This is a genomic window from Nostoc cycadae WK-1, assembly GCF_002897135.1.
GTDB lineage: Bacteria > Cyanobacteriota > Cyanobacteriia > Cyanobacteriales > Nostocaceae > Nostoc_B.
In genome coordinates, this window is sequence record NZ_DF978423.1 from 1 (window position 1) to 107,131 (window position 107,131).

Annotated in this window: 92 protein-coding genes and 1 pseudogene; 47 read left to right on the forward strand and 46 right to left on the reverse strand. The window is 40.7% G+C overall.

Going from position 1 to position 107,131, the window contains the following annotated elements:
• Positions 1-489: 489 nt before the first annotated feature.
• The 4 genes from NCWK1_RS04360 to NCWK1_RS04375 all read right to left on the reverse strand — a co-directional run bounded on the left by NCWK1_RS04360 (position 490) and on the right by NCWK1_RS04375 (position 5,975).
• Complete coding sequence (locus NCWK1_RS04360) at positions 490-1,521, reverse strand: hypothetical protein (RefSeq protein ID WP_096580598.1); 1,032 nt, start codon at positions 1,519-1,521, stop codon at positions 490-492.
• A 374-nt stretch (positions 1,522-1,895) separates the two neighbouring features.
• Positions 1,896-2,987: a redox-regulated ATPase YchF gene (gene ychF / locus NCWK1_RS04365; RefSeq protein ID WP_103123865.1), complete on the reverse strand. Its 1,092-nt coding sequence runs from the start codon at positions 2,985-2,987 to the stop codon at positions 1,896-1,898.
• A 45-nt stretch (positions 2,988-3,032) separates the two neighbouring features.
• Entirely contained in the window at positions 3,033-3,242 is a 210-nt protein-coding gene (locus tag NCWK1_RS04370) for a hypothetical protein (protein ID WP_096580602.1), read from the reverse strand.
• A gap of 204 nt (positions 3,243-3,446) precedes the next feature.
• A complete protein-coding gene (locus NCWK1_RS04375; protein ID WP_103123866.1) occupies positions 3,447-5,975 on the reverse strand; it encodes a mannose-1-phosphate guanyltransferase in 2,529 nt (842 codons plus the stop codon).
• Positions 5,976-6,489: 514 nt separating this feature from the next.
• On the opposite strand from NCWK1_RS04375, the gene NCWK1_RS04380 reads away from it, so the two are divergent.
• Positions 6,490-6,681: a hypothetical protein gene (locus NCWK1_RS04380; protein WP_096585314.1), complete on the forward strand. Its 192-nt coding sequence runs from the start codon at positions 6,490-6,492 to the stop codon at positions 6,679-6,681.
• Between the two features lie 160 nt (positions 6,682-6,841).
• Here NCWK1_RS04380 and NCWK1_RS04385 read toward each other — a convergent pair whose 3' ends face one another.
• A complete protein-coding gene (locus NCWK1_RS04385; protein WP_096580604.1) occupies positions 6,842-7,450 on the reverse strand; it encodes a hypothetical protein in 609 nt (202 codons plus the stop codon).
• 174 nt (positions 7,451-7,624) lie between these two features.
• Positions 7,625-8,212, reverse strand: coding sequence for a thylakoid membrane photosystem I accumulation factor (locus tag NCWK1_RS04390; protein ID WP_103123867.1), 588 nt, complete (start codon positions 8,210-8,212; stop codon positions 7,625-7,627).
• A 244-nt stretch (positions 8,213-8,456) separates the two neighbouring features.
• Between NCWK1_RS04390 and NCWK1_RS04395 the strand changes: the two genes are divergently transcribed.
• The gene (locus tag NCWK1_RS04395) at positions 8,457-9,794 is read left to right on the forward strand and encodes a Mur ligase family protein (protein WP_103123868.1); all 1,338 of its coding nucleotides are present in this window, start codon (positions 8,457-8,459) and stop codon (positions 9,792-9,794) included.
• A 201-nt stretch (positions 9,795-9,995) separates the two neighbouring features.
• On the opposite strand, the gene NCWK1_RS04400 is transcribed toward NCWK1_RS04395, so the two are convergent.
• On the reverse strand, positions 9,996-10,775 hold the full coding sequence (locus NCWK1_RS04400; protein ID WP_103123869.1) for a hypothetical protein: 780 nt from the start codon (positions 10,773-10,775) through the stop codon (positions 9,996-9,998).
• Positions 10,776-11,117: 342 nt separating this feature from the next.
• Between NCWK1_RS04400 and NCWK1_RS04405 the strand changes: the two genes are divergently transcribed.
• Genes NCWK1_RS04405 through NCWK1_RS04410 form a run of 3 tightly spaced genes read left to right on the forward strand, consistent with a single transcriptional unit; the run spans position 11,118 to position 12,471 of the window.
• On the forward strand, positions 11,118-11,921 hold the full coding sequence (locus tag NCWK1_RS04405) for a type 1 glutamine amidotransferase (RefSeq protein ID WP_103123870.1): 804 nt from the start codon (positions 11,118-11,120) through the stop codon (positions 11,919-11,921).
• Between the two features lie 45 nt (positions 11,922-11,966).
• On the forward strand, positions 11,967-12,092 hold the full coding sequence (locus tag NCWK1_RS30365) for a hypothetical protein (RefSeq protein WP_281259082.1): 126 nt from the start codon (positions 11,967-11,969) through the stop codon (positions 12,090-12,092).
• A gap of 7 nt (positions 12,093-12,099) precedes the next feature.
• Positions 12,100-12,471, forward strand: a complete 372-nt coding sequence (locus NCWK1_RS04410) for a cupin domain-containing protein (RefSeq protein WP_187308053.1) — start codon at positions 12,100-12,102, stop codon at positions 12,469-12,471.
• A 430-nt stretch (positions 12,472-12,901) separates the two neighbouring features.
• On the opposite strand, the gene NCWK1_RS04420 is transcribed toward NCWK1_RS04410, so the two are convergent.
• Positions 12,902-13,414 carry a hypothetical protein gene (locus tag NCWK1_RS04420; protein WP_096580614.1) on the reverse strand — a complete coding sequence of 171 codons (513 nt, stop codon included), beginning with the start codon at positions 13,412-13,414 and terminating at the stop codon, positions 12,902-12,904.
• A gap of 805 nt (positions 13,415-14,219) precedes the next feature.
• Between NCWK1_RS04420 and NCWK1_RS04425 the strand changes: the two genes are divergently transcribed.
• Positions 14,220-16,202 carry an amylo-alpha-1,6-glucosidase gene (locus tag NCWK1_RS04425; protein WP_103123871.1) on the forward strand — a complete coding sequence of 661 codons (1,983 nt, stop codon included), beginning with the start codon at positions 14,220-14,222 and terminating at the stop codon, positions 16,200-16,202.
• A 157-nt stretch (positions 16,203-16,359) separates the two neighbouring features.
• Here the strand turns inward: NCWK1_RS04425 and NCWK1_RS04430 are convergent, their stop codons facing one another.
• Positions 16,360-16,863, reverse strand: a complete 504-nt coding sequence (locus tag NCWK1_RS04430; protein WP_103123872.1) for a DUF2808 domain-containing protein — start codon at positions 16,861-16,863, stop codon at positions 16,360-16,362.
• A gap of 581 nt (positions 16,864-17,444) precedes the next feature.
• Here NCWK1_RS04430 and NCWK1_RS04435 point away from each other — a divergent pair.
• Both NCWK1_RS04435 and msrA read left to right on the forward strand, forming a co-directional pair.
• On the forward strand, positions 17,445-18,584 hold the full coding sequence (locus NCWK1_RS04435) for a sensor histidine kinase (RefSeq protein ID WP_096580620.1): 1,140 nt from the start codon (positions 17,445-17,447) through the stop codon (positions 18,582-18,584).
• Between the two features lie 228 nt (positions 18,585-18,812).
• Entirely contained in the window at positions 18,813-19,394 is a 582-nt protein-coding gene (msrA, locus tag NCWK1_RS04440) for a peptide-methionine (S)-S-oxide reductase MsrA (RefSeq protein ID WP_245894819.1), read from the forward strand.
• Between the two features lie 84 nt (positions 19,395-19,478).
• On the opposite strand, the gene NCWK1_RS04445 is transcribed toward msrA, so the two are convergent.
• The 4 genes from NCWK1_RS04445 to NCWK1_RS04455 all read right to left on the reverse strand — a co-directional run bounded on the left by NCWK1_RS04445 (position 19,479) and on the right by NCWK1_RS04455 (position 22,796).
• A complete protein-coding gene (locus NCWK1_RS04445; RefSeq protein ID WP_096580624.1) occupies positions 19,479-20,648 on the reverse strand; it encodes a serine/threonine protein kinase in 1,170 nt (389 codons plus the stop codon).
• Between the two features lie 171 nt (positions 20,649-20,819).
• Complete coding sequence (locus tag NCWK1_RS29395; RefSeq protein ID WP_187308054.1) at positions 20,820-20,972, reverse strand: hypothetical protein; 153 nt, start codon at positions 20,970-20,972, stop codon at positions 20,820-20,822.
• A gap of 99 nt (positions 20,973-21,071) precedes the next feature.
• Complete coding sequence (locus NCWK1_RS04450) at positions 21,072-22,022, reverse strand: class I SAM-dependent methyltransferase (protein ID WP_096580626.1); 951 nt, start codon at positions 22,020-22,022, stop codon at positions 21,072-21,074.
• Positions 22,023-22,445: 423 nt separating this feature from the next.
• Positions 22,446-22,796 carry a hypothetical protein gene (locus NCWK1_RS04455; RefSeq protein ID WP_103123874.1) on the reverse strand — a complete coding sequence of 117 codons (351 nt, stop codon included), beginning with the start codon at positions 22,794-22,796 and terminating at the stop codon, positions 22,446-22,448.
• A gap of 520 nt (positions 22,797-23,316) precedes the next feature.
• On the opposite strand from NCWK1_RS04455, the gene NCWK1_RS04460 reads away from it, so the two are divergent.
• The 5 genes and pseudogenes from NCWK1_RS04460 to NCWK1_RS04480 all read left to right on the forward strand — a co-directional run bounded on the left by NCWK1_RS04460 (position 23,317) and on the right by NCWK1_RS04480 (position 28,267).
• Positions 23,317-23,742 (forward strand): lysozyme inhibitor LprI family protein, encoded by a 426-nt coding sequence (locus NCWK1_RS04460; RefSeq protein WP_096580630.1) that lies wholly within the window; start codon positions 23,317-23,319, stop codon positions 23,740-23,742.
• Between the two features lie 211 nt (positions 23,743-23,953).
• Complete coding sequence (gene hemC, locus NCWK1_RS04465) at positions 23,954-24,925, forward strand: hydroxymethylbilane synthase (protein WP_103123875.1); 972 nt, start codon at positions 23,954-23,956, stop codon at positions 24,923-24,925.
• A gap of 229 nt (positions 24,926-25,154) precedes the next feature.
• Positions 25,155-26,576: a glycogen synthase GlgA gene (gene glgA / locus NCWK1_RS04470; protein ID WP_103123876.1), complete on the forward strand. Its 1,422-nt coding sequence runs from the start codon at positions 25,155-25,157 to the stop codon at positions 26,574-26,576.
• Between the two features lie 207 nt (positions 26,577-26,783).
• The gene (locus tag NCWK1_RS04475; protein WP_103123877.1) at positions 26,784-27,311 is read left to right on the forward strand and encodes an imm11 family protein; all 528 of its coding nucleotides are present in this window, start codon (positions 26,784-26,786) and stop codon (positions 27,309-27,311) included.
• A 2-nt stretch (positions 27,312-27,313) separates the two neighbouring features.
• Positions 27,314-28,267: pseudogene (locus tag NCWK1_RS04480) on the forward strand (DUF4351 domain-containing protein).
• Positions 28,268-28,281: 14 nt separating this feature from the next.
• Here the strand turns inward: NCWK1_RS04480 and NCWK1_RS04485 are convergent.
• The 5 genes from NCWK1_RS04485 to NCWK1_RS04505 all read right to left on the reverse strand — a co-directional run bounded on the left by NCWK1_RS04485 (position 28,282) and on the right by NCWK1_RS04505 (position 32,258).
• Positions 28,282-28,629, reverse strand: coding sequence for a hypothetical protein (locus NCWK1_RS04485; protein ID WP_146033944.1), 348 nt, complete (start codon positions 28,627-28,629; stop codon positions 28,282-28,284).
• A gap of 70 nt (positions 28,630-28,699) precedes the next feature.
• Positions 28,700-30,325: an IS1634 family transposase gene (locus NCWK1_RS04490; RefSeq protein ID WP_103123620.1), complete on the reverse strand. Its 1,626-nt coding sequence runs from the start codon at positions 30,323-30,325 to the stop codon at positions 28,700-28,702.
• 24 nt (positions 30,326-30,349) lie between these two features.
• Entirely contained in the window at positions 30,350-30,580 is a 231-nt protein-coding gene (locus NCWK1_RS04495; protein WP_103123879.1) for a hypothetical protein, read from the reverse strand.
• A gap of 55 nt (positions 30,581-30,635) precedes the next feature.
• A complete protein-coding gene (wecB, locus tag NCWK1_RS04500) occupies positions 30,636-31,751 on the reverse strand; it encodes a non-hydrolyzing UDP-N-acetylglucosamine 2-epimerase (protein ID WP_103123880.1) in 1,116 nt (371 codons plus the stop codon).
• Positions 31,752-31,883: 132 nt separating this feature from the next.
• Positions 31,884-32,258: a hypothetical protein gene (locus NCWK1_RS04505; protein WP_096580640.1), complete on the reverse strand. Its 375-nt coding sequence runs from the start codon at positions 32,256-32,258 to the stop codon at positions 31,884-31,886.
• 719 nt (positions 32,259-32,977) lie between these two features.
• Between NCWK1_RS04505 and NCWK1_RS04510 the strand changes: the two genes are divergently transcribed.
• The 7 genes from NCWK1_RS04510 (at position 32,978) to pstB (ending at position 40,414) form a co-directional block, all read left to right on the forward strand.
• Positions 32,978-34,252: a type IV pilus twitching motility protein PilT gene (locus NCWK1_RS04510; RefSeq protein WP_103123881.1), complete on the forward strand. Its 1,275-nt coding sequence runs from the start codon at positions 32,978-32,980 to the stop codon at positions 34,250-34,252.
• Between the two features lie 69 nt (positions 34,253-34,321).
• Positions 34,322-35,083, forward strand: a complete 762-nt coding sequence (locus tag NCWK1_RS04515; protein ID WP_103123882.1) for a circadian clock KaiB family protein — start codon at positions 34,322-34,324, stop codon at positions 35,081-35,083.
• A 326-nt stretch (positions 35,084-35,409) separates the two neighbouring features.
• Complete coding sequence (locus NCWK1_RS04520; RefSeq protein WP_103123883.1) at positions 35,410-36,567, forward strand: sulfate ABC transporter substrate-binding protein; 1,158 nt, start codon at positions 35,410-35,412, stop codon at positions 36,565-36,567.
• A gap of 87 nt (positions 36,568-36,654) precedes the next feature.
• A complete protein-coding gene (locus NCWK1_RS04525) occupies positions 36,655-37,656 on the forward strand; it encodes a PstS family phosphate ABC transporter substrate-binding protein (protein WP_103123884.1) in 1,002 nt (333 codons plus the stop codon).
• A gap of 11 nt (positions 37,657-37,667) precedes the next feature.
• Entirely contained in the window at positions 37,668-38,609 is a 942-nt protein-coding gene (pstC, locus tag NCWK1_RS04530) for a phosphate ABC transporter permease subunit PstC (RefSeq protein ID WP_103123885.1), read from the forward strand.
• A 5-nt stretch (positions 38,610-38,614) separates the two neighbouring features.
• A complete protein-coding gene (pstA, locus tag NCWK1_RS04535; protein ID WP_103123886.1) occupies positions 38,615-39,517 on the forward strand; it encodes a phosphate ABC transporter permease PstA in 903 nt (300 codons plus the stop codon).
• Positions 39,518-39,586: 69 nt separating this feature from the next.
• Positions 39,587-40,414 carry a phosphate ABC transporter ATP-binding protein PstB gene (gene pstB / locus NCWK1_RS04540; protein WP_103123887.1) on the forward strand — a complete coding sequence of 276 codons (828 nt, stop codon included), beginning with the start codon at positions 39,587-39,589 and terminating at the stop codon, positions 40,412-40,414.
• Between the two features lie 168 nt (positions 40,415-40,582).
• Here the strand turns inward: pstB and NCWK1_RS04545 are convergent, their stop codons facing one another.
• The gene (locus NCWK1_RS04545) at positions 40,583-41,500 is read right to left on the reverse strand and encodes a histone deacetylase family protein (RefSeq protein ID WP_103123888.1); all 918 of its coding nucleotides are present in this window, start codon (positions 41,498-41,500) and stop codon (positions 40,583-40,585) included.
• 134 nt (positions 41,501-41,634) lie between these two features.
• On the reverse strand, positions 41,635-42,456 hold the full coding sequence (locus tag NCWK1_RS04550; RefSeq protein ID WP_187308055.1) for a SirB1 family protein: 822 nt from the start codon (positions 42,454-42,456) through the stop codon (positions 41,635-41,637).
• Between the two features lie 801 nt (positions 42,457-43,257).
• Here NCWK1_RS04550 and NCWK1_RS04555 point away from each other — a divergent pair.
• The 5 genes from NCWK1_RS04555 (at position 43,258) to NCWK1_RS04575 (ending at position 49,750) form a co-directional block, all read left to right on the forward strand.
• Positions 43,258-44,256 (forward strand): choice-of-anchor L family PEP-CTERM protein, encoded by a 999-nt coding sequence (locus tag NCWK1_RS04555; protein ID WP_096580661.1) that lies wholly within the window; start codon positions 43,258-43,260, stop codon positions 44,254-44,256.
• Positions 44,257-44,665: 409 nt separating this feature from the next.
• Positions 44,666-46,114, forward strand: a complete 1,449-nt coding sequence (gene atpD / locus NCWK1_RS04560; protein WP_096580663.1) for a F0F1 ATP synthase subunit beta — start codon at positions 44,666-44,668, stop codon at positions 46,112-46,114.
• Between the two features lie 90 nt (positions 46,115-46,204).
• Positions 46,205-46,618 carry an ATP synthase F1 subunit epsilon gene (atpC, locus tag NCWK1_RS04565; RefSeq protein ID WP_103123889.1) on the forward strand — a complete coding sequence of 138 codons (414 nt, stop codon included), beginning with the start codon at positions 46,205-46,207 and terminating at the stop codon, positions 46,616-46,618.
• Positions 46,619-46,779: 161 nt separating this feature from the next.
• The gene (locus NCWK1_RS04570; protein ID WP_103123890.1) at positions 46,780-48,882 is read left to right on the forward strand and encodes an SPFH domain-containing protein; all 2,103 of its coding nucleotides are present in this window, start codon (positions 46,780-46,782) and stop codon (positions 48,880-48,882) included.
• A gap of 193 nt (positions 48,883-49,075) precedes the next feature.
• Complete coding sequence (locus NCWK1_RS04575; RefSeq protein ID WP_096580669.1) at positions 49,076-49,750, forward strand: Coq4 family protein; 675 nt, start codon at positions 49,076-49,078, stop codon at positions 49,748-49,750.
• A gap of 270 nt (positions 49,751-50,020) precedes the next feature.
• Here NCWK1_RS04575 and NCWK1_RS04580 read toward each other — a convergent pair whose 3' ends face one another.
• Complete coding sequence (locus NCWK1_RS04580) at positions 50,021-51,673, reverse strand: hypothetical protein (protein ID WP_103123891.1); 1,653 nt, start codon at positions 51,671-51,673, stop codon at positions 50,021-50,023.
• Positions 51,674-51,745: 72 nt separating this feature from the next.
• Positions 51,746-52,969 carry an acetate kinase gene (locus NCWK1_RS04585; protein WP_103124127.1) on the reverse strand — a complete coding sequence of 408 codons (1,224 nt, stop codon included), beginning with the start codon at positions 52,967-52,969 and terminating at the stop codon, positions 51,746-51,748.
• A gap of 307 nt (positions 52,970-53,276) precedes the next feature.
• Here NCWK1_RS04585 and NCWK1_RS04590 point away from each other — a divergent pair, with 307 nt between their 5' ends.
• Positions 53,277-54,854 carry an adenosine deaminase gene (locus NCWK1_RS04590; protein ID WP_103123892.1) on the forward strand — a complete coding sequence of 526 codons (1,578 nt, stop codon included), beginning with the start codon at positions 53,277-53,279 and terminating at the stop codon, positions 54,852-54,854.
• Positions 54,855-55,036: 182 nt separating this feature from the next.
• On the opposite strand, the gene NCWK1_RS04595 is transcribed toward NCWK1_RS04590, so the two are convergent.
• The 8 genes from NCWK1_RS04595 to NCWK1_RS29400 all read right to left on the reverse strand — a co-directional run bounded on the left by NCWK1_RS04595 (position 55,037) and on the right by NCWK1_RS29400 (position 67,428).
• On the reverse strand, positions 55,037-55,678 hold the full coding sequence (locus NCWK1_RS04595; protein ID WP_103123893.1) for a DUF4276 family protein: 642 nt from the start codon (positions 55,676-55,678) through the stop codon (positions 55,037-55,039).
• Complete coding sequence (locus tag NCWK1_RS04600; protein ID WP_103123894.1) at positions 55,675-56,769, reverse strand: AAA family ATPase; 1,095 nt, start codon at positions 56,767-56,769, stop codon at positions 55,675-55,677. The genes NCWK1_RS04595 and NCWK1_RS04600 overlap by 4 nt, the downstream gene beginning before the upstream one ends.
• Positions 56,770-57,017: 248 nt before the next feature.
• The gene (locus NCWK1_RS04605; protein WP_103123895.1) at positions 57,018-58,016 is read right to left on the reverse strand and encodes a transaldolase; all 999 of its coding nucleotides are present in this window, start codon (positions 58,014-58,016) and stop codon (positions 57,018-57,020) included.
• Positions 58,017-58,163: 147 nt separating this feature from the next.
• Positions 58,164-59,594 (reverse strand): pyruvate kinase, encoded by a 1,431-nt coding sequence (pyk, locus tag NCWK1_RS04610; RefSeq protein ID WP_096580677.1) that lies wholly within the window; start codon positions 59,592-59,594, stop codon positions 58,164-58,166.
• Between the two features lie 163 nt (positions 59,595-59,757).
• Positions 59,758-60,795 (reverse strand): type I glyceraldehyde-3-phosphate dehydrogenase, encoded by a 1,038-nt coding sequence (gene gap, locus NCWK1_RS04615; protein ID WP_103123896.1) that lies wholly within the window; start codon positions 60,793-60,795, stop codon positions 59,758-59,760.
• Between the two features lie 195 nt (positions 60,796-60,990).
• On the reverse strand, positions 60,991-63,372 hold the full coding sequence (locus NCWK1_RS04620) for a phosphoketolase family protein (protein ID WP_103123897.1): 2,382 nt from the start codon (positions 63,370-63,372) through the stop codon (positions 60,991-60,993).
• 637 nt (positions 63,373-64,009) lie between these two features.
• Positions 64,010-67,036, reverse strand: a complete 3,027-nt coding sequence (sbcC, locus tag NCWK1_RS04625) for an exonuclease subunit SbcC (protein ID WP_103123898.1) — start codon at positions 67,034-67,036, stop codon at positions 64,010-64,012.
• Between the two features lie 224 nt (positions 67,037-67,260).
• Positions 67,261-67,428, reverse strand: a complete 168-nt coding sequence (locus NCWK1_RS29400; protein ID WP_187308056.1) for a hypothetical protein — start codon at positions 67,426-67,428, stop codon at positions 67,261-67,263.
• Between the two features lie 163 nt (positions 67,429-67,591).
• Between NCWK1_RS29400 and NCWK1_RS04630 the strand changes: the two genes are divergently transcribed.
• A complete protein-coding gene (locus NCWK1_RS04630; protein ID WP_103123899.1) occupies positions 67,592-69,928 on the forward strand; it encodes an NACHT domain-containing protein in 2,337 nt (778 codons plus the stop codon).
• A 214-nt stretch (positions 69,929-70,142) separates the two neighbouring features.
• Here NCWK1_RS04630 and NCWK1_RS04635 read toward each other — a convergent pair whose 3' ends face one another.
• Positions 70,143-70,790 carry a class I SAM-dependent methyltransferase gene (locus tag NCWK1_RS04635; RefSeq protein ID WP_103124128.1) on the reverse strand — a complete coding sequence of 216 codons (648 nt, stop codon included), beginning with the start codon at positions 70,788-70,790 and terminating at the stop codon, positions 70,143-70,145.
• A gap of 425 nt (positions 70,791-71,215) precedes the next feature.
• Between NCWK1_RS04635 and NCWK1_RS04640 the strand changes: the two genes are divergently transcribed.
• The 3 genes from NCWK1_RS04640 (at position 71,216) to NCWK1_RS04650 (ending at position 74,739) form a co-directional block, all read left to right on the forward strand.
• Entirely contained in the window at positions 71,216-71,923 is a 708-nt protein-coding gene (locus NCWK1_RS04640) for a conjugal transfer protein TrbI (RefSeq protein ID WP_103123900.1), read from the forward strand.
• Positions 71,924-72,368: 445 nt separating this feature from the next.
• On the forward strand, positions 72,369-73,055 hold the full coding sequence (locus tag NCWK1_RS04645; protein WP_103123901.1) for an Npun_F0296 family exosortase-dependent surface protein: 687 nt from the start codon (positions 72,369-72,371) through the stop codon (positions 73,053-73,055).
• A gap of 442 nt (positions 73,056-73,497) precedes the next feature.
• Positions 73,498-74,739, forward strand: coding sequence for an S-layer homology domain-containing protein (locus NCWK1_RS04650; RefSeq protein ID WP_096585326.1), 1,242 nt, complete (start codon positions 73,498-73,500; stop codon positions 74,737-74,739).
• A gap of 53 nt (positions 74,740-74,792) precedes the next feature.
• On the opposite strand, the gene NCWK1_RS04655 is transcribed toward NCWK1_RS04650, so the two are convergent.
• The gene (locus tag NCWK1_RS04655; RefSeq protein ID WP_096580691.1) at positions 74,793-76,145 is read right to left on the reverse strand and encodes a sensor histidine kinase; all 1,353 of its coding nucleotides are present in this window, start codon (positions 76,143-76,145) and stop codon (positions 74,793-74,795) included.
• Positions 76,146-76,428: 283 nt separating this feature from the next.
• Between NCWK1_RS04655 and NCWK1_RS04660 the strand changes: the two genes are divergently transcribed.
• The gene (locus NCWK1_RS04660; protein WP_096580693.1) at positions 76,429-76,746 is read left to right on the forward strand and encodes a DUF3155 domain-containing protein; all 318 of its coding nucleotides are present in this window, start codon (positions 76,429-76,431) and stop codon (positions 76,744-76,746) included.
• A gap of 414 nt (positions 76,747-77,160) precedes the next feature.
• Here the strand turns inward: NCWK1_RS04660 and NCWK1_RS04665 are convergent, their stop codons facing one another.
• Together NCWK1_RS04665 and NCWK1_RS04670 are read right to left on the reverse strand one after the other, a co-directional pair.
• Entirely contained in the window at positions 77,161-77,694 is a 534-nt protein-coding gene (locus NCWK1_RS04665; protein ID WP_103123902.1) for a cofactor assembly of complex C subunit B, read from the reverse strand.
• Between the two features lie 52 nt (positions 77,695-77,746).
• Positions 77,747-78,094, reverse strand: coding sequence for a PadR family transcriptional regulator (locus NCWK1_RS04670; protein ID WP_015115158.1), 348 nt, complete (start codon positions 78,092-78,094; stop codon positions 77,747-77,749).
• Between the two features lie 460 nt (positions 78,095-78,554).
• Here NCWK1_RS04670 and NCWK1_RS04680 point away from each other — a divergent pair, with 460 nt between their 5' ends.
• Positions 78,555-79,133 carry a DUF3611 family protein gene (locus NCWK1_RS04680; RefSeq protein ID WP_096580699.1) on the forward strand — a complete coding sequence of 193 codons (579 nt, stop codon included), beginning with the start codon at positions 78,555-78,557 and terminating at the stop codon, positions 79,131-79,133.
• 176 nt (positions 79,134-79,309) lie between these two features.
• Entirely contained in the window at positions 79,310-79,657 is a 348-nt protein-coding gene (locus NCWK1_RS04685; RefSeq protein ID WP_103123904.1) for a hypothetical protein, read from the forward strand.
• Positions 79,658-79,821: 164 nt separating this feature from the next.
• Here the strand turns inward: NCWK1_RS04685 and NCWK1_RS04690 are convergent, their stop codons facing one another.
• The 3 genes from NCWK1_RS04690 to NCWK1_RS04700 form a co-directional block, all read right to left on the reverse strand.
• A complete protein-coding gene (locus NCWK1_RS04690) occupies positions 79,822-80,358 on the reverse strand; it encodes a hypothetical protein (RefSeq protein WP_096580703.1) in 537 nt (178 codons plus the stop codon).
• Positions 80,359-80,369: 11 nt separating this feature from the next.
• Positions 80,370-80,720 carry a YtxH domain-containing protein gene (locus tag NCWK1_RS04695; RefSeq protein WP_096585329.1) on the reverse strand — a complete coding sequence of 117 codons (351 nt, stop codon included), beginning with the start codon at positions 80,718-80,720 and terminating at the stop codon, positions 80,370-80,372.
• A 95-nt stretch (positions 80,721-80,815) separates the two neighbouring features.
• Positions 80,816-81,181, reverse strand: a complete 366-nt coding sequence (locus NCWK1_RS04700; protein WP_096580705.1) for a hypothetical protein — start codon at positions 81,179-81,181, stop codon at positions 80,816-80,818.
• A 101-nt stretch (positions 81,182-81,282) separates the two neighbouring features.
• On the opposite strand from NCWK1_RS04700, the gene NCWK1_RS04705 reads away from it, so the two are divergent.
• A complete protein-coding gene (locus NCWK1_RS04705; RefSeq protein WP_103124129.1) occupies positions 81,283-81,876 on the forward strand; it encodes a Uma2 family endonuclease in 594 nt (197 codons plus the stop codon).
• Positions 81,877-82,004: 128 nt separating this feature from the next.
• On the opposite strand, the gene NCWK1_RS04710 is transcribed toward NCWK1_RS04705, so the two are convergent.
• Positions 82,005-83,768 carry an iron uptake porin gene (locus tag NCWK1_RS04710; RefSeq protein WP_103123905.1) on the reverse strand — a complete coding sequence of 588 codons (1,764 nt, stop codon included), beginning with the start codon at positions 83,766-83,768 and terminating at the stop codon, positions 82,005-82,007.
• Positions 83,769-84,120: 352 nt separating this feature from the next.
• On the opposite strand from NCWK1_RS04710, the gene NCWK1_RS04715 reads away from it, so the two are divergent.
• Entirely contained in the window at positions 84,121-85,413 is a 1,293-nt protein-coding gene (locus tag NCWK1_RS04715; protein ID WP_103123906.1) for an APC family permease, read from the forward strand.
• Between the two features lie 88 nt (positions 85,414-85,501).
• On the opposite strand, the gene NCWK1_RS04720 is transcribed toward NCWK1_RS04715, so the two are convergent.
• Both NCWK1_RS04720 and NCWK1_RS04725 read right to left on the reverse strand, forming a co-directional pair.
• The gene (locus tag NCWK1_RS04720) at positions 85,502-86,155 is read right to left on the reverse strand and encodes a DNA methyltransferase (RefSeq protein ID WP_245894821.1); all 654 of its coding nucleotides are present in this window, start codon (positions 86,153-86,155) and stop codon (positions 85,502-85,504) included.
• 139 nt (positions 86,156-86,294) lie between these two features.
• Positions 86,295-87,044: an SDR family oxidoreductase gene (locus NCWK1_RS04725; RefSeq protein ID WP_103123907.1), complete on the reverse strand. Its 750-nt coding sequence runs from the start codon at positions 87,042-87,044 to the stop codon at positions 86,295-86,297.
• 248 nt (positions 87,045-87,292) lie between these two features.
• On the opposite strand from NCWK1_RS04725, the gene NCWK1_RS04730 reads away from it, so the two are divergent.
• Positions 87,293-88,264 carry a CobW family GTP-binding protein gene (locus NCWK1_RS04730; RefSeq protein ID WP_096580721.1) on the forward strand — a complete coding sequence of 324 codons (972 nt, stop codon included), beginning with the start codon at positions 87,293-87,295 and terminating at the stop codon, positions 88,262-88,264.
• 120 nt (positions 88,265-88,384) lie between these two features.
• Here the strand turns inward: NCWK1_RS04730 and NCWK1_RS04735 are convergent, their stop codons facing one another.
• The 3 genes from NCWK1_RS04735 to NCWK1_RS04745 form a co-directional block, all read right to left on the reverse strand.
• Positions 88,385-89,158 (reverse strand): DUF928 domain-containing protein, encoded by a 774-nt coding sequence (locus NCWK1_RS04735; RefSeq protein WP_103123908.1) that lies wholly within the window; start codon positions 89,156-89,158, stop codon positions 88,385-88,387.
• Between the two features lie 74 nt (positions 89,159-89,232).
• Positions 89,233-91,569: a CHASE2 domain-containing protein gene (locus NCWK1_RS04740; protein WP_103123909.1), complete on the reverse strand. Its 2,337-nt coding sequence runs from the start codon at positions 91,567-91,569 to the stop codon at positions 89,233-89,235.
• 118 nt (positions 91,570-91,687) lie between these two features.
• Positions 91,688-92,656 (reverse strand): DUF1822 family protein, encoded by a 969-nt coding sequence (locus tag NCWK1_RS04745; protein WP_103123910.1) that lies wholly within the window; start codon positions 92,654-92,656, stop codon positions 91,688-91,690.
• A 172-nt stretch (positions 92,657-92,828) separates the two neighbouring features.
• Here NCWK1_RS04745 and NCWK1_RS04750 point away from each other — a divergent pair, with 172 nt between their 5' ends.
• A complete protein-coding gene (locus NCWK1_RS04750; protein WP_103123911.1) occupies positions 92,829-93,992 on the forward strand; it encodes a glycosyltransferase family 4 protein in 1,164 nt (387 codons plus the stop codon).
• Here NCWK1_RS04750 and NCWK1_RS04755 read toward each other — a convergent pair.
• A complete protein-coding gene (locus tag NCWK1_RS04755) occupies positions 93,953-95,149 on the reverse strand; it encodes a glycosyltransferase family 4 protein (protein ID WP_103123912.1) in 1,197 nt (398 codons plus the stop codon). The genes NCWK1_RS04750 and NCWK1_RS04755 overlap by 40 nt on opposite strands.
• Positions 95,150-95,382: 233 nt before the next feature.
• On the opposite strand from NCWK1_RS04755, the gene NCWK1_RS04760 reads away from it, so the two are divergent.
• The 7 genes from NCWK1_RS04760 (at position 95,383) to NCWK1_RS04790 (ending at position 102,034) form a co-directional block, all read left to right on the forward strand.
• A complete protein-coding gene (locus NCWK1_RS04760) occupies positions 95,383-96,285 on the forward strand; it encodes a hypothetical protein (protein WP_103123913.1) in 903 nt (300 codons plus the stop codon).
• A gap of 59 nt (positions 96,286-96,344) precedes the next feature.
• On the forward strand, positions 96,345-97,019 hold the full coding sequence (locus NCWK1_RS04765) for a hypothetical protein (protein WP_103123914.1): 675 nt from the start codon (positions 96,345-96,347) through the stop codon (positions 97,017-97,019).
• Between the two features lie 3 nt (positions 97,020-97,022).
• A complete protein-coding gene (locus NCWK1_RS04770; RefSeq protein WP_103123915.1) occupies positions 97,023-97,628 on the forward strand; it encodes an FHA domain-containing protein in 606 nt (201 codons plus the stop codon).
• A gap of 110 nt (positions 97,629-97,738) precedes the next feature.
• Positions 97,739-98,710 carry a glycosyltransferase gene (locus tag NCWK1_RS04775; RefSeq protein ID WP_103123916.1) on the forward strand — a complete coding sequence of 324 codons (972 nt, stop codon included), beginning with the start codon at positions 97,739-97,741 and terminating at the stop codon, positions 98,708-98,710.
• A gap of 18 nt (positions 98,711-98,728) precedes the next feature.
• Positions 98,729-99,958, forward strand: coding sequence for a glutathionylspermidine synthase family protein (locus NCWK1_RS04780; protein ID WP_103123917.1), 1,230 nt, complete (start codon positions 98,729-98,731; stop codon positions 99,956-99,958).
• 42 nt (positions 99,959-100,000) lie between these two features.
• On the forward strand, positions 100,001-100,759 hold the full coding sequence (locus NCWK1_RS04785; RefSeq protein WP_146033945.1) for a hypothetical protein: 759 nt from the start codon (positions 100,001-100,003) through the stop codon (positions 100,757-100,759).
• A gap of 93 nt (positions 100,760-100,852) precedes the next feature.
• A complete protein-coding gene (locus NCWK1_RS04790) occupies positions 100,853-102,034 on the forward strand; it encodes an FtsW/RodA/SpoVE family cell cycle protein (RefSeq protein WP_096580745.1) in 1,182 nt (393 codons plus the stop codon).
• Between the two features lie 95 nt (positions 102,035-102,129).
• On the opposite strand, the gene NCWK1_RS04795 is transcribed toward NCWK1_RS04790, so the two are convergent.
• Complete coding sequence (locus tag NCWK1_RS04795) at positions 102,130-103,755, reverse strand: tetratricopeptide repeat protein (RefSeq protein WP_103123919.1); 1,626 nt, start codon at positions 103,753-103,755, stop codon at positions 102,130-102,132.
• A gap of 310 nt (positions 103,756-104,065) precedes the next feature.
• Between NCWK1_RS04795 and NCWK1_RS04800 the strand changes: the two genes are divergently transcribed.
• The 3 genes from NCWK1_RS04800 (at position 104,066) to NCWK1_RS04810 (ending at position 106,722) form a co-directional block, all read left to right on the forward strand.
• A complete protein-coding gene (locus NCWK1_RS04800; RefSeq protein WP_103123920.1) occupies positions 104,066-105,091 on the forward strand; it encodes a response regulator in 1,026 nt (341 codons plus the stop codon).
• Between the two features lie 178 nt (positions 105,092-105,269).
• Positions 105,270-105,659, forward strand: a complete 390-nt coding sequence (locus NCWK1_RS04805; RefSeq protein WP_103123921.1) for a hypothetical protein — start codon at positions 105,270-105,272, stop codon at positions 105,657-105,659.
• A gap of 49 nt (positions 105,660-105,708) precedes the next feature.
• Positions 105,709-106,722: a chemotaxis protein CheB gene (locus NCWK1_RS04810; protein ID WP_103123922.1), complete on the forward strand. Its 1,014-nt coding sequence runs from the start codon at positions 105,709-105,711 to the stop codon at positions 106,720-106,722.
• On the opposite strand, the gene NCWK1_RS04815 is transcribed toward NCWK1_RS04810, so the two are convergent.
• Positions 106,620-107,131: response regulator (locus tag NCWK1_RS04815; RefSeq protein ID WP_422730836.1), on the reverse strand; the 512-nt coding region annotated here is incomplete at its 5' end. The two genes, NCWK1_RS04810 and NCWK1_RS04815, sit on opposite strands and share 103 nt — an antisense overlap.

Here is a 107,131-nt window from a genome sequence, read left to right on the forward strand (position 1 = left end):
GCCAGGTTCTATATTCAAACAAATAGCCCTTTTCTTGTAAGAAAGGGGCTATTTGTTTTATATTGCTGAATTTAGATTTTCATATCAGATACATAGTTTTGTTTCTTTGTAAAGGCATCCCATCCTAACTATCGTTCTTATTTTGCCCAGAGCATTGAAACACAATATTCAACTATTCAATTAGGTACTTGCAGATTTAGCTCAACACTGTGATATTGGCGAGAAAAACAGGTAATTCTGGTTGTTGACTAGGCTGGCACAAGGTTGCTAAATTCAATATTTCACAAGGTGTACACTTAGAGTTTCTGCCTTCTCACTATCCAGAATTACAACCAGCCGAGCGTTTGTGAATTATTGCGAAGGAACCGATTGTTAATCGCTGTTTTGATAGTCTAGATGAGGTTGAGGAAATTTTAATTCAACGTTGTCGTAAAATTATTGACCAGCCTGGTTTTGTACATAGTTTAACCAATTGTAACGTAAGTCCTGCTAATTCGTTTCTTGAATTTGTAAGCGGACAGTGTGTTCTGTTGTCCCGCTGAGTTGTAGTTCCATAACTTCCGTACCAAGAGGTTCAATGCAACTGAGGAGCGATCGCAGGTTTGGTGTACTGGCACCAGTATCTACATATAATCTATCTGCTAAACTACTAATGCGTTTCCAAGTCATGTACAACTTGCCAATCAGTTGTTCCATTTGGGAAGCTTGATTGACTAAATCAGCCGCTACACTTAAACAGCCAACTCTGTGGGCTTCTTCTAAGGCGGTTTCTATGTCTACTTCTTCTTTAGCCAGTGCTTGGACTTGTGCCGCAGATTTGAGATATTTGGCTAACTGACGCGCTTCTGTAGTTACCTGTTTAATAGTATCTATATCAGGGTTGGCAATGATTTCTTTTTGAATAAATTTTTGGTGTTGTTCTGGCAATTTTTCCATTTCTTTTACCAGTGGGGCAATATATCGCGGTGGTAAGGAATTATCCGCGGCTTTGACCTTTACTGGTTCAGGGATTAAATCTGAAGACATCGCCATCCATTCATCAGTGAGTTGACGGACTTCTCGGCGTGTAATGCGATCGCCTTTTTGGGCGGCTTCACTCACCATTTGTTGTACTTCTGGGGCAGATTTAGCTGTTTCGACAAAGGCGCGTTTGCTAAAGTTATTGACTGCGGCAGGTTCCAGTCTACCTTCTTCTAAAAGAGTATCAGCACTATTCGCTAGTTGAATCCAAGAATAAGCTTGACTCTTGCTGATTTCTCGTTCCTTCAGCCATTTCAGAAAGCCTGTACCCCTACCATCACCACCTTTTTTTTCTCTATCGCGTACTGCTCGTAAAATTCTCCCCCGCCAAATTTCTGTTTGCAGGTCAAAGCGATCGCATACTTGCCAAGCTATCTCCAACTGTTGTAAAAAATCAGACTCAGGAATCTGCTCATCTTCTGGGTCTGGCAGTTCAAAACTAATATCAGTTGGCTGTTGTAGGGCAGCAGCAAGGTCATTAATAGTGTCGGTATCTTGCACGGTAATGGCTGACTAGGGTATGCGTCGGCTTATTATGACATAATCTGCGTGTGATAAAGCAAGATTCCGTTAGGGAGTGTAATTATCAGTTGTTGGTGAAAACCTGCTTTTATGATCCAGCCTACCCATACTGGTAGGGACTGATCAAAAATAGTTAAGTTTATTTATGTATGTGTAAGGGTGAAGGTGTTTTACACCCTTACACCCATAGGACTTACGCAACGCCGATATTGTCATTGCGACCAGAATAGACTATGGAGAAGCAATCCCAGCGTCAGGGGAGATTACTTTACGATCGCTCGTAATGACGGAGTTACGTTATTTTTGCATAAGTCCTGACCCATTCGTCCCTACACCTCGTACCCCTAATTAATCTACACGTTAAATAGGAATAACATGACATCCCCTTCTTGGACGATGTATTCTTTGCCTTCACTTCTGACTAAGCCTTTTTCTTTTGCACCTTTCATCGAGCCATTTGCTACTAAATCATGATAAGCAACGGTTTCAGCGCGAATAAATCCCCGTTCAAAATCAGAGTGAATCACACCTGCGGCTTGGGGTGCAGACATACCTGCGTGAATTGTCCAAGCGCGGGTTTCTTTAGGGCCACTGGTGAAATATGTCCGTAAACCCAATAGTGTGTAAGTGGCACGAATTAAAGATTTCAAGCCGCCTTCTTTGACACCTAAAGATTCTAAGAAATCTGCTTTGTCTTCTTCAGCTAATTCTACTAATTCTGCTTCTACTTGAGCAGATACAATCACGACTTGAGCATTTTTTTGCGCGGCAATTGGCCGGACTCTTTCAACAAATTCATTACCAGTTGCTAAGTCATCTTCTGAAACATTAGCCGCGTAGATAATGGGTTTACTAGTGAGCAGTCCTAGTCCTTGAATAATTACGGATTCTTCTTCATTTAAACTGACTTGACGTACAGATTTACCTTCATTTAAAGCGGCAATTAATTTTTCGAGAACTGTGATTTCAAACTGAGCGTCTTTACTGGTGCGGGCTTGTTTGCGGGTGCGTTCAATACGTCGCTCAATTTGGGCTAAATCTGCTAAACCAAGTTCCAAATTAATAATTTCAATATCCCGTGCCGGATCGACAGAACCGGCAACGTGGATAATATCATCATTCTCGAAACAACGTACCACATGAACGATCGCATCAACTTCTCGAATATGAGATAAAAACTGATTCCCCAGTCCCTCACCCTGACTTGCACCTTTCACCAAGCCGGCAATATCCACAAACTCCACACGGGCTGGGATAATTTGTGCAGAACCAGCAATTTGCGAAAGCACATTTAACCGTTCATCCGGTACTGCGACAACGCCGACATTCGGTTCAATCGTGCAGAAGGGAAAGTTAGCAGCCTCTGCTTTGGCATTGGCTACTACGGCATTAAATAAAGTAGATTTTCCGACGTTGGGAAGTCCGACAATTCCGGCTCTTAGCATTTTGGATTTTAGATTTTTGATTTTGGCTCAAACTACTAAGATAATTCAAACAGGTTCAGGTATGGTTTGGGGAATTGTGCCGGGAACTGTTTGGGGAATTGGGGCGGGGACTGTCTGAGGAATTGGTGCTGGTACAGGTTCCGGTAGAGGTTCGGGAATTCCTGGATTTGGTGTCGGTTCCGGGCTGGGTAGGGGATTTGGTTGCGGAGTCGGAATTTGCGGTTCAGGAATCGCAATAGCTTGAAGATCAATCATGGGTAGTCTAGTTAAATTAGCTGACTTTCCCAAGCTAGATGATTACCTTAGATGCTGACATCTGCCTAGATAATGGAAAAAGGCTGAAGTGTGAAGTCTCAAGTATGAAATGTAGTAGGTTACAAAGTTAAAGGTTTTGAGTTATTAGAGGCGGAAGTGTAAGGATATAGATTTTCAACTCCCTTACACCCCTGTCCAGCAAAATCAAACTTCTGCTGGGTGATATTCTTGCTGTCTTTCTACAAAAGTTTGGACACGGTGGCGGTAGTTGCGGATGGTGTCGTCTACCCAATCGCGATCGCCACTGTTTGCATATAAATGTACTAATGGCTCACTAGCATCAGGTAAAACTAATAGCCAATTGTCATCAAAAGGTTGACCAATTTTCACGCCATCGATGAGTTCGAGGTTTTGGGCTGGGTGAGTTTCTACCAAGTAACGCATTAATGCACCCTTAGCAGTCCAAGGACAGCGAATTGTCTGGGTTCTGTGAATTACGCGGGGTAATTCGGAACGCGCAGTAGCGAGCGATCGCTCCTGAATTGTCAGCATTTCAATAATTTTGGCAATGCAAAACATGGAATCAAACCCTGGATGTAGCTGCGGGAAAATGAAACCAGTATCGCCACTACCTCCCAACACGACATTAGAATTTCTTTGACAAGCTTCCATTAAAGCTGTTGGGTTAGCCTTAGTCCGAATTACTCTACCATCGTGGCGACGGGCGACTTGTTCCACTGCACTGGAGGCGTGAACTGGGACAACTACTGTACCTCTGGGGTTCGAGGTTAATATCATGTCTACCATCAGGGCGGTTAACATTTCGCCGCGAATTGGAAAGCCAGACTCATCTACTAAAATTAGCTGTTCGCCATTAGCTGAGACTTGCACACCAAAATTAGCTTTGAGTGCTTCCACTACATGACCTAGCTGAGTCAACAGTCCTTCCCGATCAGCAGTGGTGACAGCGTGTTTATTCAAGCTGGCATTTAGCACCACTGCATCCGCACCAAATTTATCTAGCATTTGGGGTAAAACAGCCCCCGACACAGCATAAACATAATCTATGACGATTTTGGCGCGACTGTTGGTGAGGGTAGAAACATGCAGTAATTTCTCAAAAGCGGTGCAGTAACGGTCAATGACTTGGCTGGGATAAGCAACATCGCCAACTTCATGAATCAACGCCCGCCGCATATCTTCTTTAAAATAAGCCCCTTCAATTTTCTTTTCTTGGGCTTTAGAAATGTTAATGCCTTTGGCATCCATGAATTCAATTAAGGTGTAGTCGGGGCGGTCGGGATGTACCCTGACATGGATACCACCAGCCACGGACATAGTAGGAATAACTGTCCGGGCGATGGGGATAGCAGTAGCATCGAGGTTTTGAATATCAACCCCTACAGACATTAAACCGGCAATGAGCGATCGCGTCACCATCCGAGAAATGTTCCGTTGGTCTCTCGACACTGTGACTTTAGAACCAGGTTTTAAAGTCGAACCGTAAGCTGAACCCAAACGCACAGCAAACTCTGGCGTAATGTCGATATTCGCCAATCCTTGCACACCACGTTGCCCAAATAAATTTCGTTGGGCAGTATTACCCCAAATTAAGTTGATGTTTAAAATTGCACCGGATTCAATTTTTTTACTCGGCCAAACACGCACACCAGTACTAATTTGTGCTTCTTCTCCCACCGTAGATAACGAACCTACTACAGCCGCTTCTAATACATGAGCGCGACGGTCTACGCGGCTACCACGGGAAATCACACAGGCACTTAAATGTGCTTCTTCGCCAACAAATGCCCCATTCCACACAATCGGACGCTTGAGATTGGCATCAGCCCCAACTGTAACGTTATCACCAATTACAGTCCCAGCTTCAATTTGCACTCTTGCCCCAATTCGGCAATTGTCCCCAATAATTGTGGGAGTTTCAATATGAGCCGTCGTGTCAACAAAAGTATTTTGTCCTATCCAGATCCCAGGGGAAATTTCTTCATAAGCAAAATCGAGTTTTACCTTCCGATCTAAAGCATCATATTGAGCTTCTCGATAAGCATCTAGATGACCAACATCGCACCAGTAACCTTGGGCAATGTAACCATACATTGGTTCATTTTTTGCCAAAAGTAAGGGAAATAAATCTTTAGAAAAGTCAGATTCAGTGTTATCTGGTAAATAATCTAAAGCTTCTGGTTCCAGAATATAAATACCAGTGTTGACTGTATCTGAAAAAATTTCGCTGGTAGAAGGTTTTTCTAAAAATCGCTTAATTTTTCCTTCTTCATCGGTAATTACCACCCCAAACTCAATGGGATTGGGAACCCTAGTTAAAATCAAAGTGGCTTTTGATTGTTTTTGTTTATGAAATTCGATTGCTGCTGTTAAATCAAAATCTGTGATGCTATCACCGCTAATTACTAAAAAAGTTTCATCAAGAAGTTCGGCAATATTTTTGACACAGCCGGCTGTCCCCAGCGGCTGGTCTTCTTCCACAGCGTAGGTCATTTGTACGCCAAAATCGCTACCGTCTTGAAAATAATCTCGCAAGACATCAGGTAAGTAATGTAATGTTGCAATCACTTCAGTGATTTGATGTCTTTTGAGAAGATTAATAATGTGTTCGGCAATGGGACGATTGAGAATCGGCACCATCGGTTTGGGTAAATCGCAAGTTAACGGACGAAGCCTTGTCCCTGAACCGCCTGCCATCAGTACTGCACGCATAAGTCCTCCTAAACTATTTGCAACCTTAGCTGCTTACAAACCCATGAAAATATGTTGGTTTTATCTTTCATTAGTGTCCTATAGATGTTCTGATTTCAGGAACTTCCACAAGAGGCATCTAATAAATGTTAAGCATATTTACTCAACACAGTCGCTGATTTGTCTAGAAAAAAATTAAGAAATGTTTCTGGTAATCGAGTTCATTTATTATGCCAGTTTCAAAGGCTTTTGAGGTAGTAAGGAAGTAGAAAAAAGAACATAGAAATCTAGAATAATATATTTCTTTTTAACTTGATAATTGAGCTTAATTTCGGTTTTGGTAATAGGATACTAGGTGAACTAGCTACAATGCCAGATGCTACTTTACACTGGAGTTAGAGAATGTACTAATCCATCCTTCAGTGGTTATAACATTAGGGCTAAAATCTACTTTGTTAGTATAAATTAAGAATTGCTGATATATTTTGACAATTCTTAACTTCAATTTAGTCAGTAGCGAATGGAGTTAATTCAAGTGAGCAACTTAATTGTATTTGTTTTGATAGTAGGTTATGTCGGTTTAGGTTGGAAGTTTTGGACTGGATTTACAAGGACTAACTTTACACCATCCTTACTCAATCGCATTGCTTTATCTGTTTTATGGCCTGCTTTATTTATCGCCAATCAATCCTATCGGCGCAACTTTAGAAAGGCGCTGAAGGGGTAGGGGTTAATTTTAAGTTTGCAAGTATCGAATGCTGGCGATCGCCTACATCTTAAAATAGTTTAGTTAGTTGTTTTGTTAAATTCGAGAGGCTCAGATACCCGACTTGTTGAAGAAGTCGGGTATCTTGCTGTTCATAAATAATTTAGGGCTGCTATATCACTTAACCAATAGGTAAATTACCTGGATTAACTGCATGAATATATTCACTACCAGAATGTGGTCTACCGCGTTTATATCTGGCTTCTTCGGGATTACCCCATCCTAGCTGTAAAATCATTTCTAAAAAGTTAGGATTTTGCCACTTCCATAAACTTGCCCATTCAGTTCTTTGAGCAATTCTTTCGACATCAGGTGTAGTAATTTGTTGATATTGCTTACTATTATTAAAACTTAAATGTAAATCCATATCTATAGTGACTTCATACCAAAAATTCAAGATCGAATTTTTGGCAGATTGTAATATTGCTATGTCACTAGTCAACCCTACTAATTCGGTATCTACTTCTGGATAGCGCAAGGTTTTGCCTTTGACTGTCATTTCGCGCCAGACAATGCCAGAAATATGATGTTCTCTTTGATAATTGTGAATAGCCGCCTTGAAATCTTGATAAGCAGTGAACTTTTGGAACCCCTCGGTTCTGATAAACTGGTCTATTACAGGATTGCCAGAGACTGTTACTTCTAACTTCAGACGCTCTCCCTTTAGACAAGCTTGGCGTTCGGCTGCCAAAATTTGGATTAGCTCTTCGGTAGTGTAAACTTTTGACATCAGTTATTAGTCAAGGGTCAAGGGTCAATAGTCAATAGTTTTGAACTTGAGACTATTAATTGATTCCCGCAGTTGTGACAACAGGTTATTTAAACATTATCCTTTGGATGAATGGGAATGCAGTAGCCAACAGTACTAAAAATTAGGGTAGACCATCTCAGTCTACCCTGGCAGTTATTTAGCTAACTCACTACTAAATTCGTTGAAAGAACGCCGTTTTAATTCCACTGATTCAGAGCGTGGTAATAAATCAAACACTTCGCGGAATTTATCGTCTATTTCCTCAAAAGGTACTTGACCTTTTTTATTTAACAATACTTTCCCTGATTGATTAAACACGACAACTTGAGGCACACCCCCAGAATAGTAATATCCAGGTTCCGTGGGATCATATTTTGCTTTGACTGGGATTGTATCAACATCAATGGGGATAATCTCTGCTACTCGTCCGTAAAACTCCTGGACGCGAGAAATTACAATGGCATATTTTTTGCAATCGCTACTATCATCAACATAAAATGCTAAAAATGCAGGTTTATGTTCTACTAAAGTCTGTGCTAGTGTCTGTCTTGGTGGAACTAAGGAACCATTGCCAGCATAAACGACAAACATATTGCCATCGTAAAGATCATCATTAATACCAGCGAAAGCAGGTTTGATACTGAACATCAGTAAACACACAAGCAACAACAGGCATTTTGATACCAACCGTCGCCAGTCAGGCATACATTCTTGTAAAAAAATCAACTTTGTAATATTCATCAAAAGGAACCTTGCAAGCTACGATTTGTCGTAAGTTTGTGCTGAATTCGGCAACCTGGGCTGGATAAGTAATTACACCCGCGCACTATTTTTTAAGATAACGTCTTACGGATGAAGTATGAAATTTCTTTTTCACACTTCATACTTTCCTAGTGCTGGCTTTTTGAGTCAAGATTCGCTAAACTCACAAGATTAAATTTACAACTACATTAATTACCAACCATCTGAAGATTAAGGTAAAAAAGTGGGCAATAAAATCAAACTAATAGATAGAGTGCGACTAGGTTTTGCGGTATCTGCGGCGAAAACTGTAACATTTGCGGTGCGATCGCTGCGTCTAGGTGCTGCTAGTGTATTACCAGGGTCAATTGCGCGGCGAATTGAACCTCGACTGTTGCAATTATTGAGTCAGCAGGTAAAAAATGGTGTAATTCTCATCGCTGGGACTAATGGCAAAACTACCACGTCGCTGCTGTTAAAAACAATTCTGGAACGCAAAGGCTATCGCGTCGCCCATAATTCCACAGGTGCAAACCTGGAAAATGGTTTGATGACAGCTTTACTAGAAAACACTAACTTGGTAGGTTCACTGGCTGCTGACTACGCCATTTTGGAAGTAGACGAGAATATTGTACCGAAAGTCTTAACGCCACTCCAGCCGCGAATTATCCTTTGTTTAAACTTGTTCCGCGACCAACTTGACAGGTACGGGGAAGTAGATACCATTAGTAAACGCTGGACAAAGGTAATTTCGACTCTGCCAAAAGAAACGGTGGTAATTCCTAATGCTGATGACCCGACTTTATCGCACCTCGGTCAGCAGTTACCGCAACGAGTGTTATTCTTTGGTTTGAATGAACCAGAACAGTATCTGGAATCAATTCAGCACGCGGTAGATTCTATTTATTGCCCTAATTGTGGTCATTCTTTAGATTACAAAGGCGTTTATTTATCTCATTTGGGAGATTTTACTTGTCCGAGTTGCGGTTTTAGTAAGAGTAAACCAACCCTAGAAAGTAGCGAGTGGGGACAAATTTTGGTTGGTTTGTATAACAAATATAATACTTTAGCTGCTGCGACTGCTGCCATTGAATTGGGCGTTGATGAAGCAACAATTAGAGATACTATTAATAATTTCCAAGCTGCATTCGGTCGTGCAGAAGATTTAGTAATTGATGGTAAAAAGGTCAGAATTTTATTATCAAAAAATCCTGTAGGAACAAATGAAACTATTCGGGTAGTGAATCAAAGTACTGATAAAACTACACTAATGGTTTTAAATGATCGCACTCCCGATGGTACTGATGTATCCTGGATTTGGGATGTGGATACAGAAAAATTAGTCGAACGCGGCGGAACTATTGTAGTGAGTGGCGATCGCGTTTATGATATGGCTTTACGTCTACGCTACAGCGACAAGTCTCTGGAGAGTAACTTAAACTTAATTGTAGAAGAAGATTTACGCCAAGCGATCGCAACTGCCTTAAAAAATACACCAGACAACGAAACCTTACATATTCTACCTACTTATTCCGCCATGCTAGAAGTACGTGAAGTGTTAACCGGCAGAAAAATTCTTTAGGGAATGGGAAATAGGGAATTGAGAAGCTTTTTTATAATCTTTCTCACTTCCTAAACTAAATAAACGTGAATTCGACAGACCTCTCCCTCCCAGCCTCCCTCTCCTAAAAGGCGAGGGAGGAGCAATGAAAAATAAGAGTTTTACTCCCCTCTCCTCGTAGGAGAGGGGCTGGGGGTGAGGTCAAAACAGCCCTCATCGAACTCAAGTTAAATAACTGGTATTCGGGACAATAGGAAAGAAAGCGTATTCATACCAAGCAGTCCAGATAAAACTTCTCAACCACCGTTGACGCTTTTCGGGGTTGAATTCATACTCAAATACCCCACGAGATGTATCAATAGAAGATAGGTGAGAATTGCAACCACAACCATGTTGATAAGTAAAGCCATATTTAGAGGCTATACTTTGCACCTTCATTTGCATCGCAAAAACCTTACCTGCGTGTAATATCGCATCCCAAGAACGCTTATGTTCGATATCACGCTTATCAAATCTTAAAGCGCGTTCTTCAAATACATGATCGCGGTAAATTGGTGCTAAATGCACATGATAAAAACTAGCTGGTAGTTCATAGCCAAACTCTTGGAAAAGTTCTATTCCTATCCGAGCTACTTTTACTTCATTTGCAAACTCTTCTCCCTTTGATTCTACATATTGAAGCAGTGTAGAAAAATCTGGATAGCTAGTTTTTATAAAGTCATAACCGTAAAATTCTAGGGTTTCCCAAGCTAACTTTCCAAATAGCTGGGAGAATGACGATTTGAGATATTCTAGTTCTGGACGTTCGTTAAATAAGTCAACATCACCCTGTTCTAACTTATATTGAAATAACTGTGCCATCTCAACATAACTTTGTGGATCAGGCATTCCCACATTTGCCAATCCTTGAGCAATATCTTGCCACACAGAAGGTAGTTGAGACACAGGAACTGCATTTTCATACGCAATTACCGTCAAATTGGGAGCTTCAATTGCTTGCATATAATCTCCGTTTTAGATATTCAGAATTTGTCGCTTAGTTAAATAAAGTTAACTTTTTCGGAATTTGAAAACACAGTGTAACTATTTACCCAATATTTAGTAAATTTACAGTCACCTGTGGAGATTATGACTGTCTGACAATTACAAAACTGTGGCCTAAAATACTGAAGTCTGGCAATAATTACTATATGTCTATCCATCCAAAAATTTTAACTACCAAACCCATTACCGAGGACAGATTTACGATATGCTGACCCCAGCATCTTTGGTTGTAGATATGCACCTAATGCTGCAACCATAGAAAGAAAAAAGTTATAAATTATCAGTTATGAGTAAAGAGTTATGAGTTCTGAACAATTAGAATTAACTATTGGTTGGTTGTATCCAACTTTGATGAGTACCTATGGCGATCGCGGTAATGTAATTACAATAGAACGCCGCGCCCAGTGGCGCGGATACAGCGTCAAAGTTTTACCATTAGACCAAAACTCCACCGCCGAAGATATTAAATCTGTAGATGTAATTGTAGGTGGTGGCGCACAAGACCGTCAGCAAGAAATTGTCATGCGTGACTTGCAAGGCGCGAAGGCTGATGCAATGCGCGAAAAAATCGAAAATGGCACACCAGGAGTCTTTACCTGCGGTTCACCCCAACTGCTAGGACATTATTATGAACCAGGACTAGGACAGCGGATTGAAGGTTTAGGAATACTCGATTTAGTTTCTATCCATCCTGGGGAAAATACCAAACGTTGCATCGGTAACTTAGTAATTGAAGTCACAGCCTCCCGCCTAGCAAATGATTTAGCAGAAATGACAGGTGGTAAACCCTATCTCGTCGGGTTTGAAAATCACGGTGGACGCACCAAGTTAGGCAAAGTGGAAGCCTTGGGGCGTGTGGTGTATGGCTTAGGCAATAATGGCGAAGATGGTACCGAAGGCGCATTTTATCAGAATGCGATCGCAACTTATTCTCACGGCCCCTTATTACCCAAAAATCCTTTTGTGGCTGACTGGTTAATTCAAACAGCGTTGCGGCTGAAATATCAACAACCCATCACCCTCAAACCGTTAGATGATGACCTCGCAATACAAGCGCGAGAATCCATGCTAAAGCGCTTGAAAGTTGCCGTACCATCTTCTTGATTGAAAATGTCACGACATTCATAGAGAACATCCAGACGTTTTTCTTTGATTCTGGCTACTATTATTCTCGCTTGGTTTTCGAGAGTTGCGATCGCTAAGTTTTTAGGCGAACAAAATTCCCAATGGTTTCTCTGGATTTGTCTAGTTGTCGGGATAATATTTATAGATTAATCAGAAAATGAATATAGAGAGAATTTTCAAAAGTACTGATTTTTTTCAACCTACAGATGGTGAACCAATTCGTTCAGTTGTGACGGAATCACCAGATGCAGTTGTAGTTGCTTGGTATGTCAAACCCGGACAAGAAATTGGAGCGCACATTCATCCTTATGGTCAGGATACTTGGACAATATTATCCGGTAGTGGTGAATATTATTTAGATATAGAAGGTACTCGCAAAATAATTACCACCGGAGATGTAGTTGTAGCACCAGTCAAATGTGTTCACGGTGTGTTCAATCATGGCGATGAACCTTTGATATTTATCTCTGTCGTAACACCTTATGAGGCTGGATATGAACCTGTAACCATCAAATCGTCAACAGCCTGAGTAAATCTAGCAGTTTTCAAAACGCTTTAAGTCCTTATGCCATAGGTTGCTGTACTAAAACTCAACAGAACTGCGTTGACTAGGAGCGATCGCATCTTTGCGAATATTGCACCATAATAAACGAAAGGCGATCGCATAAGCTAAGGATTCAAATAAGATATGCGGATGAATCTGTAATGAACCTAACCAAAAATCTACGGGGAAAGTTTAGAAATTGCGCTGCTTGTATTATTTGCCATTGGTCATTTGTAATAGGAATCATATTGGATTTGAGAAAAAACTGACTATCTGTCAGATGGGACTTAATTCCTATATTCCAGATTGATTCACCCTACAGGCTGAACTGCATATTAAATTTTGCTAAAAAACATAAATATTATGCCTTCCCCAATTTTTATTTGGGAAAGGCATGATTAAAAAGTTGGAATTCTCAGTGTTTAATTTCTAAATTGAGGATGTAACATCCCAGTTGGACTTTTTCTGCCCACAATTCATATTCTAGCCGCAAGTGTTCGGGAAATTGTTTGCCAGCGAGTGTTAATGTTTTCGTAAAATTGCGTAAGCGAATCGGATTATGTGGTTGTAATGATTCCGTTGGCAACCAATAACGGCTAACACCGTATACGCCTTGTTCCCAAAAGTGGCGGTAACTTACTTGACCATTACCTTGCATAGTCATAATTACCCGATATGGAGAAATTTCCAGCCACAAAATTCTGGGGCTGCTGGGAACGTAAGCAGTGTTTGTTCTGTGGGGCAAAGTTGCCTCTGTACTGGGAGAAGTTTCGACTTCACAGGTAATCAGAGGCGGTGCAGTTAACAGTAAATGAAATCGTTCAGTATCTTTTTGATACAGTGTTCCAGCAGTTTCTACCACTGACCAGAACGGCAGGTCGGTGGAAATTAGTGATAAGCACACAGGCTTGCGATGATAGGTCAGCATGGGAGCGATATGGGCTAACAGCTATTGAATAACAAAATGAAATTAATCTAGGGAGTCTAGCAGTCCAGAACCAGCAACTAAATAGTAAAACATGCTTAATCTTAACTGAATATGCTGATTTGGTAAGCTAAATATCTAAACATAAAAATAAGTTAAATCTAAATTTAAATATTGAAAACAACATTTTTTTTTAGAAAGGTAACTTTAAATACCGTGAATAAATACTTATAGTTTTGTGAAATTTATATTTTGTAGCAAACAGTTAAAATAACAGAGTCATTTTTACAACAGCAAATTTACTGTCTTGTCCAGATTATAGTTACGTGGAAACTCCCTAGCCTGGGTAAGAACGGATTCGCCGAATCGAGAACAGATAAATATCAATTGCCGAAATCATGTCAATAGATGGATGATAGTAGTTAGACAAAGACAGCAATTGCCAATCTAAAAGTTTGCATACTGTTACTTTGAGTCCAAAAAAATACCAGACATAGTTTGTATATCTCCTAAAAAGCCAACTTGCCATAAATAAATATTGAAATTTATTATGCAAGTGTCTAAGTAAATTTAATATGACAAAATAACGATAGGATACTAGTATAGGTCGGCGGAAATAAACAGACCAAACTTCGACTACTTTGGCTGCGCTCAGTGACCATCTGGAATTGCTAAAAGGCTTGTGATATGACTATTCTTTCTTTTTCCTTTTGACTTTTGCCTTGTTGTACTAGTACAGCACAGCGTATATAGCGCTTTGTAGTGAGTAGATTTTAGTGATAACCTAAAAAATCACTTGATTTGCCTTATGTATATAGAATTTGGGCGGGAAATCTGTGGCAATCTCGACACCGCAGAGAAACGAGAATGGTTAGTCACCAATGGTATAGGTGGTTATGCTTCTGGGACTGTGGCTGGTTTGCTAACCCGTCGCTATCACGGCTTACTTGTAGCAGCATTACATCCACCATTAGGTCGTACTTTACTGCTGGCAAAACTAGATGAAACTGTTTTGTATGGCGATCGCTATTATCCCCTACATACAAATCGTTGGGCAGATCAAATCGTTAGCCCCCACGGTTATCGACACATTGAATCTTTTGCTTTAGAAGGTACAATTCCCATCTGGCGTTTTGCTGTGGCGGATGCTTTGTTAGAAAAGCGCATCTGGATGCAGCAAGGCGCAAACACAACATATATCCAATATGTTTTGCGGCGTGCTACCCAACCTTTACACCTGACACTCAAAGCAATGGTCAACTACCGCGATTATCACAGTGACACCCACAGCAACGGCTGGCAAATGTCTATTGAGCAGGTAGAACAAGGGATTTGCATAACGGCTGATTCAAGTGCTACACCATTTTATTTGTTGAGCGATCAGGGCAACGCTTCACCAGTTCACAATTGGTACTATAACTTTGACTTGGCAGTTGAGCGTTATCGGGGCTTGAATGACAGAGAAGATCATCTCCATGCTGGCACTTTTGCCGTAAAACTCAATCCTGGAGAAGCAGTTACCTTTGTCGCCAGTACAGAAAAACTAGCAGACTTGCATGGTGAAACAGCACTCAAATTACGCCACACTCAAGAGCAGAAACTAACAGAACTTTGGCAAAGTAATCGTTCCCTGGATGCTCAGGAGTCTCCCGCCTGGATTAACCATCTGGTACTAGCTGCTGACCAGTTTATTGTTGACCGCCCAGTACCAGAAGAAGGTCACGGCAAAACTATCATTGCTGGTTATCCCTGGTTTAGTGATTGGGGACGAGACACAATGATTAGTTTACCTGGGTTGACAATTGCCACTGGCCGTCCAGAGGTTGCACGGGCAATTCTCCGAACTTTTGCTAAGTATGTAAACCAGGGAATGCTACCCAATCGCTTTCCTGATGCGGGTGAGCAACCAGAATACAATACAGTCGATGCGACACTTTGGTTCTTTGAAGCAATTCGCGCTTATGACAACGCCACAAACGACGATAATTTCCTAAGTGAATTGTTTCCTGTGCTTGTAGATATCATTTATTGGCACTGTCGCGGCACACGCTATGGTATCCACCTTGATCCTACAGATGGCTTACTTTATGCAGGTGTGACAGGCACACAACTAACTTGGATGGATGCCAAAGTTGGAGATTGGGTAGTAACACCGCGAATTGGCAAACCAATTGAAGTTAATGCCCTTTGGTATAATGCCTTACGCACAATGGCCAAGTTTGCCCGTCAACTGGGTAAACCACATCAAGAGTATGAGGCAATGGCAGACCGCACTTTAGCTAGATTTTCGCGCTTTTGGAATGAGGAGCGAGGTTACTGCTATGACGTAATCGATAGTCCTGATGGTGATGATGCGGCGTTGCGTCCAAATCAAATTTTTGCTGTGTCTTTACCAGAAAGCTCCCTCACACCAGCCCAACAAAAAAGCGTCGTAGAAGTTTGTGGACGAATGCTGCTGACTTCTCATGGATTGCGATCGCTTTCTCCTGACCATCCCCAATACCAGGGAATATACGGTGGTAATCAGTATCAACGCGATGGAGCATACCATCAAGGAACAGTCTGGGGTTGGTTGTTGGGGTCATTTGTCCTCGCTCATCTGCGCGTCTACAAAAATCCACAACAGGCGCGGCAATTTCTCGCACCAATGGCTAATCATCTCACAGTACATGGGGTTGGTAGTCTCAGCGAAATTTTTGATGGGGATGCGCCGATGACTCCACGCGGATGTACTGCACAAGCTTGGACAGTAGCAGAAGTTTTACGCGCTTGGTTAGCGACTGAGAGTTGATTAGCTAAAACACGTCTAAATTACAGAATCACCCGTAAAGGTCGTTTTTGGTCATTAATTTTAGAGAAATGAGGTTTCAGAATGCCAGTGGTAGACACGAAGCTTTCTCGTATCTACTACTGGAATGGAGATGAGATTGTTGGTGTTTTGACAATGATCAATTGGAATTTTTATAAGGAAGATCGATTCTAGCAGTACCTACAGGAATTTCTCCTTGTAAACCAGTTCGTTTAGCTGTCACTCCATAGAGCAATATTCTCCCATCTAAAATCTTTGTTTGTACACCTGTTAATTGCACTTCTAAAGAACTACCCGAAGCCACTGGTTGGTCAAAAGTAATTGATAAACGTTCTTTAGTAATTTCTGTTTTAGCCCCAATCTCTTTACCCGATTCATCTACAACCCGGACATTACTAAAACGTTCCATTTGATTGGGTAGAGAAATCATTAAGTCTTGTACAGACATGCCCAGTACGGACACCTTAATAAAATGCGTATCGTTTCGGACACCAGAGTTGGTGATACTGGGAACATTAACTGTATATGCAATTTGAGATGATAACGATGAATCAATCTGTTGAGAGTTGGTCGGCGTAGCTATAGCTGTAGGGGCTGTAGAGAGTATTAACGCAGACAAACTACCATAAATTAAACCTTTCATAATTCAAGCCTTGATGTCGATAAATATGTCTAACTAAATACATTAATTTATTAACATTAAAAAAAGCTGAGGATAACATTAAAATTTTGTAAAACCACTCATTAAATGCTCTTGTACAATAATAAGTTTTAAGGCGTAAAATCCTTACATATCATAGAAAAAAGCTAAAAAATTTTCATAATCAAAGAGAATTTTTAGTATGTATAAAACACCCTCATAATAGGGGTGTTTTAAAAGAAAATCCCTCATTAGGAATGGGGAATACAATAGAACTTGATACTTTAAAAATATTTTGTTAGTAATAAATTAAAGCTTTTTTCAGCAAAAGCTTTAATTCTATTCAGGAAAAACTCATTTTTCTCAAGCGTTGTGCGATTAAAGTTAAATTATGTAAAGCGGTGCTTGGATATTGTTTAAAGCAAAAACTTATGTAGGGCAATTTGAGGAAATTAGTTGCTATAAAAATCTAGTTTGATTACTGAACATAATTATGTAGAGGGGAATAGGCAACAGGTAACAGAGAAAAGCAAAGACGGTAGCTATAAATGCAAATATGAGTCCTATATATATGAGATATTCCCATGAATTTTGCCGGAAATCTTTCCAGAAAATTAGTCGAGTTTTTTGTAGTCAGAATTGACCCTGCTTCACTTCATTTCCGGTTGACTGTTGGCATCATTATGATTGTGACGTTCGGACTAAGTAGCTTTACAATCTGGGCGGGTTGGGAAATCAGACAGTTTCTGATGATTGCTCATCAAAATTATGGTATGGCTGATGATGCTCAACTGTTGACGATGATTCAAAGTTTGGGAATAATGGGCGTTTGCTCACTTACTACTACAATTGTTTTGACAGCGTTGTTTATTAAGCGATCGCTTTTACCATTACAACAGATAAATCAATGGGCAGAAACCTGCACCAATGAATTGATTCCCCACCAGCTAGGCTTAAACCAAACACCAAGCGAAATTCAGGAGTTAGCCCAGACATGGATGGAATTTTTAACCAGGCTTTCCGAAGCCAAAGAACAGCAACGCCAGTTGTTCAGCGATTTAGCCCATGAATTACGCACACCTCTGAGCATGGTTTATGGATATCTGCAAAGAAGTTTACAACGCAGTCATAATTTAGCCGCTTCCCAGAAAGAAACTCTCGAAATGGCTGTTTCTGATGCGGAAAGAATGAATTATATTTTGCAAGACTTACTATATTTAGCACGGGCAGATAACAGCACAATTCCTTGTCCCTGGGAAACTGAACCTTTATTACTCAATGATTTGCTTACAGCTATAGCTGAGATAACCGAAAAATTTCATCATCGGTTAATTCAGGTAGAAATCCCGCCTTTTCCTATTAAAGTCAAGGCAGAACGTCATCAGCTAATGCAGATATTAAGCCATCTGATTGCCAATGCAGTTAAATACTCAGATGTAGGTGAGCCAATTACCTTGCAGCTAACTCAAGCTAATGGTTGGGCAATGATTCAAGTCAGCGACAAAGGATGTGGTATCCCTTTATTAGAACAGTCCCGCATTTTTGAACCATTTTATCGAGTAGATGCGTCTCGTACCCGTTCCACAGGCGGCACTGGGATGGGTTTATGTATCGTCAAACGCCTTGTAGAGTGCATTGGCGGTACAATCGAACTTCGTTCAGAACTGGGGAATGGCAGTATTTTTATTTTGAAATTACCTACATTATTAGGAGGGAACAGGTAATAGGTGACAGAGTTAAAAGTCCTGTGCTGTCTTAGTTTTATAAATATTTTATTACCGAGTTGAATTTCAAGATAGCGATCGCTATTTCATAACCAAACGCCTAAATCAATCATCAAAGGAGTTTACGCACCTATGTCAAATAATAACTTTACACTCTCTCGCAATTTAGTACGCAACTTATCGATCATATCCTTGAGTTTTCTACTTCTGTATGGCGCATCCCGTGTCATGTTTCCCACTCCCGCTAGTGATATCTCAACTACGACACCTCAGAATAAACAGGTAGCTGTTTTCGCTGGTGGTTGCTTTTGGGGAATGGAAGCAGTTTTTGAGCATCTCAACGGTGTTTCTGATGTTGTTTCTGGCTTTTCTGGTGGCGATGCAACCACCGCAGACTATACCCTTGTCAGTTCTGGATTCACTAATCACGCGGAATCAGTGAAAATCACTTATGATCCATCAAAAATTTCCTACGATCAACTACTAAAAGTTTACTTTTTAGTAGCCCATGACCCAACACAATTGAATCGCCAAGGGCCTGATTCCGGTAGACAATATCGTTCAGTGATATTTTTTGCTAACAATAAGCAAAAACAAGAAGCACAAAAATATATTGATCAACTCAATCAACAAAAAATCTTTAACAAGCAAATTGTCACCGAAGTAAGTCCATTACAAGGTTTTTATCAAGCTGAAGAATATCATCAAAACTATATTGTGCGTAATCCTGATAGTCGCTATGTCGTAGCAAATGACTTGCCAAAATTAGCTAAACTTGAAACCACGTTTCCAGAAATTTATACTAAATAGAATTTGCTGAAAAAGTTATCTATGCGGGTGTTTAGATCCCGGACTTTTTCAAAAAGTCCGGTCACGACAACAACTCAGACACCCTTAAAAGATTGACTTCAGAACTAGAAATGCACTAACCCATAAAATCAAACTCATAGGTGCGCCGATGAGAACTCCGGCGATCGCCCAACCGCGTTGATGTTCTTTAAAATGTTCAATACTGCGCCATTGTCTACTTTTCCAAGCCCATTCATTGCCTTTTGCCCCCATAGCGATCGCCATAAACCAACCAATTTGTGGTACAAAACAAAACAATCCACACCATACCTGATTAGTCCATAACCAAAACCAAGGTAATAAAAACGCCCCCCAATTCCATCCCAAAATCTCTTCTGGTACAGGTTCCGTAGAATTAATCCCACAACCAGAATTATTAATTATTTTATGGCTGACAGGTTTGACAGCCAAATTCGATTTTAAAGTATCAAGTGCTTGGCGGGCATTACTAAAGCGTTGTTCCGGCGCAGGTTCAGTCATCTTTTGCAACCAGCGCACAAAACTAGAACTTGCGTTCACTCGGTCAGCGAATTGTATCCGCAAATCTTGTTGCGGTAAATCACCAGGGGGAACACCAGTTAATAAATGAATTAACGATGCACCCAAAGCATACAAGTCAGATGCAGGAACAGCCCGACCGCCAAATTGTTCCATCGGCGCATAACCATAAGTTCCAACCACCGTAAAGGTCACACCTTCTTTAGCAGCTTTATCTTGAACTGCACCGAAATCTACCAAATATACCTGATTATCTTCACCCCAAATTAAATTACTGGGCTTGATATCCCGATGTAACACACCAGGATTCAATTCATGCAGATATATCAGAATTTTTAAAACCTCAGTCGCAATTTTCCTGGCGTGCTTTTCTGTACAGTGTTTACCAACTGCAAGTTTTTCTTTGAGCGATTCCCCAGGAATATATTCTTGGACTAAGCCAAACCACAATGTGTGGTCATCAACACAAAAATAATCAATGTATTGCGGAATCCGCGGATGTTTTAGCTGTTTGAGAACTTGTGCTTCCCTCTCAAACAACTTCAAATCATCCCACTGGACAGTTCCGCCGAAAGCCAAAAGTTTGACCACAACTAATGATTCTTCCCCATCAGCAGCTTGTAAATCTTTGGCCAGCCAAGTTTGGCGAATGCCATTATTACCTAGTTGCCGTTGGATTTGATAACGGTGGTGTAATATCTGTTCTATTTGCAGCATCTAACACCTGTTGGCAGTTTACGCTAAGGTGATTCCCCTACTATTCCAGGATAGACATTACACAGATAATTTGGGGGCAGATGTTTACCAAAACTCAACTAAGAATCGGAATCAGGCTGATTTAGTCAGCCAAACTTGGCTTCTAATCAAAAATCTCCCTTGTGTTTCGATTCATAAACTTCGGTAATTAGCTAATAAAAGTTTGGGTGTGGTTTTGGGAAAAGTGGTGAGACAAACAGATGTTGTCGTTCTCGGTAGCGGTGTCGGTGGTTTAAATTGCGCGGCGATTAGCTCAGGTTGCGATCGCTCTGCCGCGAGCTGCATTACGCTAATTATTACTCCTCAAATTTGTAGTAGATGTTGATGTGTGATGTAGAGACAAATTTCTGTCTCTACATTCTTTATCGAATCAGTACTCAACACTTATACAGGCTTTTTCCCGATAATAGTCCGGTGACGGGGGTCACTGGCGACTTCAATTGTGGGTGAAAAACCTATTTCTTCCAAAGCTGCTTGAATATCGAAACCATAGTAATCATCACTCCAAGGTTCCGTACTTTTCATTAAAGTAAACAGGGCAGGTGGGAGATTTTGAATTACAGGCGATCGCGGGTTATTATCTACCAAGGCAATATAACCACCGGGTCTGAGAAGTCGTTTAGCTTCCAGGAAAATCTCTTTGCTGGCATAGCTTGGCAATTCATGACATACAAACTGGAGTGTCACCAAGTCAAAGGAATTATCTGGTAAGCCTGTCTTTTCGGCTCTACCATGAACCCACTGAGAAATTTCATTATTCACATCTCTCGCCTTAGCCACAGCCAGCATATAGGGCGATAAATCTAAACCAACAGTCCGAATTGGCTGTTCTTGCTTCTCTTGATAATAACGATGCAGCGCCATCGTCGATAAACCTATCGAGCAGCCAATGTCCAGAATTTCTCTCACCTGCAAAGGGCCGTAAGCTGCCAAAACATCATGAAAAGTGCCTCTGAGTCTGCCATGAGCCGCTTCCCAAGTCAGATTTTCTTGCGGCCAAACACGCAAAGACATGGCGTAAGTGGCTGACTCCGCTTCAAAAGCCGCTTCCCAGCAAAGATTACCCTCAGCGTAAGCGTGGAATGGTACTTTGTAATATTCTGGATACACAACTTCCGGGTTCGTAACTGCACCTAGGAGTTGTTTGGTCATCAGTCCTTGCAGTGCTTCAGCGTTTTTGCGCCAGGGAATTCCATTTTTTTCTGCTGTTGTGATTAATACTTGTCTAGCTTGGTATTTCATCACATTGTAAACAGGTTTGGTATGGATCAGCAGATTAACGAACTTGGAGAGTATGCTTTCACCAGCCCAATCAGGTTTGATTTTATTTTTCATCAGTTTGAGGAAATGAAGCGATAATTGCCTATACCTATTTTAGGTTTGATCGCTGCTTTCAAAAGCATCGTTTTTTCTATTCTTGCTTTTAACTTCCCAATTTTAGGTTCTTGTGTTATTTAACCTCGGTAGACTGATACAGCGTGTTGAGAATAAATGAAGTTAATAGGGTGTGTTAGGCGTAAGCCGTAACGCACAGAAAAAGATGGTGCGTTACGGCTAATTCTCACTATCTTAAGTTCCAAAATCTTTGCATAGCCGTCACCCTACTTATATATTTAGGACTTACGCAACGCCGATAATGTCATTGCGACCGGAACGAAGTGTAGGGAAGCAATCCCAGGGTTAGGAGAGATTACTTCCCTATCGGTCGTAATGACGGAGTTACGTTATTTTTGCGTAAGTCATGATATTTACTAATAACTATTTATTTTTATCTAAGAGCGTTTCAAATTCTGCTTGCAAAGCCCTAATATCTGCCAGTCTGGCTACAACTAAATTATTTTGTCCTGCGTCACTTAAGCGTGCTTTCCAATATTGAATACTTTCGGAATGATTCACCCAAAACCGAACTACTGTGTCTACTACTTGGTCTAAATCCCAGCCCCATTTTGCAGGCACAGGTTCCACCGTTTCTATAAACGCATCTAGTGTACATATATGTGTTCCAAGATATTCCACGCCTAGATACAGTGGTTTTTGCATACTCTGTTGTTGATGGTTGAAAAACTGCAAAACTGGAGATACCCCGACAATATCAAAAGTGTATTTCATTTGGTTCCTCCCAACAGGTTATTACTTACAAGGAGATTTGGCTTGTGATAATTATGGCTTGTGAATGTCTAATTTTATCTCTGTAAAACAGCCTATTTTTGCTTTATATCTCAGGAAATAAACTTCTTTATTTATTAGCACTCATCAGCTTAGAGTGCTAATTTAAATCATATTTAATTGCTGTACTATTAAAGAGTTTCAGGCATCTTTTTAGAAAAGTGAATTAGTTTTAATAATTTTTTAATTTTTATATTTTAAATCTTATATTTTGTACCGCATCTAAATCCCCTAATCTTAATCATGGGGATTTCCTTGTTTTTGAGGATACACTGACTTGTACTAAGTGTAGTTTAGGGGTGCAGCCAAAGTAGCTTATCGAAGTGTTCCCCATTCCCTGTGGTCTTTTAATTGTTTGTATTGCATTGTACGAAAAGTTCTTTGCCATCAAGTCCTAAATTACTTGATATATGAGCTATAGTGTTGTCTTCATAATTGCTAATACTGAGAGAGGAGTTGTATAATGCGTCAGATATTACCTTTATTCGTAAGTATCATAACTGTTGCCAGTTTGAGTGCTAATACTGTGACGCTGGCAAATACACAATCTCAGCTTGGAAAAACATATTTAGCCCAAAAACTCAACTGTAACGATCCGCAAACTCAATCAGAAATGAATATCTGCTCTCAGTTGTCATATCAAAATGCCGATAAAAAATTAAACCAAGTTTATAAACAACTGTTACCAAAATTGTCAAAGACTAGACAACAAAAATTAATTGCTGCACAGTTAGCCTGGATTAAGTTTCGTGACGCTAGTTGTGAGTTTGAACGCAGTGCATACGAAGGGGGAAGTATTGCACCTAATATTTATGCTGGCTGCTTGGAAGAAGCTACAAAACAGCGTACTCAACAATTACGTGAGTATCTCCAACGTGACGATTATTAACAAGAAGATAGGAGATAAAGGGGAAAAGTATTTGATGAAGCAGTTTTTTTGGTCTGGTACTTTACCTAACTGATTACTGTTTTTTGTAAAAAAATGTAAAGTGAATTCAAAATAAAATTGCTTTTAATTAAGCGATCGCAATCCGTTAAGTCACTCACTGCGGTAGTCTAGATGAAAGTGAATGTATCGCCTGGTTTGACATAACGTTATTATGACTTCAGTTGTTTCCAGTGCAACCCGCACTATTCGTATTGGTTCTCGTAAAAGTCAACTTGCTCTAGTTCAAACATACTGGGTAAGAGAGCAATTACAAAGCAGCTTCCCAGATATCACTTTTGAAGTCCACACCATGTCTACCCAAGGCGACAAAATCCTAGATGTAGCGTTGGCGAAGATTGGCGATAAAGGACTTTTTACTAAAGAACTCGAACTGGGAATGATCAACAAGGAAATTGACTTTGCGGTTCATTCCCTCAAGGATCTGCCAACTAATTTACCAGAAGGTTTAACACTAGCGGCAATTACAGAACGGGAAAACCCCGCTGATGCACTAGTTGTGCATGAAAAGCACAAAGACAAGCAAATTGAAACCTTGCCAGCAGGTGCAGTGATTGGGACATCATCACTACGACGGTTAGCGCAATTACGCAATCGTTTTCCCCACTTTACCTTTAAAGATGTGCGCGGTAACTTAAATACCCGGTTGGCAAAACTGGATGCTGGTGAATACGATGCTTTGATTTTAGCAGCCGCTGGGTTACAACGTTTGGGGATGGGCGATCGCGTGCATCAAATTCTCCCTAAAGAAATTTCTCTCCACGCTGTGGGACAAGGTGCATTGGGGATAGAATGTCGTGCTGATGACAAAGATTTGATATCCTTACTCAAAGCTATTGAACACCCCGAAACCCGCGATCGCTGTTTAGCAGAAAGGTCATTTTTACGGATTCTGGAAGGTGGTTGTCAAGTACCCATCGGTGTAAATACAGAAATTCATGAAGGCAATTTAACCCTTACAGGTGTAGTCGCCAGTGTCGATGGCCAGAAAATCGTCAAAGATACCGTCACAGGAACAGCCTCTAATGCTGAAGCGTTGGGTGCAGAATTAGCCAAACTTCTGCGGGAACAAGGCGCACAAGAAATTCTTGAGCAAATATTCGCCGAAATCCAACGGGGTTCTTAAAATACTGGCAAACAGATGTGGTTAGATAAGAATTGAGCCAAAAGGATGAAGTGTAAAGGATACAGGATAAAAAATCGGTACATGACTCACCCGTAATTAGCGCGGCAAAGATGCGTTGTTTCCGAGATTCCTGCCCCATTCTTGCATCGGAGCAGTACCTTTATACTTCAGACTTCCAACTTCAGAATTTTCATAAATATTAGGCAGAACCGGGGAAACAACAAAGACCATGCGGATTCTATTCGTTGCAGCAGAAGCAGCTCCCGTTGCGAAAGTAGGAGGAATGGGTGATGTTGTGGGAGCATTACCTAAAGTCTTAAGAGAAATGGGGCATGATGTCCGCATATTCCTGCCTTATTACGGGTTTTTACCAGATAAAATGGAAATTCCCAAAGACCCAATTTGGTGGGGATATGCCATGTTTCAGGACTTCGCAGTTTACGAAAGTGTACTGCCCGGTACTGATGTTCCCTTGTATTTATTTGGACATCCTGTATTTAATCCCCGCCGCATCTATTCGGGAGAAGACGAAGATTGGCGGTTTACCTTTTTTGCGAATGGTGCGGCTGAGTTCTGCTGGAATTACTGGAAGCCAGATATCATCCATTGTCATGATTGGCATACAGGGATGATACCCGTATGGATGCACCAAGACCCAGATATCACCACAGTATTTACCATTCATAACTTGGCTTATCAAGGGCCGTGGCGTTGGTATCTAGATAAAATTACTTGGTGTCCTTGGTATATGCAGGGACACAACACAATGGCAGCTGCGGTACAATTTGCTGACAGGGTGAATACTGTTTCCCCAACCTATGCCGAACAAATTAAAACACCTGCTTACGGTGAAACTATAGAAGGTTTACTGTCATTTATTAGCGGTAAGTTATCAGGGATTGTGAATGGGATAGATACTGAGATTTACAACCCGGCTGATGATAAATATATTACTCAGACATTCACTACCGATACTTTAGATCAACGTAAGAAAAACAAAGTTGCTTTACAAGAAGAAATGGGTTTAGAGGTCAACTCTCAAGCCTTTTTGATTGGTATGGTTAGCCGATTAGTCGAGCAAAAAGGCTTGGATTTGGTCATTCAAATTTTAGACCGCTTCATGGCATACACAGATGCCCAATTTGTGTTGTTAGGGACAGGCGATCGCTATTATGAAACTCAAATGTGGCAATTAGCATCGCGCTACCCCGGACGTATGGCGACTTATTTGCTGTATAACGATGCCTTATCCCGGCGGATATATGCTGGAACTGATACCTTCTTAATGCCTAGCCGTTTTGAACCTTGTGGAATTAGCCAAATGATGGCCATGCGCTACGGTTCCGTTCCCATCGTCCGCCGCACTGGGGGATTAGTTGACACCGTAACCCACCACGACCCCATCAACGAAGCTGGTACAGGTTATTGCTTCGACCGCTACGAACCTTTGGATTTGTTTACCTGCATGATCCGCGCGTGGGAAGGTTTCCGTTACAAACCTCAGTGGGGCGAACTCCAAAAACGTGGTATGAATCAAGACTTTAGTTGGTATCGTTCAGCCAAGCAATACGATCAGCTGTATCGTTCTATGTTTGGTTTACCAGAACCAGAGGAAGCAGCACCACAGCCAGAGTTAGTGTTGAATCAATAGGTTTTTTTAAACGCAAAGTGGCGCGGTGAACCAGCGCTGCGGGAGGGTTTCCCTCCGCAGGCGACTGGTGAACCCGAAGGGAGGTTAACGCAGAGGAACACAGAGAGTTTTTGTTTTGCATCTGCGTTTATCTGCGTTTAATTACTGTCTAAATCTTTTGTACAATCTAAAAAAATTGAGCATAGGTATGACCAACCTCAAAGCATTATGAATTGGTATAGGCCAATAATTGAAGCTGATGACTATGATGGTCTAGTTTGTATTAATAGAGAAGATGCCGTCTTCGTTTCTAACTTTAATAAAGACTGGTATCGCTACAAAAAAAACGTTGAATGGAAAACGATTATTGTTGAAACTTATTCAGAAGAGCAAGTAGGTGACTTTCCTAGTTTTCTCGCTCAAGAACTTGTGTTTAATGAGAGATCATGGCAAATAATACAACCACTCATTACAAATTCGGTTGAGCCACTTCCTCTTATTTGTAAAGATAGAACGCAGTATATAACTATAAAAATTCTTGATTTAGTTGATTGCTTAGATTATTCTCAATCAGTATATAGACAATCTGCTGGTGGTTTTATACAAATTGATTTATACGTTTTTCATGAGGCTATGATAGCAAGTAAAGATATTTTTTGGCTATCAAAAGCTTATCATGCTGTTGTTTCACAAAAATTTAAAGATATTGTAGAAGAAAATAAACTGAAAGGTTTATCATTTAGAAAACTCTGCTAATAATGACCGAGGAACTCCAAAGAGCCGATAATGATTCACCGTGGAAAGAAATATTAGAAGCATACTTTCCCCAAGCAATGCAGTTTTTCTTCCCACAAACAGCAGCACTCATTAATTAGGAACGCCCCCATGAATTTCTCGACAAGGAATTTCAACAAATCGCCCGCGAAGCCGAACTTGGAAGAAGATACGCAGATAAATTAGTCAAAGTTTGGCAAATTGGCGGGGAAGAAATTTGGCTGTTAATTCATGTCGAAATTCAGGCGAAACCAGAAGATAATTTCGCAGAACGGATGTTTTTGTACAACCTGCGAATTTTTGATAAATTTGCTAAACCAGCCATCAGCCTAGCAATTTTATGTGACGCTGACTCGACTTGGAGACCGAATCAATACAGTTACAATTATCCTGATTGCAGTCTGGTTTTTAAATTTGGTACTGTCAAATTACTGGATTATCAAACTCGTTGGGCAGAATTAGAAGCCAGCGACAATCTTTTTGCGACAGTGGTCATGGCACATTTAAAAACGCAGCAAACCAGCAAACAGCCAGGAGAACGGAAAAATTGGAAGTTCAGCTTAATTCGTCGACTCTACGCACAAGGGCTGGAAGAAAGAGATATTCGGAACCTCTATCGTTTTATCGATTGGGTTATGATTTTACCAAAAGCATTAGAAGCAGAATTTTGGCAAGATTTTAAGTTATTCGAGCAGGAGCTTACTATGCCTTACATAACTACAGGCGAGCGCATTGGCTACGAGCGAGGAAAAGAGGAACAAACACAAGCACTTGTTTTAAGACAACTACAAAGACGGGTAGGAAATTTACCCGATGAAGTTCGTCAACAAGTTCAAAGTCTTTCTCTAGAACAATTGGAAGCACTGAGTGAGGCTTTATTAGATTTTAGTGCGATCGCTGACTTACTCAACTGGTTACAAGCAAATCAAACAGCATAGTTTAAGTTTTGTAACTAATAAAAGTAAAAAATAATCCTCACTTCTTTTGGTGAACTTAAAAGTAAGAGTTTCTCAAAAAAATAATCAAGAAATTCAGAACCAACAAATTCTCTATAACTTTCTACCCAACTGACTTGTACATTATCAGATTTAGGAAGGTAATTCGGATTAAGAGAATATAATTTCGCTTCCTCTGGCCATTGTTCGTAAGGAAATGGTTGATTACTAGAAAACAAGTTTGCGTACTTTGGTTCAACTAAGCCGTAAAATGTAATGGGTTTTTCCCAATCAAAGTTTATCAATTCTTGAACCATGAGCCAAGAAGCATCCCAACAATCATCATCTTGAATATGCGATTTCAAAAAAGGTGAAAGGTCTTGTGGAAGACCTCGTGGTCGAGATATAGGTCTGATCCTACATTCCGCAGGTCTATCAGGTCAAAAGATAATATTTTCGGCAAGGTGCACCGAGAAACTGGAGAATCCAACGTCGTTCATCAGTAAGATTAGCAATCTGTCTAAAGCCAGCGATCGTTATCAAATGAATCGACATAAAACACTGAAAGACCCAACGGAGAGTGGGAGTGCTAGTCGGCTTACCCAACTGATTACTGATAGTTTGTTTTGCTGTTTCCAGGGCTTGACGCAGTGCCTTTTGCCCTAAACTGTAAACCAATAAACACAGACCCATCACCATTGCCAATGCTGCTACCCGTTCGGGAGAGTTGAGGAAGACGCTGCTGGTAAAAAACAGAGGGTCTTTGAGGAAACGAAAACCGCGTTCTGTAGATTGTTGAGCCTTGTACTGCAAGAGCAAGTCATCGCCAGTCAACTCGTTAGTATCTGTAACATTAGTCGCTAAAATGAAGCGACCTGCACGTAATTGTTCGATAGCAATGGCTTGAGGTTTTGGAACCACAGAAGCACGAATTTGATAACAGTAGTGAGTGTGTTGGGTATTTTTGCCTGGTCTACCGGGTTTGCGGTGACGATGGTGTTCAATAATCTCCACGTCTTGGAGTTGATGAAAGCGTAGCTGACTACTCAATAAATTTGCGGCTTTCAATGCATCTGCTGCACAAGCGAACTCTTGCTGTGATAACTGCCGTAGTTGAGACTGGGCTTTGTCCAGTTGCTTGGCTAGACGTTTTTCTAATTGCTTTAAATCCGCGCTTTTACGAGCTTCACTCTCGACGACTAACCAACGCTGCTTCACTGCGGCATAATCACTACAACACTCAGCAATCTGGTATCCTGCGATTGCACTGTTGACAAATGCTTCCTGACTCATGTTGTCTAAGAGAAATTGTGCTGCCGCTAAGGTGGCTGGCACTCTTGATAGCCAGCGTAAAGAATCCATCTGTTTGATGTTCTGTTCACAGTAAAGAGCGGCATCTGCCACAAACAAGGCATCTATCTCCCACTGTTGCCTAAACTCTTTGAGAATTCGGGCAAATGCCGCCGAGTCAGCTTCATTTCCATCTGCAACTCTCAGATATAAAGGGATATCTCCATCCCCACTGCACATTAAGTCCAATATAAATTGTTTGAGATCCGGTCGATGGTCTCGTGAATAACCATAGGTAATTTCAATTGCTCTTTCCTCTGTTGCGTCTTCATCTGTGGTGCTGACGTATTCTCCATGCACATGAAATGAACTGGAGTCTAGGTGCAAACTGTCTTTTTTTACCCCAAACTTTTGGGCTGCTGCCAACGCTACTGTGACGAATACTTGTGTTAATCCTGCCTCATATAGCTTATCCAATACTCTCCCTAAACGGTCATCGTTGAGATGTTCTGGACTTATCCCCTCACCCAATAGGTGCTCTGTGGCTTTGCCTACAAAAAACTTTTCAAACAAATACAGTGGCGCACTGACCAAGCCCAAGCCATTGAGAATCATCGCCTTTACTGCTTGACCTGGACTGACTATTTCTTGATGATGTATGCCTAGTATTTGGTTGATTTGTTCTACCAAACACATTTGGTCAATTATGCCTGCCACTATCCCGCAGTGGTCAATATCTTGTACTCTTATTTCTGATGCTGATGATGTCATTTATCAAAAATACCATCAATCTCTTCACTTACCTGCGGAATGTCGGCTGATATCTGCACCATACCACTGTAAAAATCTTTCTCGACGGACACCAGCTAGAACAGCAAAAAACTCATAGTGTGTGCCGATATCTATTCTTTCTAGAGGTGAAAATTCTGCTGTTGATTTTTTTAGACCCCGACCTTTTGGTTTTAGCACTGCTGTCCATTGTCCATCTTGTAGACACTCTACAAATATTTGGATTTGAGTACTCATAATTTGTGCAAATAAATTATTTTTTTGGGAAAGGCGTTTTGCCTCTCCCTATTTATCAACCCACTCCCAAATAATTTTCCGCAATCTGCAAAATTCGCTCGGCTGCATGACCATCGCCGAAAGGATTGATAGCATTAGCCATTGCATCATAAGCCGCCGGATTACTCAATAACTCAGCCGCAGCAGTCAAAATACTCTCGCTTTCAGTTCCCACCAGTTTAGCTGTACCCGCTGTCACCGCTTCAGGACGTTCTGTAGTTTCTCTTAAAACTAAGACTGGTTTACCTAAACTGGGTGCTTCTTCTTGCAAACCACCAGAGTCAGTTAATAAAAAATGCGATCGCCCAATTGCCCCCACCAATTCGGCATAATCTAATGGTTCGGTCAAAAATACTCGCGGATGTTTGCCTAATAATGCTTGCAATGGTTCCCTGACTGTCGGGTTGCGATGCAGCGGTAAAACCAAAGCTGTATCAGGAAACTTATCTAATATTTGCAGAAAACCTTGGGCGATCGCTTGTAATGGTTCTCCCCAATTTTCTCGGCGGTGAACTGTAGACAACAACACGCGATATTCATTCCAGTTCAACCCAGGTACATTACAAGCTGGTTGACTCGCCGCGACATTCAACAGTGCGTCAATAACTGTATTCCCCGTCAAGTGAATTTCGCCCAACACCCCAGAACGTTGTAAATTCTCCACAGCCAAAGTTGTTGGCGCAAAATGCAGTTGCGTAATTTGCGAAATTAACCGTCGATTCGCTTCTTCTGGATAAGGATTATAAATATTATCTGTTCTTAACCCCGCTTCTACATGACCCACAGGAATTTTTTGATAAAAAGCTGCCAAAGCCGCCGCAAAAGCTGTGGTGGTATCTCCTTGGACAATAACTAAATCTGGTTTATTTTTTTGAAATAAATCTTCTAGTCCGCGTAAGCTGCGGCAGGTAATATCATTTAAAGATTGTTGAGGCTGCATAATCTCTAGGTCTTCATCGGCTTTGAGGTTAAACAGTTGCATTACTTGTTCAACCATCTCTCGATGCTGTCCAGTTAAAATCACTTGCAAGGCAAAACTGGGAGATTTTTGAAAAACCTGAATCACAGGCGCTAGTTTAATCGCCTCTGGACGTGTACCTAAGATAATGGCAACTCGTTTTTGATTAGTCATGGGTGAATAGTCAAGATTCAATAGTCAATAGTAAATACTCAATCCCGACAAATGACAAATGACTAAGGACTAAAAATGAAAAAACCCGGCTGAACCGGGCAGATGTACTGTTTGTCGTGTTTAACGAAATAGTTATTTGATTTCACAGGTTAAAGGACAAGCGGCATATACAGAAGTTTGTTGCATTTCTTCAGATTCTCCATGCAACCAACTTAACCACTTAATTTGACTTGGATGTACACCTTTGAGGGTGAGAACAGCAGCAGCGATCGCCACTGCCAAAATATTGAACAAAATTAACCCACCACCTACTAGTAAAACTGCACTAACAGGCATGACAGATTGTAAAACAATCGACAACAGACATCCGACCGTAGCCATCAAAACAACTAGTGGAAAACCGACAACTAACAAACACACTGCCAACGTGAAAGTCCATATCAAAAAGCTTTTAATCATCATTAAGGAGTAGGTCTTTCCGAGATTAGAGCTTTGAGCCGAAACCATGACTTTTCCTCCTACAGGTACACAGCAATAAACGTAAATTTCAGTTAGATACCGCTGTTTGCGAATCAACTGATTCCTTCAGTGAATTCCAGTATATAAACAGGACTAGGAAAAATGAGCATTTAGTAACTTAACTTTACAGTTAATTTTTTGTAATTATGAATGTAAAGTTCAGTTGCTTTCTTGCTAGATCACTAGTTCCTGCCATCTACCTCAAGGAGTAGAAGCCATATAAGATGAGCTTGCCCAAGATATTTTCCACGCCTCAAATTGATCCCCTTAATATTTCTTATAAAAAATAGCATTGTCTCTCATAATTCATCTATCTGTCTGAAAAAAATACCTGCTGCTGATTTGGCTTTTAATTGCTAGTCAATTGCCGTGATTTTAGGGAAAATTTTCTCATCTAAAAGCAAGAGATTTTCAAGATTTAATAGAAGTATTAATTATTGCTTAAATTTACCAGGGTTATTACTGAAGGATATCTCAGGATATAGTGTGCTAAACAGGTGTATATGGACTTAATGTGTTTCTAACATAATGGCAAAACTTGCATGTCATATAAAAAAGTATACTAGCAGCCATGCCAGATGTAACGAAATGTTGCTTTAAAGTTCTCAGCTAAGGAACAGCAACAAAGCTGCTGTCTGCCGTCCTTAGAACCATCAAGACAGTAGGTTTGCAGATTCAACTTGATAACTGCTTAATTTTGAAGATATATGACAGAAACATCGCCACCAGCCAATTCCAATCCTGTTGCTTCTCGGAATGTGCCACCTATGCCACCGCCACCACCATCATTAATGACACAGCGGCAGCATACACAAACGTTGGATATGTCAACTCATCGAAATACAACTCAACCTGCACCACCGCCACCAGCAGGAGGTCATCGTCCGGGAACTCCCCCACCAGCGGCTAAAAGCAATCCTACTGGATTAAGTTTGGCGCAAATTATCAAAGAAGCTTTTGATAATGGTTATTCCGATGTTCACTTGGGTGTAGGTGAAGTTCCGCGTTTCCGCAACCGTGGCGAAATTCAACCAACCGAGTATCCAGAAACAGATCATGAAACTTTCATGGCTTGGTTGCGAGAGGTAATGACGGAAGCAGAAATTCAGCGATTTGAAGAACACCTAGAATTTGATGGTGCAACTCAGTATGAATTCGCCCGTGTACGGATTAATGTTTTTGGCTCCATGAAAGGCCATGCACTGGTGCTACGGTTAATTCCCCTGAAAATCTTATCGATGGAACAGTTGAGATTACCGCCAGTTTTCCGTGATATCTGCCACTCTCATAAAGGCTTAATCTTAGTCACTGGGCCAACTGGTTCGGGTAAATCAACAACTATGGCGGCGATGATTGACTATATTAATCGAGAAATGGCCAAGCACATCATCACCATTGAAGATCCTGTGGAATTTGTTCACCAAAGCCGCAAGTCGTTGGTCAAACAACGGGAAGTGGGAATGCACACCCGCAAATTTGATAATGCTTTAAAAGCAGCTTTGCGGGAAGATCCAGATTTGATTCTGGTGGGGGAAATGCGGGATAAAGAAACAGTCAATACCGCCTTGAAAGCTGCCCAAACAGGTCACTTGGTTATGGGAACCTTGCACACCAACAGTGCAGTAAAAACGATTGAACGGATTCTCAATTTATACTCTGGTGAAGAACAGGATGCTATGCGGGTAGCCTTGGCAGAATCTTTAGTAGCCATCATCGCCCAAGGATTATGTCGCACGACCGATGGTAAACGAGCTGCATTCCACGATATCTTAATTAACACTGAGGCGGTTAAAGAATGGGTCAAAGATGGTAAGTATGATGAAATTGGTGAACTGATGAAACAAGCCGGTTTCGACGGTATGATTACGATGAATCAGTCGCTACTTAATCTTTACCAAGAAGGTCGCATTACAGAAGAAACAGCTTTAGAAATGTCACCGACTCCTAACGAAATGGCTCAGTTTCTCCGAGGACGAGTTTAATTACAGTAAAGGTAAAAAGTAATCCGCCTCTACTTTTTACCTCCCAGTTCCCCAACCCCTGTAACTAACTTGACTACACCTAAACTCTTTTTACCGAAAGTTTTCAAAGGCATTGCCTTATTTACACCCGGAGGCGACTTAATTTATTGCATCGACCCGAATAAACAGGGTCGATGGCATTTGCATTTGTGTGCTGCTTTACAAGAAATTCTCGATTTACCAGAACCCCCGCATTTTTTAGTTCCTTGTTATACGGCCACCGTTGACCACTGGTTAGATCCGCATACTCATCAAATTCGGACTTTTGCAGAAGCATATCCAGCGGTTCTGCAACATCAAGCTTTATTAAATGTAATTTTTGGCACAGGTGATTTAGTTTGGCAAGCCGCACCTTGGCAAGATGGATTGTGCGATCGCATGGTGTTGGCAACTTATCGTTCCACATTTCCCCAACTGTGGGAAGACCACGACTTAATTATTAACTTAGACTTATCGGAAAAGGCTCCCAAATATTATCCACCAGTGAAAGCCACACAAAACGTACAGCAAAAAACTCAATGTTACGTTTTGCGTTTATTTATTGCCGGTCATAGTGCCAATACAGAACGGATTCTGCATAATTTACACGAAATGTTAGAGCGATCGCTCAAATATCCCTACACATTAAAAGTGATTGATGTTCTAACTCATCCAGAACAAGCAGAAATTGATCAGGTGTCTGCAACTCCTACTCTCGTAAAAGTTTGGCCTCAACCGATTCGCCGCATCGTTGGCGATTTAGATAACGCTGAGAAAATCTTCCAGATGTTAGGCGCTACAGAAAAGTTATAAAAAATTTATCAGATTTGGTATTGAGGCTCACAAAAAAAAGCTTCAATTAGTTTTATTGAAGCGCCTGTAGCTATTAAATTTAATTTTTTATTTAGCTTTTCCATTCAATAAACTCTGTATCTTCCTCGGTAATTTGAGGAGTAATCTGCGTAAAAAACCAAGCTTTGTCGTTAGAAAACCCCTACTTTCTACTTAGCTCAAAAATTAACTTTAATTTTTATAGTTTAATCACATACTGTCTTGACAGGTATCAGATTTTCATGGTTTATAATTAAACAATTACAGTAACTCGATGGAGATACTGTAGATAATGGGGTAAATATTTGATGAATAAGTCGCAGCATCCGGCTCGATGGGGAATTTTTCAAATTGAGCATATATATACTTGCATTGAAAAAACTGCACAGGTAATGCAAGTTTTGTCTCAGCAAATTATAGGAATCTGGTTACATCAACACGCTGTTAAAAGGTTCACCTATTTATTCTTTTTAGGTACAATTTTAAGTGTAGTGATCACCGCCTGTTCTGGAAGTTATTCTGCTGCGGAACCAGAGATAAAGCTGAGGTTAGTTTCTTTCTCTGTCACAAAAGCCGCCCATGACCAAATAATTCCGAAATTTGTTGAAAAGTGGCAAAAAGAACACAATCAAAAAGTAATTTTTGATCAAAGTTACGGAGGTTCTGTTGCTCAAGCTGCTGATGTGATTGCTGGAAAGCAAGAAGCCGATATAGTACACTTAGCCCTGCCTTTAGATGTTATTAGAATTCAACAAGCAGGGTTAATTAAATCTAGTTGGCAAATTAGAACACCCAGAAATGGTATTGTTAGTAGATCAGTTGCAGTAATTGTCACCCGCGAAGGCAATCCGAAAGGGATTAAAACTTGGGCAGACATAGCTAAAAACGACGTAAAATTAATTGCAGCTAACCCTCAAACTTCTGGTATTGGTATTTGGGAATTATTAGCTTTTTGGGGTTCAGTTACGCAAAATGGTGGAGATGAAGCGACAGCTTTAAAATACATAACAAAGCTTTATCAAAATACTGCTGCACTGACAAAAGATGCTCGTGAAGCTAGTGATTTATTTTTCCAACAAGCCCAAGGTGATGTTTTAATTACCTATGAAAATGAGGTAAGTTTAGCTGAAAAAACAGCATTAAAACTGCCTTATATTATCCCGAAAATAAATATTTCTATAGATAATCCTGTAGCTGTAGTTGATAAAAATGTTGATAAACACAAAACAAGAAAAGTAGCAGAAGCATTTGTAGATTTCCTTTATTCTTCAGAAGCTCAACGGGAATTTGCTAAATTACAATATCGTCCAGTGAATCCCACAATTACCCAAGAAGTAGCATCGCAATATCTCCCAATTCAAACTTTGTTTACAGCCCAAGATTTAGGGGGTTGGGATATGATTAAAACAAAATTTTTGGAAAATGGGGCAATTTTTGACCAAGTTAAAGCTAACAGTAAAGCGTAAAGCATAAATCAGATAATTAGAGACTTTGCTATCCAGATTGAGCAAATAGTTTTTAGCTTTTGATTTATTTAGTAAATGACTAATTGTATGAATTTTATTTCGCAATTTAAAAATAATCTATGCTTGATATTTTTGCTTGTGACTAGCTACAGCATTACAGCTTGTAGCAGTAATGAAGAAAAGCAGAAACAAGTAAGTATTGATGGTGCGGCTGTAGGTTTTCCGATTTCTTTAGCAGTGGCGGAAGAATATCATAATGTGAAAGCTGATGCTGTAGTTAGCGTTGCTTCCAGTGGAACTGGAGGCGGAATTAGTAAATTTTGCGCAGGTGAAATTGATATTGTAGGTGCTTCTCGTACCATTCGAGATGAAGAAATTGCCAAATGTAAAAGTAAAAATATTGAATTTTTGGAAATTCCTATTGCTTTAGATGGCATAGCAGTTATTGTCAATAGTCAGAACGATTTTGTGAAATGTCTGACAGTTGATGAATTAAAAACCATCTGGAGTGCCAAATCAGACGGAAAAATTTTAACTTGGAATCAAGTTAATCCTAAGTTTCCCAATGAGAAAATGAAACTTTATGCACCTGCATCTGATACAGGTACATTTGATTATTTTACTCAAGCGGTAACAGGTAAAGCGAAAAATGGTCGTACAGACTATACTCCCAGCCACAATCAAAATACTTTGGTACAAGGAATTGCGGGTGATAAATATTCCTTAGGTTATGTTGGGATTTCTTATTACATTCAAAATCAAGATAAGCTAAATTTAGTAGCTGTGGAAAACCTTAATGGCAAATGTGAAAAACCTGTACCAATAGATAATGTGGTTAGAAATATTTACACACCTTTATCTCGTCCTTTATTTATTTATGTGAGTAAAAAATCCTTAGATACAAAGCAAACAGTGAGAGAATTTGTCGATTTTTATTTAGAAAATTCGTGGAAATGGGTAGACAGTGCTGGTTATGTTGCCTTACCTGATGAAGCTTACGTGAAAGTGAAGCAGAAATTTATTAAGGGTGAAACTGGCACAAAATTCAAAAAAGCTAAACCTGGTCAACCAATTACTAATTTTATTTAAGTTATTGATTTATGAGCGCCATAAATAATCAAAATGGATTTCAGGAAGATTCTAGGCGATCGCTAGACAAAAAACCATCAGAAGATATTACAGAAAAGATTATTGCCGCAATCTTATTTTGTTGTGGTTTAGTTTCTGTACTAACTACATTTGGCATTGTCATTATTATCTTTCAGGTAACATTTGAGTTTTTCCAAGAAGTCCCACTCTCTGACTTTTTTCTGGATACGAAATGGACACCTTTATTTGCTGAAAGACATTTTGGTATTTGGCCTTTAATTAGTGGAACTTTTTTAACCACTATCACAGCTATGGCTGTAGCTATTCCTTTGGGTTTATCTTCAGCAATTTATTTAAGTGAATATGCCCAACCCAAAGTAGCTGCAATTTTGCGTCCCGCAGTGGAACTTTTAGCAGGGATACCAACAGTTGTTTATGGCTACTTCGCCCTGTTATTTGTTACTCCATTCCTGAGAAATTTTCTGCCTCTAGAAATATTTAATGCCATGAGTGCAGGGTTAATGATGGGAGTAATGATTACTCCTACAGTCGGTTCTATTAGTTTAGATGCTATCCAAGCTGTGCCGAATTCTTTAAGAGAAGGTGCTTATGCTTTAGGAATCACGAAATTAGAATCCATTTTTAAAGTCTTATTACCAGCAGCACTTTCAGGAATTACAGCTTCGATTATTTTAGGCATTTCCCGCGCTGTTGGTGAAACTATGACTGTTGTTATCGCCGCTGGACAACAGCCAAAACTGACAGTGAATCTGATGGAGTCAGTAGAAACAATGACAGCTTATATGGCACAAATTTCTGGTGGAGATAGCCCTCGTGGAAGTCTCAATTTTAAAACTTTATATGCGGTAGGGGCTGTTTTATTTTTGCTAACGTTGGCTTTAAATATTGTCAGCTACTGGGTTTCTCATCGCTTTAAAGAAAAATACGATTAATCAATATGGCTACAAGTTATCAAGGTAATGATTTTTTCGATTCGAGTTCAGAATTTACTGATAATATTGAAAAAAGAGAGTCATTAGGGAAAGTATTTGAAATACTTTTTTTAATAGGTTTATTGATTGGTTTATTTATCTTGGCATTGCTAGTTTTTGATATTGGTCAAGATGGATTAGCCCGATTTTTAACACCAGGTTTTTTAACAGAAACTCCATCTCGTTTCCCGGATGAGGGAGGAATTCGCCCAGCAATTATAGGGAGTATCCTTTTGGCAATTATTGTGATGTTAGTCGCAGTGCCAATTGGAGTGGGTGCAGCTTTATATTTAGAAGAATATGCACCTAAAGCGTGGTGGACTGCGATTATTGAAATTAATATTAGTAATCTCGCAGGTGTACCTTCTATTGTTTATGGGTTGCTGGGTTTAGGAGTATTTAATTATTTGCTTGGTTTTGGCCCGGCATTAATTTCTGGAGCCTTAACGTTATCTTTGTTATCCTTACCAGTAATTATCGTTACATCTAGAGAAGCGATTCGTGCAGTTCCAGATTCTTTACGACATGCTTCTTATGGTTTGGGTGTGACAAAATGGCAAACTATTTACCATCACGTTATACCTTATGCAATTCCTGGGATATTAACAGGGGTGATTATTTCTGTATCGCGTGCTGTTGGTGATGCAGCTTGTTTACTTGTTGTCGGGGCTGTCAGTTTTCTGACTTTTAACCCTGGTTTATTCCAGAGATTTATGGCTTTACCGATTCAAATTTTTAGTTATCTGAGTCGCCCAGAACCGGGGTTTGCTAATTCATCAGCTGCAACAATTATTGTGATGATGCTTTTAATTTTAGTGTTGAATGGAATAGCTATTTATGTGCGACAACGCTTTTCGATAAATAGGTAAATATCTATTTAGGGAATAGAAAAATTTTTCAAATTTCCAATAAAAATTTTAGATTGGGTATAAATATATATGACTCAAAATGATAATAAAAGTAAGCCAAGTAATGGCACAATCACTCAAGCAAGAACTGTGTTTGATGTTGAGGGTTTGAAAGTTTATTACAGTGGTTTTTTGGCCTTGCTGGATGTTTATATAAAAATTCCCGAACAACAAATTGTGGCTTTTATTGGCCCTAGTGGTTGTGGTAAAAGTACACTCTTGCGGTGTTTCAACCGGATGAATGATTTAATACCGGGAGCAAAGGTTGAGGGTAGATTAAATTACCGCGATCGCAACATTTATGATCCTAAAATTAACTCAGTCAAATTACGTCGCCAAGTCGGGATGGTGTTTCAAAGACCAAATCCTTTTCCCAAATCTATATATGAAAATATTGCTTTTGGCCCCCGTTCTAACGGTTATAAAGGGAACTTGGATGAATTAGTTGAAGATTCCCTTAGACGTGCCGCCATTTGGGATGAAGTCAAAGATAAGCTCAAAGGCAAAGGTACAGCATTATCTGGTGGACAACAACAACGGCTATGTATTGCCAGGGCGATCGCCATGAAACCAGATGTATTATTAATGGATGAACCTTGTTCTGCCCTTGATCCTATTTCTACCCGTCAAGTAGAAGAACTCTGCCTAGAACTCAAGCAGCAATACACCATTATTATGGTGACGCATAACATGCAGCAAGCTTCCAGAGTTGCAGATTGGACAGCATTTTTCAATACTGAAATTGATGAACATGGAAAACGCCGTGGCAAATTAGTTGAATTTAATCCGACAGTTCAACTTTTCTCTTCTCCTAATACAAGAGAAGCAGAAGAATATATTAGTGGTCGTTTTGGTTAGATGAAAAAAGGGGCTAGATACAAGATAAAAAAGTTTTTTATGTTTGGTTGTGAGTATTTCTCATGAATAGCTGACTTGCAAAAGTGCAAATATCAAGTCTGGTTAATTAGACATGATATAAGTCATATTTTAAAAATCTATTTTCTAGCCCCTAGTCTCTATTCAATCTCATAAACAGCGTTCAATTGTGGCTAACACAGACTGAGAAAGACTAGAAAAATCGTATCCGCCTTCCAAACCAAAGAGAATTTTCCGCGTTATACCCAAACAATATTCAGTAAATAAACCATAATCTTCTGGCAGTAAATTCATACTTGCCAAAGGATCTGCGGCGTTAGCATCATAACCGGCGCTGACAATTAATAAATCAGGCTGAAAGTTTTGTAAGAATGGGAGTAACTTATTTTCTAAAATTGGGCGATAGGCAGAGATATTGCTACCAGGCGGCAGCGGTGCATTTAAAACATTATTATGATAACCATGTTCAGAAGCTTTGCCAGTACCGGGATAGCAAGGATACTGATGGAGAGAACAGTAGGCAATCTGTGGGTGAGTTTCCACGATCGCCTGAGTTCCATTACCATGATGTACATCCCAATCGAGAATAGCGACACGCTTAATTTCTGCTTGTTCTAAAGCATAAAAAGCCGCGATCGCCGCATTAGAAAATAAACAAAAACCCATCCCTGCATCACTTTCTGCATGATGTCCTGGTGGACGCGCCAACACAAAAGCGGGATTTTCTTCAGCTAAGACAATATCAACACCATCTAGCCAAGCACTCACCGCCAATAAGGCTACATCATAGCTATGGGGAGAAACTGGGGTATCACCATCGAGATAGCCACCACCACTAGCAGAAATTTCCCCAAGTTTTTTAACGTAAGCTGGGCTGTGAGCTTGTAATAACAAAGACATTAGAGATGGTTTGTCGGCGACTGGAGTAGGCTCGCGCCAAGCAATCTTTTCAGCAAACGCAGCTTCTTTTAAAGCGTTGACGATCGCCGTCAGACGTTCTGGTTTTTCTGGATGATAATTTCCAGTCTTGTGATTCAAAAACTCATCAGAATAGATGACTGGGAGCATAGAAGGCAATCATCAAGTTACTGAATGCCATTGTATAGCAGAAGGTAGGAGGCAGGAGGCAGGAGGCAGGAGGTAAGATATTACTTATTTACCAGACTCAGTGCTGAGTAAGAAGGAGAAGTACTCAGCACTTTTCATTCTTTACCCAGTTCAGCAAGTAACCGTTTAATTACCACTGCATCTTCAGCATCAGGAACTTTGGATAGGTAATTTTGTAAGTCTTCAACTGCTTGTGGATGATGTCCTAGTTGATAGTAAAGCAAACCGCGATCGCGGATTTCTAACATCGCCAGCGGAAATAGCAATAAAATTCGTTCTACCGCAGCCAGGGTTTTGGCCAAATCTTGCTGCTTGAGATATATGTACTTTAAATTTGTCAGCATCCTGGCTAAAAATTGCCGATTGCTGACAGTGGCTAAAAATTCGGGTTTGAGGCTGACAGGTTGCTGAAACATGTGAGTCAGTCTTTCCTGACAGTCTTCTGCAAACATCACCTCACCACGATTGAACGCATCAACAAAAATTTCCATATCTGGAATATCTGGACGTATGAGAAAATGTCCTGGCAATCCTATACCCACCATCGGGAAATCAATTCTTTGGGCAATCTCTAGGTAAACCAGCGCTAAAGTGATCGGAATTCCCATACGACGGTCGATCACATCATTTAAAAAGCTGTTACGGGGGTCATAATAGTTGCTATGATTGCCCGTAAATCCTAAATCATCATACAGATACTGATTCAAGCTTTGAATCAACCGCAGTGGATAACGTGAAGTTGGTAAACGTTCTTGAACCTCTTGTGCCATTGTATTGAGGGCATTGAGATATTCTTCCAGGTCAAGGTTAGGATATTCTTCTTGGGCAATGTACAGTGCTGCCTTGGCCAAGTTGATATACTCGTCAGGTTGCTGAATCTCTTGGTAAAAATATTGTCTTGCTGACGAGAAATTCATAAGCAAATTCTGCTGTAAATATATAGATGAAGCTAGAGCAAATAGGGACTGAGCGATTTTTGCACTTATCTTTATCTTAAGTTAAGAGCATGAAAGTAAAAACGCAGAATTGAGAACCGACCATTTCATCTAGACGTAAACGCCCGCATCATTAATAACCAGTGAATTGATTATTTACTTTTGCGTTTGGAGTGTAATGTAAGATTTCTAACTTAGAATCTTTACCAAAATTAGACAAAATAACAATAAAATTTATCAACCAAATTGTGATCAATTGTGCTTTGAATTAATTTTTGTAAAATCTTTATTTACCGGAAAAATATATAAATTTGTATTTATTTTAACTTCAGAAAAGCCTTATATTATATTTACCAGCTTTTTATATTTGTATATAAAAATATTTTGAAGAAATTGAATTTATTTACAAAGTTTTATTGTGAAATTTAGCCAGGTTTTTGCATATAAGCATTATTGAATCAACTTTTTAGAGTAAATATACATATTTTGAAATTTAATTATTATGTGAACTACCGTATTTATACTATCCAAAAGGGTGGTTAACTATTAATGTAATTACATAGACAAATAGAAGAATAAAGTTCACCTCGATAATATCTTGAATGCAGAAATGTATTTTCAAGGTGTAGTTATAGTACCCATCTCAATTATCGGCGATCGCGGCTAGAGAATAAGTAATTTTGTGACCATAGCACTAGGGGCTTTATGGCATAAAATTTGCTGGAATTTTCCCAATTTCATCAAAAAATATTGACACTATTCACGTTCAATTGGTAGAAATACATGAAATCTCTGAAGAGTTTTCTAAAAACTGGTGCATTTTCTTTATTAGGTTTAGGATTAGTCACTGCACCTGCTCAAGCTGTCAATATCACTACTAGCAGCGAAATCGACCCGAATGTTTTAGTTAACAACATTTTAGGTTCAGGGATTACAATATCTAATGCTACCTACCAAGGTGCATCAATAGCATCTGGAACCTTTACTGGTGGTTTAGCTTCAGGTATTGGCATAGAAAGCGGTATTATTCTCACTACTGGTAATGCTAACTTGGCAGTTGGGCCAAATACTAGTGAGAGTGCATCCAGGAGGAATAACCTTACGGGAGATGCAGATTTAAGTGCTTTAATTTCTGGAGTCAAAACTTTTGATGCTAGTGTCCTAGAATTTGAGTTTATATCAACAACAGGCAATCTTTTTTTTAATTATGTTTTTGCATCAGAAGAATATAACGAATATGTGAATTCTAAGTATAACGATGTATTTGGATTTTTCTTAGATGGCAAAAATATTGCATTAATACCTGGAACTGATACCCCAGTTTCTATTAATACTGTTAATGGTGGTAATCCATTCGGGAACAATGCAACAAACCCACAACTATTTAATAATAATTCTTTAGCTGATGGAGGAGCAATTTATAATCTTCAATATGATGGTTTTACCAATGTATTTTCGGCTCAATTCAAAGGATTAAGTGAAGGTACACATCGCCTGAAAATCGCAATTGCAGATGTGGGAGATTATCGTTATGATTCTGCTGTGTTTATTCAAGCAGGTACTTTTTCTAGTCGCCCCCTACAAGAAGAAATTCCCAACCCAACACCTGTTACTCAACCAGAAATTCCTAACCCAACACCTGTTACCCAACCAGAAATTCCTGAGCCTACGCCTCCCATACAAAAAGTTCCTGAGCCGACAACAGTTATAGGTTTGTTGGTTAGTGCGGCCTTTGGTGCTACATCCCTCCGCAAGTATCAGCAACAAAAAATACTTAACTAAACCCGATGTGCGACTTATTTTTGAGACCCCACTTCTATTCCTCTCACGCCAGTCGTCTCAAGTAGGGAAACCATGCGCGACAGTTCCTCCTGGGGAAACCCCCCTACAGCCCTTTGGGCATCCTACGGCGGGCATTAGCCTCTCCCTATGGGAGAAGATCCGACTGTCTCACCACGGCGCGAAAGCTAAAGCATAAATAAATTTTCACTGGATTTTGTAGCTACCGTGTCACAATACTACTGACGCGGTGTTTTTTGTTTTTAGCCTCATTTTCAAAGCAAAACACTGCTCTTAAGGAATTACTAACGGAGTTATGTCCCCTTCCGGTGCTAGAGTGAAAGATGACATTGCTTAATCTTTTGTCATCTACGACCTCATCTGAAATATAGCTTCAATCATTAGGCTCAGCATGGTCACCACCGCAGAAAAAACAAACATAGGCTACATTACCCAAATCATTGGTCCCGTTGTAGACGTTAAATTCCCTGGCGGTAAATTACCGCGAATCTACAACGCTTTGACCATCAAAGGCACGAACGAAGCTGGACAGAACATCAACCTCACCGTTGAAGTACAGCAATTGCTGGGCGACAACCAAGTGCGAGCAGTGGCGATGAGTTCCACCGATGGTCTAGTACGCGGTTTGGAAGTTGTCGATACAGGCGCTGCCATCAGTGTACCAGTGGGTAAAGCTACCCTGGGTCGGATTTTCAACGTACTTGGCGAACCTGTTGACAACAGAGGGCCAGTAAATGCGGAGGAAACCTTACCTATCCACCGCGATGCTCCTAAACTAACTGACCTGGAAACCAAACCTTCCGTTTTCGAGACTGGGATTAAGGTTGTTGACCTGCTAACTCCCTATCGACGTGGAGGTAAGATTGGTCTGTTCGGCGGTGCAGGTGTCGGCAAGACCGTGATCATGATGGAGTTGATTAACAACATCGCTACCCAGCACGGCGGCGTATCCGTATTTGCTGGTGTAGGTGAGCGTACCCGTGAAGGGAATGACCTCTACAACGAAATGATTGAATCTGGGGTTATCAACAACGAGAACCTCAACGAATCAAAAATCGCGCTGGTTTACGGTCAGATGAACGAACCACCCGGAGCTAGAATGCGGGTTGGTTTGTCTGGTTTGACAATGGCTGAGTACTTCCGTGATGTGAACAAACAAGACGTATTGCTGTTTGTTGACAACATCTTCCGCTTTGTACAAGCAGGTTCGGAAGTATCAGCTTTGTTAGGTCGGATGCCCTCGGCGGTAGGATATCAGCCTACACTGGGTACTGACGTAGGCGCTCTGCAAGAACGGATTACTTCGACAACAGAAGGTTCTATTACCTCTATCCAAGCGGTATACGTACCTGCGGACGACTTAACCGACCCTGCGCCTGCAACTACCTTCGCTCACTTGGACGGTACAACTGTACTGTCTCGTGGTTTGGCATCTAAAGGTATCTATCCAGCGGTTGATCCGTTAGGTTCTACCTCGACAATGTTGCAGCCCAACATTGTCGGTGACGAACACTACAACACTGCTCGTGCTGTCCAAGCAACCTTACAACGCTACAAAGAACTACAAGACATCATCGCCATTCTCGGTCTGGATGAATTGTCTGAAGACGACCGTCTGATTGTAGCCCGCGCCCGGAAAGTTGAGCGCTTCTTGTCTCAGCCCTTCTTCGTAGCAGAAGTATTCACCGGTTCTCCTGGTAAATACGTAAAATTGGAAGATACCATCAAAGGCTTCCAGAAGATTCTGTCTGGTGAATTAGATGATCTGCCAGAACAAGCCTTCTACTTAGTAGGCGATATCAACGAAGCGATCGCCAAAGCCCAAAAGCTTAAAGGCTAGAAATTAGTCAAAAGTCCAAAGTCAATAGTCCAAAGCAATTTGACTATTGACCTTAACTATTAACCATTGACTATTGACTATCGACAAGTTATGACATTAACCGTTCGTGTAATTTCCCCAGACAAAACAGTGTGGGATGCTGAAGCTGAAGAAGTGATTTTACCCAGTACAACTGGTCAGCTAGGTATCCTAAGTGGACACGCACCTCTGTTGACAGCCTTAGATACAGGTGTGATGCGCGTCCGTCCCAGCAAAAATGCTAACTGGCAAGCGATCGCTCTTTTGGGTGGTTTCGCAGAAGTTGAAGCTGGTGAAGTGACAATCTTAGTCAATGGTGCGGAACGTGGCGACACCATTGACTTAGATGCTGCACGCACAGCATACAATGAAGCCCAAACTCGCCTAGCTCAAGTACCAGCAGGCGATCGCCAAGCTCAAATTCAAGCAACACAAGCCTTCAAACGCGCCCGCGCTCGTTTTCAAGCTGCTGGCGGTTTGATATAAACATTGTTCGTAATTTTCAATTTTGTAGGGTAGGTTATCTGCTTGCTCTACAAATTTTTTTATTTATATTTCTCACAAAAATTACACCAAGTTTAAGAAAATTAGACCTCATCAAGTGAAGTGTTAACTTAGATGATTAGTTGCCCAGCAGGGCGCATAATATGAAAACTTTTCCATCTTTCCTTGGTAAGAGTCAACAAAATAAATTAGTTCGTTTAGGATTGTCGGCATTAGCGGCCTTAGCCTTAACAAGCGGTATGAATTCCGCCAATGCTGCTTTCGTAAAAACACAAAATTCCACAGAAATAGCCTCAACAAAAGTACTACTAAGTCAAACACAACCTGTCACAACCCAATCAGTAAATAGTCAGCCTCCCTATCAAGCAATGCAGGTAGCACCACTGATTCCCATCGTTGTACTTGGTGGGATTGTAATATTTGTGCCGTTATTTTTTGGCGGATTGGTGGTCATTGGTGAACGTGAAGTTGGCGTAGTGGTGAAAAAATTTGCCCTTTCTGGACGCGGATTACCACCCGGACGGTTAATCGCCCTCAACGGTGAAGCAGGTTTGCAAGCCGATACCCTCGCACCTGGTTGGCACTGGGGTTACTGGCCTTGGCAATATTCAGTGCGTAAAGAATCTGTAGTGGTTGTTCCTCAAGGTGAAATTGCCCTGATTGTCGCAGCAGACGGCGCATCCAACCCACCAGAACGAATTTTGGGTAAAATCGTCGATTGTGACAATTTCCAAGATGCGCGAAAATTCCTGAGCAACGGCGGTGAAAAAGGCCGGCAAATGGGTTTTCTCACCGCTGGTACTTACCGAATTAACACCGCGCTGTTCCGCGTAATTATGGCGGCGAATGCCAAAAATAATGATATGCAAGCAGAACAGATGCGAGTGTATAGCGTCGCATCTGATAAAGTTGGCATTGTCACGACTCTAGATGGTTTGCCAATTCCGGCTGGTGAAATTGCCGGGCCAATGATTCCCGGACATGACAACTTCCAGAATGGTCAAAGATTTCTTGATGCTGGTGGACGAAGGGGTTTGCAAGAGCAAATCTTACTGTCTGGTTCTTGGAACTTGAATCCTTGGTTTGTGCAAGTTGAACAAGTACCAATGACAGAAATTCCCATTGGTTATGTAGGTGTGGTAATTTCTTTTGTCGGTCAATCTCAAGAAGATGTGAGTGGTGCAGCCTTTACTCACGGTAACTTAGTTAATTCGGGACATAAGGGTGTATGGATAGAACCGTTGTATCCAGGTAAGCATCCCATCAACTCTCGAATTATGAAAATTGAGTTGGTTCCCACAACTAACATAGTGTTGAATTGGTCAAGTCGTACCGAACGCCACAGCTATGATGCTAATCTAGCTTCCTTAACAGTGCGATCGCGGGATGGTTTCGCCTTTGATTTAGAAGTAGCCCAAATTATTCATGTCGGTGCTTTAGATGCACCAAAGGTAATTTCCCGCGTGGGTTCTATGCAAAATTTAGTTGACCATGTATTAGAACCAACAATTGGTAACTATTTCCGCAACTCAGCCCAAGATTACACTGTACTCGACTTTCTCACCGCCCGGAGCGATCGCCAAGCGGAAGCGGCTGAGTATATTAGAGCAGCATTACGCGCTTATGATGTACAAGCAATTGATACCTTAATTGGGGATATCCAGCCGCCAGCTTCGTTGATGCAAACCCAAACCGATAGGAAAATTGCTGAAGAACAACGCAAAACTTATGAAGTGCAGCAGGTAGCCCAAACCCAACGCCAGCTACTAGTTAGGGAAACAGCATTGGCTGATATCCAACAAGAAATGGTGAAATCGGAAAAAAGCGTCCAAATTGCGGAATTAAAAGCCCAAGCACAAATTCAACACGCAACTGGGGAAGCCGAAGGTATAAAATTACGCGCCATTGCCGAAGCCGAAGGGATTCGCGCCACAGGTAACGCCAAAGCCGAAACCTACCGCGCTGGTGTGGAAGCCTTGGGTTCTCAAGGTTATACAGCCATGCAGCTGATGCAAATTATTGGCGATCGCAACGTCCGTCTGATACCAGAAGTTTTAGTCAGTGGTAACGGTAATAACAATGGCTTGGTAGATGGTTTACTCTCAATGATTTTGTGGAATCAAGCTGGTAAGCAAGGTGAAGGAACCGCAACACCTTTACATCCACATCCCATAGTTGTGAATAACCCAGCCGTTTCTCCAAATAATCACTCGCCTATAGTTGCGGAGTTCCCAACAGATAAGTAGATATCAGTATTGGGGCGAACGGCCGTACCCTGCGGGAAGGCAAAGCCTACGCCCCTACTGAGACTTTTTCCCACATTTGAATTTCTATCTTTGCAACACTCTTCTACGGAAAAAACGTAAATTTACCTTAGCTTCTCAGTCATAATCTCGGCTATACTCGTATTTTTTATAAATACTTGTGGGAGTTAATACTATGCTGCGTGGTAAAAGTAGTGCTATACAACTAGATTTTTTGATGACTTTAAAAGGAGCAGTTACTTTAGCACTTGATCCAGGCCGGGCAGACGCTACGCCAGATATTGAAGATGGCATGATCAAACTTAAAGCCACTCAATTAGCCATTGATTATGTGAAAACTTTACCGGAAGTTGTGGAAATTGTCCAAGAGCGATATTTAGCTCCCCCTCCAGATTTGACAGCCTTAGCCCAACTCCCTTCAGAATCTCTGGGGCGTTGCTTTGCTGAGTATATTCAGAAAACTGGCTTTGACCCAAATTACTACCGACCATTGCCAATCACTGATGACACCAGCTATGTGCTGACTCGCTTACGTCAAACTCACGATATCTGGCATTTGGTGACAGGATTAGGCAGTAATGTTAACGGTGAACTAGGCTTGCAAGCATTTTGTCTAGCCCAAATTCGCATTCCTTTGCCTATTTTACTCATTGCTGGTGGGTTACTCCGCACTCTATTTACTGCTCCAGACGAGTTAGGGAATCTCTTAGAAAACATTGCGATCGGCTACCGAATGGGAGCTAAAGCGAAACCCTTTTTAGCGCAGAAGTGGGAAGATGATTGGGACAAGCCTTTAAGTTTGTGGAGAAAGGAACTAGATATTATCGTTGTTGATCAGTACATTCCTTAAAGAGTCAAAAATTCCATCGCCTAATACCGTTTCACTTTAAGGCTGATACATTTAGGCAAGCAGAGGAGCAGGGGGGAAAGAATTTGTATCAGGATTTTAGTGAAATGGTATAACTTCTGGTTTTTACAACATAAACAGGACTTACGCAACGCCGATAATGTCATTGCGACCGGAATGAAGTGTAGGGAAGCAATCCCAGCGTTAGGCGAGATTACTTCCCTATCGGTCGTAATGACGAAGTTACCTTATTTTTGCGTAAATCCTGATAAATTATTCTTCCAGAATACAGTCTGCCTTTAACAAAATAAAGTTTTCCGTTTCTAAAACCGAACAGTTTTTTGTTAATGTTGCTAATGCTGGAATTTTATTCTGAGACAAATTGCTAATGGCTTCATTAAACCCTGGTTGAAAACTTTTTAGCCAGGGTTTAATGATGAGATAATCAACTTGAAAGGATGTATTTTCTATCAGCCAGAAATCAACTCCGTATTTTTGAATTAGTTGTTTTGCTGGTGTTAAATCTTGGCTATATTGAGCATGAAGCAAATCAATGATCCGTTGGCGAATCTGGGAATAGTAACCTAAATGAAAAGGCAAGGCGTATTCTCTACCTACTAAAATAGGTCTTTGGGCAAAAGTGGGGATGTTATCTGCTTCGTCTGAGAGTGTCGCCACTAGAGTATCTTTAGGTTGCTGCTGCAAAAATTTGTACAATGCTGATGCTGTAGATTGCCGATAATCAGTAGTAGGAAAACGTCCAGAAAAGTTAGGATACAGCAACAGAAAAGTGATTAAACTAACTGCTAATGTAATTTGCCAAAGTCTGCGTTTTTGCTGATAAGCGTGGAATAACCGCTCCAATATTACAGTTAAGGTAATACCTGCGGCGATCGCCATGACTATTCTAAAAGTATGTACTGTGTAGCGAGTAGGGAAAAATAACTTCAACAGCAAGGCATGAGCCGCAAAAAACAATGTCAACGATACGATGATAATTTGTGGCAATATTTTGACTTGAATTGTCAACTTTTCCAGTTTTCCTCGTACCAGTGGGAAAAACAAACCCATCCAAATCAGGGGAGGCATTAACGGTGGTAAGATGCCACTATGTTGACCGATTAGCCAAAATCTCGCCAGATTATTGTCAAAAAAAGGATGTCTCCCTTCTGTCCATAGTTCTGGCATGATCCAAGCTTGATTTGCTGTAACAACTGGTGCAAACTTAGATGAAGCTAAAAGATAGGGTAACATCACGAGAAATGCTAATCCCAAGATAGTAACTAGCCCAAAATAATTATTAGGTAATCGAATTAATAAAATGCCTATACAGATAAATACTAGAGGAGGATAAAATAATCCTGCCAACATAATTATCAGACAGTTTATTCGCCAATCACATCTAATTAGATAGTACAAAAAAGCCAATAGCAATGGATAAATAAAAGACCTGGGTGTGGCAGAAACCAAGTCAGATTGAAACCAAAGACTTTGGTTTAGTAATAAGGTTGTAATAAATGCCGAGCCTGGTACAGGAAAAATTTCTAAGCTTAGATTAAAACAGTAGATAGTAGTAATCAAGCACAAAAAAACTGGGATAAGTTTACTGCACAAAAGTGGATTAATGCCGAAATTCGCCATCAGTTTATATAAAGTGGCATATCCCAATGGCGTAATTGATTGGAAATAATCTGCGATTAAATCATGTTGAAATAATTCTGGATCGATAAATTGCTGCATCCAAAATACATATTCTCTGGCATCATCTTGAGCAACATATTCAGTTTTGAAGGCTCTTTGTAGTCCCAAGATGCTATAGAATATGGCAAATCCTAAACTCAGTGTTAAGTGTAGTGATATCCATCCCCAAGGGCGTTGTTTTTTAGGCTGATTAATTGAGGCTGTAAAAAACTTAGATAGAGACATGAACAAAATTTTCTGATGCTTTAATTTCAATTAACAGCCCATTTTTGCTGAGATGAATTTTAATTTTACTTATTAAACATTCTTTTTCATAATTTGCCAAGATTGTTGCGCGATCGCCCAATCTTCTTGAGTATGTATCACTAATACCCGCACTGTAGAATCAGGTGTGGCGATATCTTGATCAACAGGTTGATTTTGATTTTTCTCCTGGTCAATTTTCAAACCCAAAAATCCAAAGGCTTCGCAGACAGCTTGACGAATTCCGGCAGATTTTTCACCTATACCTGCGGTAAATAACAATACATCTAATCCGCCCAGACTAGCCAGCATTGAACCAATACCAGAGCGCAGACGATGGACATACATATCCCAAGCAAGTTGGGCGCGGTCGTTACCTTGGGCGATCGCTTCAATTACTTTGGGTAAATCGCTAGATACGCCCGAAATTCCCCGTAAGCCAGATGCTTTATTTAAGACATAATCTAAACTCTCGGCTGAATAATTAGACTGACGCAGGAGGTAAATTAAAATTCCTGGGTCGATGGAACCGCAACGACTCCCCATCATTAAACCATCTAAGGGTGTGAACCCCATTGTTGTATCAATGCTGCGACCATCTTTAATTGCGGCTAACGAACAACCGTTACCCAAGTGACAACTAATAATTCGCAACGATGGTAAATCTCGTTCGAGAACTTGCGCCGCCCGCCCAGCGCAATATTGATGACTGACACCATGAAAGCCATAGCGGCGAATACCTTGTTCTACCCATTCATAAGGGCCGGGATAAATTGCAGCCGCATCCGGGAGAGTGGAATGAAATCCAGTATCAAATACTGCTACTTGAGTGACTTCCCCTAAACTTTTCTCGATTGCTTCGATGCCTTCTAAAGCTGCTGGATTGTGGGCTGGAGCAAGATTAGAGAGACGAGCGATCGCCTTTTTAACTTCTTCAGTAATCACCACACTATGACGGTAATCTTGCCCACCATGAACCACACGATGTCCCACCACATCAATTTCTGACAGTTGTCCAATGACTTTAGTCGCACCACGGCTGAGGGTATAAAGCATATAAGCAACGTGTGCTTGGCGTGAATCCCCATATATGGATTCATGCAGAGTTGCGCCGGAAGCTGTTTTTACCTCAATTTCTGCCACACCTCGGTCTTGAGTCCAGTTGACTTTTCCTTCCCAAAGTGGTTTGGGTGCTGATTGGGGTAAAGCATCATCAGCTATTTCATACAGGCAACTTTTTTGGCTGCTAGAACCAGCATTTAGTACTAGGATTTTCATAAATTTGACCCTTTCTTGACAACACTGGAGAATTCTTTTTGAGGGTGCTGTTAAAGGATGATCGTTGATGTGTTCTGGTGAAGGAAATTGATTGCGTTGATTGCGATCGCCTTGAGAATTCTTCAACCTAATGAAAGTGGTGGCAAACTAGAAAATTATGCCATTTTGAGCTATTGATAAACCAAATTGAGTCAAATTTAGTCGCAAAAGCAAAGTTTTTTGAGAAATGCAATAGACTTTCATCTAATGTTAATCGAGATGTTTTTTGCTTTATTCTAAGCATCGTTTTACGAAAAAATAAATCTATATGCTTAGACGAGCGCCTTTATATTTTTTTTTAGGATTATTAACGAGTTCTAGCTGTTTTATCTTCAGTGTAGCAGCCCAAGTCCCATCTACATCTAATTCGCAGCAGTCCTCAACTCGAAGTGAAGCTCAAGCTGCTAGTTGGTTTGAAGCTCATCGCTCCCAGCCAGCAGCTTTACGAGCATTTGTACAGCGAATGCCGAAGGGAGGAGATATTCACAGTCATCTAAGTGGGGCTGTGTACGCAGAACATTATCTGGAGTGGGCTGCAACTGATGGGTATTGTGTGAATCCAAACGCTGGGACTTTAGTTGAACCCAAAGCTTGTAATCAGGACAGTAGCTATTTTCCCGCCTCAGAATTGTTCAACCGAACATCTGTTTATGACTCCCTAATCAATCGTTGGTCTACCCGTAACCTGCAATTTGCTGGCAAATCTGGACATGACCAATTTTTTGAGGCTTTTGCTGGATTTGGGACAATATCAGACTCTATGAACCGTCGGGATGATATGGTCGCGTCAGTAGCAAATCGGGCAGCTTCGCAGCACATTACCTATCTAGAGTTAATGCTGACTGTTCAGGGGAGTGAGGTTCGACAGCTAGGGCGTGAAGTGGGTTGGAATCAAGACTTCCAAGCGATGCACGAGCAATTGCTCAAACGAGGATTAACCGAGCTAGTGACACTCGGCTCTCAGCAATTAACACAGTTGGAGAGTGAAGTTGCGAAAACACTCGGTTGCGGCACTCCAAAGCCACAGCCTGGATGTACAGTAACGGTGCGCTATTTGCAGCAAACTACCAGAACAAAATCGCCTGTGGAAGTATTTGCTCAGTTAGCTTATGCTTTTGCACTGGCTTCATCGTCCAAGCAGGTAGTCGGGATCAATCTCGTCGCCCCAGAGGATCACCCGATCGCACTGCGTGACTACACCTTGCAAATGCAGATGCTACAATTTCTCAAACGTCAATATCCCAATGTTAAAGTTTCACTTCATGCTGGAGAGTTAACTTTAGGGTTAGTTCCAACTGAGAATTTACGTTTTCATATTCGGCAAGCTGTAGAAGTAGCACAAGCATCTCGCATTGGACATGGTGTGGATATTCTTTTTGAAGAGCGTCCTTTTGAGTTGATGAAGCAGATGCAACAGCGTGGCGTGTTGGTGGAAATCTGCCTGACTAGTAATGAGGTCATTTTGAATGTCCAGGGAAATCAACATCCTTTTATGGAGTATTGGAAAGCTGGAGTACCAATGACTCTTGCTTCCGATGATGAAGGCATTTCTCGCATCGATTTGAGTCATGAGTATCTGTTAGCAGTAACGAGATATGGGCTGACATATAAAGACCTCAAGCGACTGGCTCGCAATAGCTTAGAATATAGTTTCGCTCCCGGAAATAGTCTCTGGAAGTCGCCTGAATTTAAGGCAATGGTTCCCGCTTGTGCCAGCGATACCCCTGGTAATACCTCTGTTTCTTCAGGATGCAGTGCTTTTTTACAAAAGAGCGATCGCGCAAAAATACAATGGCAACTAGAGTCGGAATTTACTCGGTTTGAGTCTTTGCAAAACTGGCTTTGATTGACTTTCCCAAAAATGCTTTAATCCCACATTCCGCATGAAGACTGGGTGTAAGGGTTTAACCCAAATTTCTCACGTATGGGTAGGGGGTGTGGGAAGTGTGGGGGGAAAGATTTCTTCACTATCCTCCCACTCCTCCCACACCCCTATACCCCTGTACCCCTACACCCTTTCTAAAACCGCTATATGTTTTCTAGATTTAGTAACCATTGGTGAAAATGCTGGCATTGTTGGCGGATTGTATCTAGTCCAATCTCAATAGCCAGCAACGAACCATGCAGTACTTTGTCATATTCTTGACAACACTTGAGAATTCGTTTTGAGGGAGCGGTTAACGGATCATCGTTAATGTGTTCTGGTGAAAGAAATTTATTGCGATCGCCTTGTAAAATACTAACTACACTAGCATCAAACCACTCAGCAAATACTTGTGGCTGGCTGTACAGCAGTGCCTCAAATTCATGAACCAACAAATTAGGGATGAAATTTGTGTGACCAATATCCTGACCCATCTTTTGTTCTAAATATTCAACTTTTTGGAATGGGTCATTAGTATTTGGCAAGGAATCCCTTCCGGGAAAATCATTCGGTAAGCCGTACAAATCAAACATTGTGGTCACGAAAGCTGTTTTATCTTCACGGCACTTACGGTCTAATTGTCGCTTGATTTTGGCGTAACTTACTACACCTCCCTTGCCTGTAGAACTTGTGTTGACTAAAATCGGGTTGAGGAAAATGTATTTTTCTTGAAAATACTCGCAGAGTACTTCTTTCACGAACGTTTCCTCAGTTTGACCTTCAACGAAAACATGAACTCGGATCATCGTGAAGGTCTCCCACCCAGGAGGTTTTTCTTCCACAACTCGCCTAAACTATATTCTTCTAGCCATTCCTCTAACTCCTCCTCATCCAACCTGCTTAGTAATGATTTCCCCTGCAAGCGGTCAACAACAATTACATCTGCAACATCAAATTCGTTGAGTAATTCTACAGACTGGGTAGAAACAATCACTTGTTTAGAAACAGTCTTTATCAAAGATGCCAAAATTTTGATTGCATAAGGATGAAGACCAAGTTCCGGCTCATCAACTAGAATTGTTTCTGGCTGAAGTTCTTCCGGTTGCAAAAAAACTGTTGCTAAACAGATAAAACGCAACGTTCCATCAGAAAATGAGTGCGCCTTCAATGGTACATCTTGCCCCCGCTCAAACCATTCCAGTTCAATCAAGTTTTTGGGGGAAGGACGCAGGCAAAAGTTTCCAAAGAACGGGGCAACAAGCCGAATGGTTTTAACGATTTGCTGATAAGATTTCTGATAATTCTCACGCAACAGATACAAAAAAGCTGCCAGGTTACGAGCATCAGGACGCAAGTAAACATTGTCATTGATACCATGCGGCTGTTTTACATAGGCACTGTCGCTGGTGTCATGAAAATGATACACTTGCCACATCTGCATCACAGGCAAACCATATTGATCAACGTTAGTTTCTGTATCAGTGAACGCAGTGAAGAACGCCATTGTCTCGAAATGACCCTTTCCTATTTCCCTCTCACTATTCAAGTTCCACAAAAAAGACTCTGAAGTGAACATCAGACGATGATCTTGGGTTGGTTCAAGGGTAGCAAAGTAGAAATTATTGCCGAAATATAGCTGAAACTCTAGTTTTTCTGTAGTTTTGCGCCCAAAGTGTAGTAAGGCATTAGCTCCACCTTGGAGACTGACAAAACCTTGCAGGTTCCCTTCTAGTATCTGCTGAACCATACGGAAGAAGCCGATAAAATTGGATTTTCCCGCCCCATTAGCCCCAATTAAAATATTCACCCTGGAGAGTTCAACGTCACACTCAGCGATAGACTTGAAGCCTTTTAAAACTATTCTCGACAGTTGTTTTTCACTTTGTGCCTCCCTCATGAACAGTCTCCCGATCAACAGGCTTTTTCTACACAGGTTTCATTTTATCGAGTTTCTGCAAAAATGCTTTAATCCCACATTCCACCTTCTCCTTTGTTAATTGGAGATATAGAATGTGGGATTTAATCATGGAATCTAAATCCTAGTAGTTCGTCTCATTAGTTGTGAGAAGTTGGTGGTGGTCAGATCCCCGACTTTTTATAAAAGTCGGGGATCTAGCAACCCAGCAAAATTAATTCAATAGACTACTAGTGGCTGGCGACTACTTCTAAACTAGATAGTCTGTCTGCCAATAATTTTTCTAGGTCTTCTAAGGCTTTGGTAAATCCTTTGATACCTTCGTCTAATTTGTCGTAAGCCATTTGGTCTTCGGCGTGCATTTTGTCGAAGGTGGCTTTGTCGATAGAGATTTTAGCAATATCCATGCTGGCTGCTTTGGAAGGGTCGAGTTTGCGGGGTAGTTCGCCAATTGTGGCTTGCAATTCGCCTAACAAAGAGGGAGAGATGGTGAGTAAGTCGCAACCAGCCAACTCAGTGATTTCACCAACATTGCGGAAGCTTGCGCCCATAACTTCGGTTTTATGACCGAACTTCTTATAGTAGTTATAAATTGTGGTGACAGATACTACGCCTGGATCTTCAGCAGAGGGGTAGCTGTCGCGTCCGGTTGATTTCTTGTACCAGTCAAGAATCCGACCGACGAAGGGAGAAATTAAGGTAACGCCTGCTTCTGCACAAGCGATCGCTTGATGCAAACCAAACAATAGAGTTAAGTTACAGTGAATGCCTTCTTTTTCGAGAATTTCTGCTGCTTTAATTCCTTCCCAGGTACTAGCAATTTTAATCAAAATTCTTTCAGGGCCAATACCAGCGGCTTTATACTGAGTAATGATTTCTCTACCTTTGGTAACTGTCGCTTCGGTATCGTAAGACAAACGCGCATCTACTTCTGTGGAAACGCGACCGGGAATGATTTGCAAAATCTTCAAACCAAAAGATACCGCCAAGCGGTCAAATGCTAGAGAAACAATTTGGGCTTGACTAGCACCAGTACCAGCATCTTTTTTGGCTTGCAATAAAGTCTCATCAACAATGTCCTGATACTCTGGCATCTGTGCCGCAGCAGTAATCAGGGAAGGATTGGTGGTAGCGTCTCTAGGGGTGAATTTTTCAATGGCTTTAATATCGCCAGTATCAGCAACAACTACAGTAAATTCCCGCAACTGTTCTAGTAAATTTTTAGACATAAAAAACTCCGTGATGGTGATTTGTGTAGGATTTACCTAATTCCCCTATGTATTTACACTCTCTACGGTTGCTAAAATTCTGATTTTGGCAACTTTTCTTCATCATTGCCTTTTGCTGACTGAAGCCTTAGCCTTATTCTAGTTACGTCACGCCAGAATTGGCTGTCCAATAGAATGCACTTTGATTAAACTAGTTGTGCCTGATTTACCAATTGGAACGCCGGAAGTAATTACTACTTTATCGCCTTCATTCACTAAACCCGTGTCTGCAACTGTGTTGACGACGTTGATAAACATTTCCTCCGCATTGTGAACTGGGGGAATGAATATAGGTTCGACTCCCCAAGAAAGCGCTAATTGGCGATAGGAATTTTCATCAGGGGTGAGGGCAATAATTGGCGCGGAAGGACGGTATTTTGAAACTAATTTGGCGGTACTGCCAGATGTAGTATTACAAAGAATTGCCTTTGCGCCTGTTTCATAAGCGATGCGACATACTGCTTCTGCCACCGATTCGGTAACGCTGAGGCTGCCTGCTTCGTGACACCAGGAATGTTTACCACCTTCTTGCAAAGCTTGTTCTGTCCGTACAGCGATGTTGTGCATAATTTGCACCGCCGCTTCAGGATACTGCCCGACGGCTGTTTCTCCAGATAGCATGACGGCATCAGTACCATCCAAAATGGAGTTAGCTACGTCGGTGGCTTCGGCGCGGGTGGGGTCTGGTGAACTAATCATCGACTCCAGCATTTGGGTAGCGGTAATCACTGGTTTGCCTGCCTGATTACAACGGCGAATAATATCCTTTTGAATCAGGGGGACTTCGTGAATTGGCACTTCTACGCCTAAATCGCCACGGGCAATCATAATGCCGTCAGCGACTTGTAAGATGGAGTCAAAACGCTCAACTGCCTCTGGTCTTTCGATTTTGGCAATTAAACGTATAGCAGCACCGGCGGCTTCGATCATACGCTGGGCTGGTTCTAAATCTTGGGGCGATCGCACAAAGGAAACCGCCGCAAAATCTACACCTATCTGAATGCCAAAGCGTAGATCCATTAAGTCTTTTTCGGTGATCGAACTCACGGGTAGCGGTGTTTCTGGCAAATTAACTCCCTTGTGAGTGGAAATTAAACCGCCAATTTTTACCAACGCCCGAATTTTATCGGCATCGCGATCAGTAACAATTAATTTGACGCGTCCATCATTAATTAAAATCGGTTCCCCCGGTCTCACCATTGCGAACAAAGTGGGCAAAGGTAAAGGCAGTTCGTCGATACTATTGCCTTTGTCCTGCAAGACAAATGTAACTTCTTCACCAGCTTCGACATTTAGTCCTTCTGGCGGTAAAACTCCTAAACGAATTTTCGGGCCACAAAGGTCTTGCATAATTGCCACTGGCTTTTGGCGATCGGCACTAATTTGCCGTAAATACTTAGCCGTTTGCCCGTGAAATTCATGAGCGCCGTGTGAAAAATTCAACCTTGCTACATTCATTCCAGCTTCGACAAGCGCTTGCAGTTTTTCTGGTGCAGAACTAGCAGGGCCAACAGTGCAAATAATTTTGGTTCGACGCATAGGGATTAGGTTTCAAGTATAAATTGCGATATAAATGCCTTGAGCGATTGCCTATTGCATCCATATCACTTGTGCTTCATATCACTCCTTTTGTATGTAAAAACACTTTTTTATACAGTTTGAAGTGTGAAGTATAAAATTGATACTTCACACTTCAAACTTTTTAAGCAGCTACAGCCAATAGTTGTTCTTTCTGTGCCATAGACAACAGTTGGTCTACTACCCGATTTGAGTAGCCCCATTCGTTGTCATACCAAGAAACAACTTTGAAGAAGTTGGAGTTTAGCTCAATTCCAGCACCTGCATCGAAAATACTGGAACGAGTATCACCCTGGAAATCTGTAGATACTACTTCTTCGTCTGTGTAGCCCAAAATACCTGCTAGTTGACCTGACGCAGCTTGCTGCATTGCCGCACAGATTTCTTTGTAACTGGTAGATTTTGCAGTTTTGAAGGTGAGGTCAACTACCGAAACATCAGGGGTAGGAACGCGTAGTGCCATCCCTGTTAACTTACCCTTTAACTCTGGTAATACTAAAGCCACAGCTTTAGCTGCACCTGTGGATGAGGGAATAATATTTTGGGCTGCGCCTCGACCACCCCGCCAGTCTTTTTTACTGGGGCCGTCTACGGTGGGTTGAGTAGCAGTCATAGCATGAACTGTAGTCATCAACCCTTCGGTTAAACCGAAGTTATCATTGATGACCTTGGCAACGGGAGCCAGACAATTTGTAGTGCAGCTGGCATTGGAAACGATCAAATGCTTGCTGGGGTCGAATAAGTCATGATTTACACCCATCAACAAAGTTGGAACTCTGTCTGGATCTTTTGTTGGAGCAGAGATAATAACCCGCTTTGCTCCTGCTGTGAGGTGTTTGCTGGCACCTTCATAATCAGTGAAGAGTCCGGTAGATTCAACTACATAGTCTACGCCTAATTTACCCCAAGGTAATTCGGCAGGATTTCTCACAGACACGCAAGGAATAAAATGTTCATCAATGACAATGCCGTCTTCCTTGGCTTCCACCTTGCCTTTAAACTGACCGTGAGTGGAATCGTATTTCAACAGATAAGCCAGGTTATCTGGTGGTACTAAGTCGTTAATGCCGACAAACTCAATGTTAGGGTTATAAATGCCAGCACGCAGCACTAGCCGACCAATACGACCAAATCCATTAATACCAACTTTCAACTTCGTCAAAGTTCAACCTCCTAATTTGAGAACAACCCAGGTCTGTTCTTAGTTTCAACGCTGCATTTAGCTGGGTTAATTTTGGTCTGACTGAGTTGATCGTGACAGTCTTAGACACCTAAATTGATTTTGCTAGACATCTTTTAAGGTTTCAGGAAAGTATGAAGTATGAAATTTCACACTTCATACTTCATACTTCAGAATTTAATACGGCCACTGCCAGTGGCGAACTTCGGGTAGGTCTTCGCCGTGTTGGGAAATGTAGTGCTTGTGTTCGATCAGCTTATCTTGTAGGCGTTGTTTGATGTATGCTGCTTTGGAACCTAGTTGTGGCACGCGATCAATGACATCCATAACTAAATGATAGCGATCGAGGTCATTGAGAACCACCATGTCAAAGGGAGTTGTGGTCGTTCCTTCTTCCTTGTAGCCACGCACATGGAGGTTTTGATGATTGGTATGGCGATAGGTCAATCGATGGATTAACCAGGGATAGCCATGAAAAGCGAAGATAACTGGTTTATCAGTTGTGAAAATTGTATCGAAATCTTTGGGACTCAAACCGTGAGGATGCTCACTTTTTGGCTGTAATGTCATCAAATCTACGACGTTAACCACCCTAACTTTTAAGTCGGGGAAGTACTGACGCAGCATATCCACCGCAGCCAAGGTTTCTAAGGTAGGCACATCACCCGCACAAGCCATGACTACATCTGGTTCACTTCCTTGGTCGCTACTCGCCCATTCCCAAATACCAATGCCTTTGGTGCAGTGTTTAATGGCTGCATCTATATCAAGATACTGCAAGGCTGGTTGTTTGCCGGCGATGATGACGTTGACGTAGTTACGGCTTCTTAAGCAGTGGTCGGTGACGGACAGTAAGGTGTTGGCATCGGGGGGAAGATAGACGCGAATGACTTCTGATTTTTTGTTGACTACATGGTCGATAAAACCAGGGTCTTGGTGAGAGAAACCGTTGTGGTCTTGCCGCCAAACATGAGAGGTGAGTAAATAATTTAGAGAAGCGATCGGTCTACGCCAGGAAATATGACGGGTGGTTTTCAACCATTTGGCGTGCTGGTTGAACATGGAGTCAATGATGTGGATGAATGCTTCGTAGCAGGAGAAGAACCCGTGACGACCTGTGAGAAGATAGCCTTCTAACCAACCTTGACAACTGGTTTCGCTGAGAATTTCCATTACCCGACCGTTGGGTGAGAGGTGTTCATCTTCGGGCAGAATTTTAGAAACCCAAGTTCTATCTGTGACTTCAAACAACGCATCTAAGCGATTGGATGCTGTTTCATCAGGGCCAAAAACGCGGAAGTTCCGGCTTTCCATGTTGAGTTTCATCACATCCCGCAGAAATTGGCCTGTGACTCTGGTGGCTTCTGCTTCGATTTTGCCGGGTTGAGTAACATTGACGGCATAATCTTGGAATTTGGGCATTTTCAGGTCACGCAACAAGATACCGCCGTTGGCGTGGGGATTGTCGCCCATCCGCCGCAGACCTGTGGGGGCTAATTGGGCGAGTTCGGGTATGAGTTTGCCGTTAGTGTCGAAGAGTTCTTCGGGCTTGTAACTCTTCATCCAGTCTTCGAGTAATTTTAGATGTTCTGGCTGTTGCGCGATCGCTCCGAAGGGGACTTGATGCGATCGCCAAAAATCTTCGGTTTTCTTACCATCAACTTCTTTTGGCCCTGTCCAGCCTTTGGGGGTACGCAACACAATCATCGGCCAGCGCGGACGTTCTGTAAAACCATGTATGCGGGCTTCTCTTTGGATGTTTTGAATTTCCGAAATGACTGTATCTAATGTAGCTGCCATCTGCTGATGCACGTCTGTGGGATCAGAACCTTCGACGAAGTAAGGTTTGTAACCATAGCCCACAAATAAACTTTCTACTTCTGCATCGCTTAACCGTGATAACACTGTTGGGTTAGCAATTTTATACCCGTTGAGGTGCAGAATCGGCAAAACAGCCCCATCATTGACTGGGTTGAGAAACTTATTGGAATGCCAACTTGCAGCTAAAGCCCCAGTTTCAGCTTCACCATCACCCACAACCGCTGCCACAATCAAATCAGGATTGTCAAAAGCAGCACCGTAAGCGTGAACTAGGGCATAACCCAACTCGCCACCTTCGTGAATTGAACCAGGAGTTTCGGGGGCGACGTGGCTAGGAATCCCACCAGGAAAAGAGAATTGTTTAAAAAGCTGCTGCATTCCCTCAGCATCTTGGGAAATATTGGGATAGTATTCGCTGTAAGTTCCTTCTAGGTAGGTATTAGCGACTAAACCAGGGCCACCATGACCAGGCCCGGCAATATAAATCATGTCCGTATCATATTTTTTGATGATGCGGTTGAGGTGAACATAGATAAAATTTAGACCTGGTGTAGTTCCCCAGTGACCTAAAAGTCGGGGTTTAACATGTTCTATTTTGAGTGGTTCTTTTAGCAGTGGATTGTCGAGTAAATATATTTGCCCTACTGACAAATAGTTTGCCGCCCGCCAGTAGGCGTTGATTTTATGCAATTCTTCGTCTGTTAAAGGCTTTGTTTGTGGGGAGATTGCTAAAGTCATATCAAATTTCCGTATACAACAGGATTTTGCCTTTGTTCAGTAAGCTAGTGTAGTTGTCTATGCAGTAACGGCCATCATACTCACGACAAATTATTCCCAGCGCCAATCAGGAAAAACTTGTGCTTTGTTGTTGCGATCGCTGGTGGGAAAATTTTTAGTGAGTGATAAATAATTCCCGACTATCTCCTGCTTGAGAGACTAGCAGATGTAACCAAGATGACTCGCTAGTTTTAAGGTTTTTTTAAACCATTTATGACAAACGCCAAAAATTCACTATAGAAGTTGGTTGATAAAAGATAATCTTATTAAAGAAATATTACTTTTGATAGAAAATCATGAGCTAATCATTTAATGGTAAATACCTGAATAAAAACTCTGTGTGCCTTTGCATTTACCTCAGCGATTCTCTGCGTTTAAAAGTTAAATTCCCAGATATTTTGAGTATAGAAACCCGTGTTAAATAATCGGCGTTGCTGATTAGTGGGATGATTTTTATCTCGCGCATTCGGCGAAGCCGTTCTCGCAGAGTAGGCGCAAATACGCAAAGAATCAATATTCTGCTTTGTATAAAAGTCTCAATTCATCCCGCATTTATGCAACGCCAAATAATCTTGGTGAAATAAGCACTCAAATGTTTCTAAACCAATAACTGTACCTGTGAACCTTGTTGAGTTTTATGCACTTCAATTCTGGCTTGAAAGGCTTCTTTGAGGTGGGGCATGTGGGTAACTGTGAGGATGCAGGCAAAATCAGAGGCGATCGCATTTATGGCTGCAATCAAGCGATCGCATCCTTCCGCATCTTGTGTCCCAAAGCCTTCATCTATAATTAACAATTGCAACGCCGCCCCCGCCCGTTGGGCTAATAATTTCGCCATTGCTAACCGGATGGCAAAGTTAATTCTAAAGGCTTCGCCACCAGAGTAAGTCTCATAAGCGCGGGTTCCCTTAGCATCGGCAATTAAAATGTCTAAGGTGTCTATCAGCTTGGCATTCTTCTTGGTAGATTTACCACTTCTACCTGCTTTTTGAGTAATAAATTGCACATGTAACTGATTTGCACTCAATCGTGATAACAATTGATTTGTCTCTGCTTCCAGCTGCGGCAAGACGTTTTCAATCATTAAAGCTTGGATACCATTTTTACCAAATGCCAGGGCTAACTCGTGGTAAACCCGGTATTGTTTCTTGCAAGCTTGCAGCTGTTGTTGTTGTTCTTCGTACTGCACTTGCAAAGTTTCTAGTTGATGGGCGAGTTGTTCCAAACGCCCCAACTTGGCAATTTGTTCATCAAGTTGTCGTCTGCGGATAGCTAACTGCTGTTCTAAAGCTTGAATTTGCTCAATGGGGTTGGCAGACTGGGCTAGTTGTTGAACAATTTCATCAATTTGGCTGGCGAGTTTTTGTCGCTCGTTCAACCGAGTAGTTTTCGCCGCTTCTAGTTCTTGTAATCTCCCTTGCAGTTGGGGATATTGCTGTTGGGCTGATAACAATTGTTGATAGCGTAACTGCCAAGCTTGACCTTGGCGGACTGCTTGACGTAAATTATTGTGTTGCTCTGAACTGTAACCAATTTCAGCAATTTGACGCTCAAGCGCTGCAATTTGTTGGGCGCAGTCAGAATCAGTTTGCTCTTGCTGAATTCTAGCTTGTAGTTGAGTAATATTTGCTTGTAATTCTGGTTTGCGGGCTGCTAGGTGTGTTTGGCGTTTCAGCGCATCCTTAATTTGCCCTTGTTTAATTTCCGCCCAGCGCCATCTTTCAACTTCACTCCGCGCTAAGGCATGGTCTTGCTCATTGTAATTTAATTGTTGCAGATATTCGTCTAATTGTCGTAGTTCTTGTTGTTTATCGTGGGCATAATCACCAATTTGGAGCGATCGCTCTAAATGTTGTCTTTCTTGTGTTAGTTGGTTTAACTGTTCTTCAGCATCGCTTGTTGATTCCAGTTGGGCGGCTAGTTGTCCGCGCTGTTCTCGCAAAGAGTCATAAGGAGATAAGTTTTGCGATACTTCTCGATATTTCTGCCTCAGTACTTGAATTTCTCGATCTGTACAAGCCATCTGTTCCCGAAATACCCACAATTGTTCCTCTGTGTCTTTGTATTCAGCTTTGGTTTTATCTGCGACTCGATTCCAGTGATGTTCATCTAAAGGACGTTCGCACAAAGGACAAATTGCGTCTGGATTACGCAACATTTGGAGTTTTTGGTCTAATTCACCCAATAACCTTTCATATTCGCGTTGCTGTGCTTGCAGTCTTTCAATAAAGTGTCTTCTTTCCTGGCCTTTTTCTTGGATGCGTTGCAAATAAACTTTATCTTTCTCCATTTGTTCAATCTGCATTGCTACAGCCATTACGGCTTGTTGCAGTTCGGGATAGCGTTGTGAGGAGCGTTGCAGTTGATTTTCTGTGGCTTGTATTTGTTCTAACCTGGCGACTAAACTAGCTTGAATTCTATCTAAGTGACTTTGCAAACTTTGGCGCTGTTGTAATAAAGGCGAAACTTGCATTTGCAATTCATCCAACTGAATCACCCGGCGACGGGCAGCGCTTAGTTGTCCTAAAGCGGCTTCGACTTCGCCTGATTTACTCAGAGTTTGCTGAATTTCTTGTTCTTGCTGGGCTAACGCTTCCAGTTGCGCTTGTGCTTGTTGCAGTTTTCTTTCAAGATCATGAATTTGCCCAGTTAGTTGCTGCTGCTTTTGTTGACGCAGTGCTGTGGCGCGGGTGTGTTGCTCAAACTTAGCTGCAAAAGCTTCTTCTTGAGATTGTAAGCTTTGGTAATGGGCGTAACCGTTTTTAATTTCGGCTTCTTGATTTAAAGTAGCCGTCAAATCTGCCAGCTGGGTTTTAACGGATGATTGTTCTTGGTGGAGGCGATCGCAATCCTGCGTTAAATTCTGGTATTGTTGCCTCACAAAGCTGAGTTGTTGTTCCCAATTTTGCCGCTGGTGTTGGACAACTTGCAAACTTTGTAGTTGAATATTGTCAAATGCTTGTACCTGTTGCAGCTGATTCAGTTCTGCTTCTAATTCTCCTCTTTGGGCTGCTGTAAAGTCTCGCTGTTGCAGTTGCGTTTTAATCGATTCCAAAGAACGTTCTAATTCTTCTGCTCTGGCTTTAAATTGGCGGGAAGATTCTTTGGCTCGTTCTTCCAAGTCATCATACTGCGTCAGTTTTAACAACTCCGCTAAAATTTCCTTGCGTTCTGTCGGGCGCTTCAGCATGAATTCATCAGCACGGCCTTGACGTAAATAAGCGGAATTAATAAAAGTGTCGTAATCGAGCTTGATATGTTCTAAAATCAAATCCTGGGTTGCCCGTACTCCTTTACCCGTGAGTGGGCGAAACCCAGAAGGTGTTTCAATTTGAAATTCTAAAACACTAGTTGCACCGCGAATTCTTGTGCGAATCACTCGATACTTTTGCTGGTTAATGTGGAATGTGAAATCAACGCGGACTTCTTTCGCCCCAGCATGGATGACATCATCTTCAGTTGAAGCTCGACTTTCACCCCAAATTGCCCATGTAATCGCTTCGAGCAGAGACGATTTACCTGCGCCATTAGAACCACAAATACAAGCCGTATGCAAACCACGAAAATCTAAAGTAGCATCACGGTAACTAAGGAAGTTTTTGAGGATAAGTTGTACTGGAATCATTAAGGCAATAGCGCCACATCTAGGATTTGATGAACGAGCAGTACAGATGCACTCTAGATAGTTTAGCTAGGTAGATATCAGGATTCTAGTCCTAAAGTCCGTAATTTTACGAAAATTAACAATACTATGAGCAAGTTTTTCCCGCTTGGCAAATTATTTTGTTTATATTCAAAGAAAAAAGAAACCTGCCACACAGACAAGTTTCTTTCGCATAACTAATAATTCTATTTGTCAGGGGTTAATTCTGGTTCATCATCTCGTTTATCATTTTGTTGGTTTGAATTGGGATCGCTCCTCAAAAACCCCATCACAAAATTAAAAATTGCATCAGCCGACTTTTCGACTGCCCAGCCTAAAAATGCGCTAAGTATCAGCATTAAAATAGTGTCCATAAAATATGCTCAATTGACGACTCTTACAATGTCGCGCTAATCATGTCTGAGTAAGGCTTATGGCAAGTATGAGTTCAGGTATGATTTATGTATGAGTTGCGTGACTTTAGTAACAGGGAGAAAATGGACATAGCTAAAAACGTCACAAGTTTGTTGTTCAGCTATGGCAGAGCGATCGCTTAAAGCATCTCAAAAAGGCATACAGTTAGCAAAACAAGCTCTCACTAGTAAGAGATTGTTTCAAAAGGATTTAATCGGTTTGGTTTGTCAGAGTCGCCAACCTATTTCTAAATTTTTTACAGGTAAACCTGTTGATCGCGAAATTTTTGTTGGAATTTGCGAAAGGCTGAGTTTGAAATGGCAAGACATTGCTGAACTACCGCCAGTAGATGAGTTAACGAAGGTAGAAGATAATACTTTTGATATCAATACTCTTGTAAAAGAGGTACGCGAAAAGATAAAACCTCTCATTGAAGAACGTTGCGGTACAATGCGTGTCTTAGATATGACTCAACCCATTGGGCTGAATGATATCTATACCAATGTCAACATTCTAGAGAAAATCACTGGACGGCGGCGGCTAGGAATTGATGAATTACTTCAACAGTGTACGAGTGATGATTTTAATCATTTTGGATTGGTGAAAAATACTGAAAAACGATTTCCAGCACTAGAAGCAGTTGATAAATATTCCAAGCTGATGATTTTAGGAAAGCCTGGAGCAGGTAAAACCACATTTTTGAAGTATCTAGCCATTCAATGTATTAGAGGAGAGTTTCAGGCTGAACGCGTACCAATTTTTGTAACCTTAAAAGACTTTGCCGAAGCTATAAACAAACCAGGATTATTGGAATATATCACTGAACACACAATAGAGGGCATATCTAAAAAACGGCATTTTGTAAAAAAGGAATTTATTACATCTATTCAAGATGTAATAACTCACAGCAAAGCATTATTTTTACTCGATGGTTTAGATGAAGTTAAAGAAGAAGATTCAAAGCGTGTCTTAAGAGAGATTCGTGATTTTTCTAACCATTTCCAAAATAATAACTTTGTGATGACTTGCCGCATTGCCGCACGAGAATATACGTTTGAGAAATTCACAGAGGTAGAAGTTGCAGATTTTGATGATGGACAAATTGCTACTTTTACAACTAACTGGTTTAAGGGGAAACCTGTCAAGCCAGAGACTTTTATTCAACGCCTCCACGACAATAACCGCATCCAAGAACTGGCTGCAAGTCCGTTACTACTAACATTGTTATGTTTAGCATTTGAAGAGTCTGGTGATTTTCCCGCAAATCGTTCTGAATTATATAAAGAAGGATTAGATGCACTGTTGAAAAAATGGGATGCCAAGCGGGGAATTCAGCGTGATCAAGTTTATAAAAGACTATCAGTCCAACGCAAAGAAGATTTACTCAGCAAAATCGCGCTGACTACTTTTGAACGTGGTGACTACTTTTTTAAGCAGAAAATAGCAGAGCAATACATTACAGAATACATCCGCAATTTATCTGGCGCTAGTACTGATGAAGAGGCATTGCAAGTTGACAGTGAAGAAGTTTTGCGCTCCATTGAACATCATCATGGGCTAGTTGTAGCAAGAGCTAAAGGTATTTACTCATTTTCACATCTGACATTCCACGAGTATTTCGCTGCTAGAGAAATTGTTTTTGTCAAGCAGTCATCAGAAGAAGTTTTGAACGATCTGGTGGTTCACATAGTAGAGAAGCGTTGGCGAGAAGTTTTTCTTCTTGCGATTGGAATGTCACCCAATGCAGACCGTTTATTACTATTGATGAAAGATAAAGTTGATACTATTTTAGCTGAAGATGAGTATTTACAAAAATTATTGATGTGGAGTAATAAGAAATCTATTGCCGTAGATCTTGATTACAAAAATGCTATAAAACGGGCTTTTTATTTTGCTTTTATTATTACTCATGAAACTGGAATTCCTGGCATTTGTCTAGGCATAACATCCAGTTTCTTGAATAGAATAATTTTTAAATCAGAGAGATATACTTCCAATTTTATATTAGAATATTTCAAAATAGAAAAGCAAGTATCGGAGAGATATATTAACTTTACATTGATTGACATTATTTGTCCTGATTTTATAGAAGAAGATATTGATTATGAATCTATCCTTTTACTAGCTTTATCTCCTGAAACAGAGAAATCCCTGTTACAACTTCAAAAACAGCTACCCACGTTAAATGTTAAAACAAACTTATTTAAAAAATGGTGGAAAATTAATGGTCAAGACTGGACTGAAAAATTTATTTCAGTAATCAATAAATATCATAATAGTATTGATACACATTGGCAATTTACACAACAGCAAAATAATTTAATACATCAGTATCATGATGCAAGTGTATTACTCATGGAGTGTTTAAATAGCAATTGTTATGTAAGTTATGAAGTGCGACAGTATATAGAAGATACCTTGCTATTACCTATTGCAAAAATTAAACCATATCAGCAGTAATCTTAAATAGTCAAATATAGTGGTACTATTTAATTTTTGAAAATTGAGAGGCTCAGATACTAGACTTATTTAATAAGTAAATATTAAATTGTAGTGTGCTTCAAGAGTTGCTATAACGCACCGATATATATTGTGCGTTACGGCTAATTCTAATTTTGCAAAATCTCAAATCCTTTCATGGCCGTAACACACCCTACTTAATAATTCTGTGAATTCAACCTTTAGAGTTTCGCAGCAGTAACTGACAACCACATAAAAAGGGGTTTGGACTTTCTATGCGTTCGTCTCGTAGCACTTCAATTGGCAACTGACTGTTGTAAATTAATTTATCGTAATCCATCAACGCATTCCACTTAATTTTGCCAGTAGGAAACCCAATTTCTAAAGCTGCATCAAATATTAATTCTTGCCACTTCTGAATCTCTGGGTCTCGTGATTTACAGTAATCCAAAATTGCGATATATGCACCAGGTTTAGTAACGCGTAAAATCTCATCCAGAGCGCGTACAGGATCGGTAACAACACAAAGAGTAAATCCTGATGCAGCAGCATCAAAAGTATTATCAGGAAAATCCAAATTTAGCAAATCAGATACTTTAAAAGTGATATCTGCGGATACACGCTTTTTCTGGGCTTCATCCATCATTTTCTCAGATAAATCTACACCTACAACACTTACTCCTTCAGGGTATGCGGGAAGATTAAGTCCTGTGCCAACAGCAGCATCAAGCACAGTTTGTCCAGGTTTAAGCTGTAAAGAATCAATCAGTGGTTGACGATCAATATGCCAGTAACGCAACATAATCTGCTCATAATCTACTGCGCCCTGATCGTAGGTATCAATTATCTTTGTTACTTGCATATACTGCCCCATAAATATAGAAGTAGCTATTTTGTTTTAACTGTTTTCACAAGAATTTGGCAATGAAATAATGCCTATTGTTTTACCTTCTATAGTTGGTGTAAATACATAGATTGTTTAGACAAAAAATTTATGCGTCAGTAAGCAAAATTATGAATTAAATTCTGGATTCTACATCCTATTTTGATAAAACAAAATTCTGGTGGAACAAAGGCGGTAAGTTCGCGTCAATCAAAGGTATATAACTCTTGATTTAGCGAAGCATTTCAGCAGTGTAATATTTTGTGGAACAATAGCAGATACTCCGCGTCATCCAATCAGCCTGACTACGGTATATGCCTAGAGATAGTTCTCTAGCTAGTCAGAAACAATCTCAGTAACCACTCGTCATCACACAAGTCACACACATCAAAGTAAATTTTGTTATGACACACCTTTATCGCCTCAAATCTGGAGCAGCTGCATTCATGGCAATGGCACTAACTACAGGCGCGATCGCTCCTATAATTGCTGTAGCTCCTGCCCAAGCACAATATAATCTTGGACAATCACGCTCAACTACAATTCCTGCTAATGTAACTTTGCCTGTGACTTACGAAAAAGAAAAAGTCGTTGTCACCCCAGGCGAAAGTATGTCTCTGAAGCTAAGAATAGCTAATGACATTATCGATAGAAATAGAAATGTCTTAATTCCCGCCAGAACGGAAGTTGTCGGTAGACTAGAGCCTGTTGATTTATATGGCAGAAATTCCCCCAGCAACAGAAATAATGACAATAGCAAGGGTGTAAGGTTTGTCGCTTCAGAATTAGTCTTCCCCTCTGGTCGCAGACTACCAATTAATGCTAATTCTCGGACAATCACCGAAACTGAAAAAATTACCAAAGGTGCAGATACTGGTCAAATTTTAACTGATGCAGCTATTGGTGCAGGCGCAGCTAGTGTAATTTCGCTGCTCACAGGTAACAGGAGGATAGAAGTATTAGAACCTGTGGCTGGTGGTGCAGCGGGTGCTTTAGCCAGTGTGCTGTTGCGGAAAAAGCAAGCTGATGTCTTTGTTCTCAGACCAGAAGAAGATTTAGACATCACACTGACAAGCAATTTAGTAATATCCCGAAACACTACTAATTATTAACTGATATTTCAGTCGTGAACTCAATCAGCTTAATCAGCGATCGCCTCTTTCAATATAGTGTGCGATCGCTTCATTTTTATAGATACAAAATTTAATATTAATGCAACTATTTGATCTCTATCTCGTCTTATTTAATATTCAAGGTACATGCTGAATATTTGCTGCTTGTTAAAGTCGAAAATCCGCTTCATTCATTCTTTAAAGCAAATTTAGTGTATCTACGGTGTCTATATCTAGTAAAAAAAATCAAGATAAGAGTATCAGGCATCTAGAGAAACTTGCATCTTCCTTCCTACTGTGACAGATAAGATTCACAGATAGGACTTAATAAGTTATCTTTCCATCTCCTGTATAAGTGCAGATGTAGAAACAGCTAACTGTAATCAGTTGGTTGGAAATCACTCATGATTGCTAATTTCCATATATCTTCAATAATTTAACGAAAATGCTGAAAAATTTATCTCTTGCTTTACTAGGAACAACTGTTATTGTAGCGAGTGCTAACCCAGCTAGTGCCGTAACTATGGTAGTAAGTGGTGGGATGTTCTCTAGCTACTCTGATGCTAAAACTGTCACCTTTGATGATGGTACAGCAAATGACCCAAATGGATTTGCTACTTACTCTAATGTCACTACTAACATTGTTCAGGGTAGTGTAAGTGGTCAATATGCTTCACCCTATGGAGATACTACTAAGTTTCTCACAATTGCTCCATCAGGTAGTGGTGTTGCAGGTGATAGTGGTTTTGTCAATATTAATTTCAAAGAAGCTGTTGATTACTTCGGTTTTTATGCAGGTTCATTAGATAGCTACAACTATATTGACATCTATAGCGGTAATCAGTTGTTAAAGACTTTTAGTGGCTCAGATGTACCAGGTGCAGTAGCTGATGGTAGCTGGACTAGCGGTCAAGCTAATATGTTTGTCAATCTTGTAGGTGAAGCAGGCGAAAAATTTGATCGTGTTGTGATGCGTTCAAATGGTATTGCTTTTGAAACAGATAACCACGCCTATAGACTAGCGCAGAGTGTTCCAGAACCCAGTGCTATGTTAGGTGTATTAGCAATAGGTGCTTTCGGAACTACTTCACTTTTAAAGCGTCAACAAAAGAAAGTAGCAGTGAAGGCATAAATTTCTTTTCAAGTCTTATTTTATAACTGCTATGTGTAGAAACTTGCATAGCAGTTTTTTAGTGGAAAATATGGTTAAAATTATAGACTTCGCAGGATGTATCAACAATAAATGACTGAAAGTATTTTGATGAATTTAATCACACCCATCAGAATTTACTTTCTTTTTATCAAGTTATTGCAACTATTTTATCTCTATATCGTCTGCTGAAATATTCAGATAAGTGTACATATCATTTTAGGTTTAGTAGATATAAAATCCAATGAAATAGGTAATAGGGAATAGTTGATAAACTATTCCCTATTACCTATTTTTTAAATATATATCTTTGGTATTAAAGCAAGTTTATTTACTCAAAAAAAACGAAGATTTTGGAAACCTTATTGTTGGATTTTTGTCTAAGTAATTAACAGGAAATAAATAAATGTTTGGAGTAAAATTAATGTCTAATTTAACTGGTTGGCAATCTAAAACTGCTGCACTTATGGCTTTGAGCATCACTGCTGGTGCTGTAGCCCCCTTTATGACAGCTACACCCTCTTTTGCTCAAACCACTTTTACAGATGTTTCATCTAATTACTGGGCTGCACAGTTTATTCAAGAATTGTCCCAGCGGGGTGTAATTGCCGGGTTTCCTGATGGCAGTTTCCGTCCAGAAGAAGCGGTAACACGCGCTCAATTTGCGGCGATGGTTAACAAAGCTTTCCAAAAAGCACCGCAACGTCAGTCAATCAGCTTTGTGGATGTACCCAGCAATTACTGGGCATCGAGCGCCATTCAGCAAGCTTATACCATTGGTTTCCTCTCAGGATATCCCGGAAACCGCTTTGAGCCTAACCAAGCTATTCCCCGTCAACAGGTTTTAGTTTCCCTGGCTAACGGTTTGGAATATAGTGCTAATAGCAATGTTGAAAGCACTCTGCAATACTTCAACGATGCTTCTGGGATTGCTAGTTATGCCCGTAGTCCGATCGCAGCGGCAACTGAAAAGCAAATTGTTGTGAACTATCCTAATGTTAAGTTCCTCAATCCCACTGCAACTGCAACACGCGCCCAAGTAGCAGCTTTTATTTACCAAGCGTTAGTGAGTTCTAATCAAGCTTCGGCGATTAATTCACCTTATATAGTCGCAACTCAAACCACTACACCAACACCTGTATCGATCACAATTCCCCAAGGGACTGTGATTCCCGTGAAGTACGATCAAGCTAAGAAAATTCTGGTAACAAAGGATGAAACTGCACCTTTAACCCTGACTGTTGAGCAAAATGTTGTCACCCAAGATGGTACTGTAGTCATCCCCGCTGGTAGTCAAGTTGTTGGTCAACTCAAGCCGGCAAAGGGTGGTTCCCAATTTGTTGCTCAAAAACTGGTGTTAACTACAGGTCAAGAGTATCAAATTGCCGCTACTTCTGATGTGATTACAAAAACGGAAACAGTGAAAAAAGGCACTAGTACTAGAGCGATTATTACGAATACTGTATTAGGTGCTGGGGCGGCGGCGGCGGTATCTGCGGTGACAGGCGATCGCGCGATCGCTACAGAAGAAGTTCTCGGTGGTGCGGCCATTGGTGGCTTAATTGGTTTATTCTTCGGTCGCAACAGTGTTGACTTAATTGCTATTAACCCCGACACCGATTTACAAATGACCGTCAATCAAAATTTGTTGGTCTCAGTTAGATAGTTGTTAGTCAAGAGTCAATAGTAAAAATGAACTTTTTGACCATTGACCATTGACTATTGACTAATTGGCAACCAAATAATAAACGTAGTTCCCGGTGTATCGGGGGATGTGATCGCAGAATTAATTGCTGGGCTGAAAATTTCTATTTCACCTTGCATTTGCTCAATTAATTGTTTAGCGATCGCTAATCCTAATCCTGTACCGGGAATTTCTGTTTGTGCTTGTACACCTCGGTAATGTCTTTCGCCCAAATGTGTTATGTCTTCTTGGGGAATTCCCGGCCCAGTATCACTAATAGCAATACCGATAAAATTTTCTCTTTCTTGCCCTACTTGGATGAAAATTTTGCCGCCTTTGGGGGTGTATTTCAAAGCATTATCAATGATATTGCTTAAGACTTCTTGTAAAGCTTTAATATTGGCACGCACCAAGGGTAAGTTTTTGGGAATTTCTGTTTTTAATTTGAGATGGCGTTCTTGAGCGATCGCTTTTGCTGATAGTAATAATGGTGCTAATAAATCAGCTAAAGAGCAATCAGTTGCTTTTTCTCCTGTGCCTGGTAATAATAAAATCGGTTTGGGTTCTGTTTGGACAGTAGCTTCCACAAATACTTCATTTTCGGGTAATGCCAGTGGTGCTAAATCTAATTCTGTCCAGTCAATAACCTGCTCAAATTGTTGCAATAATTCTTGCAGGCGATCGCTTTCTCTCACAATATTCGCTCCCACGTCTCGGTTAGGATCACCTGGACGCAGTCTTTTAAATAGCAATTTGCCAAAAGTCCGCAATGCAGTCAAAGGATTGCGAAATTGGTGTAATAAATTATCTAATAAATCTCGCTGCTGTTCTTGGAGAACTTGTTGTTGGTGTAACTGTTGTTGCAACCATGCTCGACGCTGATCTAAAACACAAGCGATCGCCAAAGTCTGAACTATCTTTTTAATAGTACTTTGTTCTTGTTGATTCCAAGCTCGGTCTTCTCTACAAGTCACCAGTAATCCCATCATGACACCCTCATGAACCAGGGGTCGAACAATTTGGTGTCCACTCAGCAAATACTCTTCTTGAAAATCTGGCTGTTCAGTATCCGTGGTTTCGACCTCTGGTGATGCAGTCGGAGATTCTGTAGCTGCTGTCAATAACCGTTTTTGTTGTTTGGGCAGTAGCAAAATATTACTAATTTGTAATTGTTTGCGTGCTTTTACCTCAGTATTCTCCTCTCCTGGTGGTAATCCTGCTGTTTCTGGATAAACCACTACAGGAATCAGTTTCGCCTCAGTTGTTGGAGCTTCTACCAATTCTTGTGTTAAATAAACCACACTTAAAGAGGCTCCCAACCCTTGGGCTAACAATGCAATTTGTTCTCGGCATAAAGCCACAAAATCTGAACTAGCAGACATTAACATTTTTCATTTCTTGCTTAGGATCACAGGTTTTGAGGGAATTTTCAAGAATCAGCTTGATTCTAACTCTGTTTTCATCAAGCTTCACTAAAGCTGTTTAAATAATGGTATAGATAAAGAAATCCTGTACTTTACTAGTTTTGTGATTTATTTGTCTTCAAAAAAATTATTTTTGTTGTATCAAAAGTTTATAAACTATTGATTTTTTGAACTAGAACTTTTATAATTACGACGGATTTTGTAGCTATCACTACAATCTAATAGCTTGAAAGAGGAGGAAAATAGGTTGGCAAGGAGACGGAAAAGGAAGAGTCGTCGTCGCCAGGAAGGACGGCGGATTTTAGAGCATGTGCCTCAATATAGCATCGAAAGCGGCGAAGAAAAACCTGTGACAGCAGCAAGAAAATTCATTCAAGCTGAAGGGATCTTGCCACCAGCTCTGCTACTCGTAAAGCGAAATGAACACACAACAGACAGATATTTCTGGGCAGAAAAGGGTCTGTTTGGCGCTCAATACGTAGAAGAAAACCATTTCTTGTTCCCCAGCCTACGAACATTAGAAGCTCCGGCTGGTTCAGAAACTGTGGCATTAGCTGCTCGCTGAACTTTAAGTGGTTATCTTACGTGCTGAATGTGTTCTGAATATTCATTTAACTGGCAAAGTTGATCAGTTTATGCAAAATTTTCAATTTTTTTTAAATTTGGGTCTGATTTGCCAGTAGAGGGTAAAGGGTAGGGTAGTCCAGGCGGTTGGACAAACAACTCTCATCAAGCCGTATAGGTTTGTGTGAGTTGAATTATCAATGTAATATTCATCAGGGAGTTAGAAAGAGTGATACAGAGCGTTCAAAAGTGAGAGTCGCAATGCGCTTTCCTTTTGCAGGCTAGGTTACAAGATACCTTTTTCTCTACAGCAGTTCGTTATAGAGAAAATTTACATCACAACAATCCTCTTTCCTACTCCCTATTGTTTATTTCCTCTCGCTCATCACTAGAGGAAATGTAAAAAAACTCAAATTTAATCACTCAGCTTTAAGTTGAGTGCTTTCTGTAACTCAATCAGTTCATCTCGATGGGCAGTTACAGTAATCTTACTGGGGGAGCTTGGTTCGCCTTGATTAGCTTTTTGCAGATGAAGCAACACCTTCTCAGTTCTTCCTGCTTTTTTCCAATAGAACACGCCACTCAACGGTGATAACAGCACTATTCCTAGAAAATAACTGCTGATGTTAGGAAACAGCAGTGATAAAACAAAGGATAAACAAATTAAACCTACTGTTGCCAGTAGCGTCAAAAAAATTGCTAAAAATAAGCTGGGTTGGACAAAACCCTCAAAAATAACTTGATTTTTATCTCGGTCTACCGCTGCCACTCGGTAAGACCGCGAACGGAAATAATCCTGTAATTGAGGCATTAATACAGCTTCGTCTTGCTCAGATACCAGTTGTGCAGTTTTTGTCCGGTCTTTAGTTGCAGCACGAATAAAGAAAAATAGCCCAACTGATAACAATAAGGTGAGCAGCAACGTAGATGGCAGAATAGCAGTATCCATAACTGATTGTTACTGTGTGAATGGAGGAGATTTATTCATTATTAATTATTAGTTAATTTGTCCTCCCGTTAATGTACTCTTGCCAAAGACGCGTTAAATCCTGCGCTTGAACTTGCCATTCTGGAGAAACTTGGTACATTCGCCTAGGTCTTCCTCGTCCTTCGAGTTTCTTCCAATACCCATTAATAGCCCTTTCGTCTTCTAGAAACTTAATCGCACTATACAGTACGGTATCTGAAAGCCGATAGGTTGGATATTCAGTTTCTAAACGTTGAATTAACTCGGTTCCGTAGGATTCACCTTGCCGTAAAACAGACAGTATGTAACAAATAGCTAGTTCCTGACAGAGGTAAGTTGGCGGAGGATTTTCAAAGAATTGATATATATCCTCAAGTTTCATGGTTGGTGAATGGCTAAAAAAATGCCTTAGGGTGGGATTTATAATCCTTGTGTTCAGTATGCACTATTACTTACGTAATAAAAAATACAGATACACTGAGGCAGGATGGTCAAAGCGTCAACGTAAAAATGCCAAACAAATATGCCCCACGCAGATAAAGTCATGGGATACAAGCGAAATTCTAAGGAGCGTAAGACTTACCCTCCTATTTAAGCTCTAGGCAGTGTGGTGAGGAGCAATAAAGACAGAGGCATAGCCCCTGTATCGGTGTCAAATGATGCCGAGCCGATTAGAACTGCATAAGCATAAAATGCCATCGAAGAAATTTTACAAGTAAAATGCCATTTTGTCTGTAAAGCTTATTAAACACTTTGTTTCTCAGTTCTACTTGAGATACTCATAGGTCATCTGGTAAGTGTGATAGTAAATCTAGCAAGCACCTAGCTCATTGGTGATTAGTATGTCACAAAATTCCGATGCTCCATCATCTTCTGCTACTCTTCGGGCGATCGCCCAAACATTCCGGCTCACAGGTTGGATTAGCTTTTGGATTCAGTTAGTATTAGGTGTGGTTTCCAGCATAATTGTCCTGCTATTTGCGATTTTTTCCCAAAGAGCAGGTAGCCCTAGTAATAATCCGGGAACTGGCTTTGGGGTCTTTTTAGCGGTTTGTGGATTAATTATTTTGGGTGCGGGTATCTATTTAGCTTTCCGTTACACCAGAATTGGTAGACAACTGCAATCTTCCAACCCTAGCAACCGCCCCCGTAAAAGCGAAACCTTACAGGTATTACGTTTAGGCCTGTGGATCAATTTAATTGGCACATTAGTCACACTTTTAGGGGCGCAGGCGATCGTTGGTACACTCGTTGCCAGGTCAATATCTCCCCAAGCCATCACTACGCAATTTTTTGACCCAACTCGGATTATTAGCGGTCTTGATATGCTTGTAGTTCAGGCAAACACTAATACTGTTTCAGCCCACTTTGCTGGATTGGTTGGGTCACTTTGGCTAATGAATCGTATCAACCGCCAATAATATCCTAGGCTAATTTCATCTTTTCCTAACGGTAAGCAAAAGTTGATCTTTAACTTTTCCGAAACCCACTTACACAGACTTGTAAGAAACAAATATAGTTGTTAAAAAAACTTCCTACTAATAAGTAGTGTTAAAGCTTACCAAAGGTGAAATTTATCTTTTGAGGATCTCATATCATGGCAGATTCATCTAATACAAGCAGAAATCAACTAAGACAAAATTTTGATCAAAATGCTTGGAGATTTGGTGTACAAGTAGTCTTTAGTGCTGTTGTATTAGGGCTATGTATTGTGCAGTTGGTTTCCAAACCAAGTAACGATCAAAATACTGCACTTTACTGGGGCGGGGTGACTAGCGTATTAGCATATTGGTTGCCTTCTCCAGGACAAAATAGGGAAGACAAAGAGCCAATGACAATTAATACCAGAACATTTACCGCTACTGAAACTAATGGACAAGGCCAAAACGATCACATCTTGGCTCAAAGTAATTCCACAACAGTGACAACAGACGCTCAAAACTAATGAATAGTCTATAAATTAAGAATTCAGAATCAATTAGTTATTCTGGGATTCAGACACACCACCAATTTTAGACAACTAAATCGAATATGTAGTGTTGTGTCTTAAACCCATTTATTTGTCAGCTAGTTCAGACTTCAATTCCTACTAAATTCTGACTGATAAACTTAAGAAATATAGTCTTCATCTTCAGAATTGCTATCCCAATTAGAAGCATGATTAGAACGGTAAGCTTCGGCTTTAGTGCGGCGATTTTCCTGCCTGATGGCTTCTCGTTCTCGTAATGTTAGCTGTTGCTTGTCATTAATGGGCAACCGTTCTACTGTACGTTTAGATGATTTTTGACGAGTAAATGTCTTCCAAGCAGTTTTCATCCCAACAACTAAGCTACGAGTACCGACTTGAAGATTTTGGGCTTGTTTTTTTGCACCATCAATACCTTGGTCAACTTGTTTAACGACTTGACCAGCGCTTTTGACACCTTCACTAACATCATTGGTTAAGTCAGTGATTTCGATACCAGTGGTGCGGATGGAAGTTAAAGTAGGTGGTAACTCCCGCGAAAGGGTGTCAAAAAACTTTTCCGCACTGCGGGCGGCGCGTGCTACTTCTTGTAAAGCGGGTATAGCCGCCACTAAAACAGCAGTTAGACTAGCGGCGACTAAGAGTAGGGACAGTCCCAACCAAAATATGGGGTCAATCACGGTTATGCTATCTACGAGCGTTCCAAAGGCTGGGGAAGCGAATCTGAGTCTTCTTCAGTTGTTTGCCGATGCAAGACTTGACTTTCGCGCTGACTAGCATCTATACCAGCGGCGATCGCTTCCTTTAGTCTATCTAAAGTTTCATCCCAGTTACGTAATGCGTTGGCAGAAAGACGATCTGCCTGAATTTGCACACTTGTTGATAAATCTTCTGCTAATTCTGGGATGGCATCAGCAGATTTTTTCAAAAGTTTACGCGTTTCGCGTCCTGTGCGAGGAGCAATTAGCAAACCAGTTAAAGCACCGATAGTTGCTCCTAGCATCATACCGCCAATAAAGACTCCAGAACGGTTATTAGACATTTGAATTGTTTCTCTCCTTACACCCATTTTAGGTGGGTTGTTTCCCCTTGTATAACCAGAATGATTTTATCGAGTTAATTTATCGTGACAATTTATCAACTAGAAATGTTGCTATTGTTTATTCCAGTTTTGGTGACTGTTTTTCTTAGCCAGAAAGAATTGGATTGACGAATATAGCGTTTACCTAGTCGCTGTCCTAAAAGTAGCAGACTCACAATTTGGCGCACTTGCTGAATTTTAAATTGTAGAGATTGGTTATTTAGGCGGAGGTTGCGGAGACTTTGCTGGCTAATATCAAGATTTTGGGGTGTTTGAGACAGCAGAGTCTGGCTACATTTTTCATAGAAAGTTAACCTATCGGTTATGAATGCTATTCGTTGCTTCAGTTTCCAGATTTGCCAAGCTATGTAGAACAGCAGTAGGGAAATAAGGATGTTAATAATGACAACTAATGTAACCATTGTTTGATTTATGTGAGTTAGATGATTTGCGATCGCCTGACACTACACTTGGGAAAGATGCGATCGCTGATAATAAAATTAATCTGATTGGCAAAATCCCGATGGAACCTCTCACCCTCAACATACCACCAGCCGTAGGTTTGACAGACGAGCAGTTTTATCAAATATGCCTAGCCAATGATGAATGGCGTATCGAACTCACCGCCGAAGGAGAATTGATAATTATGCCCCCAACTGGCGGCGAAAGTGGCATCCAAAATTCTGAACTCACAACCGAATTGACCTTATGGAATCGTCAAGCCAAGTTAGGAAAAGTTTTTGATTCCTCCACGGAATTTCGCTTACCAAATGGTGCTTATCGTTCACCGGATGTTTCTTGGGTGAAGCAAGAACGCTGGGATGTACTAACCTCTGACCAACGGCGACGCTTTCCACCAATCTGCCCTGATTTTGTAATTGAATTACGCTCTCAAACTGATTCTCTCAAAAAACTGCGGGCGAAAATGCAAGAATATCAAGATAATGGTGCAAATTTGGGTTGGTTGATTGACCCTATTACACCTTTAGTAGAAATTTATCGTCCTGGTGTTGAAGTTGAAGTGATTAATTTTGCTGTTGAACAAGCACCTACGTTGTCTGGTGAAGATGTATTACCAGGATTTATCTTATCTTTAACTACAATACTTAATCCTTGAGATGCGAGAACATATTCGATTCCCCATAACGAGGAGGAATTTAATTTGACAGGTTGCAGGTGTTCAGATACCCGACTTTTTGAAAAAGTCGGGTATCTATGAGCTGAGATAGTTGGTGTGGCGGACTACTAAAATCGGAATGTAGTCCGAATGATGCCAGTGTAAATTGTATCGTTGTTGCTGTTATGTTCGGGGTTAAAAATTACCAGCAGTCCGGGTGTAATGGAGATATTGTCATTAACTTGGTAGCGATACAATGCTTCTAAACGGTAGGAGGTATCAGAGTCTTCTCGACGGGCGCTAGTAGCAGTCCGCACATTTTCACCAAAGTCATTCTCTGTAACTTTTGGCGGTTGACCGAAGATAATCCCACCTAAGTTACCTTTTTTACCCAAGTCTGGGAAAGCAAAAGTCACTGCCCAATTCCAGATATCGGCTTTATCGCCACGATTGACATTAGGTAAAAATGTAGTTTCAGCGATCGCTTGAGTATACCCCACCCAACCAGACAAGACAAATTTTGAGTTGACACGATAGCTGGTTTGAAAACTATAGTAATTGGCAGAAGTGGCGATTCCACGGGGATTTGTGGCTGTACTTCCAGGGCCTGCGCCAAAGGGTTGATCTGCAAAAGCACCACCATACAACCCGGAAACTGCGACATCATTATTAGAACCACTAAAGTAGGAATGGGCGTAGGTAAATCCTAATGCCAGGTTTTTGTTTGGTTGAAATGCTAATTGTGCTAATGCGCCATAACTACCATCAAATAAACCTCTTCCCTCTGTTGGATCATTGGCTCTTCTGGCAAGATAACCACCAGAGAAAGTAATCTGGTCGCTGAGTTTGTAGTTAACACTCACGCCTGTACCAAAATTAACCCCAGAACCACTGTTACTGGCGCGGTAAATCGGAGAAAAACGACTGGCGCGAGAAATAGAACCCAAGGGAATTGATGCTAACAAGGGGTTAAAGTTGTTGAAGTTGTCGTAAAATTCCCCCCCAATCGCATCAACAATAACGTTGAGTTTCTCACCTACGGGAAAGCGATACAATAATTTCCCAATCAAAAATTCATTATTTGTATCTCCATCCCAAGAAAGGCGGGTCATGTTTGTACCCGTAACGGCATTGTTAAAAAATACGGTGTTATTTGCTTCTAAACGGGTTAACAGTTGGTCTTTACCTGTGAAGCTGGTAACTAAGTTAAGGCGGATGCGATCGCTAAATATTGTATTATCTTGCAACCGCCGACCTCCAGAGGCTGCATATTCAGCTGCTCTCGTACTCACTCCACTTTCAATTCTGCGCCAACGGTCAGAGTCTATGGCTCTATCTTCACCAAACACCCCTCCCACACTAAAAATTACTTCTCCATTGAATTTAGTGGTGGTGGAAAATTGCTGACTTTCTAAAATAGCGGTGCGATTTTCTAAGGCATCAACTCTGCCTCTCACTTCTGTCAAAGTCTCAGCAAAATCTTTTTGTAGTTTTTGTAAAGTTGCTAAGTCTTCTTTAGTTACTAAGTCTGCTGTACTACTGGCAATCAATTCATTAACTCGATTCAAACAAGCATTCAAACCTGCGGCAAATTCATAACGAGTCAGGGCGCGATTGCCGCGATAGGTGCTATTTGGGTAGCCTGCAATACAACCATAACGTTCAACTAATGATTGCAATGCCTGGAATGCCCAATCTGTAGGTTGCACATCTGTCAGTTGCGATACGGATGTTACTTGACCTTGAATCTCGTTTTCCGAGTCTGCACTATTGGTCTCAGAAATTACATTGCTTTGGATTGTCGGATTGGCAGATACAGTTGTTGCCGCGATCGCATTCAACCCTATAACTATTGATGCTATCCCCAATGAATTACGCAGAGTATCAGACATTTATTTAGACTTACAGTAATGTTACTAAAGGTTTTTAGTAACATTACTGTAAGTCTAAATACTATAGCTTATAGTATCATTTTATACAATAAAGTTGATTATTTTTGATTGAATAAAAATAGTTTAAAAGCCCATAAGCATTTCCTTGGTAAGTTTTTGAGTGTATCAAGACAAATACATTCGGCCAATAATACTAATTACAAAAACGCATTATTTTTATGTATTTTTTACAAAATAGACTTTTTTACGTATCAAAACATGGCGAAATTTCTTGTTTCTACTGTATTTCTGTAGTGGTATCCTCAGCAATGAGTGCTACATCTCTAATTTTCTAAATCAGGAGATATGAAAGATGTCCGTTAGCAATTCACCAACCCAACTCAAACGCGAGTTAGGCGTTTTTGGTGCAACTCTGATGGGGCTGGGTTCGATTGTCGGAACGGGTGTATTTGTCAGTATTGGAATTGCGGTGGGGATAGCTGGGCCAGCAGTAATTCTCGCGGTGGTAATTGGGGCAATTGTGGCTACTTGTAATGGTCTCAACAGCGCCCAGTTAGCTGCTAATCATGCAGTGAGTGGTGGTACTTATGAATATGGTTACAAGTACCTGACTCCGGCTTTTGGTTTTACCGCAGGTTGGATGTTTTTAGTCGCGAAGACTGCTTCTGCTGCTACCGCCGCTTTAGGTTTCGCTGGTTATTTCCTGAATATTTTAGGGTGGAATAACAGTTGGCTTGTACCTGTGGCTGTGTTAGCAGTAGTTGTGATCACAGGAATTGTATTAAGCGGAATTCGACGGTCTAATACTGCCAATACGGTAATTGTTTCAGTAACATTGGTGTCATTAGGTTTATTTGTACTGGTTTGTCTACCTCGTGCAGCAACAGTGGGTATGGCAAACTTGACACCCTTTTTCACTAGTTCTCCAGGGGCGATACTTCACGCCAGCGCGTTGATGTTTGTGGCTTACACTGGTTACGGGCGTATTGCCACAATGGGAGAAGAAGCCCATTCTCCGAGGGAAACAATTCCCAAAGCGATGATTCTCTGTTTGCTGCTGACAATGCTGTTATATATAGTTGTTGCAACTGTTGGTATTGGGGCTGTAGGCGCAGATTTTTTAAGTGATGCTACAGGACAAAGCAACGCAGCACCTTTAGAAGTTGTCGCCCGTAATGTGGCGGGTTCTGGTGTGGCTTTGGTATTGGCGGTTGGTGCAATGACCGCAATGTTAGGTGTGCTGTTGAACTTGATTTTAGGCTTGTCGCGCGTTTTATTAGCGATGGGTCGCCGTGCCGATGCGCCCAAATTTTTAGCTAGACTCAACCGCGAACAGAATTCCCCATACTGGGCTGTGATTGTGGTGGGAATTGCGATCGCGCTTTTAGTATTTTTAGGTAATGTCAAAACTACTTGGTCGTTTAGCGCCTTTAGTGTTTTAACTTATTACGCAATTACCAACTTAGCTTCTCTCAAACTGACTGCATCAGAGAGATTATATCCAGTATGGGTAGGCTGGATGGGTCTGTTATCTTGTTTATTTCTAGCTTTTTGGGTAGACTCAGCTATCTGGCAAGTTGGTTTAGGGTTAATTGTGGCTGGATTAATTTGGCACAAAATCCGACGTAGAGTAGATGAGAGGTGAGAGGTTACGGGTTATAGGCTTGGGTCGTAAGCGTCAGCCGAACACAGTTTACAAGCAACAGTTTATACTCAATGGTTTAGTAGGGTTTCTATACCAAACCAGCTTGAAAAATCTGATTTGGGGTGAGATTCAATTCAGGAAAACTTTGGGAGATAATGCGTTCTCTATCTCGAAACTTAGTGTTTTGATATTCTCGAAGTAAAGCTTCTGCCCCTTTTTTCTTTTGATTTCGATACCGAATCAAAGTGTTAACAAAAACATTACGCAAAAAACTATCTTCAGCAACAGATCCAACACAAGTTGTAAGACTAAGTTCAATATTGGAACTTGTGACTTTATTTTCTGATTCTAAATAAAGTAAAGATTGAATATCTCCAAACCGCTCCTTGAATATCTCTTGTGCTTGTTGAAGTTTTTCTGATCTTTGTAATGAGCTTAAATTTGTAAAATGAGCGGTATTAGCCATTTCTACTGCTGAGGGGTTGATTTCAGCTGCATAACAAGCTAGTTTTTTTCTGGCAGATTCAAATAGCGTTGTTCCACTTCCAGCAAAGGGATCTAATATTACACTGTCAGTGTGTGCGTATGCGTTGAGAAGAACTTCAACAAGCTGCGGCGAAAATTGCCCTCGCCAGGAGAAGAAGCTTGTTCTAGTTTTGCTATCAAGATCTAAATCTTCTTGTTTAATTATTTGCTTGCCAGTTGCAACTAAAATTTCGTCAGGGACAACACTCATAGCCAAATTCCTCTAAGAGAATTAGTTTTAAATGCAGTGCGATCGCATCTCTTGTCAGTTAAGACTTCATAGACGCTTACAGCAATCTTTTCAGCAAAATAACCCAAGTAATAATTAGAGCAGCGATCGCATCTTAGTAACAAAACTACCAAGGCACAGGCTCACCCAAATGGAAAAAGCCTCCACTTGGCCCATCATCAGGCAGAGTTGCTAACTGAACACCCGTTTTTGCGCCTTCAGTAATGTCCATCATTGCACCTTCACCACCTAATTCTGTTTTTACCCAACCGGGATGGGCGCTGTTGACCTTGACTGGTGTATTGCGTAGTTCATGCGCTAAGTGAACGGTGAAAGAATTGACAGATGCTTTGGAAGCATTATAAGCAAAGGGTTTGGCATCATAAATAAACGAGTTTGGGTCGGCGTGAAGTGTAAGTGAAGCTTCAATGCTGGCCATATTGACAATCCGACCGCTTGGGCTTTTTGAAATCAAAGGTAATAACGCTTGAGTCACTTCGACTAAGGCAAAAAAGTTAGTCTCGAAGGTCTTGCGGATAATGTCTAAAGAAACGGAACTCGCGTTGCTGACTATCCATTCACCATCCAACATTACCCCTGCATTGTTGATGAGAACATCAAGTTTGCCAAATCGGTCGCTAATTTCTTGAACGGCGGTCTGAATTTGGCTACTGTTGTTAACATCAAGTGCGATCGCTTCAGCCAATAATCCTTCATTTTGGAGAGTTGTTGCTGCTGTTTGCGCCGCTTGGAGATTACGACCTGCGATCAAAACTGTTAATCCATGCTGGGCAAGTTGGCGACTCATTTCAAATCCCAGACCTTTGTTTGCGCCAGTAATCAATGCAATCTTGCCATTCGATTCTTTGTTAACCATAGATTCCTCGTTTCAGGCAGATACTTACATCGGTCAGAGCGACTATACCATGAGATTAAAATGCCTAAATCTAGACAATTGGCTAGTTTTAATGCTTGTAAACTTAAAGTTCAAATTTATGAAAAATCTTACTTATGATAGTTGTTAATTTCAGAAAAACATGGATTATCTGCAAATTCACACAAAAATCCAAAACCGCTTATCATGGGTGAGATTATCATTCAGACGAGAACAGAGGTTTTGGTGATATGGTGGCTGATGTAATGACAAATTCAGTTCCCGTGACTGTTTTAACTGGCTACTTGGGAGCAGGTAAAACAACTTTACTCAATCACATTCTCACTTACGAACACGGCAAAAAAGTTGCAGTGATTGTGAATGAATTTGGGGAAGTAGGCATTGATAATCAATTAGTTATTGATGCCGATGAAGAAATTTTTGAAATGAATAACGGCTGTATTTGTTGTACAGTCCGCGGCGACTTAATTCGCATCATCGGTAATTTGATGAAGCGACGTGATAAGTTTGACCATTTAGTAATTGAAACTACGGGTTTAGCTGATCCTGCACCAGTAATTCAGACATTCTTCGTCGATGAAGATATGCAAAATCAACTGTCGCTAGATGCAGTGGTGACGGTGGTCGATGCCAAGCATATTTGGCAACACTGGGAAGCAGATGAAGCCCAAGAACAAATTGCGTTTGCCGACGTTATTTTACTTAATAAAACTGATTTAGTTGCACCAGAAGAACTAGCAGAATTAGAAAAGCGGATTCGGGGAATGAATGCGATCGCCAAAATTTATCGCACCCGTAACTCAGAATTATCAATGGATGCGTTATTGGGTGTGCAAGCCTTCGACCTTAACCGCGCTTTAGAAATTGATCCCAATTTCTTAGGCGAAGATGCTCACGTACATGATGAAAGCGTTTATTCTGTGGCTTTAGTCGCCCAAGGAGCGCTGGATGGGGAAAAATTACATGCTTGGATGAGTGAATTATTGCGTACTCAAGGCACCGATATTTTTCGGATGAAAGGGATTTTAAATATTGCTGGAGAAGACAATCGCTTTGTTTTTCAAGGGGTACACATGATATTTGATGGTAGACCAGATCGCCCTTGGAAACCAAGCGAAACCCGCAAAAACGAATTAGTTTTTATCGGGCGGAATTTAGATGAAGCCAAACTCAAGCAAGATTTTTTGGCCTGTCTGGCGTAAAAAGTGCAGAGTCACCGAAGTTTGCTCAACGCGGGGAACCCGCGCACGCAACTTCTCGCTGAGTGGGGAGTACTTAAATACTTTCTCTGCTTCTCTGCACTCTGCACTCACACCCTTGTTTTAATGTTTATCTGACAAGATTGGTTCTGTTGCAACATTACCTAAACGGATGCTGGCTAACAAATTTTGCCATTGTGTTTTCAGGGCTGGATCTTGAGGATGTTCTTGTCTGAGTTTTGCTAGTGTTGTGATTGCTTCGTGCCAAATACCATTTTGGGCATAGATGGCAAACTGTTGTAAAGGTGTAGCTGTTTGTAGTTCTTGGGTAATTTCTCGACTGAGTTTAACTCGTTGGATTACTCCTTCAACGTAAATAGGAGGTGAGTCTTCTTGTGTCTCGCAAGCAAAAGTCAAAAACCAACGGTATTGTTGATTAACAGCTAACCCAGGAGTATTAGCAGGTAGAGAAACACTGATGATTCCTGGATGATTTGGCAAAGCTATAGGTTGTTTATACAAGTCCTTGGATTGTTGATCTTGCAGCACAAACATAGCCGGAAGATTTGCTGTTTGGGAATATGGCACATAGAACCAAAATGTGGGATGTGCTGATGTAGTTAATGACCAAACATTTGTAACTGACGGTGGTTCTTGAGTAAAGGGTACTAAAGCAGTCAAATCTTGTTTGACTTGGGGACAAGAACCGCGTTTTGCGCCACCCAAAACTCTACCCCCAGGCGGTGGATCTGCGGGTGGTTTAGGTGGATTGAAATTCACTTGTTGAGATAAAGTTTTCAGATTATGACTAGCCATTGGTATTGGTGTTGCTAGTACCAGGGTTTGACTAGTTAAAAAACCTAAGTAGCTTAGAGTTAATCCGAATAATAGTCTCATCAGTTGTAAACTCCAGTTGTGTGTGGCTGAAACAGTTAATTTTATCTGCTTAAACTGATGTTTCTGACAATTAATTATTTATGGTTCAATTTTTGCCAAAAGTCTGATGTGCAGTTTTGTATAGAAATCGTACTTGCTGTCCCTATTAGCAATAAAGCTGAAGGGACAAAAGGCACCCATATACCGCAGATTAATAGACTAAAACACAATAAATAAAGTATGCCAGAAGTGATACCCAATGCTAATGCCAACAAGGGTAGCCGTCGCCACTGCCAAACTAACAATCCTCCTACCACAGACCAACCCCAAATCCACAATATTTCCCACCCAAAAGGCCAAACTGTCAGCAAAGGTCGTTTATCCAAAACGGCACTAATAATTTGGCTGATCATTTGTGCTTGTACCATGACTCCTGGCATTTGCACTTCTAATCTGCTACCGAATGGTGTCGCCCAGTAGTCAGGAAAATCACCTCTAGCTGTCACCCCAATCAAAATAATCCGGTCTTTGATGGCATTAGGGTTCATCGGACTAGATAAAATTTGGGTGAGTGTGACTGTTTCTGCAATCTTCTGAGAAGCGCGGTAGTTGAGTAAGGTTTGCCCGCTATTGGCATCAATGCCTTGATAACCGCCACTGCGAGATGATAGCCGAGGAAAAACAGTCTTACCTAACTGTAAATTCCCTTGGGGGGTAAATTTTGGTGAAATTCCCAAGGGTAAAAGATAACGAAAGGCTAATTGTGTACTAAAAGCATAGTCAGCGGAACATAAAGATGCTGTTTCTGGGGTGAAAAACATCAGATGACGACGCACAACTCCATCAGTATCGTGAAGGAAGTCGCTGAAACCTTGCCGTTCTTTGGGAATTTCTGGTGGTGGTTCAATGCCTTTGGTCATGACTGTTGAATCACTACCTTTACACACACCTATCAAATTATCAGTTTTTTGCAGCCTTTTAGCCAAGTCTGGCAGTTCGGCAGAAAAATCACGATAAATATCTAAACCGATCGCTCGCGGTTTGTATTCTTGTAATTTTATCAGTAAGGCATTGAGTGATTTATCAGACAGAGAAGTTCCTTTTAAAACTTCACCGTTACGGCGTTGGTGAACTAAATCAGCATCATCAATGGTGATAATTAATAGTCGTTGATCAGGGCCTTCATCAAGACGCGATCGCATCATAGAGTCGAATGCTTGCAGTTCTGCACCTTGGAAGACTCCCAAAAACCGCAGTCCCAAAATTACACCTGTCATCGCCAAACTCGAAAATAAACCTAATTTCCATTTCAATTTGGGGTGTGCGGGTAAAATCTCAACGGCTGGCGTAAGGGGAGGTGTGAGTTCTTGCCAATTCAGGGGTATCTGGGCTAGATTTTGGCAAATTACTGGTAGCCATGTCGCACAGGGAAATTTATCTTCTAAACCTTGTAAGCGTTCCCGTGCTTGGCGGACTGCTTGATATAAAGTTTCTCCCTCAGCATAACTAGTTAAAAAATATTTTAAAAATTCTTGGGCTACCTGGTCGGGTACAGGTTCGCGCATAATTACCATTTGGGGAATCTGGAGATCGGCTAATTCTCGCGCGAGTCCCAAACCATCACAGGAGTTAAAAATTGCCAGATGCAAACCGCGTTCAATGGCTTGCTTGAGGGCATATCTTAACTCGCTCATACTGAGGCTATCAGTTTTGTTTAAATAAATCCGCCCGGTGACATCATTTTCCTGACTGGAACTGTGTCCAGCAAAAAATAAAATATCCCAATTTTCTCCCCATAGATAATCGGTTAATTGTTGACGCTGTGGTTCTACTAAAAAGGTGAGTTCGGCATTCTTACACTGTTGCAAAATAGCTAAATCAGCCTGGGTGTCAATTCCTTGACTATCACCAACAACGGCTAAAATTTTGACTTTTGAGTTGTGGGTACGAGGCTGAAATATGTGTTCATAGGTGTGTGAGGCGATCGCAATTTCTGCTTTGGGATAGCGATCGAGTAATTCCCACAGATGCCAAGGTAATCTCTGCAATTGACTATTATCTGTTTGCAAAATTACTCTTACTTCATCTGTTGGTAGTAGTTTCTCTAACCATTTTTCTCTTAAAGGGCGAAACTCTTCGGTGCGTAACCAAGTATTAAAACGTGCCTGTAAAACGTGTGCTAAATCTTGACAACTTTGGGTGATGGAAACATTCGTGACTTGAATTTTCTCAGCATCCAACCGATAACTATTACCAATTTGGCGATAACTTGATTGCCAGCGGGTGTAGTAAAGCGGCATTTCTGGGCATGGTGGTAATCTACCAGTGATTTCTGTTGTTGGGCGATCGCTTTCTTCACCAATCTGAAGTGTAACAGCAAACCCTTGGTTGAAACTAGCGTCTCCGAATTTCAAAACCACTAACTTAGCCATGACCGACAAAAAATTTTAGATTTGAGATTTTGAATCTTGGATGGATTTTTATAGATAACACCAGAGTCAGACATCAAGGCTTTTGATTTCTGTTTTCTGCCTGGTTGGTGAGCGATTTTCAAATAATAAAATGTTCTCTAATACTCATATCATCTAAAGAAATTGCCACAATAAATTTTTCTTGGATTTCACCTCGAAATTGCAATTGAATGTAATTATCTGCACTTCTGGCTTGGGCTTCCAAAAATATCTCACCTGACTCATCCAATACTGTGAGTTTGACTCCTTCTGGTAAATATACTTGATTACCTGTGGGGTGTAATTGCAAACGAATACTAGTTTTCATCTCTGGTTCTGGGCTGATTTCCACAATTAGCATCAAGGGTTGATTAGCTATTTGGATACCCAAATCAATCAGTTTTGCTCGTTTGGTAGGTACTGGCGGCTGATGAGTTGATGATTCTTCCGTAGTTACACTACCACGAAAAGCATAATTAGGTTTAGATTCTAACAATTCTCGTAAGGATTCCACTGTTTGCCAAGCAGCATCCACTTGACCGACTAACCATTGGCTTAAATTTACTAGCGTTTGAACTGGAGAAGTTTTTAAATGTGCAATACGGTCAATTAATTTTTCTAGAGGTTGCAGTTGATGCAAAGGTAGAAATTCACTATTTACACTCTGAATAAAACCTAATAAATTTGCTTCTTGCAATGATTCATCTACTTGTACTACCACATAACCTACTCGGTCTTCCCAAGTTTCTGGGGGCATTAAACATGTCTGTTCGTCTAGTTTTATCGGGCGACACTCCAGACGACCAATTGAGGTAATTTCTAGGTCGGCTACGTTGCTACACAACTGCATAACTGGGTTCCAACTATCGCCAACACTAAGGTTAGTGGGAATTTCCATCATTTGTAAATAGTCATTTACCACCCATATAGCTAATGTATTTAATCGCACTTGTTCTGCTTTGACGGGGTTAGGTTGTTGATTGGCAAATTGTTGGGCAAATTTACAAGCTGCTTGAGTAATGGGTAATTTGATACCTAAATCATCTACTCTATGGGTGGTTTGAGCCATAATTTCCTACCTAGTGTTCAGGACGATGTTGTAATATCTATCGCCCACATTCAATAAATTTATGCCACAAAATCAGAAAATTAAAGAAATTTATGCACATTAGAAATTTATGCACGTTTTTGTGCTGTGAGAGATTTGGAATATTAAAACGCAGAAGATAGGCAGAATTTTTATGAAACGGTTGCTTTTTATTACAGAAAGATTTGCCCCAGATTTGGGGGGTTTGGCGCGGAGTGGGACACGGCTAGTAGCTACACTTTGTCAGTTGGGTATAGAAGTTGATGTGGTGACATGGAGTCGTTATCTACAACCAGGGGAAGTTTTACCACCGGAAACTGTAGATACTAAGTTGCATGTTTATCGAATTGGGCTATACCGTCACTGGGATATGACTATGCCCCATACTTTGAATGTACTGGAATGGTTGCACTCTTCTCATCAGTATGATGGAGTATGGGGACATTATTTGTTTCCTAGCGGTTTTTTGGCTACTTGGTTTGCGGGACTGCAAGGAATAGCCAGCACTGTCAGCGCCCGTGGTAATGATATTGATAAAGAAATGTTTCCCCCTGGAGATTTTTCCCGCCTGCAATGGACGCTACAACACACTCAGGTAATTACGGCTGTGAGTGCTGATATGGCTGGCAAAATTAGGTTATTGAGTGGTAGAGATGATGTATTGGTATTGAAAAACGCGGTAGACACAGAAATTTTTGCGCCTCAGCAGGTGATAGGTGAAATTAGCAGGGAATCTTTAGGAATTGCGCCAGAGGAGGTAGTACTGGGGTTTTGTGGAGAATTACGGGAGAAGAAAGGACAGCAGTTTTTGTTGAATGCTTTGACAACAGTCAGAAATCAGCGTCCTGCTTGTTTATTGATTATCGGTGAAGTGCGGGCTAACCAGGAATCTGTATTGCAAGTTTATGCTACACAGCAGCCAGAAAATGCCCAACGGATTATTGTGACGGGACATTTACCTGATACTCCAGCAGTTGCGGCACATTTGCGGTTGTGTGATGTTTATCTTCAGCCTTCACTGTGGGAGGGAATGCCAAATGCACTATTAGAAGCAATGGCTTGTGGTTGTTGCTGTATTGCTAGTGATGCGGGGGGTATTCCTGAAGTGATTATACATGGTGAGAATGGTTTTATGATGCCGCGATCGCAACTGCATAAGTTAGGTGAAGCAGTCTTAGAATGTTTGGCAATGCCCAGCACAATAAAATCTCAAATTACTCAAGCTGCACGCGATCGCATTCTCCAAGAATATTCTATCACTCAAGAACAGCAGCGACTTCAAGCTGTGATTGAGCGTTTAATGCCTAATTCTGTATAAGCCGCAATTAAGGTTTCACCTGCACGCTTCCAAGTGTAATGTTTTTCTATTCTATTTCTGGCATTGGTCGCTATTTGGCTGATTAATTCTGGTTGATTTTGTAAACGCAACACGGCACCTTTAATAGCTTTAGCTGAACTTGGTTTAACTAACAAAAAATGTACACCATCTTTGCCTAGTTCTCTGACTACTGATAAATCACTAGCAATTACAGGTGTTCCTGTCGCCATCCCTTCTAAAATTTTTAGGGGACAGCAACCTTGAACTAAGTTGCGATCGTTGGATGTTAAAGGTGCCAAAATGGCATCAGCAGTGTGGATATATTTAACTAATTCTTGCTGTGATAGTGGTTCTAATATGTTGAGTTTATTGGCAACTCCTAATTTGACAGCCAGTTGTTTGAAAATTTTGATTTGGTCATTCCTTGCTTGTCCAATTACAGTTAAATAAGCTGGAATATCTCGATTAATTAACCCTAAAGCTTCAATTGCTAAATTTACACCTTGCCACGGTGAAAGTGTACCAAAATAGATGAGTTGTAGAAAATCATTGTGGGATTTTTCTATTTTTTCATAGTAGGTAAACACATCTAAATCCACACCATTAGGAATCACACGAATTTTCTTAACTGGTACACCACGATTTTGTAAATATTGAGAAGTCACCTCGCTAGGTGTGACAATTAAATCTGCGGCTGCTAGACAAATTTGCTCTTGAGTATATAACTTATGTAAAAGTTCTCGATCATCAACAACATTTGGGTAACGATATTTTAACTCTATAGAAGGTAAGCCATTAACTTCAAAAATTAACTTTTGGCAATATTTCTGTTTATTCTGGGCAATAACAAACCCTTCATAAATTGAACGGATATGTATGACTTCAAATTGCTTGTCTTGCAACCATAACCTTAATACATGACGAAAGTGCAAAATTCGCTGAATTAAATTATCACCGCAAGCTGATAACGTTGTTTGCATCACTTGCGGATAAATTTCTTGTTCATTTATACATTCTAATATTGGTGAAACTGTGACTAACTGGATGCCATCAAAGGCTGCTGCCAATGCTCTAGAAAAAGCTGCAATATGAATTGCGGCTCCCTTTGGCGCTGGTACAGTATCAAAGGAGATATATGCTATTTTTGATTTATTCATAAATATATAGATGGCATCTGGGCATTTTTAGTTAACCTTTTAACTATCCGAGAATATAGTAGTGATCCACCTGACAAACACTTAAAACATCAGATATAATCGCTATATTTTGATGCTTGGCTATACTCGCAGTAAATTCCAAATTTATTAAAATATATTTCAATATTTTGAAATTATTTTATATTTTATAATTTTTAACAAAATTTAATTAAATTGGATGGAGTGACAAGAATATGCCTATTGATTTAAAACAATTCCGAGAAAACTTGACTTATAGAGCGCAAGCTCCAGTTACTCAAATCATATCTGACTTGCAAGAAATCGCAGAAATTGATCGCCTAGCAGAACTCAAACAAAAGGAATATGGAAAAAAGGCACTATATTATTTTTTAGGGATAGTTATTGCAATTGTATTGATAATTGTTGTTTCTATCACTCTGACTAATACCCAATTATTGGGCGGTCTAGCTCTTTTATTGATTGTTGCAATTTTGGGTTTGGCGATCGCTTTTATTGTGGCATTGATAACTAGGGCAAAATTTGGCAGAATTAATGTCATCAATTATCGCTATCAAGCAGCACAAAGAATTTTGCAAATGCTGTCTAGAGATATGGACGCTAACACTAATATTAAGTTAAATTTGTCTTTTCAACCAATTCATAAAAATGAATATAAAACAACTACAACACCACATTCTCATAAATCTGGTTGGAAGATAGATAATTATCAACATGAATGGATCAGTATTCAAGGATCATTTTTAGATAAAACTCGCTTTGAATTATCTGCAACGTCTTTATCTAAAAAACAGTATGGCTGGAAGCGCGGTAGTAGTGGAAAAAGCAAATACAAATCAAAAATTAAATCTGGAGGCTTAGATATTCACTTAAATCTTACCTATTCTCAGCGTCGTTATGGAGCAATAAAAATTCTGCAATCTGAAATTGATGGGGCATTAAAATTACCAAAATTATCTAATCTACGAAACTTAAGGTTAACAGATAAATCTATGCAGCTTGCTGTGAGAATTACCCCTAATGTAGCTGATAATCAAGCAGAAATTTATCAAACAGTTACAGCAATGTTTTTAAGTCTTTATCAAGTATTAAATTTAGCTAAATCTTTGTCTAAATAGCTCGACAAAAAAAGACTAAGCGATGCAGAAAATTAGATATACTATTACAAGTTAAATAAATGAAAGACACAGTTTTAAAAGTTATAGTTTTATTTTTTGTGATTACTGCTTTTTTAGGATGTAGCAATACAAATAAAAGTAGTGTAGAACCAAATCAGGTTAAAAGTTCTCCTATTGCTGAAAATACAACTAATGTTGCAACTCCAAGTGAAAAAATTAAGTTTAAAACGGAAGGAGGTACAGATTTATTTTCTCTTAAACAGCAAGCGGATGGAGCTAAGTTAGTTGATGGGAAAGAAAAAGAATTAGTTAGAATTAAAGCCGATAAATCAGGGAAAGTTAAATTTAAGAATGCTGCTGATAAAACTTTGGGTTATGTAGTGACAGCCAAAGGTTACTGGAAGTTAGAAAATCCAGAACAAAATAAAGAGTTATATGTCCTGAGAAAGCAGAATAACGGTGGTTTAAACCTAGAAGATGCTGGTAAAAAAGTTGTTTATCAAATTAAGTCTGACGATAATGGCTGGGAAATCTTAAAACCCAATAACCAGCTAGTTTATCAAGTAAAAGTTAAAGAAGGTAAAACCGCTTTAAAAAATTCATCAGGCAAAACAGTTTTCTATACAAAATCGAGTATTGCACCTATTGCATTTGCTTGCTTTGGTTTTGATGTTCTCAACCGCGAACAGCAGGCGGCTTTGGCTTATGCTTTAAATTTAACAGGAGGACAATAGACTTTGCAAATACACCTAACTTGGAGAGATCCAAATACAGGCGATCGCACAGAACAATTGTTAGCAACACCAGTGGCTATTGGCAGACAGTTTTCCACAATGCCACAACAAATTGATGATCAAAGTGTTTCTATCATTGTCATCGCTGATGACTTAATTGCAGATTATCATGCTTTAATTGATTGGCAAAATCAAGTGTTAACAATTGTTGACCAAAATCCAAATAATGCAATTAAAGTTAACGGTGTGCAGTTAACTAATGGTATTTTGCAAAATGGCGATCGCATTCAAATTGGCAGTTGTGAAATTGTCGTCAACTTTGCCAGTCCCGCCTGGGAATGCGATCGCATGGTAGGCTTTTTGTTTAAACGCCGTTGTGGACGCACCGACAACACAAACTGCCCTGATTGTAATGCGTTTTATGATGATGATTATGCTTATTATCCCGAATATGGTAGTTACCGTTATTGGGGTAGTAGTTATTATCATGACCGCGATAATTATTCCTACGACCCCGAAACAGGTAATGTAGACTTTACCGAAGCTGATGCCGTAAGTTTAGCAAACGAAAGAGATAGTGATTTTGAAACTAATATGGGAGCAAGTTGAGAAACGACAAAACTATAAAGCATAAAGTTAAAAATTGTTTAAAACATCCCGCATCACCATAACAGATGGGATAGTTTCAGACTTCATACTTCACACTTCATACTTGAGACTTGACTAACACTTGGTTAATTTATGCCCTTGGGGGTGGTTGGGGACATCTAAATCGTGCTTTGTCCTTGGGGAGAATTGCAGCCAAAGAAAGAAAAGTTAGAATTATTACTAACAGTCCCTACGCATTACAAATCAATAATGAAGGTTGCACAGTCCATTGGATTCCTGACAAAGCTGGTATTTCTGCAACTTGTCAGCAAGTACGCGAAATTATCCTCAAAACTCGCTACGATCGCTTAATTGTTGATACTTTTCCTAGAGGTTTGGGTGGTGAGTTAGCAGATATATTACCCCAGTTACAACCCATACCCCGGATTTTAATTCATCGAGATATTAACCCAGACTATGTGTCTGCCAAAAATTTGCGGTCTTTTGTCAAAGATAATTATGATGCAGTAATTGTCCCAGGCGAAGGAGAAGATTTACCTTTGGCTGACTTAGCGAATGTCCAGCATACAGCGCCTTGGTTGATTCGGAATGCTGGAGAATTGCCAGATAAAATGAGTGTGCGATCGCGTATCTTAAAAGTTGAGCCAGATATCAAAACTATTCTTGTTTGTGCAGCGGGGAAAGCATCAGAATTATCTTTGTTTACTCAACTTACCCTGCACCTACAGCAACATTTCCCGGAGTGTGCAGTCAGAATTTTAGCAGCTAATTGTCCCCCAAATTTTCCCGAAACTTTATGGGTATCTCACCATCCTGGTATTGAGTGTCTAGCAGCAGCAGATGTTGTAGTTGGGGGTGCAGGATATAACACAGTTTACGAATGTGCCGCAGTAGGTGTACCCTTAGTAGCATTTGCTTTTGATCGCTTGTACGATCGCCAAGCAAAACGAGCTAAAAAAGCTTATAAAGTTATAACTATAGAACAGGCAATAGCTACCGTCAAAACACTTCTAGATAACAATTTGTCTGTACCAAGTTATATTAACGGTGCTGTACAAGCAGTAATCATATCCAAGTTATAAATCACGGTTAATACTGAATTGGATCTCAACTGTTATTTTGAACAATGGCAATGTTCACCTCAAATCGATAAAAATACATTTGCTCAGATTCGCAGGTATTTAGCACTCAATTGCTATAAGTGGGATGCTCAAGTTGGAGATGTTAGTGCATTAGCTACGTTTGCCTTGATGTTACCGCAGCAAATTTGGACGCAATTAGCAGCACTAGCTGAACAGCTAACAACTGAAGCAAACGCTGCGGAATTGGAACTGGTGCAAAATCCAGAACTGATAAAAGAATTAGGCTTACCTCGACAAATCATTCAAGTCATCAGCAATAAATCAGTAAATTTGACCCCAGCCGCGGCGCGTGTTGTGCGATTTGACTTTCATCCTACAGCTAATGGTTGGCAAATCTCCGAAGCTAATTATGATGTACCTGGTAGATACACTGAAGCTGCCAACTTTTCAAAGTTAATGGCGCAACAGTTTCCTGGGACAACATTGGCAGGTGATCCCGCAAGTCAATTAGTTGATGCTTTAACTCAAAAGATGCAGCCAGGTGGACATATTGCTTTGCTATCTGCGGCTGGCTATATGGAAGACCAGCAAATCACCGCCTATCTAGCTGAACTGCTGTATCAACGAGGCTGTATTACCCACTTGGCAAATCCTCACCAAATTCACTGGCAAAATGGAGTCGCTCATCTCAAAACTGAGTGGTATCGTGGTTCCCTAGATGCGGTGATGCGCTTTTACCAAGGGGAATGGTTAATTCAATTAACTCGTAACTGTGATTGGTCTTACTTTTTTCGTGGTAGTCAAACGCCTATTTGTAATCCTGGTTCTGCTTTGCTGATTGAGAGTAAGCGCTTTCCTTTAGTTTGGAAGCGATTAACTTCATCCTTGAACACATGGAAAGCCTTACTCCCGGAAACTCGTGATCCTCGCCAAGTTAATTGGCTGAAAGACCGCAGTTGGTTGCTGAAATCGGCTTTTTGTAATACTGGCGATACAGTTATGATGCCTGGAGTTAGCGATCGCAGCAAATATAAATCTACAGTTTGTCATATTTTGCTTCATCCTCATCAGTGGATTGCTCAACGCTGTTTCCAAACTTTACCCCTGACAACTCCAATAGGCATTATGTATCCTTGCATAGGGGTTTACACAGTTAATGGTAAAGCTGCTGGTATTTACGGCCGCATTGCCCCCAAACCTCTAATTGATTTTGCGGCTATTGATGTTGCCGTACTAATTCAGAAATAAAACTGTATGGATAAGCAAAGTATTTATGACACTTGGGTTCCAATGAATAGCATTTGGTTACCTTGGGTGAAGCCTGTGTTATTTGCTCATTTACCCAGAAGTTTGCCAGCAATTACTCCCTTACCAACACCAGATTTAAGCTGGCTGCCAAATGTTAGAGAAGGTAAAGCGATAGTTGTTGATTTACCTGGAGTAGAGTCAGTATATCTAGGGTTAGCATTGGCAGCCAAAGGATACCGACCTGTACCTCTATTCAATGCTTACCCTTTGCCAACTGCTTTTATTCAAGAACGGAACTTATCTCTTGAAAAAATAAAACAATTTACGCGGGTGGATGTGGAATCGATTTTGGCAGCCTTGTATCAAGGTTGTTCTACCTTACAGCAGCTTAACTTGCCTGACAATGCACCCCCAGCTTTTTTATTAGATACCCATCGTCAAGGTCATTCTTTGGCTTTTCAATTTGTCCCAGAAAATCTATTTGATAACCGCTCTGTGGTTTTTACTACAGATTTCCCTTCAGTAGATTTTTTGACTGCTCAAAGTATTATGAGCATGATTGTTGTTCGGCAACGCGATCGCAAATTTACTAGCGATTTAACTTACATCTTACATACTTGGCAACAAGCCAAGATGCCTTTAGAGTACAAGCGGCTGGCTGATCAATATCCGGCTCAACCGCTGAAAATTTGGGCATTTCCTGGGTTAGGAATTTGGGTTAGACTAATAGCGCATCTAACTTTAATGAGTAATTCTACAGGTGGCTTTGGCGGATTTATACATACTTATTCTAGTGGTTAAGCAAGAATCACCACCGTAATTTCCGTTAAAGATTGCCAGCGTCATGACAAATTTGAGTTATAAGTAACTTTTAAGTTTTACCTATATTGAATCGTGAATCTAACTCGACTGATTCCCATTTTTGATAATTCTGTTACTAGCTGGGCTGTAGAGGCGCGACTGTTGCGCTGGTTAACCTTAATTTGGTTATTTTTTGGGTTAATTGTCCTGTATTCAGCATCTTACCCAGTTGCCGACGCACGGCATGGTGACGGATTATATTACTTCAAACGTCAGATTATCTGGGTGTTAGTTTCACTAATAGCCTTCAACTTTATTGTGAATCTGCCGTTACGCAAAATTTTGCGGGTATCTCATTGGTTTTTAGGACTGTTTTTACTGTTAATTTTCGTTACCCTCGTCCCTGGGTTGGGTAAAAAAGCTTTTGATGCAGCGCGTTGGATAGCCATCGGCCCCATCCCCATTCAACCTTCAGAATTAATTAAACCCTTTTTAGTGTTGCAAAGTGCCAGACTCTTTGGACAGTGGGAACAATTACCTTGGCGAGTGCGCTTGACTTGGATAGGGATTTTTGGTTTAGTCCTCTTAGGAATTCTTGCCCAGCCTAACCTGAGTACAACTGCACTTTGCGGTATGACAATTTGGTTAATTGCCGTAGCCGCTGGACTACCTTATAAATATCTGGGCGGAACAGCAATAGGCGGAGTATTATTAGCTGTACTCAGTATTAGCATCAAAGAATATCAGCGCAAGCGGGTAATGTCTTTTCTCAACCCCTGGGCAGATGCGACGGGCGATGGCTATCAGTTAGTTCAAAGTTTACTGGCTGTTGGTTCTGGTCAAACTTGGGGCGCTGGCTATGGATTTTCGCAGCAAAAACAATTTTTCTTACCCATTCAAGATACCGACTTTATTTTTGCTGTCTTCGCGGAAGAGTTTGGCTTTGTGGGTGGTATTGCACTGCTGCTGATGTTAGCGGTGTTTACCACTTTAGGATTAATTGTGGCGATGAAAGCCAAAAATCCCACTAATCGCTTAGTGGCGATCGGTGTCACAATTGTCATGATTGGACAATCTTTATTACATATCGCCGTTGCGACAGGCGCTTTGCCAACTACAGGCTTACCTTTACCAATGTTTAGTTACGGTGGTAATTCGATGATTGCCAGTTTAGTTGCTGCTGCATTGTTGATTCGAGTAGCCAGAGAAAGTAACGAAGCTGAAGTTGTACCTTTACGCAGAACTCCGTCGCGGCGAAAGTTATATAAAAGATGATAAGTGATAGGTGACAGGTGACAGGTTCTTGTCAAGATTCGCCATCATTATTTATTGAATATCTTAGAGTGGGTGCGATCGCACCCACTTATTTTTTACAAATTTTCTATTTTTAACTGTGTGTCTGTGTTTTGCCATGCGGTGATAAATTCAGTCTGCGTCAATTTGGCTGCATCATCTTTACCTTGGGCTTGTAAACTTGCTTGCAAACCAAATAAAGACCTTCCATTATGGGGATACTTTTCTAAATCAGCACGAAACACTTTTTCGGCTGTAGCATAATCACCCTTAGCTAACAGCACACCCCCTAATGTTTCTCTGGTGGGAAAATACCAATCTGGGGGTTCTACATAATCAAGGGCATCTTCCCCTACTACTGCTTGTTCTAAGTATCTAATTGCCGAGTCGTAGTTATGGTTAGCTTTGGCAATTTTGCCTTCCAGAACTTTTTGCGCGATATAAAGAATACGATTAGCCGGAGTAAACCCAATAGTCACCCCAGGCGGAAGTTTTTGGATTGCAACTTGTAAGGCGCTGCTTTCATCAGCCGCACTTTGCAGATTGCCTGTAGCTGTATGGGCTAAACCTTGGGTAAAATGCCAAAGTGCTGTGGTTGTTGGTAAAGTCGCCTCTGGTGGTGGAGTGTGTAAAATTGCCTCCCAATCATTAAACCTGGCTTGTATCAGCATTTTACTGCCCAAAAATCCCTCGACCATAGGTATATGAGAACCGAGAGAATTGGCGTGGGCAATTAACGTATCAGCAGTTTGGAGTGCATCTTGATATCTACCCGCCATACTACTAGCCACCATGAGAAAATGTACATTGTGGCTAAAGTACATTTGGGCATAAAATCCCTGAATTTTATTTTTACTGATATAGGCAGTATCTTCGGCGATCGCTTGTGCATTTGATCGCATTGCCCCTTGATAATCTCCCACACGAAAATAAATATGGCTAGGCATGTGTACCAAATGTCCAGCGGCGGGAACAAGATTTTCCAAACGTTTCGCACTGGCAAGGGCAAGTTCTGGATGTAGTGAAGCTTCCACCGCATGAATATAGTAATGATTTGCCCCCGGATGATTGGGATTTCGTTGCAAGACCAATTCTAAAACCGCGACAATTTCTTTTGTATCTGCTTGCGGTTGACCATCATGTGTCCAAAGTTGCCACGGATGCAAATCCATCAAACTTTCTGCAAACAGCGTAGCTGCATCCAAATCATCAGGATATTTTTGGGTGAGGTTTGCCATCGCTTGGGCATAGTTCACTTGTAATTGCGGCAAATCTGCATCAGGATTGGCAGCATAACGCTTTGCTAAAGCCGCAATATAATCTTGTTCTAGAACTGGTGCTTTTTCTGCCAGTGTCAAAGCTTGTTGTATTGCGTGATATGCAGTTTGTTCCTTTTCCGTAGTGATAATGGCGTTGATATTCGGCCCTAAAGCCAAAGCAATACCCCAGTAAGCCATCGCCATTTTTGGGTCAAGTTCTGCCGCGTGTTGAAAAGAACGTACCGCTTCATCATGATTAAAGCCGTAAACTAAATTTAATCCCTGGTCAAAAAACTTTTGTGCTTCAAGATTTTGGGTGGAAACTGGATGATGATAAGTCCCCAAGCCACGAATTAGGTTATATGAGGGTTTTGCTTCAGCAAGTACCTCACTAGGAAAGATGAAAGTTAGTATGAGTACCCAAACTATAAATAAGTACCTCATAGCAAGATTCCCATTTTTCTCGATTATTGATATATAGTACTTAGATTACAGTGACTAAAACAAAATATATGCGTCTCGCGTGAGTCAGAATTGCGATCGCTCTTCCCAGCCTTTCATTAAATCTGTTAAACTCTTATTTCTCTGAAACCTCTGTGGTTCGTTATTCCTCTAAATATAAACAAGGTTTTAGAATTGTACAGTAACTAATTAAATGTCGTCTCTAATACATCAGCTTGCTCTCTTCATACTCTTAAATTAGCAAAAGTATTGAGTTAAGTAATATACCTGTAACAAAAAAGGTAAAATAGTTGTGAGACAAGAAGAGTTAAGCTATTTCTTTGAAAGAATTCAACAGCAAATAGAGGCACTGGAACAATATATAACCCAGTCGCCTATACAACAGCAACAGACTATCTCCGCCTTAAAAACTCTCAACACTTATATACAAAATCTGGAATTTCTTAAAACCGAAATTCAGAATAATTTAGAATTAATCAAAACTGTAGAACAAGAATTACTACAGCAAAATGAAACCTTAATATCAGAATGTCAGGTTTATCATGATTTGTTCAAATTAGCGCCTAATGCTTCTTTGGTAACAAATGCCGAAGGAATTATTTTAGAAATAAATTATACTGCTGCTGCCTTGTTAAATGTATTTCCTAGTTTGCTGATTGGTAAATCATTAATCAATTTTGTAGCTCAAAAAGAGCATCAATTATTTGTCAGCAAACTGAAGCAGTCTTTAAATGAAAAGTCTGTGCAAGAATTTGAAGTTTCCATTTGTCCGCGCGATCGCCAAGCGTTTAATGCAATACTCTTAGTGAAAGCTGGGAGAGAAACTTCGGGGGCTTTAGGTGCGTTACAGATATGCCTGTATGATATTACCAAGTACAAACAATTAGCCCAGATTGGGCAAATGTCTAGCTTGAGTGCAACTATAGAAAGACAAAATAGGCTGGATGGTTTACGCGTACTGTTCATTGATGATGAAGCCGATAGCCGCGAGTTAATTACAGCAATGCTTATACAACATGGGGTTGTAGTGACAACCGTTGCAACCGTGGCAGAAGCTTTGCAAGAATTAGAGCGATCGCGTCCTGATGTCATCATCAGTGATCTCAGAATGCCTGATGAAGATGGCTATAGTTTAATTCGCAAACTCAAAGCATTAGAAACAGAAAAAGGATATCAAATTCCTATTGCTGCTTTAACAGCTTATCTTGCAGAAGACCAAGCAAAAGTAATCGAAGCTGGCTTTCAATCACATTTACATAAACTAGCACCGCCAACAGAGTTAATCGCAATGGTGGCACATTTGGCAAATCGAATTTAGCTTTATCTTCTGTTTTCTATTTCATACTTTATATTAATCCTTGTGTTCGCATTAAATCCCACATAGAAGGTTGACAACTGGCAAAATAAACTTAACACAAACAGATCGATAGACGAATTATTCTGAATTCTGATCAGAACATATCCTTCACCGAAGAGGTAGAAGGGAAGGGGGTAGAATGCAGGGGGAGCAAGCCCAACACTCTACGCCAAGCTTTGCGGAGCATAGGTACGTTCTTTTAATTCCTTTTTATTTAAATCATTTTACTTTTCTAATGTTAGATACAACTATTAAATATTTGGAGAGCCAAAAACAGGTAAAAATGTCTCTACAGGAGTTAACACATAAAATTCAACAGCTTGCCTGTGAAGTTGATTTAGATCGAAAAGAAGCTATACAGGCTTTAAAAGAAGCAAAACAAATTACTAAAATAACCCAACAGGCAAAAGAGAGAGCAAGACTTGCTAGGGACGAAGCAAATCTTGCTAAAGAAAAAATGCAGCAAGTCAAAGCTCAAGCTCAAATTTTATTAAACTTATCTACAAACGCACAGGAGAAGGAAATTTAATTTTTATCCAGTTTTTACTTAATTAATAATTATTACATCGTATTTGAAGATGTCTAGCGACCAACACCATAGGAAATCAAACGTTGGGATTGTAGCGATCGCGGCTTCTGCTGGAGGAGTGATCGCAATTCGCAAAGTTCTTTCAGGGTTGCCTAGCAACTTTCCGGTTCCTATTTTGTGCCTACAGCATTTGAATCCCTTTGATAGTAACGTTTTAGCACAAGTATTACAGTTACAAACCAATCTCAAGGTACGCTGGGCTTATGGTGGAGAACAACTAACGGCAGGTGTGGTTTATGTTTGTCCACCGAGACATTACTTTGTCGTTCATGCCAACGGTACAATCACTCTGGCACAGCAAGCAAGCAAACATGGTTGGCATCACGGTGTAAATAATTTTTTTGAGTCGGTAGCTAAAAGTTATGCAGAACGTGCCGTAGTAGTTGTGCTGACTGGCACAGGCAAAGGTGGTGCAGATGGGGTGCAGGAAGTATCTAATATGGGTGGTATTGTTCTGGCTCAAGATCAAGCCAGTTGTGTCGCTGATGGAATGCCTCAAGCGGCGATCGCCACTAGTTGCGTAGACCGAGTTTTACCTTGTGAAGAAATCGCTCCTTTATTGGTGCGTTTGGTATGTGAGGGCTGTTCTTTATCCCAAATACTGAGCAATTATACCTTACCATTAGGCACAAAGCCGCCAATATCACCCATGCTCAAAGATGCGTTGTCCAGTCTACTTGATAGAGCAATAGCGATGTATCGCACCGATATGGGACAAATTCATCTGTTCAAGCAACAATCATGCACACTTGAACTAGCAGTTCAACGCGGCTTTGCAGCAAGCTCATTTTCTGAGTTGAGAACAGTTAATATTAGTGATAATTCACCCTGTATGAGTGCTGTGCGTGCCGGAGAGTCGATAATTGTTGAAGATATTGATATCCATCCTATGTTCAGTTCTCACCGCGCGATCGCCAATGTTAATAGTACTTCATCTTTGCGGCGGTTAATTGTTCTTTCTTGGTGGAGTGCTTGCGATCGCCTATTTGCCATTTGCAAATAAGCATTGACACGAGTCACAAATTCATTGGCAGAAAAGGGTTTAATTAGGTAATCGTCAGCCCCAGCCAGGAGTCCTTCAATTATAGATTCTTCGCCAGCACGGGCAGAAAGTAGAATTACGGGTATTTCTTTTGTTCGCGCATTAGCCCGCAATGCTTTCAATAACCCGAAGCCGTCTAATTCTGGCATCATCACATCAGAAAGAACCAGATCCGGCACTCGCTTATTCACCGCCGCTAGTGCAGCAACCCCATCAGCCACCGCTTCCACCTCAACATATTTGCTTAATATCCTTGTGAGGTAATCGCGCATATCGGCGTTGTCATCAACGATAAGAACACGGGATAGAAAAGGGAGAGAAGTTTTAGTTTTGGAGTTCCCCAAATTGATTTCGGAGTTCCTCAAATTGA

What these genes read in the sequence shown, in the direction of transcription:
- NCWK1_RS04665 (WP_103123902.1), bottom strand. Translation starts at nt 77,694, where the DNA reads ATGGATACTGCTATTCTGCCATCTACGTTGCTGCTCACCTTATTGTTA.
- NCWK1_RS04735 (WP_103123908.1), bottom strand. Translation starts at nt 89,158, where the DNA reads ATGAGACTATTATTCGGATTAACTCTAAGCTACTTAGGTTTTTTAACT.
- NCWK1_RS04700 (WP_096580705.1), bottom strand. Translation starts at nt 81,181, where the DNA reads ATGGTTACATTAGTTGTCATTATTAACATCCTTATTTCCCTACTGCTG.
- NCWK1_RS04765 (WP_103123914.1), top strand. Translation starts at nt 96,345, where the DNA reads ATGAAAGACACAGTTTTAAAAGTTATAGTTTTATTTTTTGTGATTACT.
- NCWK1_RS04600 (WP_103123894.1), bottom strand. Translation starts at nt 56,769, where the DNA reads ATGAGGGAGGCACAAAGTGAAAAACAACTGTCGAGAATAGTTTTAAAA.
- msrA (WP_245894819.1), top strand. Translation starts at nt 18,813, where the DNA reads ATGTTTCCCACTCCCGCTAGTGATATCTCAACTACGACACCTCAGAAT.
- NCWK1_RS04455 (WP_103123874.1), bottom strand. Translation starts at nt 22,796, where the DNA reads ATGAAATACACTTTTGATATTGTCGGGGTATCTCCAGTTTTGCAGTTT.
- NCWK1_RS04705 (WP_103124129.1), top strand. Translation starts at nt 81,283, where the DNA reads ATGGAACCTCTCACCCTCAACATACCACCAGCCGTAGGTTTGACAGAC.
- pstA (WP_103123886.1), top strand. Translation starts at nt 38,615, where the DNA reads ATGGCTACAAGTTATCAAGGTAATGATTTTTTCGATTCGAGTTCAGAA.
- NCWK1_RS04630 (WP_103123899.1), top strand. Translation starts at nt 67,592, where the DNA reads ATGGCAGAGCGATCGCTTAAAGCATCTCAAAAAGGCATACAGTTAGCA.
- NCWK1_RS04420 (WP_096580614.1), bottom strand. Translation starts at nt 13,414, where the DNA reads ATGCTGACCTATCATCGCAAGCCTGTGTGCTTATCACTAATTTCCACC.
- NCWK1_RS29395 (WP_187308054.1), bottom strand. Translation starts at nt 20,972, where the DNA reads ATGCAGCTCGCGGCAGAGCGATCGCAACCTGAGCTAATCGCCGCGCAA.
- NCWK1_RS04620 (WP_103123897.1), bottom strand. Translation starts at nt 63,372, where the DNA reads ATGACTTTAGCAATCTCCCCACAAACAAAGCCTTTAACAGACGAAGAA.
- atpC (WP_103123889.1), top strand. Translation starts at nt 46,205, where the DNA reads ATGACATTAACCGTTCGTGTAATTTCCCCAGACAAAACAGTGTGGGAT.
- NCWK1_RS04670 (WP_015115158.1), bottom strand. Translation starts at nt 78,094, where the DNA reads ATGAAACTTGAGGATATATATCAATTCTTTGAAAATCCTCCGCCAACT.
- NCWK1_RS04550 (WP_187308055.1), bottom strand. Translation starts at nt 42,456, where the DNA reads ATGAATTTCTCGTCAGCAAGACAATATTTTTACCAAGAGATTCAGCAA.
- glgA (WP_103123876.1), top strand. Translation starts at nt 25,155, where the DNA reads ATGCGGATTCTATTCGTTGCAGCAGAAGCAGCTCCCGTTGCGAAAGTA.
- NCWK1_RS04385 (WP_096580604.1), bottom strand. Translation starts at nt 7,450, where the DNA reads ATGTCAAAAGTTTACACTACCGAAGAGCTAATCCAAATTTTGGCAGCC.
- NCWK1_RS04805 (WP_103123921.1), top strand. Translation starts at nt 105,270, where the DNA reads ATGCAGGGGGAGCAAGCCCAACACTCTACGCCAAGCTTTGCGGAGCAT.
- NCWK1_RS04755 (WP_103123912.1), bottom strand. Translation starts at nt 95,149, where the DNA reads ATGAATAAATCAAAAATAGCATATATCTCCTTTGATACTGTACCAGCG.
- NCWK1_RS04510 (WP_103123881.1), top strand. Translation starts at nt 32,978, where the DNA reads ATGACAGAAACATCGCCACCAGCCAATTCCAATCCTGTTGCTTCTCGG.
- NCWK1_RS04680 (WP_096580699.1), top strand. Translation starts at nt 78,555, where the DNA reads ATGTCACAAAATTCCGATGCTCCATCATCTTCTGCTACTCTTCGGGCG.
- NCWK1_RS04370 (WP_096580602.1), bottom strand. Translation starts at nt 3,242, where the DNA reads ATGATTGATCTTCAAGCTATTGCGATTCCTGAACCGCAAATTCCGACT.
- NCWK1_RS04505 (WP_096580640.1), bottom strand. Translation starts at nt 32,258, where the DNA reads ATGGTTTCGGCTCAAAGCTCTAATCTCGGAAAGACCTACTCCTTAATG.
- NCWK1_RS04425 (WP_103123871.1), top strand. Translation starts at nt 14,220, where the DNA reads ATGTATATAGAATTTGGGCGGGAAATCTGTGGCAATCTCGACACCGCA.
- sbcC (WP_103123898.1), bottom strand. Translation starts at nt 67,036, where the DNA reads ATGATTCCAGTACAACTTATCCTCAAAAACTTCCTTAGTTACCGTGAT.
- NCWK1_RS04750 (WP_103123911.1), top strand. Translation starts at nt 92,829, where the DNA reads ATGAAACGGTTGCTTTTTATTACAGAAAGATTTGCCCCAGATTTGGGG.
- NCWK1_RS04430 (WP_103123872.1), bottom strand. Translation starts at nt 16,863, where the DNA reads ATGAAAGGTTTAATTTATGGTAGTTTGTCTGCGTTAATACTCTCTACA.
- NCWK1_RS04495 (WP_103123879.1), bottom strand. Translation starts at nt 30,580, where the DNA reads ATGAGTACTCAAATCCAAATATTTGTAGAGTGTCTACAAGATGGACAA.
- NCWK1_RS04730 (WP_096580721.1), top strand. Translation starts at nt 87,293, where the DNA reads ATGGTGGCTGATGTAATGACAAATTCAGTTCCCGTGACTGTTTTAACT.
- NCWK1_RS04390 (WP_103123867.1), bottom strand. Translation starts at nt 8,212, where the DNA reads ATGAATATTACAAAGTTGATTTTTTTACAAGAATGTATGCCTGACTGG.
- NCWK1_RS04645 (WP_103123901.1), top strand. Translation starts at nt 72,369, where the DNA reads ATGCTGAAAAATTTATCTCTTGCTTTACTAGGAACAACTGTTATTGTA.
- NCWK1_RS04460 (WP_096580630.1), top strand. Translation starts at nt 23,317, where the DNA reads ATGCGTCAGATATTACCTTTATTCGTAAGTATCATAACTGTTGCCAGT.
- NCWK1_RS04710 (WP_103123905.1), bottom strand. Translation starts at nt 83,768, where the DNA reads ATGTCTGATACTCTGCGTAATTCATTGGGGATAGCATCAATAGTTATA.
- NCWK1_RS04555 (WP_096580661.1), top strand. Translation starts at nt 43,258, where the DNA reads ATGAAATCTCTGAAGAGTTTTCTAAAAACTGGTGCATTTTCTTTATTA.
- NCWK1_RS04375 (WP_103123866.1), bottom strand. Translation starts at nt 5,975, where the DNA reads ATGCGTGCAGTACTGATGGCAGGCGGTTCAGGGACAAGGCTTCGTCCG.
- NCWK1_RS04695 (WP_096585329.1), bottom strand. Translation starts at nt 80,720, where the DNA reads ATGTCTAATAACCGTTCTGGAGTCTTTATTGGCGGTATGATGCTAGGA.
- NCWK1_RS04795 (WP_103123919.1), bottom strand. Translation starts at nt 103,755, where the DNA reads ATGAGGTACTTATTTATAGTTTGGGTACTCATACTAACTTTCATCTTT.
- hemC (WP_103123875.1), top strand. Translation starts at nt 23,954, where the DNA reads ATGACTTCAGTTGTTTCCAGTGCAACCCGCACTATTCGTATTGGTTCT.
- atpD (WP_096580663.1), top strand. Translation starts at nt 44,666, where the DNA reads ATGGTCACCACCGCAGAAAAAACAAACATAGGCTACATTACCCAAATC.
- pyk (WP_096580677.1), bottom strand. Translation starts at nt 59,594, where the DNA reads ATGCGTCGAACCAAAATTATTTGCACTGTTGGCCCTGCTAGTTCTGCA.
- NCWK1_RS04715 (WP_103123906.1), top strand. Translation starts at nt 84,121, where the DNA reads ATGTCCGTTAGCAATTCACCAACCCAACTCAAACGCGAGTTAGGCGTT.
- pstB (WP_103123887.1), top strand. Translation starts at nt 39,587, where the DNA reads ATGACTCAAAATGATAATAAAAGTAAGCCAAGTAATGGCACAATCACT.
- NCWK1_RS04650 (WP_096585326.1), top strand. Translation starts at nt 73,498, where the DNA reads ATGTCTAATTTAACTGGTTGGCAATCTAAAACTGCTGCACTTATGGCT.
- NCWK1_RS04760 (WP_103123913.1), top strand. Translation starts at nt 95,383, where the DNA reads ATGCCTATTGATTTAAAACAATTCCGAGAAAACTTGACTTATAGAGCG.
- NCWK1_RS04585 (WP_103124127.1), bottom strand. Translation starts at nt 52,969, where the DNA reads ATGAAAATCCTAGTACTAAATGCTGGTTCTAGCAGCCAAAAAAGTTGC.
- NCWK1_RS04640 (WP_103123900.1), top strand. Translation starts at nt 71,216, where the DNA reads ATGACACACCTTTATCGCCTCAAATCTGGAGCAGCTGCATTCATGGCA.
- NCWK1_RS04405 (WP_103123870.1), top strand. Translation starts at nt 11,118, where the DNA reads ATGAGTTCTGAACAATTAGAATTAACTATTGGTTGGTTGTATCCAACT.
- NCWK1_RS04445 (WP_096580624.1), bottom strand. Translation starts at nt 20,648, where the DNA reads ATGCTGCAAATAGAACAGATATTACACCACCGTTATCAAATCCAACGG.
- NCWK1_RS04810 (WP_103123922.1), top strand. Translation starts at nt 105,709, where the DNA reads ATGTCTAGCGACCAACACCATAGGAAATCAAACGTTGGGATTGTAGCG.
- NCWK1_RS04575 (WP_096580669.1), top strand. Translation starts at nt 49,076, where the DNA reads ATGCTGCGTGGTAAAAGTAGTGCTATACAACTAGATTTTTTGATGACT.
- NCWK1_RS04410 (WP_187308053.1), top strand. Translation starts at nt 12,100, where the DNA reads ATGAATATAGAGAGAATTTTCAAAAGTACTGATTTTTTTCAACCTACA.
- NCWK1_RS04525 (WP_103123884.1), top strand. Translation starts at nt 36,655, where the DNA reads ATGAATTTTATTTCGCAATTTAAAAATAATCTATGCTTGATATTTTTG.
- NCWK1_RS04580 (WP_103123891.1), bottom strand. Translation starts at nt 51,673, where the DNA reads ATGTCTCTATCTAAGTTTTTTACAGCCTCAATTAATCAGCCTAAAAAA.
- NCWK1_RS04605 (WP_103123895.1), bottom strand. Translation starts at nt 58,016, where the DNA reads ATGTCTAAAAATTTACTAGAACAGTTGCGGGAATTTACTGTAGTTGTT.
- NCWK1_RS04745 (WP_103123910.1), bottom strand. Translation starts at nt 92,656, where the DNA reads ATGGCTCAAACCACCCATAGAGTAGATGATTTAGGTATCAAATTACCC.
- NCWK1_RS04785 (WP_146033945.1), top strand. Translation starts at nt 100,001, where the DNA reads ATGAATAGCATTTGGTTACCTTGGGTGAAGCCTGTGTTATTTGCTCAT.
- NCWK1_RS04740 (WP_103123909.1), bottom strand. Translation starts at nt 91,569, where the DNA reads ATGGCTAAGTTAGTGGTTTTGAAATTCGGAGACGCTAGTTTCAACCAA.
- wecB (WP_103123880.1), bottom strand. Translation starts at nt 31,751, where the DNA reads ATGACTAATCAAAAACGAGTTGCCATTATCTTAGGTACACGTCCAGAG.
- NCWK1_RS04595 (WP_103123893.1), bottom strand. Translation starts at nt 55,678, where the DNA reads ATGATCCGAGTTCATGTTTTCGTTGAAGGTCAAACTGAGGAAACGTTC.
- NCWK1_RS04545 (WP_103123888.1), bottom strand. Translation starts at nt 41,500, where the DNA reads ATGCTCCCAGTCATCTATTCTGATGAGTTTTTGAATCACAAGACTGGA.
- NCWK1_RS04725 (WP_103123907.1), bottom strand. Translation starts at nt 87,044, where the DNA reads ATGGTTAACAAAGAATCGAATGGCAAGATTGCATTGATTACTGGCGCA.
- NCWK1_RS04435 (WP_096580620.1), top strand. Translation starts at nt 17,445, where the DNA reads ATGAATTTTGCCGGAAATCTTTCCAGAAAATTAGTCGAGTTTTTTGTA.
- ychF (WP_103123865.1), bottom strand. Translation starts at nt 2,987, where the DNA reads ATGCTAAGAGCCGGAATTGTCGGACTTCCCAACGTCGGAAAATCTACT.
- NCWK1_RS04450 (WP_096580626.1), bottom strand. Translation starts at nt 22,022, where the DNA reads ATGAAAAATAAAATCAAACCTGATTGGGCTGGTGAAAGCATACTCTCC.
- NCWK1_RS04590 (WP_103123892.1), top strand. Translation starts at nt 53,277, where the DNA reads ATGCTTAGACGAGCGCCTTTATATTTTTTTTTAGGATTATTAACGAGT.
- NCWK1_RS04685 (WP_103123904.1), top strand. Translation starts at nt 79,310, where the DNA reads ATGGCAGATTCATCTAATACAAGCAGAAATCAACTAAGACAAAATTTT.
- NCWK1_RS04475 (WP_103123877.1), top strand. Translation starts at nt 26,784, where the DNA reads ATGAATTGGTATAGGCCAATAATTGAAGCTGATGACTATGATGGTCTA.
- NCWK1_RS04570 (WP_103123890.1), top strand. Translation starts at nt 46,780, where the DNA reads ATGAAAACTTTTCCATCTTTCCTTGGTAAGAGTCAACAAAATAAATTA.
- NCWK1_RS29400 (WP_187308056.1), bottom strand. Translation starts at nt 67,428, where the DNA reads ATGGACACTATTTTAATGCTGATACTTAGCGCATTTTTAGGCTGGGCA.
- NCWK1_RS04520 (WP_103123883.1), top strand. Translation starts at nt 35,410, where the DNA reads ATGAATAAGTCGCAGCATCCGGCTCGATGGGGAATTTTTCAAATTGAG.
- NCWK1_RS04490 (WP_103123620.1), bottom strand. Translation starts at nt 30,325, where the DNA reads ATGACATCATCAGCATCAGAAATAAGAGTACAAGATATTGACCACTGC.
- NCWK1_RS04655 (WP_096580691.1), bottom strand. Translation starts at nt 76,145, where the DNA reads ATGTTAATGTCTGCTAGTTCAGATTTTGTGGCTTTATGCCGAGAACAA.
- NCWK1_RS04635 (WP_103124128.1), bottom strand. Translation starts at nt 70,790, where the DNA reads ATGCAAGTAACAAAGATAATTGATACCTACGATCAGGGCGCAGTAGAT.
- pstC (WP_103123885.1), top strand. Translation starts at nt 37,668, where the DNA reads ATGAGCGCCATAAATAATCAAAATGGATTTCAGGAAGATTCTAGGCGA.
- NCWK1_RS04400 (WP_103123869.1), bottom strand. Translation starts at nt 10,775, where the DNA reads ATGCAAGCAATTGAAGCTCCCAATTTGACGGTAATTGCGTATGAAAAT.